Source organism: Bradyrhizobium sp. PMVTL-01 (assembly GCF_051861855.1).
Taxonomy (GTDB): domain Bacteria; phylum Pseudomonadota; class Alphaproteobacteria; order Rhizobiales; family Xanthobacteraceae; genus Bradyrhizobium.
The window spans coordinates 227,636-341,973 of the sequence record NZ_CP193983.1; the positions used below are offsets into that span (position 1 = coordinate 227,636).

Genomic DNA, 114,338 nt, shown 5'->3' on the forward strand with positions numbered 1-114,338 from the left:
CCGCTGCTATGGGCCATGTGTGAACACCAGACAATTCAGGACGAACAGCGGTTCAGACTGATCAACCTTGCTTATTATCGGATACTCACCTCTTTCCGTACTCCGTGAATACGTAGTCGCGGTTCTGCACCACCGTGTGGCAAGCGAACCCGCACTTCGCATCGTTTTCCTGCGGCGGTTTGGAGGCTTCGGTGGAGGGCTTAAATGTATCGGACGCCGCGTCATAGTCGAACGCGCCCCATCCCCATCCGGCGCTGTCGGCGAACCTCTTGCTATCCTTCACCATGAAATCAACGTCATGCTGCGTACCTGGCACAGATGGCTGGCCGGGGTACGCCTCTTGTTTTTTTGGAGTCCAATGAATCTTCGCCATTTTCGCGCCGTCCGGGAACGGCTTGCCATTACCAGGCACGCCCTCCTTATAGGCGTTGATCATTGCGGGATTCCCCACAATCACAGCAATTAGGCCTTCGTTCTCACTGATCGCGATCACAGGCCAGTCCTCGTATCCCCTGAACTCAGAGAACGCGAGCCCCTTCGGTACTTGCAAAGTGTATTTGTCCTGCGCGGAAATCGCGGCACCAGTTGCCAAGATGGCGACCGACGCCGAAATGCTGAGATTGGTCAGCGAGATCTTTTTCATTATCGGATCTCCCTCATATCGGTTTAGGGGCGCGTGACGATCAATGATCCTTTGTCGGAAATCGCTTCGCTGCATTGTAGACCGCACGGCCGTTGCTCACGAAGGTGATGATTGAGCATAGCATGTGGATTCCGCATCAGCTATGGCGCTTCTGCGACTGAGGCCCCTCTCCGCACAATTGGCGAAGGTTCGACGGAACGGTCAGTACCTGAGATCCTCGAACCTGGCCAAAACCAGCCATTGTATCACAGCAAAGACCATCGCAGCCGAAACACCGAACATGAGCGCTCCATTCGTCGCCTCCAATGGACCCAACGACCGCTATGACGGGGTCAGCAGCAGATCCCCATAACCTAACGTCGTGTAGTTAACTGCCGGGTGATAACAGGCGAATCCGAACTCTCGAAATTCTCCACACATGACGAGCAGCATGGCCCATTGCGCGATCTCGACCAGATGCGCCACGGATGCGATCGATATCACCAGCGCGACGATCGCAAGATCGATTACGGCGCCTGCACCCGCGCGCCCGAGCTTCCTCTCACGGCGAATAACCCACCTTATCAACCGCGTGACCTATCCCGGCCTTGACCTGTTGCGGGTCAAGCCATTGGGCATATCATCGCGTACACGCGACACCGAGGCAATGAAGAGACACCGGCCGCATACGAGGGAATAAGGATTTTCATATGGTTGATTAAGTGGCTACAACGGGCTGCGCCTGAATAGTAGGACGTAGGACTACCGGCGGGGGCGCTAGGGCATCGCTTTCGTGATGATTAGCCCAATCACCGTAGGAACATGCTCAAGTTCGACGCCAAAGGACGATTTATAGTCGTTTCCGGCCACCACATCGAGAAGGACGGCTCGGCCGTCTGTTGATGCTGCAGCTTCCATGTATGTGATTATCGGAGATTTCTTTCGATCATGATTTTCTGGCTCTAAAAAAGGAAGCGTCAGAGAACGAACGACGCGGCAGCGATCGTTACCCGGTCAACACTTGATGGATCGATTGAGATGGTGTGCGGCGTACCCATTGAGTCCGAAACGTTGGCGCCCAAGCGCTTAAAGTGTTATAATATCGGCGCGTTAACGGGTCTTGGTCGGTGGAGCGCCATCTTGAAGATTGAACGAGCACTCACACTCGCAGCTCGAGCACGGGTTAGGCGGCGCATTTCACCAGATCCTGGGTGCGCCATACAGCACCGGAGCGATAGCGTCATCCGAGTGGCCGCTCCCATTGCGCGATGGGCGCGGCCGCATTGCCAAAGGACGCCCTGGTGGACCAGGGCGGCCGCCGCGTGACTGTTGTAGGGAAGCCCCTAGCGACTTCCTTGCGGTCTGGAGACGACACGGCAAGCAGGCGCTGCGCCAACTCTGCGCGAAGAGCAGCCGGCGGCATATCTGCGGCTCATTTTAAGCATCGTCGCGAGCAAAAGGCGCCATCACCGTGAGAATTAGGCAATGATCCAATGGATACCCAAGCTGGCGCCTGACGACATTATTGAATGGCCGGATGGCGAGCGGGGCCACGTCACATGGGTCTCGGAAGACGGCGAGTGCTTTCGCGTCGAGGGCCTGCCGATGCACTGCGGGCGACAGACAGTTTTCGGGTATTCAGGACAGGACGAATAGCCGTTCCGGATTGAGCGCGTGGGGCGAACAGCCACCCACGTTGGTCCTAACAGCATCATTCTTGCCGAGGAAGCCGTTCACTGGGAGAAGCCGAATGCCGCGAGATACATTGCGCCATCGTATCGCGCCGGTCTTGAGCATCTCCGCCACCCGTGCGTGCGGCCATCACCTGCTCGCTGCATAGCTGCGCGCCATCAATGAATGTTGGAGCAAAGCCGCGCGGTAGCGCCAGCCCTTGCTGATCAGCGGTTCAAGTTCCGTGATCATGGCGTTCCGAAGCATTATCGGTGCGTGGGCATGGCTTGACGCTGCCAACGTCCCGGCGAGCTTCCTTCGACATATCGATCGAACCCGGTGAGAACGGTACGAATGGATGGAGCACTCCTACGGGGTCGAGATCAATCCACGAGTTGTTGCAACTATCCAGCGGTTACCCCAACGCACGATAGAGTCGATCCGCCCGAGGCCGGCCACTAGGTCTCCCCGTGCTGCCATTCGAACCCCATCCGGCCCTTCGAGCACCGCCGTTCCGCCTCGAACGTCAAGGACAGCCCAACCCTCAATAGTCGTCGGCCTTGTCTCGGGGACTGACAGGAGCGGCCCTGCAGACTCGAGCGATCCGGTCACGGATATGTCCGCATTAACAACCGAAGAAGTCGAGCTCGAAGCTTCCGCCGATTGCGCCGCGCTCGACGCTTGGGCCAGAGGCTTCGGAGTGAGACTCGCGCTGACTGTGGAGGGCTGACTTAAAGCAGGTGGCGTCCGCGAGCCTGATGCTGATGCTATTTTTAGGGCGCTTTCGACCTTACCACCTGGTTTGGCGTCCGGCATGCGGCGTGAAGCCGTTTCTAACTGAGCAATTGGGTTGAAAGCCGAGATTGTTGCAGGACCGTAGCAAGCCCCAGCCCATCCCAATCCGAAGCCTCCAGCCAATGCGGTCAAGACGAGCCAAATGGTGCGATTTGGATGGCCGCTTGGCGCCAATAGCGACTGGATCTCTTCTTGATTGGAGGGCAAGAAATCTGATTGGTCGAGCGTGATGGGCCACGCGACCTCGCCATTGCCTGGATCGGCGCCCCTCTCGATCCTTTCCAAGGTATTGGCATGATGCAGTTGCATGCTCGAGGCCCTTGTGGTCCCCAATGATCATGCCGGGAATTAAACCAACTCTTAACAGCCGATGCCCTCAGCACGAATAAGTCAGCAGTATCGCGCAAGAAACCAAAAAGCGTGATATTCGGCGGTCAGCCGGAAGCTTTACGGCGGGGCCGTCGGATGGTGTTGCAGCCATGAGCTGCTGGACTGCTCTGGCACTCGCGCGTGGGCTGCCCTCCCGGGAGGATCAGCGGCGCAAATCAACTGGCAACGGTCCGTTACCGGCGAGGGTGGGCGCGAAGGCAAGGCAGGAAAAGGCGCCATGATGCTTGCGGCGGAGGTCGCACTTAGCGGTAAGTGACGCCGATTTATGGAGCGCTGCGGGGAGCTGCGGCACCGGCTGAGTGGACGGTGTCCTGTAGCCACGCTGGGCAAGGTCTGCGGATGTTCTTGCTCTGCTTTGCCGGTGTCGTCGGCGCCGGCTTAAAGCCGGACTGCCTCAACAGCTGCGCAACAATGCGACGCTGCTCGAGGGCGGACTTACCGAGGGTCTCGAGCCGCTCCGCCTCCCCCTGCATCGCCGCAATGGTGTTCGCCGCGACCCTGTCGGCTTCGCCAGGCTCTCGGCCAAGACCGGCCAGGAGACCGGCAACGATCTGCTCGCGCTGGGCGGCTCGCATGGCCAGCAATTCCTTCCAGCGCGACCAGTCCCGACGAGGTGCTGGTTTCGTTGGATGGTCGGATGGGGTGTTCAGCATGACGTTCGGCATAGCACGAACATATCGTGCACTTCCGACCTTCAAAATAAATCTTCGTAATAGTGACCAGAAATCAATTACTTAGCACGCGTTACGTGCAACTGCGTCTCGACCCGAAGCCGCGGCGATGAGGCTGGGCCGGATCAGGGTTTGATGGAGGAAGGCGGCGCTCGAGAGTGGAATTAGGCGGGCCAGGCAAAGTTAGCCGTCCGCTGCCGCGTAACAAGCGAGGTGAGCGCAGATCGCCACCACCGCGCCACCAAATCGCCCCACGACTCAACGACGCATGTCGCAGCGGGCCGGGGCGATGCGCGTGGGTGGTGTAGTGATGCGCAATTGGTCCAACCTATATCTGACAGCGGTCCTCGGCGGGCTGACGGTCTCGGTGCTCCTACTTGGCGCGATACGCATTAGCAATGAAGGACCGGCTCGAGTCAGCGCTGCGTCAGAGCACAGCAAGGCTCGTAGCGCCTTGGACTTTGGTGTCACAGACCTGAGAGGGTCACTGCCGTGAGGAAATGATCACCAATTCGGCCTTGCTGAGCCCGTAGAGCAGCCCTCCAGGTGCCGAAGCCCGGCCGACGGGGCGCCACGCACGGGCGGCCCGCGCTCCCGGGCTGGCGAGCCTCGCGCCAGTGCCGCGCCTTATGGCGCGAGGAACAGCGCATCAGCGACAAGTTCATGTGAGCCCATCGTCCTGCATTTGCGTCATGGGGTGACGCCACGGTTGGCCGGCCGAGGTCACGCCAGGGCGCAGAGCGCGGCGGTGTCGCAAGCGAACCGAGGGGAGATGGTGGAATCGGTTCAGGCTGTGGATGCTGGGGCCCACATATGAGGTGTCGCGCGCCATGGAAAACCGCCCCCTCATATTGCCTCAGATGACAATGTTACCGAAGCGCCCCAGCTGTCGCACGAATTGGACCCCGCGGGTCCGAGCAAGCCGCTCGCGAAGCGCGCCCTCCAGAGCGCCGTAGCGAGCGAGCGGCTTGCGGTGATTCGGCGAAGCAACACGTGGGATTTAGACAGCGTGGGAAGCTTGGAACGATAGTATGGTTTCGGTGCTGCTGATGAGCTGTCGAGCGACCTTTGATCGCCAATTCTTCACCAACCGCTGCACCGTACGCCGCTGATGGCCACTGAACTGACCCGGCGCATGCGCTGCCAGCCGGGAGAGGAGATCGACGGCGGACAAGTGCGGAGCCGCGGCGAGCCATTCCTCGATCATGTGAATGTATGGGTCGAGCATCGATGGCCGACGTGGCGCAGGTTTGCGCCGCAAATAGCGGCGCCGATGAATGCCGCGCTGCTCACCCTGCTTCCAACCGTCGCCGAGCTCTCGGGCAAAGGCGGTCAAGTCGCTTTGCACCGGCGCGACGGTCATGGCTGGCTTTCCGGCCCCCTGATCAACACGCTTGCCCAGCTCATTTTGAGCGTCCCTCATGTGCCAGCAATGCCACCGGATCAAACGTGCGGTAAATCTCACGCAGCCGACGTTTGAATGCCGCGTTGAGATGCGGGTGGACCAATGCTCTTTCGTACGGTGTAGCGGGAGGAAGATAACGCTTGATCACCTTGGCACCTTCGCGGTGCTTCTCCTTCAGCTTAAACGAGGGCTGGAAGAAATTGATGTGCAGCCGTGCCGCGGCAAACAGGTGAGCTAATGAGCGAGCGGCATCAATGCCTTCAAAGCGCCCGTAGCCCACCAGACGTCGAACGATAGCTCCGTTCTTCTGTTCAACGAACGCTTGATCGTTCTTCTTGTAGGCCCTGGAACGAGTGACTTCGGACATGGTGAGAACGGCACCACGAGACGACCGTGTCGTAGGTTCTGGGCGCGCTCAAGGGCCTCGACCACAAGCGCTGCTTCACGCACGACGAGCGGAAAGCATTCGGTCCACCCCGTTGCGACATCCACGATTGTTAGCGTCTGAATGAAGGCCCCGGATACGGACATGCCGCCGTGCGCAACCAGATCCGCTTCGCAGTACCCCGGCGGAGGTGATCCCCAGTCATTGAATGTACGCACCGGGACTTGCCGCCGTACGGCACTGGAAATGCGCGTTCCAGCCGATCGTGATCACCGATTCCAGGCCATCGTGATCACCCATTCCAGAGCATCGTGATCACCGTTTCCAGCCGATCGTGATCGCTATTTCCAGCGATCATGATCGGGGACAACCAGGAGGCGCCCACCGCTGACAGTCTGCAACCGGGGTAGCTCGGTCTTTTGCCCAACCGCAGAGGATCGAGATGCCGACAGAGAGACTGTCCATGCGCCACATTCGCGAAGTTCTACGCCTGCACTACAGCGTCGGCATGTCGCAACGCGCCGTTGCCCGCAGCCTCGGTCTGGCCCAGGGCACGGTCAGTAAGTACGTCAACCGAGCCCGCCGCGCCGGTCTGACCTGGCCGTTGCCAACGGAGCTCGATGACGACGTCCAGCTCGAGAACCGCCTGTTTCCGCCGCCTTCCGATCGGCCCAGCGACGAGCGTCCGCATCCGGACTGGGCGCTCGTGCATCGCGAGCTGCGGCGCCCGAACGTCACGCTGATGCTGTTGTGGGAGGAGTATTGCGACGCAAACTCCGACAGCTTCAGCTATGCGTGGTTCTGCGAACGCTATAAGGAATGGGCCGGCCGCCTCAAGCCGACCCTGCGCCAGGTCCATGTCGCCGGCGAGAAGCTGTTCGTCGACTATTCCGGCCACACCATGGAGGTAGTTGACGGGCTCACCGGTGAGGTGCGCAGCGCGCAGATCTTCGTCGCCGTGCTCGGCGCCTCGAACTACACCTACGCCGAGGCCAGCCTCACCCAGAGCCTGCCGGACTGGATCGCCTCGCACGTGCGGGCCTTTGCCTTTTTCGGCGGTGTGGCCCGGCAGACGGTGAGCGACAATTTGAAGGCCGGCATCACCCGGGCCTGCTTTCACGAGCCGATGGTCAACCGGACCTATGCCGATCTCGCCCGCCATTACCGCACCGCCATCGTCCCGGCGCGGCCGTATCGGCCGCGCGACAAAGCCAAGGTCGAGGTCGGGGTCCAAATCGTCGGGCGATGGATTCTGGCGCGTCTGCGCAACCGCCGCTTCTTCTCGCTCGCCGCCCTCAACGAGGCGATCCACAGCCTCCTTGTCGAGCTGAACGATCGACCTCTCCGGAGCTGGGGGCGAAGTCGGCGCGATCTGTTCGAAGAGTTCGATCATCAGGCGCTCACCCCCTTGCCGGATGAACCGTACGAGTATGCCGAGTGGAAGCGCTGCCGGGTCAACCTCGATTATCACGTCGAGATCGCCAAGCATTACTACAGCGTCCCTCACAACCTCTTGCATCAGGAGGTCGAGGCTCGCATCACCCAAAAGACCGTCGAGATCTTCCTCCGTGGCAAGCGCGTGGCCTCGCATCTGCGCAGCACCTTGCCGCATCGCCCGACCACGATTGCCGAGCATATGCCGAGTTCGCATCGCCGCTATCGTGACTGGACCCATGAGCGTATTCGTTCCGAAGCCGCCAAGGTCGGCCCCGACGCCGACACCCTGATCGACGTCATCCTGCGGTCGCGGCCGCATCCGGAACAGGGCTTCCGCTCCGCGATCGGCATTCTCGGGCTGGTCAAGCGCTACGGCCAGGAACGCGTCGACGCCGCCTGCGCCCGGGCCCTGCTGCTCAACGCCCGCTCGTACAAAACGGTCGCCGCCATCCTCAAGAACGGCACCGACAGAACCGCGCCTCCCGCCGAGGAGGCGCCCATCCTCTTCCACGCCAACATCCGTGGCCGCAGCTACTACAATTGATCAGGAGAGATCAGCATGCTTATTCACCCCACCGTCGATCGCTTGCGCGCCCTCGGCCTCGCCGCCATGGCCGATACCCTCACTGAACTGCAGAACAACCCCGAGGCGGCCGAGATGCCGCACGCCGATTGGCTCGGCCTCCTCGTCGATCGCGAGGTCACCGCCCGCGACAACCGCCGCCTCACGCGCCGCTTGACCAGTGCCAAGCTCCGGCAAGCCGCCGCCATTGAGAACGTCGACTATCGCACCGCTCGCGGCCTTGACCGTTCGCTCTTCCAAACCCTCGCCACCTGCCAATGGATCCGTGAGGCCAACCACCTGGTCATCGTCGGCCCAACCGGCACCGGCAAGTCCTGGCTTGCCTGTGCGCTCGGCAACAAGGCCTGCCGCGACGGCTTCTCCGTCCTCTACAAGCGAACATCCCGCCTGTTCGCCGATCTCGCCCAGGCGCGCGGCGAAGGCCGTCTGGCGCGCCTGATCGCCGCGCTCGAGCGCGTCAATCTCCTCATCCTTGACGACTGGGGACCCGAACCGCTCACCGCCGACCAGCGCCGCGATCTGCTCGAGATTGTCGATGATCGCTACGACAAGGGATCCTTGTTGATCACAAGTCAGGTCCCCGTGTCGCAATGGCACGACGTCATTGCCGATCCCACCCTTGGCGATGCGATATTGGACCGCATCATTCACAATGCGCACCGCCTCGAGCTCAAAGGCGACAGTCTACGGCGTCAGGCTGGCGAAAAGAAAAAACCGTGAGCACCTCGCGCACGATCGCCCCGCCGGCCCACAGGCCCCTCCCGCGCGCGTCGCTCCGTCGCTCATGGGGGCACTCCGCGCCGCGCACGGGGCCCTCCCATGGACCGCCGGAACGATCTCCGAACCAACCCGCCAGCCTTGACCAGGAGACCATTTCCAGCACACATAAACCCGTCAGTCGTGTTCGCCTCCGCATCTGATCACGATCGCTGGAATCCGTGATCACCATCGCCTGGAACACCTGATCACCATCCCTGGAATGCGCAACTGGAAAAGCCCGCCGGCCGTCGGCGTCCTCTGGCTGCTGCGATCCTTACGTCGCTCAGCAGGCGATCGATCGTCGCCGCGCTCACCCTCAAAACCTTAGACCGCTCATCAGCAGAAAGCTTCAATCTGCCGTGCCGTTCAAGAGCCGGAAGCAAGAACGGGATCATCGCGACGAGCCGCTTACTGCAGAGCCGGTCAGACGAGTCCCATAGCACAATCAGTGCCATACGAATGGAAGCTCCGTAGGTCCGGCCCCGCCGCCGCGGCACGGCCGACCCCGATGCCCCGTCCGCTGACAGCGCTCGGATCGCGTGCTTGCGATGCCATCCCGCAACGGCGCACAGCTCGTCTAGGATCCGTCCCTTCTCGAGCCGCCCGCTTGCCCGATAACGCTCGGCCAGCGCTGATGTGATCTCGCGCTTTGCGCGCATGCTGATCTTCCCTGCCATAGCCGCCACCGAACTGATTCGGCAGCTCCGCCCCAGACACGACAGGGAAGTTGTCCGGTAACATTTTTAGCGAGGCAATGCGGGGCCAGTTCCGGATGGCGTTTGACACGAGGGAACGACTATTCGAAACATACACGCTGGTCGTCGACGCCATCGGGATTATCGCCTTCGCGGCGCTGGTCGCTAGACCGCGAGCCCGTCGCCGCGCCGAGAGCAGACGACCCCGCTTGGTTTAAGGCGCGATTAAACACGGCAACCCATGGTCGGGGCGCTCAAACGCACTGAGATAGATTGCATTGCACCTATCAAGGTTAACCATCGATCCAGCTTCGTTCATGTCCCGCTCAATACTACCCCGAGGCGAACTCCCTAGTGTGGGCCTCACACCATCGACACGCTCGAAGCGATCGTGGTCATAGTCGTCTCCATCGCCCCGTTTCTGGTCTCGCTTGGAGCGGTGCTCTCGGCTGGAGGGCCCCGCAAATGGCTATTCTTCTCGTACGCGTTTTCGTTCTTAGCTGGCTTGGTGGCCGGAAAGGGCTTCGGCTTTCTGGTGTGGTCCATTTGCTAGATCCTTGCATGGGTGTTTGCCGGGATTGCCTGAAGGCGCGTGGAGCTTCGCCGCCGGATGATGAAACAGCTTCCGGTCCTAAACAAAGATCCCATCAGCTAGAGACGGATGCCGGGCCCGCAGAGCAGCGCGAAGGAACGCGGACGCGCATTACCTCAGTCGCTATCCACTCCTCAGTTAAGGCGTCATAAGCCGGCGAGACGAGCGTCCGCGTCGGACGGCCCGACGAGGATGGCGGCGGTCATGCGGCCTGCTCGAGCCTTGCATCGATCTCCTGGCGCAGCGCCGCGAAATCGATTGGTTTGGTCAATAAGTCGGTCGCGCCGTTCTCCAGCGCCTTGCGCTTGGTTTCGGCATCACCATAGGCTGTGATCATGATGACGGGGACGTCGGGTCGGGCCGAGCGCACGATCGGCAGCATCTCCAGCCCGCTCATCCCGGGCATGTTGATGTCGGACAGGATCAGGATGAGGGTGGCCTCCCGAATCTCTAGAGCGCGTTGCAACGCTACGGGCGCCGAAGGAGCAAACTCCATGAGAAAACGGCCCGCCCGCAGATCGCGCCGGAAGTGCTGACGGAACAGCGCTTCGACATCGGGCTCGTCATCGACGATCAAAATATAGACACTCAATTTTTGCCTCCGCTCTGCGATGGTGCGGTCGCGGTACGCGGCAGCGTGATGATGAATTCAGTAAACGCCCCCGGCTCGGTATCGACGTCGATCCTTCCGCCGTGCTGTTTCACGATAACATCGTGACAGATCGAAAGGCCGAGCCCTGTTCCCTCGCCGGCGGGCTTGGTGGTGAAGAATGGAGTGAATATGCTCTCCTTCAACTCAGGTCGAATGCCGGTGCCGTTGTCGCGTATCCGGATTTCCACGCTCCTGCCGAGATTTCTTGTTGCTGCGCTCAGCGTCGGCTCAAAGCCATCGCCTGCGACTTCCTTGCGCTTCGTGGCTGCGTAGAATCCGTTTGCAATCAGGTTGAGGAAGACCCGGGTGATTTCCTGCGGGTACAGCTCGAGCGTCTGCGCAGTGGGATCGAGGTCTAGGTCGAGCGTGACGTTAAAGCCCGGCTTTTCCGCGCGCGCACCGTGATAGGCGAGGTTGAGACTTTCTTCGAGGAGTGCGTTGATGTCGGCGGGACGCCGCTCGCCAGACCCCTGACGCGAATGCAGCAACATGTTCTTGACGATGGAGTCGGCGCGCTTGCCATGCTGCACGATCTTCCCCAGATTATTGCGCAGTGTATCCGCCAATTCGGTGACTTCGGTCCGCGTCTTGCCGTCCGCATGCATTTGCTGCAAGGCCTCCTGCAACTCGTCGATCAGTTCGATCGACAGGCTCGAGAAATTGTTGACGAAATTAAGCGGGTTCTTGATTTCATGCGCAATGCCAGCAGTGAGCTGCCCAAGTGACGCGAGCTTCTGGGTCTGGACTAGCCGGTCCTGTGCCGTTTGCAACTCCCGCAATGCATTTTCGGCCGCATCGCGCGCCGCGCGAATGGCTTCCTCGGCGTGCTTTCGCTCGGTAATGTCGGCATAGATCAGCACGAAGCCGCCGCCCGGCACCGGATTGCGCCGCACCTCGACGACGCGACCGTCCGGACGTGTCCGCTCGTAGCGCATCTCCTGACGGGTGTCTTCGAGCGAGCGGCTCAATTGCGCTTCGAGATCGGCCGAGCCGAACTCGCCTCGGGCAGAGAGATAACGGAAGAGCTCGGCCAAACTCGGCCGCTCGGCAAGCAATACCTCCGGCAACTCGAGCATCTCCTGCAAATTGCGGTTCCATGCCGCCAATCGCGCGGCAGCGTCAAACATCGCGACGCCGTCGCCCATATTGTCGAAGGTGGTGCGCAGCTCGGCCTGACGCTCCCGCAACTCACCCAGGAGCCGCGCATTCTCGATCGCGATCACGGCTTGCGCGGCAAAGCCCTCCAGGATGACGATCGCGTTCTCGGAGAAGGGCTTAATCTCACGTCGTCCACAGACGATCATTCCGAGGAGCGTCTCGTCTCGACGCAACGGCACGAATAGCGCAGTGCGGATTCCGGCGAGTTCGGCCGCGCTCTGCATCACCGGATGGTCGATTTCCGCGCAGTCGGGTAGATGCACGAGACGCTCGCCGGCAAGCAGGCGCCGGCCGACCGGATGGTCTGATCCCCGAAGGCCCCGTCGCAACATATTGGCGAATTGCTCAGGCAGATCGTGCACTGCGACAGCGCGGAACCGTTCGCCGTCATAGACCTGCAAGCTACCGTAGGCGACGTCGCAGAGGCGATGTGCCTTCAGCAGGATCATATCGAACACCGGTGCGAGATTGCCGGGCGATGAATTGATGACTTGCAGCACTTCGGCTGTTGCGGTTTGCCGCTCGAGCGCTTCGCGCAGTTCGGTTAACAACCGAGTGTTCTCGATTGCGATCACCGCCTGGTCCGCAAAGGTCCGCACCAGTTCGATCTGCCGCGCGGTAAACGGTTCGACCCGTTGGCGCGACAGGTTCATGACACCAATCAGTTCGCCGTCGCGCAGTAGCGGGACGCCAAGGAGCGCGCGTATTTTCGCGAGCTTGAAGGTCTCGGGAAACTGATATTCCGGATCGGCGGTGATGTCGGCGATTTGCACAGCGCGACGCTCCGACATGACGCGCCCAGTCATCGTCCGTCGCCCCGAAAGCGCGGAGATTGGATGGCTATCAAGGTACTTCTGGAATCGGACAGCATCGTCCGCCGCTTCAGGCGTCGAGCTAACCGCCGCGACGTAGCGGAACACGTCGCCGTCGCGCCGCGAGATGAACGCCATCTCTGCCTCGCACAACCGTGCCGCCGTCCGGGCGACCGTCTCCAGCACCGGTTGGAGGTCGAAGGTCGAGCGGCTGATAACTTTGAGCATGTCGCTGGTCGCGGTCTGGTATTCGAGCGACTGTTCCAGATCCCTCGTGCGCTCGCGCAGCTCGCCCAAGAGCCGCGCATTCTCGATGGCGATGACGGCTTGAGCGGCAAAATTCCGCACCAGCGCAATCTGCTTATCGCTGAACGCGCACACTTCCCGCCGGAAGAAAATGAGCGCACCGATGACGTCCCTCTCCTTGAGCATTGGCACAGCCATGACAGTGCGATAGCCGCCAAGCTCGGCGGCCGCCACGGCCAGAGCGTCGCGCTGAAGGTAGGGTTGTTCGATCGTGATGTCGGCGGTTTGCGCAACCTGCTTGGTCGCTATTGCGCGGCCAAAGGTTATGTGCGGATTGGGTCGCACCGGCCCGCGCAGCATGAATTCGGCGAATGCCTGCGGCGCGTTGTGGGCCGCGCCTAATCGGAAAGAATCGCCTTCCGCCAGCATCAGAATGCCGAATTTGGCTTCGCAGATGCGCGATGCGTTCTCCAGGATGGCGGCAAACACCGGTTCGGTCTCGCCCGGAGAACTACTGATGATCTGAAGCACCTCCGACGTTGCCGTCCGCTGGTCTAGGGCTTCAGTGAGGTCGGCAGTCCGCTGGCGCAGCTCATTGAGGAGGCGCGCATTTTCAATCGCGATCACGGCTTGAGTGGCGAAGTTCTGTAGCAGCGCGATCTGCTTGTCGGAAAACGGCCGTGCTTCCTGGCGGTAGATGTCGATGGCGCCGAGCAAGGCATTGTCCTTGCGCAGTGCAACACTTGCTAGGGTACGGGCGCCGCCAAGGTCGACATAGGCGCGACGTAGGCGATTGCCGGCACGGTACAGCTCAGTCGCGGATAGATCCGGCACGTGAACAATGCTGGCGCCTCCCACGATCTCAACGAGGCTAGCGGAAGCCGGCGCAGGCACGGATTCGCGAACAAACTCGGCGAGCGCCGGCGGGATGCCGTACGCAGCGCCCACGGAAAATTGCTCGCCATCGTGAAGCCAAAGAGCGCCAAATCCGGCTTCGCACAGCCGCGTCGCCTTCTTCAGCATAGCCTCGAAGACCGGGCCAAGGTCGCCCAGCGAGTTATTTATGACCTGCAGCACCTCGGCGGTCGCGGTCTCCTGCTCACGCGCCTCTTTCAGCTCGCGGGTGAGAGTGCCTACCTGCTTTTGCAGATCGGCAATAGATGTGGCCGCGATCGATGGTGTGGGCGCTTTGCGCCCAGTCGCGCGCCGACCTTTGATCGGATGTTCGCTTCCACCGCGCCGCTGCATTTCGCTTCCTCGGGTGGGTCAGAATGGGGCCTAAGCTTATATAAATTCGGAGTTTCGCGCTATGGCCGGAAGCCGCGATCGGTCGAAATCACTTTCGGAACATCGGCTGCCTACTGCCGGTCTACCCCCGACCGACCCCACAACTCAGGTCTCCAACTGGACCTCGCATCTCGCTAGGAGCCAGTCATTCGATTTTCGATCGGAAAGAAACTCAATACCTGACCGAAACCCGAGCTTTTTTTCTTCGCTCGCGGCCATTGCACCGAGGCGGGCTCATAAAGAAAGCCGTCGGGATGTGGGGTAAGTCGGGTCTGCGGTCGCTTGCGCGCTCAGCACTGGTTGAGGCCGTCGAGCAGCTTACCCGCGCGCTTAGACAAATCGCGACTTTGCCCAGTAAGCCGGCGCTTCGCCGCGAACAGATCAAGCTTCAAGTCGCGCTCATTGATCCACTCTTCCAGGTCAAAGGCTATGCGGCGCCAGAAACGGAGCCGTCGGCAGAACGGGCACGCCTCTTGATCGAACAAGCGGAGGCACTCGGCGTATCTTCCGAAGATCCCTTGCTGTTATTTTCGGCCCTCTACGGCTTGTGGGTTGCGAACCACTCCGACTTACCGGCCACGCACTGCGCGAACTTGCGGTGCAATTTTTCGTACTCGCTAAAGAACAGGTAACGACTGGCTGGCTCATGATCGGGCATCGTATCCTGGGCGTCTCCTTGCTGGTCACGGGGGACATCGCGCAAGCGCGGTCGCATTTCGATCGTGCGATCGCGCTTTACGATCCCGTCGAACATCGCTCGCTGGCGACAAGGTTAGGCCAGGACGTCCGGGTGGCAATCTTGTCGAATCGGTCATGGGCTTTGTGGTTTCTCGGCTATCCTGAGGCCGCGCTCGCGGATATTGAGCGCGGGGTCAAAGATGCAATCGAGATTGATCAAGCCGCCGCCTCGTTGTATGCGCTCTCCCAAGCAGCATTCGCCTATGCCCTGTGCGGCAACTAGAGGCGGCAAGTACGCGAGCCGAGCAACTTGTCTCTTTGGCAGAAGCCAAAGGTGCCTTGTTTTGGAAGGCTCGCGGAATGGAGCATCAAGGCGACATATTGGCCCAAACTGGCAAAGCCTCAGAAGCGATCCGCATTATCACTTCTGCAATCACTGCACGTCGGTCAGTGGGATTGACATTTTGGTTGCCGTGGTACTTATCAGACTTAGCGAAGGCCTAGCCGAGCTCCAACAATTCGATGATGCTTCGCGCTGCATTCTCGCCGCAACTACGATTATTCCTGCCAGAACCTTACCCCGGCAAACACCCCGCCAACGGTAGCTAGTGACCAGGCCGCAACGTAGAGGGTACGGAGACAGGTGTCCATTGAGGTGCCAAGCCGCTGCACCACCACCCCGTGGTCCTGGCTGCGCCGCTCTGAGCGCCGAGCACGTGCGGCAGCCCGCCCGTTCGATTGCCGGACTACTTCGGCTCGATCGTGTCAACCCTGCGGCATGGCAAGCATCTGTAGGCATAGACCGCTGGCAGCTTTGCAGTCTCCGGCAGTGTCGCAAGATAATCCATAGGGCGTCTGCATTCGCTGCAGATGAGAATAGGTGGATTGTCTTGGTTGCGGCGGCTTGCCATCATATGCTCATTGAGAGCGCGCCAATATAGTTTCGGATGGCACCAGCGAAACCTCCGGTGAACTACCGGAGCATATCGAAATCCGGCAGAGCTCTCGTTTGCTGCGCCTTCATGCGCTCATTGAGAAATGACATCCGACCCCTTTTGTGCAGTTGAGCGGTCGGAAGCGCCCATATTTTTCCCAGAGTCGGTTGGTTGCCGCAACCTATGCTGGAGGTCGAGACCGACGCGACGCTGAAGCCTTGCCCGGCGTGCTGTGGCCCTCCGCCCCGCGGCCTCTTTGCGACCGTCCTGACGGGCTTGAACGCGTGTCACTTATCATTTGGGGGAAGCGCCCTGGCTCCGCCGCTGCGTGATGGTGGTGCGGCCTTGACGCCGGTTGACCGATTGCCTCGCCCTGCCGCCGTCCGCTTAGATGTCATAGGACTAAGAGGGGCGGCGACGATGAGGCGAAAGGCGGAATGGATCGCAAAAGCCAAGGAAGCGATAGACGACCTGCTTTCAAGCGTAGAACTACACTACGTAAACGGCTGGGAAATTGGCTTTCTTGAGAACATGAAAGTGCAGCTCGATAAAACGGGTTCGCTGACCGACAAACAAGAGGCAAAGCTCTTGCCTCTGCTACGGCAGTCGCGAAAGTGGGGATGACGCGGTGACGGTGTGGGCAAACCTCCGCGAAACGCGGACGTTTCCGCGATGACGATGCGCGGCGAGCGTCGCCGTCGTGCGCGGCGGACGAGGTAATTGACCTCACTGCTGCCAACAATGGTCTAGTGCAGCGTGCCCCGATGCGGTGGAGCGATGTTGGATTGTTCATAGAAGTATTGCAACTCGGCCTCGAGACGCTCGTTGAGCAAGAGGAGCACTTGCAAGGCCCCGTGAACGTCGCCCCGGTATTCTTCGATCAATCTGTCTATCAGGTCGTTAATCGGCATGGTTGGCTCCCACGGCGTCTGATTCCATTAATCGCGGCTAGTGGGTTCAACTTGCCTTCAATGCACAGCTTGTTCCCTTGGCTGGGGCGCAAGCCGTGAGGCGCTCACCGCGACGCGATGCGGAAATCTGCTGGTGTGTACGTGTGACATCCCAACAACATACAAGCAGAAGAACGCGCTGAATTGGATGAACACCGAGAGTCTTCCCCGCTATTCACAGGACGCGAGCCGAGAGCCAGGTTTATCGTCAGAGCGACAGGGCTGCGATGAAGCGGCTCTTGCAACTGCGCTTTGGCACCGAAACGATAAGGCTAGGTTGGCTCGGGGTGGCGCATGTTTGACGTTTATTTAAACGAAAGACGCGACCTGCTCGTCGTTAGTAAGGGACTTCCTATACCCGCACACGAGCCGGGGCGATGGCGCAAATCCAGGAAGAAGGTTCTCAAAGTCAGTGACGAGATCAAGTCGGCGGTTCAAAGGCAAGGCTACTACATTCGGAAGTTGAGCGATGCAAAGGGACCGTCACGTCTTCTGATCGCTAAGCAAGCGCGGTCGTCGAGCCGATCCATTCCAAGGCATGCCGATGATCCTGACGACTGGCGAGAAGCGGGACGTGTGGATGCGCGCGCCATGCGATGAGGCGAAGGGGTTGCAGCGACCATTGGGAGCCCTCTCGCGGGCCCCAAACTGGTAGCAATCGCTCTGCAATGGGGTCAATCGCTCTGGAGCAGCGCCGCTGCCCTGCTGACTACCATCACTATGTCGACGCCAACCAACGAGCGGAGGGACAACTGATGGTCTGGAACAACCTGGTCAGCCAATCTGCGACACTCGCGTCGCGGCCTAGAGTCCTCAGAGCAACCTTCATGTGCGCCCTTTCGGCGACGGTTCACTTCACTTCAACGATAGAGGCAGGACAGAGGATCACGACGCCGCCGGTCAATGCGCACAATCCCATGGTCTCGATCATGGCCCTGGATGGTGTTGCGCTCCTTTGCAGAAACTTCCGGCCGGCGCGCCCCTGCCGACTGTCTTCCGGCACCCTAAAAACTGCCGCGCATGGCCCCTTTAGCATCGAACACATCGCTATGATCCGGTCCAAAGCCGCAAAGCACACGTCGATCCTCGACACGATGAGAGCCATCACCGGGACATCCACGGCACGCGCGTGCTTTGCCGAGGGCCGCTGTGTCCGGTGCCATGGCCTCGGGCGTTACCCGCTCGATCCAGGCGACGTTCAGTCCGAATGATTTGCGCCGGTGACGTCCCACGGGTTGGAGGAGCGATAACGCGCTCGAACGCCTCCTTCTCATAGTCGAGCCCGAGCACGCGCAGCGTATAGGCGAGCGACTCGCGGGTGACCGCCGCAAAATCCGATAGCGCCGCGTCAGCGAGCGCAACCAGGTGTATTCGAGCTGCTTGATCCGCCAGACCTGCGTGATGATCTGGCCGCAGCCGGGAATTGCATCCTCGGTGACGTCAGCGACGGACTGCTGTCGTAGAGTGCCCCATAGGCCTCGAAGACGACTGCTTTGAGGCTCATCAACTACTCCTCCGGCGGATCAAGGTGATGTCGGTCGCGGATTGGCCTCTGGCCACGGAGAGGGGCTCGCGATTTCAGTCTCGGCCGTTTCGATCCTGAGCGGGCGCGGTACCGGTTTGAGGCCTGCCAAAATGTTCTTCGCCAGCTCCGCTGCGCTGGTCTTGACGTCAGGCTGGAGGAAATCTTCGAGTCTTTGGAGGTTGTTGCCTGAATCCTGCCACCGGAGCTCTTTCGCCACCGTGTAGTGAGCGTAAGCCTGGGTGTAGTCTCGCGTCGTTCCGGCCCCATCGTGGTAGGCGCGGGCGAGCCAATAATGGCAGTAGGCATTTCTGTAAGGCGCACATTCCTGGAATAGTTCAAACGAGCGCTTGGTATCGAACCACGGCGCGTCCCGCGCGTATCTTATGACATTAGCGAGCTCCGCGAGAGCGAAGACAGAGTGACCCTGGCGATAGGACCGCTCGAACCACTTGATCGATTCCGACAAATCCGTGCTTTCCCGATCGAAGTATCGGTCTCTGAGCCACCGCGCGAGCGTGAACTGTGCCGCTTCAAACCCGGCATCCGCCGCGCGTCGCAAATAGTCGAGCGTCTTCGTATCATCGCGGGCAAGCCCGCCCCGCCCGGTGTTGATGCAGAATGCGAGTTGCGCCATGGCGACGAGTTCGCCGGCATCTGCCGCCTTGCGCAAGAGATCGACGGCCTTCACGGTATCATACGTGCTGCCAAATTCCCCGCTGACATATCCGGCGGCGGCGAGCCGCGTCGCGTACGGCTCGCCCGCGGCAACCGCGTCGTCGATCAGCTTCCGTCCCGCCGTCTCATCCTTCGGCACGCCGCTCGCGCCCGTGAAGAGGATGCGGCCGAGGACGCTGCCGGCCTGACGATGTCCCCCGGCTGCCGCCTCGCGCAGCAACGCCTCCGCGCTGCGCGTCTGGTCGGTCGAATTCGGGATCAACAAGGCGAGTGCCGAGAGGAATTGAACGTTGGGGTCGCTCGAAGTCGCCGTTTTCAGGATGTCAATCGTCTTGACCCAATTGAAGCGATAATAAGCGCCGAGCGCCGCGCCAAGTTTCTGCTGGTCGTCCAGGGCGGATTTCCTAAAGGTCGATCTGTCGACGATGACCGTGATCTGGTTGGCGACCATGGGTCTGCTGACCTCATCGTCCCATACGAAGACAGCGCGTCGGGTGGCCGCACAGCCCGGAGTTGATGCATTGGTGCAATCGGCAGGCTTGGCCCAATTGCCCACCGAAACTGGCGCCGTCTGAGGAAGACCCACGAGAAGCCAGCTCGCGAGAACGACTGCCGTCAGCTGCGGCCAGACAAACCATGCGCGACGATACCAGGGATCGTATTGCCAGAAGGCAACATGCAAGGCGGCCGTTCGGCCGATCGCTGTCATCTGGTTTGTCCGCTCTGATTCCATCTTGGGTCGATCGTTTCGTTTGCAGCTATGCCAGGTCCTGGTTGACCAGTTCGACGGCGACGTACTTGAGCGCATCAGCGATGGGAATGAAGAAATTGAGGCTGGAGCCCGTCTTGTCAGCCGTAACGGTTATTCCGCCCACACTAACGGCCACGACATTGCCGAACCGGTCCACCAGTGCGCCTCCGCTACTGCCGCCATGGATGGCAGCATCGCTCTGTAGGAGCTTAAGATCGTTGTTCCCCGTGCCAAAAAGATCATCGTCCGTGCGATAGCCGCTGACGATGCCCTTGGTGATGGTCGTCGACCATTTCTCGTCTTTCGGCGTACCTACGGCGTAGACCTCTGCGGCGACATCGGGCAGGTTGAGCTGTAGCGGCAAGGCCTCCATGGCCGATTCGTTGACCTTCACCAAGGCGATGTCTCGCGCCTTGTGCGACTGCACCACCTCGCCGGGGAGCTGACGGCCAGTTGTCAGCTTGATGGTTACAAATTTGTTGTTGCCGACAACGTGGTGGTTGGTCAGAAGGTATCCATCCCTGGAGATGAAAAAGCCGCTGCCGTGACCGCCGTCTAACTTGATCGTGACAACGGCTGCCTGCAGGGCGGACGTCCCCTCAGACAGTGGGGTGACCGAGCGAGGCAGCGCAGAGATCCTGACCACGGTGTCGCTGATCTTTTCCGGCTCGAGCCCGCGATATCCGGAAATCTGGATGGCCGCGTCAATATCCGTCATGGTGAGCTGACGCACGTCAGCGGAAGGGTCGCGCCCCACGCGCAGGGCCTGGGCCTCGCGTGCGCGCTCGAGCAGCGTTCGCATCTCGCGCGCCTGTCCCCAGGACTTGCTGCGCATGCCGACCTTCATCCACGGGCCGAGGCTGGTTTCGAGATCATCTGGCAGTACGAAGTTTTGCCGTTTGGCCATCACCCGCAGGATGGCGACAAGCTCGTTCGCGGCATAGGGCGGAAACGCGATCGTCTTGGTGAAGCGACTGGAGAGGCCGGGATTGCTGTTGATGAAGCGTTGCATCTCGTTCGGGTAACCCGCAACAATGACGACGATCCGGTCGCGGTTGTCCTCCATGAATTTGAGCAATGTATCGACCGCCTCCTGGCCGTAATCCTGACCCGATCGGGCAAGCGAATACGCCTCGTCGATGAACAGGATGCCGTCCAGCGCCTCCCTGCATTTATCGAGCGTCTTGGCGGCGGTCTGGCCGATATAGCCTGCCACCAGACCCGAGCGGTCGGTCTCGACCAGATGACCTTTTCGCAGCACGTTGAGCGAACGATGTATATCGCCGAGTGCGCGGGCGACCTCAGTCTTTCCCACGCCGGGCGGGCCGGTAAACACCATGTGCCGGCTGATGGGCGCGGTGACGAGCCCCTGCTCGCGGCGCATGCGCTCCACCTCAAGCCCCGAGATGAGCTTGTTCACCTCCTCCTTGACCGGCTCCAGCCCAACCATCTCTTCGAGGTGGTCCAGCGCCTGATCGAGTGTGCGTTCAAGGGGAACGGTGGCCGCGACCTTCAGTCTGCGCATGGAGCGTGGCGCCAAATGATCTGGCGAAGAAGACGCCGCCAGCGTGGGTTGAACGAGGACCGGAGCAGAAGTTGATATGGTCGGCGCGGGCGGAGGCGGCAGAGGCGGAGGCGGGATGCGCGTCCGCACCAGATTCACGCCTGCGCTTTCGAAGTCGACCATCTCGATCTTGCTGATGTCGGCGGTCGGGTCGGCGGCCACGCGCAAGGACTGGGCTTCGGACGCCTTGTCGAGAAGGTTGCGCATCTCGCGCGCATTGCCCCAGCCCTCGCTCTTCCACTGGGTTTCGATCCAGGGGACCAGGCTTTGCTCGAGTTCATCAGGTAATCCCGCGTGCTGCCGCCTGGCCATCAATCGCAAGATCGCAGCCAGCTCCTTCGGTTCATAGGCCGGGAATTCGATGGTTTTGTTGAAGCGGCTCGCAAGGCCCGGATTGGTGGCGATGAAGCGCCGCATTTCATTGGGATATCCGGCGACGATCACCATGACGCGGTCGCGGTTGTCTTCCATGAACTTGAGGAGCGTCGCGATGGCCTCTTGGCCGAAATCCTTGCCTTCGCCTGCGAGCGAGTAAGCTTCGTCCACGAACAGGATGCCGTCGAGCGCCTCCTTGCACTTGTCGAGCGTCTTGATCGCCGTCTGCCCGATATAGCCCGCGACCAGGTCGGCGCGCTGTACCTCAATCACATGTCCTTTGCGCAGCACTTTGAGCGAGCGATAGATCTCCCCCAGAGCGCGCGCGATCTCGGTCTTGCCGACGCCGGGCGGCCCGGTGAACACCATGTGCCGGCTCACCCTTGCCACCGGCAAGCCCTGTTCACGGCGCTTGCGCTCGACTTCGATGCCGGCCAGCAGCTTGTTGACCTCCTCCTTGACGGAGCTGAGCCCAATCATCTGGTCGATCTCGTCGAGCACCTCGTCGGCGGTGCGGACAGATACGGCCGCAGAGTTCACGTTCAGCCGGCGCCCGACCGTATAGCCCTCCCCGACGGGGACCAGTCCGAATCCACTGGGATCGCTCCCGAGCCGCATCGCCACATAGGTCAACGCGATCCCGGCCAGCATGATCAGGAGCACGGCGCCGATCGTGAGCGCGTTTGCCCACGTCAATGCGCTGAGTGGACCGGATTTCGGATTAAGTATCCATTGCGTGGCGATCGCGGCCACAATCATCGCGATGCATATGCCGACCATCGGATGGTTGCGGAAGAAGTTTTTCATGGCCGGCAATTCCCGGTCACGGCGTCCCGTTCGCCTGTTTGCACATTACCCGTTTGAGCAGTCATGGACATGGGTTGCGAACCTGCCACCTGACATTGACGGGATAGGTGCCGTTGACGTCGTGAACGCCTCCGGGCGTGAGGTAGAACCCCACCTGGTCCGCCTCGCCGACCAATGTCAGAACCCCACGTCCCGTGGGATACGGCGCGGGATAGGGAATGGCGACGCGCTGAGGCGCGGGGCTGAGCTTGATCGGCGGCGATAGATGTTGTCCCGATCGGACGCGCACCATGCCGCCATGCCCATTCCGTTGCGTCAACGTCACCCATGCCAGCGGCACCTTGCAGTTCTTCGCGTCGTCCACCGCCGCTTTCGAGCTTCCCGGATCGAGGGTCGGAAGAGCGGCATTGATGTCGGCTGGCACAAGCACTTCCAGGGTGGATTCCTCGCCAACGGCAACGGGCTTGTCGCGGACGATGCTAGGTATCACGACGCTGGCGGCTATTCCGGCGATCGCAAGCCCGCCGACTATTCCGATCACGATCCTTCGAGACGAGCCAGGCTTCTTGCCACGCGGCGGCTCCGGGCGTGGAGGCTGGTCTTGCCCGCCGATCGCGCCGCCGGAAATCTCGGCCTGTGCCTCTGGCTCACTCATGTGTCGAGCTGTGGTCATTGTCGGATCCAGAATATTAGGGTCGAGGGCCGATGAGGCGACATCCCTGAGTTTATGAAAACGTGTCCAAACCGTTACTGAACGACGTCCCGTGCGGTGCCCCAGCCCGTTTCGTGCAAGTCGTTATTCCCGATGGCGGGGGCACGGATAACTATGGCAAAACATTTTGGCGCGGAACGTGCGTCAGGTCACTCATGCCGTTTCGCGAAAGCGTTTTCTTGAACGAGCTGGACGGCCGTTCTCACACCCGCCGATCCCTGGATACGACGCGCGATAGGTGCAAAGTTTTCCAGACACTCGGGATGCGATCCGGTTAGTTTTCTAGCCGTTTCCGGAGCTTGACGGCCGGTGCCATTGTCGCGGTTGAGCGGATCAATAGCTCGGCTCGAAGAACAGATTAACGACCCAACACATTTCAAATGACCGATTGATGCATGGAGGACGTTTTGTGCTTCAAGTATATCGACCCGGACGTCGCGGGCGAGCTTCCCGGCTTTCGGCGGGGCTATCTCTTAGGGTGCGCTGTCTTGATGTGCATCGTGGCCATTGAGCTGATCGTGCTGCTTTAGTCCGTGGCGAGGTAGCCAATGCAGAAGAGAGCGATGTGAGCGACAGCTTCGGGACTGTGGTAGTCGCCGAATTCCGCGGTGGCTTCCTTGCTAGCTTATATGCGGGCAATTCCGGCGCCGCCGGGATGATGCGGCGGCCGCTCAGTGATGTCGAAAACTTTTCTGCGGATGATGACCCAGCAGTCGTCACGATTGTTGTGCAGGGCGACCTCTTCGCGCATGACGGGACCTGGCGCCTTGGCGGGAGCGGCCGGCGTCCAGAGCTTCCCGGTCACTGGCGTAGTTGGCCTTCGGCCCGGCGGAAATCCCAGGGCCCCAGTCTCTTGTAGGGCAATTCGGTGCCGATATTGCGGGCGTCGTAGGGGTAGATCCAGGAGTCGTCCTCGCCCCCACGCTTGTCATGGGCGAATGCCGGGCTCACCCGCTCATTGAGCGTCTCGAGCAGCGCCCTCTGCTCGGCGGTGTCCCTGGCGCGCAAGTGATCGAACGCGAATTTGGAGCCGAGCTGAAAGCGGGTAGCGCGATGATGCCGCACGCGCTCGTAATGCAACAACGCCGTCGCCACGTCGCGCTTGTGCAAAGCGAAGCCGCTGGCGAGCGCGGCGGCGTCCTCGAAGGACTGCGCGGCGCCTTGGCCGAAGGTGGGAAGCATCGGGTGCGCCGCATCGCAAAGCAGACAGATGCGTCCCTGCACCCAGGTTTCAAGCGCGTCACGATCGTAGAGACCCCACCTCGTGGGACGAACGATCGCCCCTGGCAGCGCGAGCAGGTCATCCCGACTCGGGCTCCATTCGAAGGTCTCGCCGACCTTGCGAAGGATCTCCTCCCGGCCGACGGAAACCAGTCGCCCTCCTCCTTCTCGAATGCGGCAGAGTCGGGCTCGTAGCGGGCGATCCAGACGTTCAACAACTCGCCGCCGCGCACCCAATAGGTCGTCGCCCCGCTCTTGTCATTGCGAAGGCGATCCATGCTGAGGGAGTCGATGGGATTGTTGTCCAGCGGGCTGCCGTCAGCCTTGCGGAGCGCGGCGACCGCAGCCCGCGGAATCAGTCCACGAAAGCAGGTCACCTCGGTCCAGCGTTTGGGACGCGGGTTCGGCCACGCCAGCTGCAATGTGGCAGAGTTGATCCCGTCGGCACCGACGAGAAGCTCTGACGTGACGGTTCGACCATTCGCAGAGGTTGCCGTCACCTCGCCCGCGGTCTGATGCAAGCGTGTCAGCCTGGAATCCATGTGCACTCTGATCGGGCACGGCGCGCCGCTGTCGGGACCGAACTCGAACACCCGTTTGTACAGGCACATCAACAGGTCCAGCCGATGCATGTGATGAAGCCGGCGCCGTCGCCGGCGGCGGTGACATGATCGAACTTGGTCACGCTGCCATCCGCGTTGAACTGCCGGGTCGACTCCAGAACGGCCGCCCGGCCGGGCGCCTTGGGATCCCGCCATCGAGGTCGACGCCCAGCCAGCGACATAGCCGCGCGCCGTTGGGCGGGATGTTCAATCCCGCGCCGGCGGTCAGTTAAACCAGCGGGGCAGCCCGGAAGCGAACGACGGCGGATGGAGACTGACTTAAGGGACGGGACGTCCTCGCATTCATGGAGGCCCAACTGACGCCGGGTCCAATCCGGGGGACGGCGGTCAACGAGATCACGCTACCGGTTGTCGAACAAGCGCCGGTTCCTCCGCTGCGGCAGCCTGCCGACCGCGCGAAGCGGCGGCGCGAGCGCCGAGAACGCCGCAGCGAGGCGCGCGAACGACCCAGGGCGAACGCCTCCTAGTCAAAGACGCCAGCGAAGCTGGACCGCTTGATAGTCCCGGACCATCGATTGTCTCCCCAGCCCCACGCGTACCGCCGTTACCTTGTTTGCGGCCATGCCCGCTGGATCTACAGACTGCTTTTCGATTCGGCCATCAGGCGGCCGAGTTGTGCACCGGGGTCTTACAGGGCCGGTAGGGCCCGAGAGGACGCGGACGGGAGCCGAACCCGCACGGTATCGCGGCCACGACCGTTCCCTCCGACCCGCGCCACGCCCAGCACCCCACACTTGAATGGAGGCCCCCTTCCGCCGACGAGAGCCCCCGCCATCGAGGCACGCTCGGAAGCGTCGAGAAGGGCGCAAGCGTGTGGATACGAGTCGCGAGGCTAGGCGCGAAACTCCAGAGAATCGAGACGCTTGCGGAGAAATGCCAGCACCATGATCTCGTCGGATGAGAGCTTGGCATACTGGCGCTTGAACTTCTGCGCGATCTTGGCTTCGATCATCCTCACCAAGTCGCCGGACATGTAGGCGTTCAGGACTTCCGGGTGCACGTAGCACTTGCGGCAGATGGCCGGCGTATTGCCGAGCTGCTTCGAGACGCTCTCAATCGCGGCGACGATGTTGCGCTTCGCCTCGGCCTGGCTGTCATACTTCTTGGATTCGGCCAGCGCCAACGCCGCCAGAACCGTCCCAGCCCAAGTGCGGAAATCCTTCGCGCTGAAGTCCTCGCCTGTAATGTCCTTGATGTAGGCGTTGACGTCGCCCGAATCCACCGTGCGCGGCTCTCCGTCGTTGTCCAGGTACTTGAAGAGTTCATGACCTGGGATATCGGCACAGCGCTTCACGATCGAGGCTATGCGCTTATCCTCGACGCGGAGCTTCCACTGCTTGCCAGACTTGCCCGTGAAGTCGAACCGAAGGACGCCGCGGCCGACCGCAACGTGCTTACGGCGCATGGTGGTCAGTCCGTAGGATTTGTTTTTCTCGGCGTACTCGACGTTACCGACCCGGATCAGCGTCTTCTCCAGAAGACTGACGATCGTGGCCAGCACCTTCTCGCGGGGAAGTCCGTCTCGTTTCATGTCGGCGGCGACCCGCTCACGCAACGAGGGCAGGGCGGCCGCGAACTGGATGATATGCTCATACTTATTCTGGTCCCGGATCTCCCGCCACTTCGGATGGTAGCGATACTGCTTGCGACCCCGCGCATCGAGCCCGGTTGCCTGGATGTGGCCGTTCGGCGATGGGCAGATCCAGACGGATTCGTAGGCCGGCGGGATGCCGATTGATTTGATGCGTTGGATGATCGTGGCATCGGTGATGCGCTTGCCGTCTTTGTCGTAGTAGCTGAAGGTGGTTCCTGTCCCCTTGCGCGTGTAGCCGGGCGCGGAGTCGCTGACGTAGCGAAGGCCTTCTTCAGCGATTGTGGCGGCGACCTCGGCGGTACGATCTAGGATCTGTTCTTCATTGCTGGTCTGTCGGAGCATGGGCCTGTCTTCCGAAGCACCCTGGGATCGAGGCTCCGCTCACAGTAAAGGCATGAAGACGCCCTTAGGTTCCGCTGAGCTCGCCGGTCGCGATCCGTAAATTAGTGGCCGCGCAGAATATCGCCCCCTGATGAGAGCCGCTCGGTTCCTTTCGACGAGGTCGCGCAGTCGATGAGGGCATGGCTTAACTTCAGACAATCGCCACAAAGATCACCGATACGCTCCTACAATCAGTTTTCACGAAGGTGGCGATGCCCCGATATTCACTCGATGTCTTGCGTCAGCGCTATGTCGATGAGAAACGACCACTCGAGGCCAACGTGGAGCAGATCTTGCGGGCCGACACCCGTGCGGGAGCGCGTGCTATCCTGGCCTCAATTGACAAACGGCGCTTCGACAATAGGTCCGAAGGGCAGCGCCTCCGCAAGATGCTCCGCTTTGAGACTTCTCTCTGGGAAAGCGGCCATCATGCCGTAGCGGGCGTGGACGAGGCTGGAATGAGCCCGCTCGCCGGGCCGGTCTCCGCTGGCGCTGTGATCCTTAAACCCGGCACGCGGATCATCGGAATCGACGACTCGAAAAAGCTCGATGCTGCGGCTCGCGAAGAACTCGCGAAAGAGATCAAGGAAAAGGCAGAGAGTTGGTGTGTGGCGTTCGTCGAGGTCGAGGAGATCGACGCGATCAACATCTATTGGGCAAGCATTCAGGCTATGCAGCGTGCGGTCCGGGGGCTTGGGCTTGCGCCGCAGCACTTGCTGATCGATGCGAAGCGGTTGAAGGAAATGGACATCCCTCAGCAGGCTATCATTAAGGGCGACGCCAAGTCCGCCAGCATCGCCGCAGCCTCCATCCTCGCGAAAGTCGAGCGCGACATCGTAATGCGAGCGCTTGACGTGCGTCACCCCGGCTACGGATTCGCGGATCACAAGGGCTACCCAGTCCCGGCTCATTATGAGGCCCTCGCCAGGCTTGGCGCATGCGCAGCTCACCGCAGGTCGTTTGGACCCGTTCGTAACGCTCTCGGGTTGCCGCCCCTCCCGCCGTGGCCTTCGGCATCCGAGCGCGCCGCCGGCTGAACTCCAGGTTCCAGGCTTCGCCTGGCCGGCATTATTTTCGCGACCAGTTCTTTTCGCGAACAACGTCCTCCGCGTCTTTGTCGGACCGTAGCCCGAGATAGACCGGCTGACGCAGCTCGCCCTTGCTGGTCCACTCCGCGAACTTCACTTCCACGACCAATGTGGGACGCACCCAGGTCGTGACTCGCTCGTCCTTCACCTTGGCAGGAAAGGGCGACTTGAAAGTCTTGAGCCTGATGAGCTTTCCGTGGAGCTCTTCGAGAACTTGGTGGCTGAAGCCGGTGCCGACGTGGCCGATGTACCGCCATCCATCATCTTCGCGCACCGCTAGGACGAGCGCGCCGAAGAAAGGCCGGGTTCGCCTGGGCGCCGTGAACCCGGCGATAACGACCTCCTGCCGCTGCGCGGTCTTCACCTTCAGCCAGTCAGCGGTCCGGCGTCCGGACGCGTACGGGCTGTCGGCGCGCTTGGCCATGATGCCTTCGATATGCATCCGCTCGGCTTCTGCAAAGAACTTTGTGCCGCTGCCTTTACGGTGCTTGCTGAATGCAATCAGCTTGTGGCGCGGCAGGATGGCCTTCAGCCTTTCCTTGCGCTCGAGCAGAGGAAGCTTCCGGAGGTCTTCGCCGTCGGCGAACATGAGATCGAACACACAGTAAAGGAGCTTGGCTTCGTGTCTCAACGCATTCTGCAGCAATTGGAAGTGCGAAACTCCGTCCTTGCCGAGGGCGATGAGCTCGCCATCGATCACGGCGTCGCCCTTCACGCTTTCCAGGGCCTGTGCAACCTCCACATACGAATGACTGATGATCTTGCCGTTGCGGCTGTACAAGGCCACTCTGCCCCCGCGGATCTCGGAGACCATCCGGAAGCCGTCGTACTTGTCCTCAAACACCCAGTGGGCATCGTCGAACGGAGCATCGGTAAGCGTGGCCAGCATCGGCTGCAGGCGCTTAGGGAGCGTTGATTTTCGGCTCATTTCGAAGCTGACGGCGTATCGCGAATCGCATTCTCGGTTCGGCTCCCACGGAATGTGCCGATCATGCGCGTCCGAACAGAAACGAAGGCTTTCCAGATCTTTGCGAACCAGGGGATCGTGAGAAGCTTAGGCTTCACGATGACGAAAAGCCGTTCGACAACTAGAAGGCTAAATGCGTAGCAGGCCACGATCATCACCGTCCCGGTAATCCAATGGCCCTCTCCTGCTACGGCTACCGCGACGAGCTTCAGAGGCTCTACGGTAGCCGCCGGTAGAGCCAGCAAGAAGAGCGACTGGTAGGGGCTCAGTCCTTCGATCGACTTTCTTAAGCTCATGCAATGCTCCTCCGGGGAAGAACGAGGGCATCCTGCCGATTGTTCCTGGTAACGGAACATACGTCGCCTTGTCTCGTTTTCAGGGACTGAGGAGGAAAGACTAGATGCGCGCGGCCAGCGAACGCGGCGGCGAAGTCAAGGACGAAGTATCGCGCTCGGAAAACGAGGTCGCCAGCTGGCGTAGCAGACGGATCCAGAGACGAGGGACCACGACAGGCAAAGTGCATGTGGTCCGTATCTCCAAGTGGGTGGTCCCGCAGTCCGGTCCGTCAGCGGACCAAACGTCGGCTACCGCAAGGCCGTAGCGGCGCAGCCGAGAAAGGCCGGAAGGTCGCATGACCGCCACGGCCAAGGGGACACCGAAGAGACTTCATTCGGCAGCCTCGCCGGCCGAACAAAAACCGCTTCCTCTGGGGGCTGGGGCGCGCATGAAGGCCAGAATTGTCCTGGCACTATTGTTGGTCGTCCTTGGACTTTGGACCGCCGCGAGCTTCCTGCCTGCTCTTATATGGGCCGCCATTATGGCAGTCGCCCTGTGGCCTCTTTATCTGGCATTCGCCACACGCGTCTCGGGTGGTCCGTCCGGCTCGGCAGCGTTCCTCTTCACCGTCCTCGTCGCACTGATCCTGGTGACGCCGATTGCACTTGCCGTGTATGAGGTCGCACAACAAAGCAACTTGCTTGCCGATTGGCTGAAGAGAGCACGCGAGAGCGGCATCGGGGTGCCCGACTGGATCGCCCGCCTGCCGATCGCCGCCGAGAGCATGGAGCAATGGTGGCCGGCCAATCTTTCGGATCCGCAGGCAGCCGCGGAATGGCTGAAGTCGGTGAATGCGGACAACGTATCCGAGGTCTTTCGGACGTTGGGCGGTCAGCTTATACACCGGCTGTTCCTCTTGTTTTTCTCGTTGCTGGCGCTGTTCGCTTTGCTTCGCGGGGGGTCGCTCAGTTGCCAGCCGCTTCCTCGAGACATGCGATAGGCTCTTCGGCAATGCGGGAGAAGGTCTGGTCGAGAAGATGATTGATGCGACCCGTGCGACCGTGAACGGTACAGTACTGGTAGCGCTTGGCGAAGGATTGGCGATCGGCATCGGTTATTTCGTCGCTGGCGTGCCCAACACGCTGATATTCGTTATCTTTACGACGGCGTTCGCGATGATCCCATTCGGCGCCTGGGTGGCATTCACCGTTGCAACCATCGTCACGATATCGGAGGGTGGAAGCGGGATCGCTGCGGCCGCAGTGCTCTTGTGGGCTCAATCGTCATGTTTGCCGGCGACCATTTCATCTGGCCGACGCTGGTGAGCGGCTCAGCGAGGCTCCCATTCCTGCTCGCGTTCGTTGGAATTTTCGGCGGCTTGGCCGCATTCGGCCTTGCCAGTCATCATGGCCGCGCTATTGGCGATGTGGCGCGAGTGGATTTTCCGGCCTATTCCTGAGGCGTGACGAAGCCGCTATCGCGGAGACGGATCGCCCCTTTCACCTAACCTGGCCACCTAACCTGGCAACCACATAGTGTCCTCAGCGGGGAGCGGGAGCGAGATCATCGGCCGCTTATGCCGCTGTGTTTTGAGCATGTAGTCATCAATCCGGGTTCCCCATCAGCGGCGGCCCAGATTTAACAAACTGTTTCGCTCGAGTCTCGATCGGTGAGCCGATTAGCTCCACATAGTAAAAGCCATACCGACGATGCACAAAAACATTGCGATGGTTGCGATCCATCCAAGCCAATAGACAGGTCCCGAAACCACCAAATCGCCCATGACCGATTTCCGCCGCACCAGCAGCATCATGACGGTCATGATCGGTGCCGCCAGCACACCGTTTATTACCGCGCTCCAATAGAGGGCCTTGATCGGGTCTAGCGCCGTGAAGTTCAGCCCGACACCGAGCGCGACCGATAGTGCGAGCACGCTGTAGAACGCTATGGCCTCCTTCGGCTTGCGCGACAATCCGACAGGCCATTTGCGTCCCTCTCCGATTGCGTAGGCGGTCGAGCCGGCCAGGACTGGGATCGCAAGCAGGCCAGTTCCGATGATGCCGAGGGCGAAGATCAACTCGGCCAGCGCGCCGGCAACGGGCCTCAATGCTTCCGCGGCCTGGGCGGACGATTCGATGTCGGTCTTTCCGGATGCGTGCAACGTCGCGGCGGTCGTCATGATGATCGCGAGGGCTATAACGTTCGAGACCGCCATGCCGACGAGCGTATCGATCCGGATTCGCTTGACCTCCTCTTCCTCCTTCTGCGGCTCCTGCTTGAGCGGCTTCTTGTCGGGATCGATCCGCTGCTCCTCCGCTTCCTGAGAGGACTGCCAGATGAACAGATAGGGCGAGATCGTCGTGCCGAGGATCGCGACCAAGGTCGTCAGAAAAGGTCCGCTCCATTCGATCTTCGGAACGAGCAGTCCTTTCAGAGCCTCGCCCCACGGCACCTTTGCGAGAAAAAGCGCGATCACATAGGCGAACAGGACCAGCGTCAGCCACTTCAGGATGGAGACGTAGCGCTCATACTTGAAAAAGATTTGCGCGATCACGGAGACCGCACCGAAGATTACGACATACAGCGTTCCCGGGCCGCCGATCAGAAGCTTGAGCGCATCTCCCATCGCCCCAAGGTCGGCCGCGACGTTGATGGTGTTGGCGACGAACAGCAGCACGATCATAGACCAGATAACAGGAGCGGGAAAATTGCGGCAAACATTTCCCGCGATGCCGTGGCCCGTTACGCGGCCGATGCGTCCCGAGATCTCCTGGATCGCGGCCATCAACGGATAGGTCATCAGCATCGTCCAGCCGACGCCGAATCCGAGCTGCGCGCCGGCCTGGCTGTATGTACCGATTCCGGAAGGATCGTCGTCGGAAGCGCCGGTGATGAGACCCGGTCCCAGGCGCTGCAAGAAGTTGTCCTGATCTTCATTCTCGATCGGCTTCTTGCTCGCACCCGCCTTCATCGTCACGTCCGACCCTCCACTCGTTTTAATCCACGGAACCATAACGCTCCGGCCATCCTAAGGGTCCGCACGGTCGCGCGCGCCGTCGATTTCAGTTGCAGCTGGCTCAGGAAAAATAGGCAATTTCCTGATGCGATCCGGAACCTTGCCATCTTTCGCTCGTTCTCGCATGCCGCATCCTACGGCGAGGAGATTTTCATGAAGAAGCTGATGCTAACGTGCGCGGCTGCTGCGCTGATCTCGACCGGCGCGTTGGCGCAGTCCACGGTGGTCACCACCACCGGCGCGGGTCGCGCCGCCGCCGTACAGATCGAGCCGGAATACCGCACGAAGATCCGCACCTACGTCACCGAGCACAAGGTGCGCCCCGTGCAGACCCGAGAGAAGATCGTGGTCGGGCAGCCCGTGCCTCGCGAAGTCGAGCTCCAGTCTGTGCCCGCCGATTGGGTCCCTCGCTCACCCAGTACCGTTACGTGTACTCGGGTGAACGCGTGATGCTGGTCGATCCTTCGACGCGCACGGTCGTCCAGGAGATCGACTGAATCCTTCCGGGCGGGGTCGCTGAAGCAAGCGACCCGCCTCCAGTCTCCGGCCCGCCGATATCTGAATCCTTCATTGCGAGCGGCCGTTCATGCCTATCATCCGATACTTCGTCTTCGTCGGCGCGCTGCTGCTGGCGCTGCTCTTCGCTGCGGACCGGTACCTGCCGGCCCCTGTAGAGCGCGCGGGCGCCTCCGATCCGGACAGAACCATCATCCGGATCGCCTCCGCGAGAGGCCTACCGGAGAAGATCGTATTCGACACGCGTCCTCGCACCGATGTGCCGATCATCGCGCAGGCCGATCCGATCCCTGTAGTACCGCAGCACCACGCGCACGAAGCCATGGCTGCAGTGCCTGCAGCCCTTGCCATCGAGGTAAAGAAAGAGATACCTGTGCGCGCGGCCGCAGCGGCCCGCCCGCATCCGAAGCGCTCGGCAAAACTACAGAGAAGGCGTCTTGCCTTTGAGAGCCCGACCCATTTGCCGGCGGATGGTGGTGACGGAATGCTCGCGCGTGATGTCGAAAAAGGAAAGGCCGCGCCTTAAATAGCGCGGCCCCGTTGCATGCGGATCGACTTCGCTCACCAGTGCCGGTAGTGCCGATGCCAGTGGCCGACCGACCGGATAGGAGCCGTCGTAATAGGCGTAGGCTGGGCGAAAGAGACGGTGACAGCGATAACCGCAGAAGACGGGCGCATTGTAGTAGGTTGTTGGTGTAGCCGGCGCCCCAGCGATACGGGAGGCGCGGACAGAGAGCGCTGCGCCGCCGTGGAGGCTTCCGGCTTCAGCGCTGGCGGCGTCCCCTGCTCTGACCGCCAGGTGATCCGGCCGAAGCCTGTGCCTCCAGCGCCGCCGCGGGTCACGCGAGCGGGCCCGCGCAAAAGCTGCTGACGCGCCTTTCCGGGCTGACACGGATAAAGTTCGTACTTGGCTCTTCTCGGGCGACTCACGGCCGAGAAGGGCCGGCTTGCTTCAAGAAGAAGCGGAAAACTTCCTGCTACTGATCAAGGTTGATGAAGTTGGTGAGTATGCTGGGGACACAACCCGGCCTCGCAGGGGTTAGCGTGCTCCGCCAGCTCGGCGGGTGAGCCGGCGAAAGTCCCAAGCTTGTAGGCGCCTTCCCATGACTAAAGGCCTAGTTTCATTCACGGAACCGAACTTGGCCCATCCCCGTTTGGAAGTCGTTAAAGCATTTCTTGGGAAGGCACTATGACGCAACGACGTTGTAGGGTCACACAGACCCGCTCCCTCGAAGACCGAATGGCAGAACAGGCGGCAAAGCTGAAAGAACAGGCCAGCCAGTTACCCGCTGGGGCCGAGCGTGAGGCGCTACTGAAGCGAGCGAGGATTGCGCAGACCGGCGCGCATCTGAGTGATTGGCTTCGTTCACCCGGCCTACGGCGGCCCGAATGACTCTCCACTAATCAATGCTGGCTGTCCTGAAGGGGTGGGATGTGAAGCTACTGGGCGAGTATCTCGAACACGCACTCCAATTTGAACGGATGGCGGCCAAAGAGCCGGACCCTAAGCTGAAAGCGGCGATGGAGAGCCAAGCGAAGGCTTACCGGAAGATGGCCGCGAAGCGAGCCAGGATGCTCGGCTTGCCGGCGCCTAGCCCTCCCGAGCAGTAGATTGGGTCGAGGGAACAATTGTCCTTTTTGGTACTTATTCAGTCGGCTTGGCAGGGTGATTCCCATGAACTTTTTCAGTAGCGACAGATTTTCGGGACCGAAGACACGGGAAGAGCCGCGCTGCAAATGCGGCGCGCAGCCCCGATTGGATCATACGATGATGGACCCAGTGCGCGGCCTGTTCGAGTGCCGGTGTGGTGAGCGCTCTTGGACTGAGGACAAAGAGTAAGGCCTGCTAGGTTTGATGCCACTTGTCTGCGAGCGTAGTGGCCTAGGTTGATCTTGAGCCGTCGCCTATTCTGGAACGTGCACTCGCTTGTCAGCATTACCGGCGAATGCCGCGCTATTTCTTCACGTAACCCACAAGTGACCTTCTAAGCGAGGAATTGCCGGACAAGCACGCCGCTTGACATGAGGCCACAGTGACGGCTGGCAAGATACTCCAAGGCCTCGACGGGAATCTAACGCCGGAGCACGGATGGCGGATGGAAGTCACGGACGAATTTCAAAACACGCTCTACGTCTTGCACATCAAAGCCGAAAAGCCAAAGTAACACGGCCTCAGTTGTCGGCCTCTCATGGCGTCCGTCGCGCTCGATGGCCGTAATAGTAAAGCGCGGGTCACCTCGCTCGAAGTCGGGCCAGACATCGGCGTCGCGAGTACCGCAACTCTCACCCAGAGGCTCAGCGTCGGATAAGGTCTGTTTGAAACGACGCCGCTTCGACATGGCGTTGCTTCCGTGTTGGAGGAGGGCGGGAGCGCTACCGGCGTTCTCATCACAGAAAATGATCCGGGCTGTGATGGCCACGGGCAACTACTACTTTTCGCGCCCGTCCCGGAACTCTTCCGGAATGACTCAAAGGGCGTAAGCCCCTCAAACCAAGGATTCGAGGTCACTTGAACCAATTTGGCCGTTGACTGGCGAGCGTCGGCCGGTCCCGACCGACATTCGGCGCCCCGGGAAAGCGAGCGCTTCTTCTGGCGGAGATATCCCGTAAACTCGGGCAAGGTCATCGCGTTCAAGTACCCTGTCCGGGGCACCCCGCCCTGCGGCCAGCCTGACGCCCGAGTGCATCTGGTGCGCTCCGGATTGATGCTCAGATGAAGCCGAACTCGAGGGCCGCCAGGCGCCAGCGCCAGTCCAAGTCGAGACGCCACGGGTGAGCATCCAGTTCAGGCAACTGAAGCTTACTAGAATTTCAAAGTTGTGCGCAGGCCAAAGACCGCAGCGTTCTTCAGTGTTCGGCCCGGCATCGTGCCCGTCGGGTCCGTCGCTCCGCCGCCCGGCCGGATGATGTATTGGAAATTGGGCTGGAGGGTCCAGCCGTCCCTCACCTGATACTGATACACCGCCGTGAGGAGTCCTTCGAAGCTGCGCACCGGCCACGCGGGACTGACAAGTGCGCGATAGTCCAAGTCGAGCGCCTGGGCTCGCTTCGAGACGTGTGCGTAGCCGGCCGCGATCCCGAACTTGTCTTCCGACCGTTTGTCGCTGAGGCCGATGAATTCGACGCCTGCGTCGGCGTAGAGATCGATCAGATTGCGGTCGGCCGAAGCGCCAGAGACACGAGCGAATACGCCGATCCCGCGATCATCGCTTTTGGGCACGCGATAAAGTTGCTGCTCGAAGACCGCCCACCCGCCGATGTCGCCCACCAACATGAGTGGAGTGCCGCTGCTGTTCGGCGCCGAAAGCGAAACGCCGTTGCTGGCGAGTTGGAGATCGGAGAACGGCCCGAAGTGACGCCATCCACCGAACTTGATCTGGCCGGTCAGATTTGGATCGCCCTTCTTGTTGTTCCAGGCGTACTGGATCTGCCCTAGCAGCAGCGGCGGATCGTTGACTCGGAAGTTGACGCCATATCGGTTGCGTTCTTGCGGATCGCCCGGTCCCGGACCGGCTTGGTTGCCGTCGAAGACGCCTCCCAGGATGGACAGCTGACCGGTGATGTTGACCAGAAGCCTGGTGCCCATCGCAGCCAACGGCGGCGATGGACCGCCGCTGGGCAGGTCGAGCGACGTGATCACAGGCCAGCCCATCGACGCGTTCGTGAAGACGTCGGTGTATTTCGTGTTGAAGAACTCGCTGTCGGCGGCAAGCTGCCCAAACTTCAAAGAGAGCTTTTTGTCGCCCCACTGCTTTTCGAAGTAGGCCTCATAGAGGCGAGTAGATGGCAATGCTTCGATGCCGCTCACGACGAAAAAATTGTCGAGATAGTTGCGCGACAATCCCTCTCCGTGGATCTGGAACATGTTGGCGTGGAACGTGAGCTTGTCGACGCCGACGAGCTTCTGCAGGTCGACATCGATCGCAAGGTTTAATCGGCCTTCGTAGATCGCTCCCTGCTTCAATCCGCCGGAGACATTCCCCAGCGTTTCACCGATGTAGGTCGCGGCGAACTTGATCCCGTACTTTTGGAATGGGTTCGGCAGAAGCCCGAGAGTCTTCTCCTCGACGGTGCTCTCGCCGGTGTCGGGATCGGCGGGCTTGTCGTCGTCGGTCTTCTTGTCCTCCTGCGCGAATGCGTGGGAGCCTTCGAGAAGACCCGCCAGAAGGATTGCCAGCGCGAGGCCTCTAACGGACATTTTTATCGAGCCGCATACTAAGATTCTCCGTGGGGTCGGATTTGGACACGCTCCAACTGCAAACTCAAGGGGACACCTGCGGCTTGTCCTCCTTCGAGAATGCGGCCACTGAGGCTTGGATCCCCTGACGAGCAGATCTCGAACCAGCGCGGCCGGTGAGACCGCCCGCAGTCGGTTCTGCGGCAGCCTGCGGGAGAACGCACCGGCCGCGTCGGTGCGCCGCGATGCGGCGGAAGGTGCTCCAAGGCTACTAGGAACCATCCAATGAAGGGGGAGTTCGTATTCGAAGCACAATCGAAGAAAACAAGAGGGTGAGATGACGCGATCGGTGGAGGAGCTACGACGGGAGTCCGAGCGTAACCGGGCGGAATTGGCGGCCACGGTCGAACGTCTCAAGCAGGGGATATCGGACACTACGCGGGATTTGCGTCACATGGTCTCGCCTCAACACGTTAAATCGGAAATGTCGGGCTACGTGAGCGAAAAGGCCCAAGGCTGGGTCGAGGGGCTCAAACAGCAGGCGATGGACAACCCGATGCGCGCGGTCGCTGCCGGTACCGCGGTGGCTGTGCCGCTGCTGCGACTGGCGAAAGGGGTGCCTCTGCCGATTCTCATGATTGCTGCTGGCCTCGCTCTTACCTCCAAGACCATGCGCGACCGGGCTGCTGGAGCGGTATCGCCCGTGATGGATGGTGCCGGTCGGGTTATCGACCAGACTGCCTCCAGAGTTCAAGCAGCGAGAAGTGGGGCCCAGGCGAAAATCTCCGAGTCCCAAGGACACGCTGCCGGCGCGGTCAACGACGCGCTAGATTCGGCCAAGTCAGCGGCCCAAGACCTCAAGGCCCGGGCAACGGATGCTGCAGGGACGATCGGAGACAAGATCACGGACGGGATGGACTCCATCAAGGAATCGGCCTCCGCCGCTCCAGAACAGGCGCGTCAGATCATCAGTGACAACGCCGCGCTGATCGGAGGACTCGGTATCGCTATCGGGGCAATCATCGCGGCGGCCCTTCCGGAAACGAAGCTCGAAGACAGGGCGGCAGGGCCGGCGAGCGACAGCCTTAAGCGCGCTGCCGGCGAGGCCGCTCAATCGGAATTTGAAGCAGTCAAGGATGCCACGTTGTCTGCGGCCGATGCCGCGACAAGAAGCGTGAGTGACGCTGACCTTGGGCGGCATGCGAGCCGAATGACCCGTAATTTGGCCGACAACCTCAAGGAAGCGGCCGCTGAGGTTGTTGACGCAGCATTCAGCCCTTCCGCAAAATCAAGCACTTGAGAGACACAGCATGAGCGATTCAGATGTGGTCAAGCCGACCAACTTCAACAAAGGCAAGAGCAGCTCCTCAACCGGTCTGAAGGACCAGATCGGCGACGTAGGGGCCGAGATGAAGCAGCGCGCCGGGGAGGCCCTGCAGGCATCGGCGGACATGGCTCGGGACAAGTTCGGCGAAGCCGCCGATGCAGCCAAAAATGTCGCGAGCGGCACCGTGGACCAGATTCAGGAACGGGCACGGGAGCAGCAACAGAACGGTGCCGATTTCATCGAGCGCCTTGCGGGCAACTTCCGCCAGGCTGCCGGCGCATTCGAAACTGACGTGCCATTCGCAGCACGCGGCATAAAATCGGTTGCCGACTATGTCGAAGAAGCAGCCGGGAAGGTTCGCGATGGCAGCTTCCGGGACCTCGTCGATGGTGCGACTGATTTTGCGAAGCGGCAACCGGCGGCATTTCTCGGCCTATCCGTTTTGGCCGGGTTCGCCGCTGTGCGCTTCTTGAAGGCTTCGGGCGGCACATCGACCTCGCAGCGGACAAGTTCGCAGACCGGCGCGGAAACTGGCGCATCCGGGGTTCGGAGGTCTTATGCAAGCGAGGCCGTCGGTGGACAGACCTCTATGGGATCCACAATCACGGGACAGCGACCGAATCCATCTTCAGGGGGCGGCCGCGCATCATGAGCATCAAGCACGATATCGAAACGGGGAAAAGCGATCTTCACAATATCTCGGGCCTCGTCGGCGACGCTATGGCTCAGGTCGCGAAGCTTTTCCAAAATGAGGTCGATCTGGCGAAGGCCGAACTTGCCGAAAAGGTGCAAAAGCTAGGCGGAGCGTTGGGACTTCTGGTCGGCGGCGCGGTTCTCGTCATCCCCGCCATCGTGATGGCGCTGTTCGCGTTGTCATCGGCGTTAATCAGCGCAGGGTGGTCGTCAGCATTGGCTTACCTGACATCGGCGGTCGTCGCCGCCGCCATTTCTGGCAGTTTGTTTGCGGTGGGCATCAAACGGTTGGACGCACGAACCCTCACCCCGCGGGAAACAATCCGGCAGCTTGAAAAGGACAAAGATATTGTGAAGGGAATGGTGCGATGAGCAGTGCGCAAACCGGTTTTTTTGACAGTCTACTCGGTGCGGCCAAAGAGAACCCGCTTTCCGCCGCGCTAATCGGGGGCGGAGCACTCTGGCTGCTTATCGGCGACGACAAATTGAAGGGCGCTGCGCAATCCGCCGCCAACGCCGCATCTGGTGTAGTCGATAGCGGTGCCAGCAATTTGAAGGCTGCAGCCTCAGGATTGCAGCGGACCCCGGCGCCGCCGACCGCACCTGAGATGGATCATGAAGGGGGCAGTGTGGCCGGGGATTCACGCGATGCCGTGCAAACGGCAACCGACTCGATGTCTGAAGCAGTACACAGGGTCCGCGACCGGTTTGACGAGGGCGTCGCTTACGCCCGCGAACAGTTTGCTAAGATGGGCAATCCTCTGCCGACAGGGGATACTTTGACGAAAGCGCAGTCTTCGATCGGCGAACTGATGGAGCGCCAGCCGCTGGTCATCGGCGCCCTTGGTTTGGCGGTCGGCGCTGCACTCGCAGGCGCGTTCAGAACGACCCAGATCGAAGACAACTACATCGGGGGGGTCAGCGACGAAGTGAAGGAGGACCTGAGCAGACGCGGCACCGCTGTATCGAAAGCGTTGCGTGAAGCTGCTGATACGGTCGCATCCGAAGCGAGTGACATCGGATCCGAGGCGGTCGATCGCATGAAGCAGGCGGGAACTGATGCCGCTCACGCCGCCAAGGAACAGGCCAAGCAATTGTGAGGACGGGCCAGTGCGGCCACCCTCTCTCGCGCCACTGCCGTCGAAATGTGGATTGAACATGAGCCGCGCAATACCGTCGATGACGGCATACTCGCGATTGATGGCGAAGCGATCTGATTGGAACGTCGGCACATTCAAGCTGGGATGGCTGGGAATCCTGGGAAAGTCTTTAGAGAAGGGAGCCGCAAGTGGGTGACGAACGAAAATCATCAAAAGCGGGCCGCTGAGGGCTTGCGCGAAGCCGCTTCCAAGGATGAAGCGACGCGGTAGCCGTTGAACTTGATTTCGTGAAATCCATCGCGCTCCGGACCGCACCTTTTCGATCGATGATGCCAGGGTTCTACGAAGCCGGGGAACGGCGCCTTCACGCCGACCGCCGCCGCTTTAGACGCCACGGAACGAACTCCAACGCTACAACCGGTGGCCTCAAAGCCGGGACCCAGGATTCGTTTCCGGAACCCGGGAATCCTTGCGGCCTTGGATCGCCATCAGTTCGAAGGAGGAGGAGCCGATGGCGGCAGCGAAGAAGAAGACCGCGCGTGGACGCAAGCAGGACCGGGCACGCGTCGCCAAGGGACAGGACTACGAAGTCCGCTACGAAGCGAAGAAGACCGGCCGCTCCGCATCGGCCGTGAAGAAGGCCGTCAAGAAGGTCGGCAACAGCCGCATGCGGGTAGAGAAGCGTCTCGGCCGTTAGGCCGCCTCAGATCCGGCCGGAGAATGCGGTCAGCCTCTGAACGGTCGCCTCGACGTCCTGCATGTAGATCTCGGTCCGCAGAAACGTGATCTCGTCGTCCAGGCCGCTCTCCTCGACGTCTATGAACCAGGACTTGGGTCTCCCGTCGCTTCCGTCGTTCCAACGATAGCCCCTTCGCTTCAGCGAGTCCTTGAGCTCGAACGCGGTCTGCTCCGCCCAGATCCGCATCGTCGGCTTGCGGGCGGTCTCGAGCAGCAGCGCCAGTGCCGGCGAGCCCGTCGTCGGCAGTTCGAAAGCGAGCACCTCCAGCAAAGCGTGGCAGTCGTCGACCGCGCGGTGCGCCTGGTGGAAGTAGCCGGCGCCGTTCAGCAGATAGCCGAGCTGCGAGCCGGCGAAGCCGTGTTTGCACCAGTCAATCTCGCTCATGCTGCAGCCCCAGGCCATCCGCTCGAAGACCGACCAGTAGCGCTCCGCGAACTTCCTGTCGAAACTACTGTTATGTGCGATCGTGATGAGCGCCCCGTCGACGAGTGCGTTCACGGCGGCATCGTCGAATTTGCGTCCCGCAACCATTTCGTTGGTGATGCCGGTGAGCGCCGTCACTTCCACGGAGATCGGCGCACTGGGTTCGTTGAATGCGGAGAACGTGTCTCTGATGCCGACGATGCGGCCGTCGGGCGTGTAGTCGAACTTAACCATCCCGAGCTCGATGATTTCGTCGGTGCGGTAATCCAGGCCGGTCGTCTCGGTGTCGAGAAGAAGGCCCGTCCGGACATCCTGCCCGGCGGCCGGCGTGTAGGGAGACCGGGGGATCAGGCGCCGAAGGACCCTGTAATCGGCCGACTGAGCCAACGCGTCGGCCATTGCGGCCAGGTCCGCCGTGTACGGAGTTTGCCCGTCTCTGAGGGGCTGGGTCAGCGCGTCCATGGGTCCACAATACCGGCCAAAAGCTCCATGAGGTATCTGGAAAACAAGCGATTCACGACGTTTTCGGACGTGCCCGGGGGCGCTGCGGGCAGATCGCCAATTTTCCTGTTGGCGGGCCCGGAGCATGTCGGAACCGGCAGGCTCCGTTCGTCTTGAATCCAGCACCAATCCATCCGGAGTACCGCGTTCATGGCCCCCCGCTCCAACTGGAAAGGCTTCTTGCGGCTGTCACTGGTGACCTGTCCAGTGGCCCTCTATCCGGCGACGTCCGAGTCCGAGAAGATCTCGTTCAACCAGCTGAACCGCGCGACCGGCCACCGCATCAAGTACGTGAAGGTCGACGCGGACACGGGCGACGAGGTGCCGAACGAGGATATCGTCAAGGGCTACCAGCTCGAGAAGGATCAGTTCATTGAGGTCACCAAGGAGGAGCTCGAAGAGATCGCGCTCGAGTCGACGCGCACCATCGAGATCGACGAATTCGTCGACCGCAGCGACATCGATCCGCGCTACCTGATCCGTCCCTATTATCTGCGCCCGGACGGGAAAGTCGGGCACGACGCGTTCGCGGTGATCCGCGACACCATCCGCGAGATGGACAAGGTCGCGATCGGTCGCGTGGTGCTGACCAACCGCGAGCACATCATCGCGATGGAGCCACTAAGCAAGGGCTTGATGGGGACGTTGCTGCGGTACCCTTACGAAGTACGGGACCCGAAGGAGTATTTCGACGAGATCCAAGATGTCAAAGTCACCAAGGACATGCTCGATCTCGCCCGTCACATCGTGGACCAGAAGTCCGGCTCTTTCGAACCCGATAAGTTCGAGGACCAGTATGAGACGGCGCTGATCGACTTGATCAATCAAAAGCGGGCCGGCAAGCCGATCACCCCGAAGGAGCGCCCAGCATCGACCAACGTGGTCGATCTGATGGAGGCGCTGCGCCGGTCCGTCGGCAAGGAGGCCGGGCCGGCGAAGGCCGCAAAGCCCGCCAAGAAGCCGCGAAAGGCGGCGGCCGGCCAGAAGGAAATGCTGATGTCCATCGAGGGCAAGAAGGCGGCGAAGGAAGCGACGGGGAAAAAACCGGCCAAGCCGCAGCGGAAGTCCGCGTGACGGTTGGCCGTGGTGGCCGCCCCGGATTTCTACGGCCACATCGCGGCGTGATCGTTTACGATCAGCGATTATATTCAGACCGTGAACGTCGAGTACGACCCCGAGCGCGAGGCGTTTGCGGCGATGAAGTTCGCCGCGGAAGCCGATGGAGCCGAGCGGCAGAGATGGATCAACGCCGCGTTGGCGTGGATCGAACTCACTCGCCTGCGAACCCCGTTCGGCCGCCGGTCGAGAGAAGAGACGGCCTAGATGGTTTCGGAGGGGCACTCCGGACAGGAATCGCCGATCGAATCCAGAACATCGCGCACCTCGGCCACAGCCTCCTCCGAAGAGAAGCCGCTTGGTGAATCCCGACCTGCGATGTCGAAGGCCCGCTCGCGGGCGTGCGGGTCGGCGCGGTCCTGCATCCAACCGTGCTCCTCGCACTCGCGGATGGCACCTGCCTCCTGCAGCACCGAGATCGCCCAGCCCCGCAGCGTCCGGGTCGCCGATCGTCGTTTCTTCGTCATCAGCATCGAGAATTTGCTCCTGCCGGGACGAATCCTTCCGCCCTCCCGCGTGTTCCGGGCGGTTAGCACGGGTCAGGGATTCCCATACGGCAGAGCTTGAGCTTGTCCACGTGTTCCGCGGGCCTGTGGAGAATGTTACGTCGTCGGCGAAGGGTCTTCCTTCACGCCGCGGGCGACGATCCGCAGCACCCCGTCCGGAAGCGGCCGCTGCAGCCGCAGTGCCTCGTCTGGCGGCGCGGTCATCCAGGTCTCGACCTCCTCGGGCGTCGTCAGGATCACCGGCATCGCCTTCGGATGGATGGCACCGACCTCCGCGTTCGGCTCCGTCGTCAGGAACGCGTAGAGGTCGTTGGTGGTCTCGCCTTCCTTGACCTTCCGGACCGAGGTCCAGTTGGTCCAAATGCCGGCGAAGCAGACGAGCGGACGGCTCTCGTCGAGCGCGAACCAGATATCGCCGCCCTCGGCCTTGTTGAACTCGCTGAACGAGTTGAACGGCACCATACAGCGGTGCTCAGGACCCAGCCACCGCGTCCAGTGTTTGCTCTTCACGTTGCGGATGTTGGTGGTTCCCGAATCCGGCTCCATCCTGAGCAGTTCGTTGAAATCGGCCTGCTTGCCCCTGGCCTGCAGCTTCTCGGCGCGCTTCTTCGTAGCGTCCATCAGTGCCTTCGACGACGACGGCATCCCCCAGCGCGCGGTAACGAGCTCCCGGCCCTCGGCCCCGCTCCGGACGATCGGCGCCTTGTAGTCGGGAAAAACGCCGGGCATCGGCGCGAGATTGCCGACGTATCGGTTAGCGACACGGAACAGTGCGCTGATAGCGGCCTGATTGGTAGTGATCGAATATAGATTGCACATCGTCAGGCCTCCGGAGCGGCCTGGCGAGGGCGCTGCGCCAACTGTAGCAGCGCGGCAGGCCGTCGGCGATTGGCCTTGGCGCACTTGCTGCAGCGGAGTCGGCTCGCCAGGTCGTGGACGAAAGTGGTCGGAGGGTGGCGCAGCGTCGCGAGGTCTACGTTCCGGCGGGTCTTGCATCGCGAGCACTCGATCTCGAGCCACGCGTAGCCGCCGTTGATGGCCTGATCGACAGTCGTTCACGGGTCGATCGGCCCGCCGTTCGCCCACATGCGCTTGTTCCAGCTTTCGCCGGATCGTGCACGTGTTGTCCAGCAGGCGCTGCCCGACATCCCGCCAGATCGCGACCTGCCCGTACAGCCGGATGGCATCGGCCTTTTGGATCTCGACGGTCCGGCCACAGCGGCGGCAACTCACCCTCAGTAAATGCTGACGAATTTTGTCCAGGCGCAGCGCGCGTCCGGATGCACGGGGTATTGGATTGGCCCCGTCGGCGCGAGGGTCGTCTAGGAGGGCTTGCCAGTATTCCGGGGGCAGGTCTTCGCGCGGCGCCGGTCCGAGCCAGGCAGGTGCCTTTCTGCCGGCGGCGGCCATCCGTTGCATGTGCTTTCTGGTTTGCATGCGCCAGCCGCGAAAAGAACATAACATGAACAGAGAGTCAGTCCGTACGATGAGGAACTCGGAAGTCCCGCGTCGGGGATCTGCTAGGCTTGAGCCATTGTCAAGGCACGTCGGCAGCCGCTAGAAGGCGGCAGCTTGGCGATCTCGGAAGAGCATCGCGCGATCAAACCAATGTCGACGCGCATGTCAGTACGCAAAGCGCCTGAGGCAGCTTTGCACGTCTGCGAATTGCTTGGGCGTGAGCCTACGACTATCGCGGTCGATCGCGGCGATGTAGTCGAAACCTCGGTAGCTTCGCGCTAGTCTCCGGAACGTCCTTTCCTCGATCCCTGCTGCAATCGCTGTCAAGGCGAGGTCGGCAGGAGGCCATGAGGAGTACAGAATTTGTCGACGAGGTCGTGACGCGCGTGCTTGGCCCTGTCCCAGTCGACGAAGAAGCTTAGCGGTTTGTAAGGAGTGCAGCCGTCCTATGGATTATCTCGGGACACTTCAGTAGCGTTGGTGCATTGGCCCGCGTCATCGCCCAGCAGAGTAAGTTTCGATGATGTAGGCTGCACCACCGGTCGAATACTGATGACAACCGGAAATCGGCAGGTTGCGTCCTGTGGCCGCTTTAGCACGCCTCCCAATATTCCACTCGCTGCCGTTGCCTTCGACACCAGACTCTGGCTTCTTGTTGGAGGCCGGAATGCTTTCTATGGAGACGAGCGTGCACGGCGAAGCGGGATGCATAAGTTGCTGCCAACCTAGAGTGCTTAGGGCACTTTATCCCGTGGCTGAAGGCGCTGAGCTAAAGCTTTATGAATGTGCTGGCTGCACTAGCAGCATGTGGTTGATCACAAAGGTATCTGCTCCCAAGCAGGCGAAAACGCGGTTTACGACCATCGACGCTGCGTTAGAGGCCGCCGCTTTGGGAGCGCGCAGATCAAGGCTTTAAAGTCCGGTCTGGATGCGGCACGCCAACTGAGCGCACTCGGTCTCTCAGCCACCGACGCCTACGGACAGAGCCGAAGCCGGTGATACGAGTAAACTACCACAGGCGTGTCCGGTTCAAAAAATGAGTTCCTACTTGAGTGGTTGAAGGAAGGGGCCGAGGCCCCGCCCGGATCCGAGCTGAGGCGTACCTATGATGCGATGGTTGAAGCAAGGAGAGCGCGCGACGAGCGGCACCCGCCAGGAACATGGGTGGGCTGACGCCTGCCAGCTACGTCGGGCCAAATTGAGGTCTCGCGCACCCGCACAGCCGCCCGGTGTCGTAGCTGCCGCCATGTTGTCGAGGCCGCCTCGCGTATGTCGCGTTGTCGTCTCCTGTCGCGGTAAACGAGCTTTGCAATGAGCTCTGTAACGGTCGCTCAACGTCCGTTAGTACGGTCATTTTAGTTGTTGCCGTGGTCCCCCGGCTCGCGTACCTCAAGCGCGCCCTGTCTCACTTCGAGCATGAAACGGGCGGTTATCTTGCGCGCTCCAGCCGATCCAGTAGCCGGCGGCGAGTGTAATGGCTGTGCCGAACAGCTTCTTGTGCGCGCCCAGGAAGCGCTCCAGCGCCTCATAACAGCAGCGGCGGCACAGGAGGGGAGTATCAGCTCTTGCGCGCCAAGGGGTAGCCGTCGCCTCCGCAGCTAGGCCACGCTCCGCTGTGCGCTGCCCACTGGCTTCGTGATCTACCGGCTTTACCGCGAGGAAGGGCTCACCGTCCGCAAACGGCGGGCTCGCCGCAAGGCCGTGGGGACCCGTGCCCCGATCCTGGTCGAGGCGAGGCCGAACGCGCGCTGGTCGCGGGACTTCGTCCACGACCAGTTCGCCACTGGCCGACGCTTCCGCATCCTCAACATCGTCGACGATGTCACCAAGGAATGCCTGGGCGCCATTCCGGAGACGTCGATCTCGGGGCGGCGCGTGGCCCGCGAACTGACGGCAATCGTCCAGCGACGCGGCAAGCCAGGAATGATCGTGTCCGACCATGGCACCGAATTCACCTGCAACGCCATGCTCGCTTGGTGCAAGGACGCAGCCATCGATTGGCACTTCATTGCGCCGGGAAAGCCGATGCAGAACGGCTTCGTCGAGAGTTTCAATGGCCGGATGCGCGATGAGCTACTCAACGAGACCCTGTTCTTCGATCTCGATGACGCCCGCGCCAAGATCGCCAACTGGGTCGCCGACTACAATCTCCAGCGTCCCCACTCGTCGCTGAAATACCTGACCCCGCGGCCTACGCCGCCCACCTCACCGCAACGGACGATCGGCTGCGCAACCCCGACCAGCTCCGCCGATCGTCCGTTGCTCCATCCGCGCCACTTGGCGTACAAAACCCCGAGACTCTAACTGCCGCTGGATGAAAATGCAGTGGCAGGTCACCCCTCATCATCTATCGGGGGACAGCCACCATCATGACCCTTGCTCGGAGCGAGGCCCATTACGGCATCTAGGCTTGCTAGAACGCTGATCGCCGCGACAGCAACGTAGGCTCGGCTCTTAGCGAGCCCGGTCGGCCTGCAAAGTCTCGAAGAACGCCACGATCGCGTCAATCTGGTATTCGACGAGCTTTGGCTTGAGCATTGCCTGGTTCGGGCCTACGCGACGGTGGTTTGAGGTCAATAGCTGTCGGAGATCGTTGGCTGAAAAAGATGGCCGGCTGGCAATTTCGCTGAAGCTTGGCGCAGGTAAACGAAAGGCTGGTGTCTCCCTTAAAGAATCCGAGATGACGTGACAGAGACCGCAGGTACCCCGAGCGAGCGCACGACCCTGCGCGATCTGATCCGCGAAAAGCTGATCGCCGAACGGCGAATTGACCGGCACCTGGATGGTAATCGAACCGAATCCGCTGGCGCGGTGGCAGGTATTGCATCCGTTCGTGAGATCCGAGTAAGCCTTGGCGAAAGCTGCACTATCCTTCAGTTCAATCGCACGATCCAGGGCTTGCAACTGTTCATTAGCTTGGGACAATCGCAAGCTTTCGGATGGATGGGGCATTGCCTTCCGCAAGTTGGCTTCAATCTGTCGAAGCTCGTAATTCGCCAAGCTCCAGTTGCTGAGCCTTCCGGCGAACCATAATTTGATGTGTTGGAATTGGAGCGCGACCATAAGGTCGGATAGTTGCGTTGACGTATTGCCAGCAGGCAGATTCTCTGCCCCCGCATTAAATAGTGGAAGCATGGTCACGATCGCGGCGGACAGCAGCGTCCGGCACTTCATACCAGCGCTCGAAAAGATGAGGCAAGACCGGGCTCGGCGCCGATTCCTATCAACGCCTTTCCAAATGACTGACGTCATGCGCGGGCACCAAAGCGATATCTCGACGCACCGACCGAGCGCATCAAACGAATTTCCTTGTCGATCCGCTCAGGCGGGCGGCGATAAATTCGCGCTCGCAGTTCCAGCAGCGCCAGAGCTCTTGGGCTTCCTGAGATCGATGCGTTCATACCACTCGCGATGGAACAGCCCAGAACCACAGCGAGGGCATTTCAGTCATGAGGTGCTAAGACCGGCGCCATATGGGACCTTCCTCGTATCCGATGCGCTGCATGCGTTTCTTGGCGGTATAGCGAAATAATCTAGATCAACGATCTGCTAGCCCTCCCCCATAGCTGACACGTGCATCGCGAAAGACTGCTCCAATTGAGGATAAAGCGCGCAAACCACGGTCGCAACTAGCCGGATCGCTATTGCGGTACAGGCGGGACAAACAGCGTGAACGCCTTTTCTTCAGCGCTCTCGAAGCAAAAAAATGTGCCAATCGACCTGACTTCCACGTGCAATTCGGGAGGCTTCTGCGCGCAATTGATCTAACTGTCTTCCATAGACTCGAATAAGGCACAGAATTTGCCATTAGGACGCTCGTCACTAGCCGCAGCACGCTCTAACGCCGTTCGACTTCGGACTCTTGCTCCATCTGCAAGATGCGCGCTCGTAGCGCGTCGAAGGTTTCTTCGGCGGCCTCGCTAAACAGCGGATCCGCATAATTGGTTGTGGCCGAAGCGATCTCAGTCCAATCTGCAGGCTTGAGAGCCTTGAGCGCGGCGGGAAAGAAATCGCGGTCTTCGATCATGATGTGGCGCCGCTCGCTCTTTATGAAATCGCGAATGATGTTGTTAACATTCTGCCGAAGAATCTCTCGATCAGCCAGAACACTGTCGATCGCCTGCGCCACGAGGCGCAAACGCTGGGTCCCTTTTTGGTGCTCAAGCGTCAGATCGCCGACCCTTGCGGCCGCAGCTGGATCTCGAAGCTTTAGCTTGGCAAAGACCAATTCTTCTTGGGGATGATGGTACAGCTCCGGATAGAGCTCAAAGTAGTTGATGATCGCGCGAATGACCTCATAGTCGGGGTGGTCCCCGCGATCGAAAATCTCTAGCTCGCGCTCAAGCACGGCGAGCAGCGTCTCGATGTTGCGATGTTCCCGGGACAGACGCTCAATGATCATTGCGACCTCCAATGAACCATTGAATGAGAAAGCTATCTTGAAAGCGATTCCAGTTTCTTGCGCTAAATCAAGCAGGGAGGACTGGCCGCGGCATCGACGGGGAAGACATACTGCCTTCTCGAAGGTCGAGGCAGCCGGTGCACGCGGGTGCAGTCGCATTCTGGCGGACCGGCGATCCGTCGAACGGCGACTTCAGCGACACCAAGCTGATCCGGAAGTTGGGCGACGTGCCGGACGATCCAGCGCGCTCTGACGCCGGCCACCTCTGTTCACTCCTCGCTTGGACCGGGCGTATCTGTCAGTTCAAGCAGGTTGAGTACCGTCTCGATCTGGGCGAGCTGCGCCTGGATTTCTTCTCGCTCGTTCGGACCAGGACCGCTCTCTAGTCGCTCGAGGAGCGCCTGCTTCCGCGCGAGCAGCTTCGCGACCGTCGACATCCCGCCTCCTAAATCTGGCAGCTGGAAAGGAATTGGTACGCTCACGCCGAACTTGCCAGTGGCGGCTCCGCAGGACCTGATCCACCCAAGTCGGTTTTTCGCGTGGCTATCTCGCGGGCGGCCGTAGCGGGCCGTCCACCCAATTCCGGGCGGCTGGATCGCGTAGCGGGTCCTAGCAATCGGGACAGACATAGCGCTCTCTGCCTCTGGCGGCCTCGTTGCGGACGAGCTTCATCGGTCGCCCACAGTGCGGGCACGGCTTCCTGATAGGGTGAAGCAGCGACATTTGGGTTCCCCGCCCCGGTCAGCGTAGTGCCGTTTGCGAAGCAGGCACAAGCGATCTCTTGACGCGCGAGCCTCGCCAGCGATCGAAGATTGACCTTCGCTGAATTTGTGGGGTAGCGTCATGGAAGCGTTCTACAGCGGCTTCACGCAGCGGGTGCGCGACCGGGCAGAGAAGCCCGACCCGTTCACTCGGCGGCGGCTTCTCGATCTGGCCCAAAGGTATGAGCTCAGGAGCAGACCGGGATCGAGCTACGGAGGGTGATCGCCGCCACCACGCGCAACCCCGCCGACAGTGCTCTTCGCCGGTTCCGGCGAAGCCTGACACGGGACCGCGCACCGGGACCTGCGGCTCTCGAATTTGCGATCAGGCGATTCATGCGCCAATTCGCGGCTCCACCGCCTGATGTTGCGGTGGGTCAATGTGCATCGCGGCCATCCCCGTAGGCTTTCCATCGGACGGATAGCGCGTTCGGTGCTTCTACGGTTGCGGCGTCCGGACTCTTAGGCACGCCGGACTCCGCTTCCGCCCTTGGGCTGCAGACGAGACCACGAAGCCGCCTCGAGAGCGACTTCGGCGGAACGAGCCGGCTATCAGGCAGGCTACTGCAGCGCCAGAAGGAAATACTTGAAGCAAGAAATCGACCCCGGCGCTCCCAGCGGACGCCCCGGGGCTGGTTTCCTTCCGGCTCACGAGCGAGGAGAGCCACATGACCAGCAATGGCGACAACGTCACCGCCCTCGTGCGCTACGCGCTCGAGACTACCCGGGCGACGATGGTCTGTCCCTTCCACGACGGAGTCATCATCCGCGTGGGAGACGACGCGGCCGAAAGCCACGCTTTCGAGCGTGCCAAAAGGATCGCCAAGAGCGACGGCAGCTTCTGGGCGTCCGAGGTCTTGACCGAAGAGATCGGCCGCCAGCTTGGTGCCGCGATGGACGGCCGATGCCCGCACTGTGACCAGAGCAGCGTGGGACGGTCATCGTCGAGGCCGCATGGATAAGAAGGCTGGCATCCTTATGCCCTCGGGCAGAGCATCCGCGCGTCCAGCGTCATCTCAAACGGAAGCCATAGAGCGTCGCCCTTCGATGGCCGGACTTCCTGCCATGCATCTCGGGTTAACACGGCAGCATGCCGCTCCCCGCAGGACGTTATGGCCGGACCCGCGTTTGCGGTGCATACTGGTCTCCCGATCCATCCAGTCCCAAAAACATGAAAAAGTTCATCTGCGAACAGGTGTCGACGAGGGGGCATGTTTCCCATCGCCGTCGGCAAAGGTTCGCCGGACGTGCCCATCACCGGCGTGAGCTGGCGCGACGCTTCGGCCTACGCGGCCTGGAGGACGCGCAAGACCGGCGTCGTGCACCGGCTTCCTACCGACGAGGAATGGGCCTTCGCCGCCGCCGAGAAGGCACGCGACAAGGCACTGCCGCTCGTCGATCCTTCCGATCCTGCGCAAGCCTGGATCGCCCGATATGAGAACGAGTTCTCCCGTGACCGTCCCCAAAACTCCGCGCCCCAGCCGGGCGGCGCCTTCGGCACCAACAGCAAGGGTCTGGACGACTTCGCCGGCACCGTCTGGGAGTGGACGGACACCTGCTTCGTCCGCTCGTCGCTCGACAACGGCCGCGAACGCGTGATCAACACCAATTGCGGTGTCCGCGTCGTCGAGGGGGCCACCGTTCCTGACTTTATCCGCGACCGGAAATCGGGGAGGCTGTGCCGCCGGCGTCCCGCCGACCAATCTGGGCTTTCGCCTCGTTGTCGAACCGTCGCAGTCGGTCTTCGCCGGCGTCGTCAGGCACGTGTCCAAGCTGCTGCGGCAGAGTGGAAGTCCAAAGGACGAGAGGATTGCACCAGAGCAACGTCGCTTCTTCTCAAAGCCGCTAGATGGTCCGGCAGCCGAAGGAGAGATACAAGAGATTAGGGCCTGGAGGCCGGCCGCCAACGAGATCGCCCATTGGCCGCAAGGGCGATACCGCCTTTTTGGCTTCGATCCGGCAGATGGCATCCCGTCCCTGGATCTGGCGCAATCGTACGGTCAGGATAGGCTTCCCCGCTACACCAGCTACCCCACCGCCCCTCGCTTTTCTTCGCGATCGGCGAATCCGACTACCGGGCGTGGCTCGGATCCCTTTCGCCCCGGCAAGCGGCCTCGATCTGTCTGCAGGTACCGTTCTGCCGGTCGATGTGCTGGTACTGCGGCTGCCACACCTCGGTCACGAAGAAGGACGATCCCATCGCCGTCTACGCCACCGGCCTCCGAGGCACACCTGGTCGCCGAAATCATCGGGCGCCGCGTTCCGATCTCGCACATCCACTTCGGCGGCGGCACACCCACGATCATGACGTCGGAGACGCCGATCTCGACGACACGCTGCGCTACTCCTACTTCGTGCTGCCGGACGCCGAAGTCGCCGTCGAGATCGACCCGCGCACCCTGACGAAGCCCTGGCGGTGGCCTTGGGCTTCAGCGGCGTCAACCGCGCGAGCCTCGGCGTGCAGACGCTTCGATCCCGAGGTCCAGCGGCCATCAATCGCCTGCAGAGCCTCGAGCAGCCCCCCAGTGCGTCGAGCGGCTACGGTGGTCCGCCGCGGCAGAGCGTCGATTCCGGGCTGGACACGGTCGCCCGGTCATCGCGCTGCGCCGGACCGCTTCTCCGTTTTCCGGCTATGCCCACATCCCCTCCCTCAAGAAGCATCCGCGCAGAAAGCGCCCTCCCTGACAGCGTCGAGCGCCACCTGCAGTCGGACGCCATCGCCGAAGCGCTGGTCGATCCCGGCTACGTCCTCATCGGCTTCGATCATTTCGCTTTGCCCAGCGACATTGAGGGAGCAGATGCCCACGTCCGGCAGGGATCCGCCGCCGGCCAAATGACGCCACTGCTCGGGATCTCCTTGGTTCTGGCCGTTGATCGACTCGATCAGCTTGATCGGGCCGAGGTTAAAGGCGATGTAAGGCTGGTGCTGCGACATCTGCGCAAGCGGGCAGGTTGATCCAGATCAACGCCATGGCGGCCCGAATGCATCAGAAGTGCAATAAGGCAACGGCCCGGATGCCGTCCCGCTTCCCATCTCATTACCGAGAGACCGAATATGTCGGCCCCCGACGACACGACGCCGCGCGTGCACCGTAAGCGCATGGAAATTTTTGCGTTCCTGTTCCTGACTGCAATCGTGATGCCCCTCCTCGCGGTCGGGACGGTCGGCTCCTATGGGCTCGGCGTCTGGATCTACCAGATGTTCGCCGGCCCTCCGGGCCCCCCACCCTCCCCGCATTGATCCGCTCCAAGCGAAAGACAGGCATCATGGCCCAAGCCGCATCCAGCAGCGCCAAGCTCAACCGCCGCGCCCTGATCACCGGGCGCTTGCTCACCGCCGACCGCATCGCGCCCCCGCCGGGCGCCGAGATCGCCAGCATCATCGTGCAGGCGCGGCCCGAGCGCCTCGCCGAACTGGAAGCAGAGATCGCGGCGCTTCCCGGCTGCGAGATCCATGCCCGCGACGCGCGCGGAAAGCTCGTCGTCGTCGCCGAAGCGCCGGATGCCGGCAGCCTCGGCACCATGCTCAACACGATCCAGTCGCTGCAACACGTCTATTCCGCGACACTGGTGTTCCACGCCATCGAAACGACTTAAGGGCCGGAGAGCCATCATGACATCGCCGAAGCTCGACCGCCGCCAGATGCTCAAGCTCGAGGCCGCCGCGATCGCCGCGGCCGCCGCCGGTCTTCCCGCGCCGGCGCTCGCAGCCAACCTCGCCGCCGAGCGGGAGGCGAGCCAATTGAAATGGGACAAGGCCGCCTGCCGCTTCTGCGGCACCGGCTGCTCGGTGATGGTGGCGACCAAGGATAACCGCGTCGTCGCCACCCACGGCGACATCAAGGCCGAGGTCAATCGCGGCCTCAACTGTGTCAAAGGCTACTTCCTCTCCAAGATCATGTACGGCCACGACCGCCTGACGCAGCCGATGCTGCGCAAGACAGGCGGCAAGTACGACAAGAACGGCGACTTCACGCCTGTGTCCTGGACCGAAGCCTTCGACATCATGGAGCAGAAGTGGAAGGAGGCGATCAAGAAGCGCGGGCCGAACGGCGTCGCCATGTTCGGCTCCGGCCAGTGGACGATCTGGGAGGGCTATGCGGCGTCGAAGCTGTTCAAGGCCGGCTTCCGCACCAACAACATCGACCCCAACGCGCGGCACTGCATGGCCTCGGCGGTCGCCGGCATGATGCGCACCTTCGGCACCGACGAGCCGGCCGGCTGCTACGACGACATCGAGGCCGCCGATGCCTTCGTGCTATGGGGATCCAACATGGCGGAGATGCATCCCATCCTGTGGACGCGTTTAGCCGACCGCCGGCTGTCCGCGCCCCATGTCCGCGTCGCCGTGCTCTCCACCTTCGAGCACCGCTCGTTCGACCTCGCCGACATCGGCATGGTGTTCAAGCCGCAGACCGACCTCTACATCCTCAACGCTATCGCCAACCACATCATCAAGACCGGCCGCGTCAACAAGGACTTCGTCGCCGCGCATACCGTGTTCAAGCGGGGCCAGACCGACATCGGTTACGGATTGCGGCCGGACCACCCGCTGCAGAAGAAGGCGACCGGTGCGGCCAAAGCCAACGACTCAACCGACATGAGCTATGACGAATTCATCAAGTTCGTGTCCGAGTACACGCTAGAGAAAGCCGCCGAAATGTCCGGCGTGCCGCTCAACCGCCTCGAAGCGCTCGCCGAGCTCTACGCCGATCCCAAGACGAAAGTGGTCTCGTTCTGGACCATGGGCTTCAACCAGCACACCCGCGGCGTCTGGTGCAACAACCTCGTCTACAACATCCATCTCCTGACCGGGAAAATCTCCGCGCCCGGCAACAGCCCGTTCTCGCTGACCGGCCAGCCATCTGCCTGCGGCACCGCGCGCGAGGTCGGCACGTTCTCGCACCGCCTGCCCGCCGACATGGTGGTGACCAACAAGGCGCATCGCGACCACACCGAGCAGATCTGGCAATTGCCCGAAGGCACCATTCCGGACAAGCCCGGCGCCCACGCCGTGCTGCAAAGCCGGATGCTGAAGGACGGCCTGATCAACGCCTGTTGGGTGCAGGTCAACAACAACCTCCAGGCCGGTCCCAACGCCAGCGAGGAGACCTATCCGGGCTTCCGCAATCCCGACAATTTCATCGTGGTCTCGGACGCCTATCCGACCGTGACGGCGCTCGCCGCCGATCTGATCCTGCCGACTGCGATGTGGGTGGAGAAGGAAGGCGCCTACGGCAATGCCGAGCGGCGCACGCAGTTCTGGCACCAGTTGGTCACGGCACCAGGCGAAGCCAAATCCGACCTGTGGCAGCTCATGGAATTCTCCAAGCGCTTCAAGATCGAGGAGATCTGGCCCGCGGAGCTAATTGCCAAGAAACCGGAATATCGCAGCAGGACGCTGTTCGAAGTGCTCTACAAGAACGGCCAGGTCGACAAATTCCCCACGACGGAGATCGAACAAGGCTACGCCAACGAGGAAGCGAAGGCGTTCGGCTTCTACGTGCAGAAAGGCCTGTTCGAGGAGTACGCGCAGTTCGGCCGCGATCATGGCCACGACCTCGCGCCGTTCGACACCTACCATAGAGAGCGCGGCCTGCGCTGGCCCGTCGTCAACGGCCAGGAGACGAAGTGGCGCTTCCGCGAAGGCAGCGACCCCTACGTCAAACAGGGCACCAACGTGCAGTTCTACGGCCATGCCGACGGCAAGGCCCGCATCTTCGCGCTGCCTTACGAGCCGCCGGCGGAATCGCCGGACAACGAATATCCCTACTGGCTCTCGACCGGCCGCGTGCTGGAGCACTGGCATTCCGGCACAATGACGCGCCGCGTGCCCGAGCTTTTCAAGGCCTTTCCCGAAGCCGTCTGCTTCATGCATCCGGACGATGCGCAGGACATGAAGCTACGGCGCGGCGACGAGGTGAAGGTGGTCTCGCGCCGCGGCTTCATCCGCGCCCGCGTCGAGACGCGCGGCCGCGACCGGCCGCCGCGCGGACTCGTGTTCGTGCCGTGGTTCGACGAATCCAAGCTGATCAACAAGGTGACGCTCGACGCCACCGATCCGATCTCGCTGCAGACCGATTTCAAGAAATGCGCCGTGCGCATCGAGCGGGTGAACATGTCATGATGAAACGATCCGCAATCATCCTGCTCGCCTTGGCGATCGCGGCGGGCACGAGCTCGGTGAGGGCGCAGACAGTGACCTCCGGCCTGCGCGGCCCGACCCCGCTCAACGACGAGGGACCGGCGCCGCCCATGCTGCCGAACCGCAACACCTCCGAGAGGGAGGTTCGCAATTATCCGGAGCAGCCGCCCGTCATCCCGCACAACATCGACGGCTATCAGGTCGACCTCAACGGCAACAAATGCCTGTCCTGCCATGCGCGGGCCCGTACCGCCGAGTCGCAGGCCCCGATGGTCTCGATCACGCACTTCATGGATCGCGACGGCCAGTTCCTGGCCTCGGTCTCGCCACGCCGCTTCTTCTGCACCGAATGCCACGTGCCGCAGAACACCGCCAATCCGCCGGTCAGCAACGATTTCACCGACATCGACACGCTGCTATCGCGCGCGAGCCCGGGTGGCCGCAGATGACGACGACTGCCGATCATCCCAATGCGGAGCTGAATGCCAAGCGCGGTCTCATCGCGCGAAGCTGGGCGTTTCTGCTCGAGCTCTGGCAGGTGCTGACCCGGCCGAGCGCGGTGTTCGCCCTCGGCACCCTGGTGCTGGCCGGTTTCATCGCCGGCGTGATCTTCTGGGGCGGCTTCAACACCGCGCTGGAAATCACCAACACCGAGAAGTTCTGCACCGGCTGCCACGAGATGAAGGACAATGTTTACGCCGAGCTGAAGTCGACCATCCACTTCTCCAACCGCTCCGGGGTGCGCGCGACCTGCCCGGACTGCCACGTGCCGCACAACTGGACCGACAAGATCGCGCGCAAGATGCAGGCTTCCAAGGAGGTCTGGGGCAAGATCTTCGGCACGATCGACACGCGAGAGAAATTCCTGGATCACCGGCTCGAGCTTGCCGCGCACGAATGGGCGCGCTTCAAAGCCAACGATTCCCTGGAATGTCGCAACTGCCATAGCGCCGATTCCATGGACATCACCAAGCAATCGCCGCGGGCATCGGTGGCGCACCAGCGCTTCCTCTTCAACAAGGAAAAGACCTGCATCGACTGCCACAAGGGCATCGCCCATCAGCTGCCCGACATGCGCGACGTTCCCGGCTGGCAGTAGAGCTTGACGACGCCTGAGTGGACGCGTCGTCCTTCGAGACGGCTGGCGACCGTTTTGCCTACCGAAATTGGTGCCGCGCACTCCTCCGAGTGGGAGCGGATCTTCATCCGGCTTCCACTGACTCCGTGCGGCGCTCGCTATCTTCTGACCCGACAGCGCCCGGGCATTCGAGTCATTCGGGTTCTTCTGCTTGTTGGCCTCATGGTCGGCCGCGTGCGGCGGTCAGCTCGTCGTGCTCTTGGCTTCCTTCAGGAATTCGTCGATCAGCCCCTGGCCGATGCGGCCGGTGGCATGCTTGTAGACCGGCTCCATCGCCTTGCGCATCGCCTCGTCCTGCTCGGGCGTGAGCTTGATGATTTCGCTCTTGCTGCTCTTCTTGATCTCGGCCAGCGCGTCGTGGTTTTCCTCCGACTGCGCGTTGCTGAAGTCGGTCGCCTCCTCATCGCCTTCAACAGCTGGTCGCGGATGTCGGCCGGCAGATCGTCCCAGAACTTCTTGTTCACGATCACGACGTAGCCGATGTAGTTGTGATTGGTCTCGGCGATTACTTCTGAACCTCGTGCATCTTCTGGGCGTAGATGTTCGACCAGGTGTTCTCCTGACCGTCCACGACGCCGGTCTGCAGCGCCTGGTAGACTTCCGAGAATGCCATCACCTGCGGCAGCGAGCCGAGCGCCTTGAACTGGGCCTGCAGCACGCGCGAGGACTGGATGCCGAATTTGACGCCCTGGTGGTCCGCGGGCGCAATCAGCTTCTTGTTCGCGCTCATCTGCTTGAAGCCGTTGTCTTAATAGGCAAGGCCGGTGATGCCCTTGGGCTCCAGCAGCTTGAGCGGCTTCGTGCCGAGCGGCCCTGCCGTCACCTTCCGCACCGTCTTGATGTCGGGCAGGATGTAAGGCAGATCTCTCGCATGCCGTCGGATGCACCGTGAAGTCCGGTTTGGCGAGGCGTCCGGCCACTTGGCTCTTCTAGGATCATATCGACATGAATTGGAAGCGGAAATTCGCGCGGGTCCTAGCGCCGCGGATCGCCAGAAGCGCGAGAACGCCTGGCGAACGCTGCTCCTGTGCAAGGCATGGTAGCGCTGAAGCGGTTATGTGCATCAAGTCGTCACAGTTTTGTGTGGTTGCAACGGGCGACGCCGCCGCCCGCTCCGCACCACGAGACGAAACCGGGCACCGCGCAACAATTTCAACCTGACGACCGCTATGCTGCTGGGCGCTGATGGGCCAGACACTCCATCGTCACCTTCTCGACGTTGTAATCGATCCAGGCGGCCATGCGCTGTTCTTCCTTCAAGGCCGCTTCAAGGGGCTCCCTGTCCGCAGAAACGCCGGCAGCACCGCTGAGCCGATGAGCGACTTGTAAGCGGCGATCTAAAAGTTCTCGAACGCGTTGTTGGCAAACGTGTTCTTGAGACTCTCGTCGTTGGCTGCCGAGTGCGCCATGGACTGCATGTTGCCCATCACGGACTGAGCCGTGTCCTTGAGGGTCGATGTGCTCTCACCACAGGCCTCGAGGCATCGCTCGAGGCGCCTCAGTTGCTCGTTGGTTTCTTGACCTTGGCTTTCGTCCGGATATTCGTCAAGCCGCTCCGACTGACGCTCCAACAACTCCCTCGCCCGCACTTCCATCGCATGTGCATTACGTAGTCCAACCACGAATGTGTCGCGGGCTGCGTTCGCCATTTGGCTCATTGCCGCAACCGCGGCTTAGCGCGATCGTTCCTAGATCGCTCGATTGCACCATCGTTGCGCAGCTCGTATGTTCCCAAAGTGTAAGGTATGCCATGGCGATGCCGATCAGCCCGCAGCCCCCCGGCGCACTCAGTTCAGCTTCTTGCGCAGCTTCTTGATTATCTCACGTAGATCGTTGATGTACTCTTTGATGAGCGAAAGGCGATCAGCGGACTCCTGATTGTCGCTCGCGGGCACTTCACCTGCTGGCTTCTTGTCGGATGACATGATCGCTTGCCGGCAATGGGAGGGACAGCGCAGCCCGTAATCCTACGTTCCACCCACACTGGCGGAGGCAACTTGCGCTAGATCAATGATGGTTGTCGCACACCAGACTTAAATGCTGCGCCCCGAGGAGTATCCAGATGCTGGTGAAGGCTGATAGGCGCATTCCTGTGGAAGGCCATCTGGCTCGGCTCGGCGGCGAGCGGATGTCCTGTAGCTCCTTCAACTATCGCAAAGGGAGACAAATCTTCGGTGAGGGCGAAGAAGCCAAGTACGTCTACCAGATCATTTCCGGCGCGGTGCGCACCTACAAACTACTTCCTGATGGTCGCCGCCAAATCAATGCCTTCCATCTGCCCGGCGATCTCTTTGGTTTCGAGACCGGCGACCATCATCGATTTACTTCGGAGGCGCTGGTCGCTACCGAGGTTCGGGTGGCGACCCGGCAAACTCTGTTGGAATTGGCGGTAAGTGAAGGCCGGGTTAGTTCCCTTCTCGCGCTTGTCACCCTCAATCTTCGCCACGCCGAGAACCACATGCTTCTCTTGGGTAGAAAGAACTCCCATGAGAGGGTTGCTGAATTCCTGCTCGAAATCGACGAACGAGAAGCCCATCCTAACGTTATGACGTTGCCCATGAGCCGCCGTGACATCGCCGATTATTTAGGCCTCACCGTCGAGACGATTTCCCGGTCCCTTTCGATGTTCCGCGACGAACAGCTTGTGCGGTTTGAGGACAACACGCAGCGACGGCTTGTACTATTGGACAGGCGAGGACTTGCTGCACTGGAGGCGTCGGCCTGACTTTACTAGCCGGAGTGTCACCATTCTGCCGGCGTATAGAGCTGGCCCCTGTTGTCTGAACAGCAATTCCGCGCCGATAAGTGGAGCTTCTGCCAGAGTTGGGCTGCCGCGCGGAACGGCACCGGGCTGAAGTAAGCTTGATCGGGGGTGCCGCCGTCAAAGGCTCGAGTGGGGACGGCCATTGTAAAAGGCGAGGTATCGGCCGATCGGGGCGCGGGCGTAGGACACGGTGTCGTAGGCGCGCAGATAGACCTCTTCGTGCGCCACAGGCCGGATGGCGCGGCGTATTCGGCGGCCGGCGTCCGAAACCCCGAGGCTCGGCTGGAAATTCGGCTTACAAGGGTGCGCCGTGCGTGGAGTGCGCTTCATCTCGCAGCCGCTCGCGGCACTCGTGCCGTGGTTCGGATCAATCCGCAGGTCGCTCGTAATCTCGAAGAACCAAAGATTGTCGCGCGTCGGAACCTCGCCACCGCGTTGCCGAGAGAACTCCTTGTCCAACCGGACCGCCCGACGGAGCTATCGCAAGTTCTGATGAACACCGAAGCCCAGCCTGCCTCGACTCAATCGTTGGATGGCAAAGTCCTCATTGGACTCGACGTTTTTCCGGTCCGACGAGAACCACAATCAGCCCGGAAACGAATCCCGAAACCGGTGTATTTGGAGCTGATGTATTGCGGGGCTCGTTGGCCTTTTGACCATCGTTACCAGCAAACAACTTGGTTCCCTATCTCTCCCAGGAACCAACTATATGACAATCAAAACGCAAGTACCGCGTCATTTCTTACACGAGAAGATGTGGAAACTCCCTTGGCTCGAACTCAGATGGACAATTCCTCTTGGAGTGGTTGAAGAATGCTTTGCGTAGTGAAGCGCCCAACAGGGAGGGCACATTTACGAGACTCAAGAAGCTCGCGGGGCTCGCGGCACCAACTCAAGAACTCATCCAAATCATCGTGAAAGCGCGAGGTGGTCGTGTGGCGCGATCGTCGCTGCAAATCGATGCATGCCACCGTCTGCGGTCACGCCTTCGTCGGAAATGATGGGCGCCTTCGGGAAGGAAACGTGCAATGACCTATCCGGCGGCGGGGGCGCCGCCATGAAGGTCTGAAGCGGCCGGGACGCAGCTTTGGTGGACCGACATGCGCGCGCAACGTCGGTGCGACTGATTAGAGCGAGTTGTGATCAAAGCGGATTGTACCCGCAACGACGGATGTAATTGGCGCATTCCTCAGGGCTAAAGAGGTTGAGAGTGCGGGCAATGAGGTCCCAGAGGGCGTCGACGGTTCTAGCCTGGGCTTGTCGCAACAGTTCCTTGAGTTGGGCAAAGGCCATCTCGATCGGATTGAGGTCGGGGCTGTAGGGCGGAAGGAACAGCAGGCGCGCGCCGGCACCGGCGATGAGACGGGCAGCCGCTTCATTTTTATGGCTCGACAAATTGTCGAGGATCACCGTGTCGCCTTCGCGCAGCACGGGGACGAGGATTTGCTCGACATAGGCGAAGAAGCACTCAGCGTTGATCGGCCCATCGAGCACAAACGGCGCTATCAGCCCCTCGCAGGTCAGGCCGGCAAGGAACGTCGTCGTCTTCCAATGTCCGTGCGGCGCATGGCCCAAGGCACCTGTGCCGACATCGGCCCAGGCGTAACGACGCGTCATCGCCGTCATCGTCCAAGTCTCGTCGAGGAAGATGAGCCGACCGCCAAGGCTGCTTTGCGCGCACCGCCACGCTTGCCGGCGCTCAACGACGTCGAGGCGATTCTGCTCGCTGGCGCGCACGTTTTTTGTGAAGCTGACGCCCTCACCGGCAAAGAAGCGCGACAGCATCGACTTGTCGGCTTCGATGCCGTGCCTGCGAAGCAGTCGGCCGGCGATCGCATCCAGCGTCAGATCGTTCTCCTTACGCCGAAGTTCCAGGAGCCAGTCCCGATGCGGCTTCAGCACAGAGCGCCGGTCTCCGCCCGTCGGCAAAGCCGCCGTGCGCTGCGTTTCCTCGAACGCCTTCACCCACGCGCTCGCGATCCCGACCCGGAATCCGGGCCGCCTCGTTCCGCGAAAGGCCATCCTCAACGACGGCCTTGATCACCCGAACGCGAAGAGCCTCTCCATGCGCCATCCCTGCCGGCCTCCTCCCGGCCTCAAGGATGAATCACGGTTCGCTCCCTTGGGAATCCCTACGATTCAATTTGACCCCAACTCGCTCTAGTCAGTCCCCACACTGGTAGAACTCCGCCCGAGATATCCTTCCAAAGTTCCGGCGGCATCCATCGCGGCACACCATCCAAACACGATGGCGGGCCCGATCATGGTGCCTGGACCGGGGTATGTCCCCCGAAAAATCGAGGCAGCGTCGTTGCCCGCGGCATAGAGCCTGCGTAGCGGGACCCACTCGCGTGCAAGAACGCGTCCGCGCCAATCGACTCTCAGGCCGGCGCTGTTCGCGAGATCCGCCGGCCAGACTGCCACCGCATAATATGGCCCGGGGCCGATCCTGCGCAGACATGGGTTCGGCTTGTTGGATTGGTCTCCGTTAAAGCGGTTTAGCTCGCTCGCACCACGTCCGAACTCCTGGTCAATGCCGGCTTCGGCAGAGGTGTTGTAGCGGGCGATCGTCTGCAAGAGTGTGCCGGGATCGACGCCGATTCTGACTGCGAGCGCTTCGACGGTGTCGCCTTCGAACAGGTAGCCGGAGCTAAGATAGCTCGCCAAGTGCCTGGCGCCGGGGTGGATCAGGCCGAGACCATAATCCCGGATAAAGCTGCTGTCGCAAATCAGAAAGGATGGCACGCCTGCAGGCGTCCTGTTGGAATCCAGCATCGCCTCGACAAGTCGTGATAGGAATCGGCTTCATTGACGAAACGGCGGCCCGTTCTGTCGACAGCAAGCAAGCCCGGTTTGGCGCGATCGAGCATGATATGCGGAAATATGGACTGGTGACCGTCAGGCTGCGCCATCACCGAGCTTGGCATCCACAGGGCCGCGCTCCGCAGTTCCGTGTCGATGACGGCCCCAACCCGCTCGGCCGCCAGGATCCCGTCTCCCGCGTTCGACGGCGACGCAAGCGAATAGCGACGGGCCGCTTCAGGCAGCAATCTGTCGCGAAGTTCGGCACTCCAGCCAATGCCGCCCGTCGCCAGAACGATGCCGCGGCGTGCGCTTATCGCCAACTCCCCGGCCGGAGACTGCACAACCGCACCGATGATGTCGTCACCCGCCCGGATCAACTCCTTCAACCCGGTTGAGAATCGGATATCGACCGAGTTCCGCAGGTCATGAAATAGCCTTGCAGTGAGCGCGTTGCCCATGATGAGGCGGGTCCCGCGCGCAAAACGAGCCCGATCGAACGCCTGTCGCGTCAACAGACGCAAGGCGTGCAGGAAGTTGCGCCAAGACCGCAACGGATGCAGCAGCGGAGCGATGTCGTTCTTGCCAACCATCATTCCGCCAAGCACCATGAATTCGCGCCGTGGCGCTCTCACGCGACCGAAATCGGCGCCGAGCTTGCGGCCGTCGAATGGCAGGGCGCCGAGAGCACGGCCGCTGGTCGCTGCGCCCGGCAAATTCTTATAGTCCGGATGCACCGGCGGCGGCAGGAAGTGCACGCTGGTGATTTTCTCGAGATAGTCGAGAACGATCGGCCCGATCTGGAGAAACACGTCCAAGCGCTCATCAGCGGCGGACGAGCCCAAGATCGCCTCCAGATAGGTTCGCGCGGCCTCGACGTTGTCCGGAAGGCCGGCCTTCCTGCTTTGCCGGCTGCCAGGGATCCAGATCGTGCCCGCCGACGTGGCTGTAGTCCCGCCAACCTGGTCCGACTTCTCGCAAAGTACCGTCTCCAGTCCCTCACGCGTGCCGACCAGTGCCGCGGTCATTCCGGCTGCGCCGGCGCCGAAGACGAGAAGGTCACATTCGAGATCCCACCGCCGTCCCGGGGGCGTCGTCATGCCGGCGAATTCGCAATGCGGGCGTCGAGGCTGAACATGCTGTGGTAGATCTCCGGCTGGCCGCCGACCGCTTCAGGCGCCAATTCGGCGGCCTTGCGCCAGGCATCACGGACCGCGATCTCGTCGACAGCTTCGATCAGCAGCAAGCCGGCAAAGGAGCCTTCGCGATTTCGCATGCTCTTTTCAACAGTGGGTACCGACGTTCTGGCTTGGTCCGTTGCGCCGATCTGAACAGCTACGACGCCGTCGCAATTGGTGACGACGCGCGCCAACCTGTCCGGATCGCCCGGGTGCCGCTGGGTACGCAGGGCCACAATGGTGGCACCTTCGCCGCGGCCGGCCCGGACCACCGTCCGGCCGCCGCCGCGAGTGAAGTTTCCCAGCCGCGGCATGATGCGCTGCGACCAGGGCGTCGGCGAATTGAGGCGCGCGAGATAGGTCGGTCCGTCGAGAACTTCGGGCGCTTCGAGCTCGTACAATATGAAGAAGCGATTGATGTCGGCTCGCAGGGCACGGAAGACGCGGCAGGCCAGGAAGCCCTCAGTCGTCACTCTTTCGGTGGTGTGCTCGCGCGTCAGCCAGTGCCGGTAGTCGGTCAGATCCGCGGGTTCGATATCGCTCCAGATCGCCAGGAATCCTGCGCCTCGCATCCTGCTCTCCCTCGGGTTCAGGCCTTGGCCGGCGGGGCAAGGCCTCGCAAGGCGGCAGGAAAGGTGCCGGGCAAGCGCCCGAGCCGTTGAACCGCGGCCAGAATGGCGACGATGTAGCCATAAGGACCAAGCCCGCAGATCACGGCGGTCGAGGCGCTCGATGTGATCGAGTGCCGATGCAGCTCGTCCCTGGCATGGATGTTCGAGATGTGGACTTCGATCTTCGGACCATCGAAGATCTTGAGGGCATCGATCAAGGCAATCGACGTGAACGAGAACGCTGCCGGGTTCATGATGATTGCGTCCGCATTGCCCCGCGCCGACTGGATCAAGCCGACCAGCTCCCCCTCGATGTTCGATTGGTGGAACGAGAGCGAAACGGCCAGCGGTCTTGCAACCTCCTCGCAGCTCGTCTCGATTTCGCTAAGCGTCGTCGAGCCGTAGACATGCGGCTCCCGGATGCCGAGAAAATTGAGATTGGGGCCGTTCAGAACCATGATCCTCGTGGTCATTAAGCTGCTCCTTCTCCAGGGATGACTAACCACCGAACCATTTGGCCGGGCCCGTGACGAGTTGCGGGAAGAGCACCATCAGAAACAACACGACAAGCTGCGCGATCATGAAGGGCCAGACGCCCTTGATGACGTCCTCCATGCTGATCCGCGAGACGCCGCACACGACGTTCAGGACGATCCCGACGGGCGGCGTGATCAACCCGATGGCATTGTTGATGATGAAGAGGACGCCGAAATAGACCGGGTCGATGCCGGCCTGCTTGACGACGGGCATTAAGATCGGGGTCAGGATCAGGATGCTCGGCGCCATGTCGAGCGCCGTGCCGACGATGACCACCAGGATCATGATCGCGAACATCAGCAGCATCTGGCTGCCCATGAACGGGCGCACCAGATCCACCACCTGGGTCGCGATTTCGGCAACCGTGATCAGCCATGACGAGACCAGGGCGGCGGCCACCAGAAACATGACGATGCTGGTGCTGAGCGCCGCCGAGACCACGACCTCGTAGAGCTGCGACAGCTTCAGCTCGCGGTAGATGCAGGTCGCGACGAATAGCGCATAGACGGCGACGACGACGGCCGCCTCGGTCGGCGTGAAGATCCCGAACCGCAGGCCGACGACGATGATGACCGGAAGCATCAGCGCCCAGAAGCCGTCGACCACCGCCCGGCCGATCTCGGCCAGCGACTTCCGCGGCGGGCTCTCGATATTCTCGTCGCGAGCCACCCACCACCAGGCGAAACAAAGTCCGACGCCCAGAAGCAGGCCGGGGACGATACCGGCTAGGAACAGCTTGGAGATCGAGACGCCACCGGCAACCCCGAACAGGACAAAGCCGATGCTCGGCGGAATGACGGGAGCAATGATTCCTCCAGCCGCGACTAGACCGGCCGCATACATCTTCTTATGGCCGGCGGCGACCATCATCGGGACCAGCAGGGCCGCGAGCGCCGCGGCATCTGCGGCGGCCGATCCGGACAACGACGCCAGGGCGCAGGATGCCAGAATCGCCACGTAGCCTAGTCCGCCGCGCACATGACCAACAAGCGCCAGCGCGATGTCCACGATGCGCTTTGCCAGGCCGCCCTTGTTCATGATCTCGCCGGCCAGCATGAAGAACGGAACCGCCATCAGCGGAAAACTGTCGGCCCCGTTGATGATGTTCTGCGCGACGATCTGCGAATCGAAGATATCGAGATAGTGCATCAGCGCGACGCCGCACACGATCAGCGCGAACGCGATTGGCATGCCAAGCGCCATGGCGCCAAGAAGGGAGAATGTGAAGACGGCGATCGTCATGCTGCTATCGAACAGGGTGCCACGGCGCTCAAGTGTGCTCGTCGCTTTCCTTGACCGCAATGAGATCTTCGCCGCTCGCCGCGCCGGTCATCACGCGAAAGAGATCATAGGCGAGGATGATCGCTGCCGAAACGCCGAAGACGAGGCCGGACGAATAGAAGAACAGGCCGACCGAGATCCCCGACGCCGGCGCCGCATCGCCGAAGGTCAGGACGGCCTGCTTCCAGCTCCCGAGCGTCAGCAGCCAATCGGCATACAGCATCAACAGATAGCTGATGACGAAGCAGGCGAACCTACCGCGAGGCGGGAGCGCGCGTACCAGCGTATCGACGCCGAGATGGGCGTGCTGGCGCAAGGCAATGATCGCCCCGAGGAAAGTCAGCCAGACGAGCAGCCAGCGCGACAGTTCCTCGGACACCGCGATGCCGGAATTGAAGACATAGCGGAGCACGACGTTGCTGAACACCAGGACGACCATCGTTGCGAGGCAAAGGGCGATCGCCGCCTTCAGGACCTCGCAATAAACATCGAGGATCTTCGCCATCCGAAACCCACTATTTGACCGTGCTGCGGATGCGCGCGAGCTCGGCGTTGAAGAGCTTGACCTTCTCGGGATCGTATTCGGCGGAGAACTTGTCGATCACCGGCTTCACGGCCTCCTGCATCCGGGCGTATTCCGCGGGCGCAATGTCGTTGAACTGCATGCCCTTGGCCATCAACTCAGCAAGCGCCTGGTCGGCGGCGCGCCGGGTCTGATCGCGCTGATACTGCAGCGTTTCGGCGTAGGTGTCGCGCAACATCTTCTGCTCCTTGGGCGAGAGCTTGTCCCAGAACTTCTTGCTGACGATGATGATGTTCTGGGTGAAGGTGTGGTTCGTCGCCGAGACGTATTTCTGCACCTCGTAGAACTTGTTCGACAGGATGACGCTGTAGGGATTCTCCTGGCCATCGACTGTCTTGTTCTCGAGCGCGGTATAGAGCTCGCCGAACGCCATTGGCACCGGGTTGGCCTTGAACGCCTTGAAGGTCTCCAGATAGACCGGATTGGGGATCACGCGCAGCTTCAGGCCGGCGAGATCCTCGACTTTCGCCACCGGGCCCCTGCTGTTGGTGACGTTGCGGAATCCGAGGCCCCAATAGCCTAGTGGAATGAGATCCTTCTCGGGCAGGAGCTCCATCATCGCCTTGCCGAACGCGCCGTCGGCGAGTGCCGTCGCCTGGTCGAAGGTGGCGACGATGAAGGGGAAATCGAACAGGCCGAGATCCTTGACGACGCCCGCGAGCGACGTCGTCGAGGCCGAGAACACCTCCTGGGTGCCGCCGCGAACGGCCGACTGCTGCTGCATTTCGTTGCCGAGCTGGGACGCCGGAAACTCGCGGACCTTCAGCTTGCCGCCGCTCTTGGCGGCGAGCACCTCGGCGAATTTCTGCACGCCGAGGCTGACGGGGTGATCCGTATTGTTGAGATGCCCCCAGCGGATCGTTCGCTCCTGCACCTGTGCCATAGCGGGCAAGGCCGTGAGCACAGCGCTCAGCGCGACCGCCAAGCCAAGCATCGTCCTCCGCATACCGACCCTCCCGATGATGAGGCCCCGGTCTGGCGCCGCGGCTTTGAGCCTCGAAAGGAAGCATATGATATTCTGGGAGTCAAAATATGAATTGAATTTCATCATACGATTTTTGTATCATATGAACCCATAGCGAGGGCCCCCGATGCGGCTCCGCCCAGCAAGGTCGACGCGATGTCTCTGATCGACAAGGAAGAATCAGCCATCGGCCAGGACGGCTACCGCCGGATTCGGACGGACATCATTTTCGGTCGGCTGGCACCTGGCCATAAGCTCCGGCTCGAGGCGCTGCGCGAAACCTATGGCGTAAGCGTCAGCACGCTGCGCGAGATTCTGAACCGCCTAGCCGCCGAGGGCTTCGTCGGGGCGGAGGGCAAACGCGGCTTCGAGGTCGCCGCGGTCTCCGCCGACAATCTGCGAGAGCTCGCAGGCCTCCGGCTGCTGCTGGAGTCGCACGCGATGGCGATCTCCTTCGCCAATGCCGACGTCGAGTGGGAGGGGCGCATCGTCTCGGCGCATCACAAGCTCGCTTCGACGGAGCGGCTGATGGACTCCGGAATCGGCGAGCCGGAGCAGTGGAAGCGCTATGACGGCGAATTCCACCAGGCGCTGATCTCGAATTGCGGATCGCGCCTGCTCATGGAGACGCACAGCCTCGTCTTCGACAGGTATTTCCGTTACCAGATGGTGGCCTTCCACTATCGCGGCGCCGAGCCGGCCGCGCAGCACAAGGCGATGCTCGAATGCGCGCTGAAGCGCGACGCCGACACGGCGACGCTCGTGCTCTCCGCGCACGTGAACAATTGCGTCGCGCACGCGCTCGCCAACAGCGCGCTACGCTGACGGGGCACGGGATGACCAGCACCATCCGGTCTCACCAGGTGGAGGTCGCGGTCGCTGCCGCGGACGTCCTCGGCGAGACGCCGCTGTGGTGCGAGCGGTCGGCAAGGCTCTGGTGGATCGATATCGACCGGCAGCTGCATCGATCGTTCGATCCGGCGACGGGTCTTTGCACCTCATCCCACCACGACTGCCGGTTTCTCGGCAGCCAGGCCCTGACATCGGACGGCGCGCACATGCTCGCGCAGGATCTGAGCCTGGGACGCCGCGATCCGGAAAGCGGCCTGCTGAGCCGGTTTTGTGACGTCGAGCAGGGCCTCGACAACCGGCTCAATGACGGCCGCGTCGACGCGCGCGGACGCCTGTGGATCGGCACCATGGACAACGAACTACATCGCGCTAACGGCTCGCTCTATCGCGTAGACGGTGACCGCACGGTGACACCGATGTTCGGAGACGTCATCGTGACCAACGGCATTGCGTTCTCGCCGGACAATCGCATTCTGTATTTCTCCGACACAAGGCGCTATTGCACCTGGCGTTTCGATTTCGACCTCGACGATGGGGTGATCAGCAACAGGAGGCTGTTCGCCGATTACACCGCGTCCGGCGAACGCCCCGACGGCGCATGCGTCGATGTTCACGGCGGGCTTTGGACGGCATTCTTCTCAGGGAGCCGAGTGGTGCGCTATCGCCCGGACGGCCGCATCGACACCGCCATCCCGCTGCCGGTGACGAACCCCACCTGCGTTTGCTTCGGCGGAAGCGGCCTGAACACCATGTTCGTCACGAGTGCGCGGAAATTTCTGAACGCGGGCCAATTGAGTGCCGAGCCGGAGGCCGGTCATCTCTTCGCCATTCACGGCATCTCGCAAGGCTTGCCCGAGCACCGGTTCGCCGCGAATTTATGTGCGCCAAGAAGGGAAGCGTCCTGACGCCTCCTCAGACTCTCCTCTCCAAGGGCGGTTCGGGCCGCCAAGCGTCGATGATCGCATCGATGAAGACGCGAACCTTCGGCGATAGATGCTGACTTGACGGATACACCGCGCGGATCGGCGGACCGTCCGGCTCGGGCTTCCGGCACGCGTTGAGTACAGCTCATTGAGCCGTTTCAGACCCGTAACAGCACTGGTGAGCAGGACTCGATCTGTCGATCGTCCGTCAGATCATGGCTGCCCCCGGCGGCGCATTGTTAGTCAGCTCATACACCGGACCCGACGAGTTGCCGGTGTCTCCCCGACGAGTTGCCGGTGTCTCAAAGCGTACGCTTAGCTCAAGACCGGCTCACCCGTTTGTGAGAGCTTAGTTTTGATGGTGCTCTCATTCACCATTCGAACGACGCGATTTGCATCAAGCTTCAAATGGCTGCCCAACTAACGACGCTGAGCACGCCCATGATCGACCCAGGCTAGATTCAATTGGCGAGGGACAATAGCTCCTAACGCGCCCCAAGACGGCGGCCCTCCGGGCCGCCTCGCCGGATATCGCAACAATCAGGTTTCGGTGCCGCAATGCTTGAGGGACTAGCGGCAGCTGAAGCTCGAAGGCTGCGTCGCCGGACCCTGGCCATCCCACGTCGTCCGTCGGGGATAGACGCAGACCGGATAGCTCACACCGCCATCGCGCGAGGTCAACGTGATCTCGCCCGGCGCCACTCCCTTCTCGACCCAATCGGTCAATGCGGAGAAGAACTGGTCCTTGTCGCGCGTCGGCGCTTGGTTGGCGTTGCCCGGCAGCTTCGGCAGCGGCACGGCGTCGTTCTTGCCGGTCACGGTGTATGAGCGGCCCTGCGAGGAATGCGCGACCCCCGGCACCAGATACATCCGCATGAATTTTGAGACCTCGGCATCGCCGCCCATCGCAGCAAGCACGCGCTCGTGATAGTTGACGTTGCCGGCCGGCGGGATCGCATCATCCGCAAGTCCGCTCCACACGATCACCTTGCGGCCGAGATCGCGCAGCTTGGAGAGATCCGCCTTGTCGGTGATCAGATTGCTGAACAGCGTGGGCTGCAGCGCGACGTTCTTGTCGACGCCGGCAGCGAGGCCGGCATAGTCGAGCTCGAGCCAGCGGTTGCGCTTGGCGGTCGAAGTGTTGGTGATCGGAATGCCTGACGTCGCGCTGGCATCGGCGGCGTAGCTGACGTCCTGCATGCCGAGCGCAAAATTGTCAGTCGACGCGCTCGTGATCTGCATCGAGATCGACGTGCCCTTGGTAAAAGTCCACCACAGCTGCTTCACGCCGAGCGCCTTGCCGCTACGGGCTTCCGCTGTTTGAGCCGGATCGACGCTGCCGTCGCGGGTCGCGCCGTACCAGATCTTGTTGAGCGCATCCGCTTCCTTCGCGCTCACGCAGGCCGCCGTGTCGGCATTGCTGCCGGTGACGCCGTCGCCCGCTTCGCCCGCACAGAGCAGCACCGCGTCACGGGCGGGATTGTAGTCGCAGGCGAAGGGATCAAGCAGGAAGCCGAGGCCGGCCTTGTCGCAGGTCGCAACGGCACGCTTGTTGGCGGCCTCGACCTTGGCGGCGAAAGCGGCGGCCTCCGGCTTGTTGATTGCAGTGAAGCCGAGCTCCGACTTCATCACGACCTGCGGATAAAGGCTTGTGGTGCCAAATTTCGCGATGTTCAGCGCAGGCTGCGCGATCATGTAGCCGTCATAGAGCTCGGGATAATCCTGAAGTATCTTCAGACCCTGGCGGCCGCCCTGCGAGTGTCCGTCGTAGTAGACGAATTGCGGCGCTTTGCCATAGTAGAGATTGACCAACGCTCTAGTCTTGACCGCCTGCTCGACCATCCCACGCACCGCGAAGTCGCGGAGGCCCTCGACGTTGACCTTGCCGTCGGAGAGGAAGGCGAACGAGCCGTCCTGATACCAGGGCTGGCCCGCATCTGTTGTCCCCGAGGCATAACCGATATTGGCATTAACGATCGCCGGCACCTTGCTGCCGATCTTGTCAGCGTAGCGATGGCCGCCGCCGACCCAGCCGCCGCCGCCATAGTTGCGGATGCGCTCGTTCCAGTTAGCCTGCGTCGGCAGCCAGACCTCGATGCCGATACCTTCTGAATAAGAGCGCGCGGTCTTGTCTTTCTCAGCCGTAACGCCGGGTCCGACCAGCAGCTTCACGAGGCAAAGATTGGCTGCCGCCGTAATCGGCTTCGGCGCATCAGGAGCCAACAACTCCTCACCCTTCTTGACTTGGCGGACCGCGATCACGGTCGTGAACTCGTCGGGATGGAAGGCAGCCTTGATGCCGTCGTCACAAGCCATCGGCTCGGCGGACGCCGATGTGACCTGGCAAGTCGCAGCCACCAGCAGTATTGCCCAAAAATTCCTTCGCGCTACCGGCATCGGTTCTCCCCACTTGTTATTGTTTTCTGTTGGCAGCTCGGGGCCGCCGGCATCGTCATCGGCCGCGACTCATAAGCGCTTCGTGCCACTTCGGGAAAACGCGGATGCGGATGCCCGACTCGCGGGACGATAGCGCGTTGCTGACCTGGTACAAATTAATCATTTATTATACGAACTTAACATGGTGTTATTTTTTGCGGTGCCGAATTCCTACCTTGCGGCCGAAATTGAGCGCCTGCGCTGGCTGCGACCGGCCTTCAAAATGCTCGCCGAAGTCGAGAAGCTGAACGCGCCAACCGGCAGGTCGAGAACCAGTGGGTCCAGCCCAGCCGTCGCCGACACTGAGCGATGCCTTCAGGCGGGGTACGGCTATCGGGAAGTCCGTTGCCTTGGCTGCGATACCAATCATACCGTCGCGCTCGACATCGTGCGGAGACCGAAAGCGACCCCGATCCACGAACTGGGAGCGCTACATGCGCTGCAAGGTTTGCTCGCAGGTTCGCGGCTATCGGTTCAAGCGGAGCCATCTGGTAGCACTGCGGCGGACCAAGATCAGCGCGAGCGATCCGCCGTCAACGTGGGGGCCCGGCGAACGATGAAGGTCCGGATCGCGCTCACTGAGTGGCCTACGATCTCGACACGGATCGGGTATGCTGCCCCCGATGGCAAAGAACTTCGAGCCCTGGCCATCGCAGAGATGCAGGCGAACATTCAGCACGCCAGCTTTTGCTGGCGAGCGGGCAAATCCATGGTGGGTTGCTTCCGGGTCAAGGTCACACCATCCCGTGCACGGCACCGACATACAACTGTCTGTTTAACGGGCCGACGGGCTATCGTGCACACTACTACAGCTCGGAAAATGAAGGCGAAGCTCTTAATCAGTTGCTTGTCCGCGGGCTCGCGTCCTTATTGTTGCCTTTCCAACGTGGCAAGAATGCAATCAGTCAATCGATAGGCTAGGAGAACGATTACTGCGCGGGCCATGGTCGAAACTTGGTTTTGACGATGCGGCGTTTTCGAACACCCCACCGCGGCAATTGCTTGCCCGCCGATGGGTCAGCCGAAGCGGAGGATGCGACCTGATAGGTCTTCGCGTCCCAAGGCCAGTCCCACCTCACTTACAGTTCTACGGCACGTGGATATTGCGCGCCACGCGCGAATGCCAACTGGACGCGTCCAAAGCGGATCGTCCCTGTGCCATTTGGTCGAGAGGTTACGCTTGATCGCACAGGTGTTAGAAGAGGTTCACAGGGGACGAAGAGCTTTAAGCATGATGACGGAACGCGATGATTTGTGACCTCTACAACATCACCAAACCAAGTCGCCATCCTCGCGCTCTTCCGCCCGCTACGTTGGCAACTTGCCGCCGATGTTAGGCGCACGGTGTCCAAATTCCGTCCCGCGTCTTACGCCCTGCTCCTGATCTCATAGTGGCCCGGCACGCACTTGTAGCGATCGAGGCGCCAATTCGCGTGGTAGATCGGATGCTCGCCGAACCACTTCGCAAGCGGCCCCTGCGCGCCCTTAGCGCATTCCTGAAAAGTGATCTCCGGCGTCATGTTACTGTCGGTGACGATCTCCTCGACACAACTTCCCGCAGAGAGATGACAGAGCACGGCAACGACGGTCACAAACATCGTGCACCTCCTTTCCAGTTTGGCGGGCGGAATTGCGCACAAAGCGCCGTTCTCGTCGTCATTCGCTTCGAACACGAGGCAAGCAGACCTCTGCGCACTTCGTTGAGCTTGCTCGCCGCCGTTGAACGAGCCTCATAAGGCCGGCGTATCAGCACGACCGGATCACATAGTAACGACGCTTGTCGGGCTGTCATCGTACTTTGGTCCCATTGCCTCATTTTTAGTTCGCGGGCTGTCCTGAGCGCGCCAGTCGCCCTGACGGTCGGTCTTGCGCTACGTCAACATGCACAGGCTTCGTCCCGACAACACTTGCGACACGTGCCATTGAGATTTGCGGAGGCGCGGATGCCACGAACCGACTTGATGCAAACTGCCGTTTCAAGCACGGCCGATCACGCGATCTATCTCGTGGTGGATCGCGTTGGCTCTCCGGGCAACTTCTGCCGCAAGACCAAGGTCGAACGGACGGACATCGAAACCATCATCTCCAACCTCATCGCGGGTCATTTCTTCGATCCGCTTCGTGTTGTTGCCATCAGCACGTTGGGACATTGGTCGAAGGACATTTCAAGGGATGTTGCCGAGGAAATTCGGTGTCGCTGCGACATCGAAGCCGAGCCTGTACCAGAGCATATCCGTGACTTCGTGGTAAGCTACACGGGATCGGCTTAGCAGATCGGCCGTCGCCATTTATGTCTGGATGCGCGCGCCGTGGGATGAAGCCAAGGCGTTGCAGCGAACCTTTGCCGGATGATGCGCTCAGGATCGTGATGCGCGGTGCGGAGAAGGAAGATCGGGCGGCAGCAAATGACCGTGTGATGCAGAAATGTTCATATGACCAACCGTCGCCAGGGCAAAGGTCCGATCAGAAATTGACCTGAAAGTTTAAGCCGCCGTATACGCCCTTGACCTTTTTTTGGGGAGGCAACGCGCCTCTTGGCACGTTCAGTTCGAGGGCGAAGATGTGCCACGCACTCGGCTTGATCTCCTACGACGAGTTTCACGGCATCGACCAAATCCGCCGCATCAGAAATCACTTCGCGCACTCGATGTCCGCATCGTTCAGCCAGTCAGCAATCACGGATCGCTGCCGCCTTGTTGCGGCACAAAGCTCTCCAGTACGGAGACGTCGTGATCAATTCCGAGGGCGAGTTCACGTCGGCAGCGACGGGGATGCTGCTCAACATGGTGAACAGGGCGGCCTATGTTTCGGATAAGCGATTGACCACTGGAAATTGGAAGCGATAACGCTCACCGCGCCCTACTTCACGCCGGCCGCTTCAGTGATCCCGGCCGGATCGCTGATTCCGAGTTTTTCCAGCAGTTGGGCCTGCTGTTCGGCGGCGCGCTCCGCGCCACCTTCCGAACTTCCCTGCTAGTTCAGCATCGGTTTTCCCTGCCGCAATGCGCCTTAGAAGTTGCTTCTCGCGCGGAGACAGGATTGGGTCGGTCATCTCAGATTTTGCTCATTAGTCCCTAGTCCCTGAACCCTGCACCTATTCATGTACAATTTTGAACCGAACCGGCTCTACCACAGGTATAGCATTGGAAAATGGTGGGGCTCGAACAACGAGCGTGCAAAATGAACCGGGAAAACTGTGACGGTGCCGTTCAGATGCTGGTCTGGGCCATCGAGGAGATCGAAAAGACCGGAAACAAGCAGGCCGCCTGCTTTGCCCGTGAGGCTTTGAGGTGCCTCATGCCATCGGATGGCGAGCCCGCCCCACCGGAGGCTAGCCCGCCTCGCGTCGTGTCGGCCTGGTCGCAATCGCGCGCCCGGTCAGGATGTCGACGGCTGATCCCCTAGTGCTTTGCGCCTGTGTCCGAAGGAACAATTTTGCGCATTGCGGATTAGAGAAGTGACAGCATTCATGGTGGTGCTGGCGGTTGCGCGACGCGGCCGGCCGGCTTGGAAAGGCCCCGTCCCCAACGCGGGGCTTTTTCTTTGGAACGGCGCTGCGATCGCACAGGTAATGAACCGTCGCCGCTCGTTCTGTTAGGAGTGGCCGTTGTCCCGGTGATAGCAGTGCGGCGTGCTTCGCATTTCAATAGCCGCCCCAGCGAGGACCTTCTGCGCTGCCCCTGCGGATGCAGCAGCCGCGGGGAATGAGCGAGGGGATCTATTTCGGTCATAGTCTCGACCACCATCAATCAGGAGGTCGGCTAGTTCAGCGAGGCGAAGATCGCTACCATCACAACCAAAAACGCGCTGATCAGAACCACGACGTAGATACTCATACACGAAAAACGAATTCGGCGTCGCCCTGTTCCGGCCGCCGGGCGAGCCCCGAGCACTTCATTCCTTCGACCATCAGGAGTCGGGCGTATTCACCTAAGGACTTAAGAGCCCATTGTGTGCAAAAGTGGACTCTGAGTCGGACGACAATTGTAGAAGTGAGCCTGGCGGCGAAACATCCGTGCGCCATTGGAGTCATCTTCATTAAAGGAGGACGGGAGCGGCTCAGATGGAGGAACGCGCGAAGCTGGAGCACCAGATCGAGTTAGCCACAAAGGCGGCCGGCTACATTCGCGACGAAAGCACCGCCAGCCGCCTTAGACGCTTCGCCGACGAATTGAGGCAGAGGCTATTCCCGTCCACGCGAGACCGAGAGATCAAGATGCGGGCGCAAGAGCTCTGGGAGCACGCCGGCCGCCCTGTGGGTCGCGACCTGGACTTCTGGCTTGAGGCGGAGCGGGAAATCAAAGGGCGGTCCGACGAGACATCCGCTTAGGGGACCCCGCACAAGGCGGCCATCATCAAACCGTCACCGCACGACGGACCCTCGGCCTTTCTGCTACTCTCGCGTTCGGCGATGCCGCCGACACCCCAAGCCGTGGACCCGCCTCCCCTATGGCGATGGTACCAGCCCGAACTATATGTCAGTGTAAGTCCACCGCTCATTCCCCATTGAAGAAGCCCTTGCTGATCTTTCTATTCCTCGTCTTTGCGCCGATTGCAGCATCCGCAGCGCGCTATTTTTGGCTGGGCGACGGTCGGGGGAACTGGCAGACAGCCGACCGCTCGAGCGCGGGACTATTGCCTTCAGCGGCGGCGCGTCCCGAAGCGGTCATCCGGGTCTTCGCCGCACGAACTGTCTGCTGGCGCAGCATCTTCGCCGTCCACACCTGGATTGTTGTGAAGAAAAAGGACGCGACGTCCTACACCCGTTACGACTACACGGCATGGGGTGAGCCGATCAGAACCAACGGCTTTGCGCCAGATGGCCGATGGTTTGGCGCCGCGCCGGAAACGATCGTGGCTGTCGACGGCGAGCGCGCGGAAGCGCTCATCCCCAAAATCCGCTACGTGATCGAAAAATACAAGTTCCGATCCTACGGCGATTACAGCGCTTGGCCAGGTCCCAACTCGAACACTTTCGTGCGAGCGGCCCTGGATTCCGTACCAGAGCTGCGGGCAGTCTTGCCGCCAACCGCGATCGGTAAGGACTTCCCTTATGACGGTCGTTGGATCGGGATCACGCCATCGGGGACGGGTATTTTCGCCACGCTCGCGGGTTATGTTGGTCTCACCATTGGCTGGGTCGAAGGGGTTGAACTGAACTTCTTCGGCGCCGTGCTCGGCTTCGATCTGCGACGTCCGGCGCTCAAGCTTCCCGGCCTCGGCCGCTTCGGTGTTGCTGCACACCTTTGACCGCTCACCCTATTTCGAACCACAGGCAAGAGCGGTGCGTCTACAAGACACAAGCAAGTTGTCGGGTGTGTTGAGCCATCCCTGCAGGAAGCGCTCGCACTTGATCCGGCGATTATGGCTTCGTCGGCTTCTTGACCTGACCTACGTTTTCTGACGTGCTTGGCATTGTGACCCATCCGCCATGGAGTGGGTGACCAGCGTCAAATTTCAACGAAGATATCAGTAGCTTCACGCTTTGCGCGACCCACCATCGCTTATCTGCAACAGCCGATAGACACGGAACGACGAGACTTCGCACATGCAGCACTGAATATGTTTGAGCTGACCAAGTTCGGCGGATATCGTCGCCGTCCCTTGAGCAAAATGTGGGGCGAGCAATGAGTGGCTTCCAAGCCAAGTTGGAGCGTTTTGAAAACCTCGCTGCGGAGTGCGAGCTGATCGCTAATCGATCGGAAGGAAGCAATCGCGAACTGTACCAGCGGGCGGGCCAACACTATCGCGAACTCGCCAAGGACGTGCGTGCCTTAATCGCATCGTTCGATCTTGCTGCCTAGGCCTTCTTCAACGCCATTAACCAAGCTATGGCACGCGGAGCGTTAAGCCGATTTACGTCGCGCTCCGGCCGCCGGCTTCTTGGAAACGGCCTCTTTTGCCGGTTTCTTTCCGGCTATCGGCATCCACATCTCCCTCTGGCCAGCAGCAGCCTTCTGCGCTCATCCGTGACCTAGCGAGGGACCCTAAGAGTTCAAGGTGACTGGGCATAGGCGTGGGCAGGTGACGTCCCAAAAGGTTCATTTTGGACGCATTTGGCAGAGATTGAGGACTGGTTGATGTCCGCTCCTGTCCGTAAGCGCCGTACCAAGAGCGTTGCGTTTGGCCGGACTGCCGTAATTCAAACTCCCGAACCGGGGGCTCGAGCGCGTTGAGGCTCTTTAGGCGCCCCAAGGCCGTTGCGCTCGGGACCGGGCCACGCGGCAACTCTCACCATGATGCACGGGCCCCCTTGACAGCCGCCCCGACCACGACAGTTACACGAACCCAGGGAAAGCTCAATTAAAAGCAAGCACGCAAAACGGCGGCGATTGAGAGCCTGTCAGTTCGCATCCTTTCAAGCTGCCGCCGTCGCCAGCAAGTAGCCGGTCCGGTCGCTCCTGGCAGGCTCAAAGCGCGCGATTATCGTCTTGTGAGTGCAGCCAGTTCCGTCGACTGCTTCCCCACCATGTCAGCACGTCTTTTTATCGATTCTCCAATCAAGTCGACGAATTGGAACGGCGACCTGATCGTCAGAAGCTTCTGGCTTAACTCAAAGGCAAATCGCATGTTGGCTTGCGTCATTTCCACGAGCTTCAGTTGATAACTCACCATACCTGCCGTCGCTGAAGCAAAATCAAATCCTAGCATCTGACCAAGGCCGTCTTGCATCGCCGGTTTCGCAGCGATGGGAGCCTCTTGCACCGGTTTCGGAATGGGGGCCACTTGCTTGTCAACATTGGGAGCTTCTTGTTTTGGATCGCTATGAAGCTCAAGGGGGGATTCAATCGGCCCAGCGGCAACAGAGCGCAACAGATTGTCTTTCGCGCTTCTAACAACCGCTTGCTTATTCCCATGGGCTCGCGTGGCAATGGCGGGGGTGCGGGCGCGCTTTGACGCCTTGATAGGTTTACGCTTACTCATCTGAGGCTCCAAGCTCGTAGATATTTGAAAAGACAACAGTCCGTCCAACCCAGCGTTCCACTGCGCCGGCACAACGGTGACGTGCTGCAGTTCAGCTGGCGCGGCAAGGCCGACAGATCGGCCCGCGACGAGCGCGTCAATCGCTACGCCCCCAGCCTTACCGCCCTGCGACGGTGCGGCCTTCGGCGAGACCGACGCTGATCGACGATCTGCTCGCCGGGCAATATGACCGGGTGCTTCGCGTGGTTTCGTTCAACCCCGTCGAGGGCTGGCCGAGCGACGCGTCTGAGGACATTGCCCGCGAACTCGAACGCAGGATTGCTGCTGAAGGTAGGACCAAGCCGAGCTCGAGCCGGCTACAACTAAATTGCATGATGTTAGGGCAGTGCCCGCGAACCTGTAGCTGATCGCGCCAACTCCTCTCGCTGGAATCCCCCTAGGCTGACGGCCGATTTCCATCGCGGTGCAGCCTTTTTATCGCTTGTGTACATTTTTGCACCAATCCCGGAACGGAAGCGCGCCCCACGGCTTAAGTGTTCGGATGTCGACAGGTGTCGCGATTTCATGATTTCGCCCGTGAGGCAGCAGCAACGCTGCTCCGTATGGCAAAGACAACAAAGAACCAGGCGGTTGCGTCCGGCTTGATTCAGCGGGCGGCCGACCTGAAAGATCGAACCGGAGAATTCCCACCCCCGATGACGTAGAGGCGATGAGCGAACAGCCATCAAAGCCTTTGACGAGGAACTAGGGCCGCCTCAGTCGGGCGGCCTCATCCGGCAAAATGTCGGCAATCTTGCCTTCATAAACAGTGATCGATCAAGCGGCGGTGGCGCGCACTCTTTGCTCACCTGCACCACGCCGCCGCGAAACCACAGACCTCAGCTTGTTCATGGCGCGGATAGCCAAACCGAGCCCGGCCGGATTGGTCGTACGGAAGAAGGCCACCTTTTTCACGTAACTCTCGACATGCCATTTGGCGTGCGCACCGCGCCGGAAAAAGATTACGTCACCGACGCCATAGCGCTTCGCCGGCATGCCGTCGCTCTCCAGCACGATCGATCCTTCGAGAATCACGATGGTCTCATCGACATCGTAGTACCAATTGAACTTGCCTTCGGTGCAGGACCAGATCAACGTACGGGCTGCGCCATCCGCGCTGATCGACAACGTGCAGTTGCGGGCGTCTGGATTCCCCTCAATGATCCAGGATGGCTCGATCGGCGATGGTTTGAGATCCACATTGCAATGACTGGTTTCGATTAGCGCGAGCGGCATACGTCTCACCCCACTCCGGCATTACCGAGTTTTCCGGGACGACCTAGAAAACAGATCTTCGCCAAGACTGTGAAGAGGCCATTTTGTCGCGCCGTTCGCGAGGCTCAAACGAGGTACCTCGCAGTCGCGATTGAGGTTAGCACTGCCGCCGGAGTTGCAGAGACGACAATCGTTACCAAGCGAGTGCTGCCGTTGTTCAGTGCGGCGGCCAGTAGTGATGGCTGCCAAGGACAGAACGGCTGCACCCCAGGCCAGCGCATGCAACATCCAGGGCCGCATTGTCTCCTCCTATAGGATGAAAGGATGCGGGGCGGCTTGCGTGCGCTAATTGGATTGGTCGGAGCAGCCATGTGTTCGGCCTGTTTGCGCGGTACCCATGACCGCTGGCCATAATGCCCTCCGCGGATCAGGTCCCGGTCAAAAGCACGCATTCGAGATGCGATGGCCCAAGTGGGTTGTCCTGATCGCCGGATCGATCCTGCGACGTGAAGATTCTCCTTGCCAACCCGGAGTAGCTATGTGTTCGGCCTGTTTGTGAGCGGCCGAGGGAGCGATGCCACTTTTTCCACACCCATGACGCACAGCGACTCGCGCGCGTTCCGAGGCCCAAGGCATTGATAATCTGCGAGGTACTTACGATGCCGCTTTCATGGGGCATGCCTCGTCCTCCCCGACGCTACACGTCGACGCGTGCCGATGGCCGTCCGCTCTAGATCACGTTCGGCGAGATGCGCGAGATGGGTGTACGCGGCATCATCGTATTTTGCGCCGACCTACCGCGGCGGCCACAGCGTTGCCTCGAGCGCCGATCAATGGGCTGATGATGTACGCCTATCGGATATCGAGTCGCGGTTCATGTGCCGTGCCTGCGGTAGACGCGGCGCCGATGCCAGACCCGATTTTCGAGCGCGGCAAGCCGCCTTTGGCTATGGGTGATCGATAAACCTGCATGAACCTGGTCATGGGTTGTGCCGACTAATCATTACCGGGGAATTGCTGATTCCCACCCGGGGCTGGAAACCCGCCGCCCGCGCTCAATTTAAGCGGGCGGCGGTTTTGCTCTGTTCGAAGAGCGGCCCCGGCGCTCGGGGCTGGCAGAAACGCCGGAGCCGTTCACACACGCCCGCCGCCGCAGTGCGCATCAAACCAGTATATCGGGAAAGGTAAGCAGGGACGAGCAGCGCCAATGTCCTAATCTGCTTCCGCGGATTTCCTGCTACTTCCCAACGAGAACTGACACGTTTTGTTCTTGTACAACCGATAAAGCACCTTCAGGTTGTGTCGCTGAAAACCAAAGTAGATCGAAGCGAGGGACCATCTTCAAAATTTTGGCCCCAGCTCAAGGGGGGGCGCGCTTATCTTCTCAGGCCAGCCTCCCGATTGCACAATGCAGCGTTTGCCGGTGCATCTCTGACCGCTGAGGGACAATTATTCAGCGCCGCTCTTTCTCTACATTCGCGTTCACTCCAACTTCGGAGGATGCGCGTTCAGAGGGGGAATTTGCCGAGTATACACGCGAATGGACTGACTGAGTCACAGCTCTCACATGTTCGCCGCCACGAGTACGCTCACTGCAATGGATGGTCGGGCAACCACGAGCCATGACGTGCGTGCGCGGCCTTGGGCCGTAGCAGAACGTCGCCTCCGCTTTGGGGGAGGACATGGTCATGGCAGCAGCTCTAGATCAACTTCGCGTTGGTCGCATCGCCTCAAGACATGTAGCTGAAATGAAAGGGCCGCACGACCCTGGTATCAAATCGATCGCTCTTGGCTAGTCGCTAGCGCGATGTGTGCCCGCTCCAGGTTTATCTAGGCCCCCAGAAATACGTCGCCAAAGCTCCCCCCGGGTGCCAGCCAATACCTTTTGGGCTTTCCGTTTTGCCATTGCGTCGTTAGCGCATTCAAATTCCACCGCGCCGACTAAATCGCCTCGTTCATCCAGAATGTGGAGACGGTAACACGAAATTGCTTCGTCTTCCGTGCCTGGGTCCGACATCTCGGTATTCCCCCTGCAGAGCGAGCCGTGCAAGCCCCATCATTCTAATCGGAACACCCACCCTGAAGGAAAGCCCGCCATTGGCGACGGGCTTTAGGCTTGGAGGAAAGGCGCCCATGAGGACGCGGGTAAAGCCTACGATGAGTCGAGCCGGTATTGTGTGTCGCGATCGACACTGTGGACAACAAAGCGCCGCTGTCGGGTTCCAGAATTAACGCGCAGCGCGGACATCAAGCTTAACAGAGCAATTAAGTTGTCGTTGATCCAGAGGCTTCTATCGTGCTCACAACGTGAACCATCTCTGCTGTCTGAGAAGTATCTTTGGAGAGCGATGCATCTTGCAAGATTTCATAGTGGGCTTTAAGTGCAAGTCCGATAGCAAGATTATCGAAGAACGCGTAGCAGCGGATTCCGCAGCCGAGGCTGTGCGTCGTTTGAAAGCGAAATACCCGGCGCCCCTGTTCAGCTTCATATTCATCACCCCGGCGCCCCGCAAGACTCCACCGTCGAAATCTGGTCGCTGACTGACAGCAAGGTGCGCCGTCTTCCGTGCAGTATTGGCGTCTGACAGACGTCGGGTTGAAGTACGAAGCGACGCCGGACGTATGTTTCAGGTTTCGTTGATCACGTTCCTAGCGACTCAGGCCACTGTCGTCTTGAGCCTCACACGGCTTTTACGCTTGCGATTGCCCTTCTCGAGCGTGCTTTGGAATGAAATGGCTAAAACAAGGTTGGAAAGCGGAAGCAACGTCCACGCCGGCCTTGCGCTTGCGCCCGCCAAGTGGCACGCAAGGCTCTAAATGCGCCTCAACATTCCTCGTCGGAAAGCCGATCGAGAAAGGCCAGCCCGACCAACGCGAGGTCCTGGGCATCACCTCTCCCGCGCTTCCCACCTCCCTTGCAGATGAGAGGAGACAGCGGCGGAAATCCGCAGCATCGACGTCGGGACGCCGGGCGCGCTACACGCACCACGGTATCAACCGCTGATGGTAGCGGGCCGTCGTCAACCATGTCGGGCGCGGGGGAACAGTGACTTCCCCAGCTCATCCTCATCCGACGAGCTGGGGTTCTTTGCAACAGACCTAAAAACTTTCTAGAGCCGCGCTGTCGACGTCGGAAGGAAGGCCGCCAAGGCGGGCGGCCTCCGCGTCAGTTATTGCGGCACGCGGTCTGGGAGCTACTTCTCGACTTCGACGGCATACCTGCGCACGACCTTGACTGCCTTGTCACGCTGGGGAGCAAGGTCCGCCCAAACTTTCGATTTATAGAATGCCACCGCGTCATCTACGCTGTCCCATTCGGTGAGTGCTGCACTCTTGGGAGGTGCGCCCCCCTCTATCTGAACAACCCTTCCGGCCGCGGTACGCAAAGCGCGACCATGAGCGTCTGCTATCAGTTTGCGGGCCGTAGGCAGGTAAGCGGCCTGGGCCGAAGCATCGAGGATTTCATTTTCGCTGATGACGTAGGCTTTCAGCTTGGCCCCTTGAGCGTGGAGGCCCTGGACAGCGATGGCGCCGATTGCGATGCCTGCGAGCAATGTCATCGAATGTTGAATTTTCATGACTTCCTCCCAGTTGCTTGCCGATGATCCGGCAGCCAATAGTACTGCTTTTTAAAACCGAGCAGTGAGCAATCTAGGACACCGGCTTCGGAATAGTCCGGCACTCGGCGTCTAACGCAACATGAAAGAGGTTCGGTCACGGTAGCGACGGCCGTCGCCAGCCGCCCCCCGTACAGATCCCGGCGTGCGCTGCTAACGCACCGGGCTCCTACCTTGGGTTCTGGCGTCAAAGCGGTGACAAGGCAGCGGGTGTATGGTTCTGATTGGCGAAAAGAAGCGGTCGACGAGTTGGATGAACCTCTCCCAGGTGAGGCGTGCCGTTTGGCTGCGTGGCTTGAGCGTGAGCCAAAGCCGCTTCACCTAGTTGAAAAACCACAGATGCTCGGGTGGTTGCCCGAGACTGCGAAGTAGTTCAGATGCCCTTCAGCATCTGTTTCACCCAGGCTCCGGTTTTCGCGATGGGGTCGTGCATTACCCTGCGCAACTCCATCTTGATCGCCAGCAGCTTGGCTCGCATCCGTTTCTTGATCGTCTTGCGCCTGATGACGAACGAGCCCCATGTGCGGTAGTTTCCTGGCCTCTCTCGTTACGTTGGTTTTAGTAATTCCGACGAACGATAGATTCGACCCCCCGACCGTCAAGCAGAAGCTCTCGCTGCAATGATAAAAGCTCTGGCAGCGACGTGCCCCCTGGAGCGCGAAACGTGGCTGCGCATCGCATTGGCGTGGAACAACTTAACGAACCTACTCGATAGTAAGGGCGCGGCGTGACTAAGTTCGCGCCGAGCCGGCCTTTTGCCGATCCAGAGGCCGCCGCTCGCAAGCTGATCGAGCCTTGACAAGAGCATCGAGGCGGCGCCGTTCCTTTCGAAGAACGGTTGCCAGGCAACGGGCGCAGAGTTCGGCGCCGGCATCAAGTTCGCGGCCGAGCGCCGCTGACAAGCCACCGGCTGTTCTCCAGACTTCGCCAAGAAGCACAAGCGCAGTTGTCCAGTTTGGACAGTTTGCCGAATTGACTTGAGGCGAGCCGAAGCCGAATATGTGTTGGTCCGGCATCACGAGCGCCTGGCTCAAACAGAAGCCCTTTCTGATAGAGCAGCTCCCTCGGCGGAGCTGGCTCCCCGGCCTTGCGGCCGGAACTCATCTTAGACTGCGGACGTTACGGCCAGTTTTGGTAAATCGAATTTCGGACGATGCCGCGTTACTTCTTCAACATTACGCACGAGCGCTTGGTCACGGACCACCTAGGTGAAGAGTTGCCTGATCAGCATGCCGCGTGGAAAGAGGCCACGGTCATGGCCGGCCAGATTTTACAGGGGCTCAAAGGCCACCTGAGGCTCGGTCGCGAATGGCGGATGGAAGTCACCGATGAATTTGGGAATCCCCTCTTTGTCTTGCGCATCAACGCCGAACGCGCTGTTCCATCGTCGCGCCTGGACGAGGCGCGGCGGATCATTGAGGAGTACGCTGCCGATCTCCGAGAGCTGCTTCAGAAGCTACGCCGCAAGATGAACTAGGGCGCCTGCTGAAACCATTGGCTAATGGGTGCATTGTTCCGCCATCACCGGCTGAGGCTATGCCGTAGGCGTCGGTGGCTGAGAGACCAAGCGCGCTGCCGCCGCAAACACAGCTTCGACCCAAGAAACAATCCAACAGGGATTCAAATTTGTGAATCCAAAGCAAAAGGAACGCTCCAGCCCACTCGCGAGCGAGCTGGAGCTTAGTCCGGCCCCAGGTCTTGCGGGAGGGAGGGGCACGCAAGACTGATCATTGAAGTGGCGGCGGCAGAGACTCGTTCTAACAAGCGACGGTTCTTACGTCCCTCATCGTCCAAGGCGCCGTTCAACCTTCTTACGACTGTACCGCTGAAACCGAGCGGCCAGTCTTCTTCGCCTCCTAGCAAACCTCGTAATCTTGTCCGCCCGCCACTCGCACCCGGTGGTCACCAGCGCCGAGAATGCTGCGAGCGATCTATCGCCCAGCGCAATTTCACCGCAAGCGACGTTCTGCGTGTCAAAGTACGCAACTGCTAAGGCGCTGCGCTCGGCCGGAGAGCGCAAGACAATAGTGAAGACCAACGATGCTGACTTGCTAAATCACGCCAAAAAATTGGTAGTTGTTGCCAAAGCGACCTTCCTGCAGTGCTGCCACCAACAGCGGACATCCGAATGCTGGCATCACCCGCTCCAAGATCATCGGGCGCGTTCTAGTTCATAATCCGGGTGAAGCGTGGATGCAGCTACTCTACTACCGCCAACTCTCCGAATAGGGTGGATGCTATCGCCGACGAGACGCTAGCGCGCTGGTTCGTTGCAACAAACCGTTTACCGTGGCCGCTTTGGCGCAACGCATGGGCCTTTTCCTTACACTTTGGTTAGCGCAGACTGTCGTGTTGAATTGACATTTCAATTTTTGCTCCCGGATTGGGCGCGTTCTTCGATTGCGCCCTTTGCCCCAGCTGTGAGGTGACGGAATGAGAAAGCACCTTGACGGAAGTGATCCGCTCTTTGGCGGCGACCATAATCTTGGATTTGGTGATCGGTTTTTCGATTCCAGTTCGTCGAATGATAATTTCAATTTCTTCCCAGACCCGGACGTCCCGTCTCAAGTAACGCTTCACGTTCACGCCACGACGACATCGTCGACTTCTACAACCCCGCTCGTCAACAGTTCCTCGACGATCACTGATGTCGACTATCATTGGGACGGTATAACCTTCGCGCAAAGCGGCGGGTACTATCCTCCGGACAACGCTCTCGCAGCAGGAGCGCACATCGTCATTACGGCTGAGAACGACGCGATCCAGTTCACGACTTTGCAGGGCACCGCCGCGCAAACCGAATCGCTGAACACGTTCTTCAGCCCTGTGCTGAGTTCGGGATACTTCCTCACCGACCCCAGGGTGCTCTACGATGCCACCCATCACCAATTCGTGGTCGCTGTGGATGAGGTGAGCAACACTCTGAACAGCAGCTACGTCCTGCTGGCCGTCTCGAACTCTGATTTGACGACCACATCGCTCTCATCGGCCAATTGGCAGTACGAGGCGGTTTCAACCACGTACAGCTTGAATGGTCTGACGACTTGGTCGGACCAACCGCTGGTCGCCGTGGACGGACACAACATCTACATCTCGACCAACCAGTTCACGCCCTCCTCGTCGGGGACATTTCAGGGTACTGCGGTCACGATTTTGGACGACGGCTTGTACAGCGGCAGCTCATCCGCCGTTCTCAGCACGAAGAACTACGCGGCGCCATCCTACCAAACGGCGGAAATCGTCGGCGGGGGGACGTATTACGGGGAATATTTGGTCTCCAATACGCATAACAGCCTGAGCATATTCGAGTCGCTCAACGGAGCGAGCACTAGCCCGGTCACGGTCTCCCTCAACAACATCGATTTCGGCAACGGCAGTTATTCCGTCAGTCAATACGGCACGAAATACAAGCTGGATGCCGGCGACGGCAGAATCACCAGTGCTGCCTACGATTCTGTCAATCAAAAGCTGTACGTCGTGTTCGAAGGGCAGCCGCACAATACACCTGCAACTCCGTCGGTCGAGTGGGTGCAACTCGATATGACGGCCTTCAATGCCTCTGGAGGAACGACCGCTCCAACCGTCATGCACGTTGGCGATCTGAATAGCCTTCTGCCAACAACAGGGGCAACGGCCGGAGCGGCGACATTCAACGGATCGGTGGCGGTCGATACCAACGGAGACGTCCTTTTCAATTTCAATGTGAGCGGGTCAAATATGTACCCTGCCGATTATTTCACTTTTTGGAAGGGGGCCGGCGGCGCAACGTCGAGTACGACGCCAAGTTTCGCCACGCCGATCGACTATCACGACAGCGTCGCGGCTTATATCGATCCGGGGCGTAACCCTGTCGGTCGCTGGGGCGATTACTCGACTGCAACCTTCGATCCCGCGCATGCCAATGGATTCTATATTTCCAATGAGTTCGATAATGCGAGGTCTTTCATTTATTCGAGCTGGGGCACGTCGGTCGACCACGTACTGGTGTGAATCGCACTGGCGCGCCGGTGGCCGCTTAGTCAGCACTTAACGGCGACAAAAAGACGAGTCGTGTGTTGGCTGTCTGCGCAGCCCATTGGGCCATGCCCGCGAAAGACCTTCAAGGGCGCCCCGCGGCCGCACCGACTACGCAATGACAAAATTGGCTTGACGAACAGCGCAAACCAGCTTGCTTGAAAGTGCCGCAGAAGATGCCTTGGCCCATGTGGGTTGTCCTGATCGCCGGATCGACCGGCGCTGCATTAAGTGCTGTTCGTCCTTTCCAACCGTTACGTCACACCCGGATGACCGGCTGTGATCTCGTTCACGCCGTAAGAGCGGCGGGTTCCCTGTAGCGTTCGCTCCTGGCCATCATCGCCCATGCCATCCTGGCGAGCTTATTGGCGAGTGCGATCGCAGCGACCTTGGTGGGGCGTCGCGCCAACACCGGGTGAGCCAGGGCCGATGGCCCGTGCCATGGATCTTGGCATAGCGGATCACGGCGAGCGCGCCAGCTGTAAACAGGCTGCGCAAATAGCGATCGCCTCGCTTGCTGATACTGCCAAGCTTGTCCTTGCCGCCGCTCGAGTTCTGCTTCGGCACGAGCCCAACCCAGGCCGAGAAGTCCCGTCCCGATCGGAAGGCGTTGGCATCGGCAACGCTCGCGACCAGCGCTGTTGCCAGCGCCGGCCCGACGCCCGGGATGGCGTCCAGCCGTTTGCTCATCGTGCTTGATCGATGCCAGGCGATGATGCGTCGGTCGAACTCCAGGATTTGGGCCTTCAGGGCCCGCAAATGGAGAACAGCCATGGAAGAATATATTGGTCTCGACGTGTCGATGAAAGAGACGGCAGTCTCGATCCGCCGCGGAGGTGAGCGGATCTGGCGCGGCAAGTGCCCAACTGATCCGAGTATCGTCCCCGAGCTCATCCGCAAGCGGGCGCCATCCGTGAAACGCGTCGTATTCGAGACCGGACCGCTATCGGTATGGTTCTATCATTCTCTGCGCACCGAAGGTTTGCCAGCGATCTGCATCGATGCGCGCCGTGCTAAACCGGCGCTCGATATGGCGACCAATAAGACAGACGCAAACGAGATGACCAATCGCGTCTTGATCGTTTGCTTGACAGCGGATCGGCCGTCCTCGCTCCGGGAAGGCTTTTGACAGTATCAGCGTCCAGAAGCTACCAATGGTCAGCGCTAGAGTTCGCCCGCTTAGCGGATGGCGATCAGGATTTGCGGAGAATGTCGAGACTGATCCGGCCCTGCCATATGGCGGGATGCCTCGTCTAAGGCGTGAACCGATCCTGAGCCAGCGCGGGACGCGGGTTCGGCTTGTTGATCCAGATCAAGATTCCAGATCGCCTATTCAAAGACAATTCATTATTAGCTCGTTTTGTAGCGCATGAGTTTGATCACAGCGCCATTGGTCCGTTCAGCTACTCCATGAGGGGGAAGGTCATCACAATGAGCTTCAGGTCGAAGATTTTGACGTTAGCAATCGCGATTCTCCCGGCGCTTGCCGCTTCAGCGCCTGCCGCAACGGTGGACATGCGCAGCATCACGTGTGGCGATTACCTTGCGATGCCGGCTGCATCGGCGAACAAATTCTCCGCGTGGATGACCGGCTGGTTCAGCTATCAAACTAACAAGACCTATGTCGATTTCGACATCCATCGCGCCAATGTCGCAAGCGTAAGAACCTGGTGCCAAGGCCATGGGACAGCGAGTGTTATGTCAGCCTTGGAAAATCCGGTCGTCGTAAAGGGGATCGCCGATCCGTCGACAGATTTCAACAAGATCACGTGCGGCCAATGGTTAGCGTATCGCCCGGACGATCGCGAGTTCGTCACCTATTTTATGAGTGGTTATTACAACGCCAACGCAAGCAACTCGATCTTGGATTACGATCGCCTGCAGAAAAATCTGACTGCTGTCTCGACCTATTGCAGCAAGAACAAATCCCGCACTCTGCCGACAGCCATTCAGGCTAAAGCCACCTAAGCGCGAGCAATCTCCCATATCGAATGCGTGCCGCTGCTTGCTTTCGGCCATTGCCAAATGAAAAGGGCCACAACAAAATGGGGAACCATTTTCTGCGGTAGAGGTCGGCTCTGAGTCACGAGCGCCGTTTGGAATGTCGGCCGATTGCTTCCGGTCTACCCCGAGGAGCCGACAATTGAGGACGTCGCCCGAACTTCGCATTCAGGCCAGAGCACAAAGTCGCTGCGCTCCAGCCCGCTGCGCGGGGGCAAGAGCCGAGAGAGCGGTAGTCGGATCCCAATAGCCGTTGGAGAGCCCCGTCCTGAGAATCGAGGTGTCGTCAACCTCTCTCAGAATGGAGCTCTCCATGAGCGAGACCAACACCGTCAGTCCGCTGCGCCAGCGTATGATCGAAGATATGGCTGCGCGCAAGCTCAACCCAACGCAGTCACATCCAAAGCTGCAAGCGGTTTGCCGCCTGGCTTAAGCACTCGCCCGATACGGCCGCACCCGATGAGGTGCGGCATTTTCAGCTGCACCTCACCGAGAGTGGTACCAGCATCTGCAACCGCAATCGGATCATGACCGGCGTGCGGTTCCTGTTCCGAGTCACGCTGCGCCGCCACGATCTGGCGGCCGAGGTCTGGCACATCAAGGAGCCGCAGAAGCTACCGCCGGTGCTGAGCCCCGAGGAGGTCAAACGTGTCCTGACGATGGCGACGAGCCTCAAGGCGCAGACGATGCTGACGCTGGCCTATGGCTGCGGTCTGCGTGCCGGCGAAGTGGTGCGGCTGCGCGCAGGCGACATCGATAGTGCGCAGATGATCATCCGCATCGTGCAGTCGAAGGGCCGCAAGGACCGCAACGTGATGCTGCCGATGGAAGTTCTCGACCTGTTGCGGCAATGGTGGAAGGTGCGACCGACCAGGCATGATGCCGTTGTCGCGCCGGAACAGCGCTGGCTGTTTCCCGGCCGCAGTCAACATCGGCCGCTGACCACGCGTCAGTTCAGCCGGCTGTTCAAGGAGGCGGTCAAAGACGGGGGATTGCGCAAGGCGCTCTCTCTTCACACGCTCCGTCATAGCTTCGCGACCCATTTGCCAGAGCGCGGCACCGACATTCGCCTGATTCAGGCGTTGCTCGGACACGACAAGCTCGAGACGACGGCCCGCTACACCCGCGTGGCGACAGGCATAATCGCCAGGATCGAGAGCCCACTCGACGGCCTGAGCGCACCGCGTCGTAGGCGGGCGAAGCGGGCCACCACGGAGCCGCCGGCGCCATAGCGCCGCCGGCTATGGCTCGACCAGCTCTGGAGCTCGCGGACATTCTCCGCGATCACGGCCCTGCGTGGCGCGAGGCCAATCGCGGGCATGTCAGCCTCGACCAGTTGAAGGTGATGAGTGCCATCGAGCGCTGCCGCACGGCGGCGCTCGGCGGGCATGTCGCACGCTGCGAGAACGTAGCATGCGGCCACACGGAGATCGCCTACAATTCCTGCCGCAACCGGCATTGCCCGAAGTGCCAGGCTGCGGCGTCACGCCAATGGCTGGCCGACCGCGACACGGAGCTGTTGCCGGTGCCGTACTTCCACGTCGTGTACACGCTTCCGAGCCAACTGCGCGAGATCGCTTACCAGAACAAGCGCGTGATCTACGACCTGCTGATGAAGGCGGCGGCCGAGACAACGCTCGCCATCGCCGCTGACCCCAAACGTCTCGGTGCACGGATCGGTATCACGGCCGTGCTCCACACCTGGGGCTCGGCGCTCACCCATCACCCACACGTACACATGATCGTGCCGGGCGGAGGACTCTCGTTCGACGGCTCACGATGGATCACCTCGCGCGACGACTTCCTCGTCCACGTCAACGTGTTGGCGCGTCTGTTCCGCGGCAAGATGCTGGCGATGCTCATGGATGCGCACGACGCCAAACAGCTGACGTTCTTCAACACCCATGCCGGGCTCGCAGACAAGAGGACGTTCAAGCGTTTCATCGCCCCGTTGCGGCGGATCAAGTGGGTGGTCTACTGCAAGGCGCCGTTCGCAGGGCCGGAGCAGGTGTTGCGCTATCTTTCCCGTTACACCCATCGGGTCGCCATCTCGAACCGCCGCCTCGTCGCGGCCGAAGACGGCGCCATTGCGTTCCGCTGGAAAGACTACCGCATCAACGGCGCGGGCCGCTGGAAGACCATGCGGCTTCACCCGCACGAGTTCATCCGCCGCTTCCTGACGCACGTGCTGCCCAAGGGCTTCCACCGCATTCGCCACTACGGGCTCTTTGCCAACGCCAACCGCGCCGAGAACATCGCGACCGCCCGCGCACTCCTCAATGCCACCCCACCCGCCGCCGACTCGCAAGAGCAGCTGGATAGGGCGACGGATGGGCCACGCGTGCTGCCTTGCTCATGCCCTTGCTGCGGCGCCCGCATGATCGTGATCGAGGTGTTCGCGCACGGCTGTCAGCCGAGGTGGCGTCCTACGCCGGATAGGATCGACACCTCATGACCCAGGCCTCCCGTCGACCTCGCAGCTTCCCGCTCCGATGGCGCTGGCTCCACGCCGGCAGCGCCCGCTCTCGATCCAATCTGCGCGTTCCAGCCGATCGTGATCACCGATTCCAGGCCATCGTGATCACCCATTCCAGAGCATCGTGATCACCGTTTCCAGCCGATCGTGATCGCTATTTCCAGCGATCATGATCGGGGACAACCAGGAGGCGCCCACCGCTGACAGTCTGCAACCGGGGTAGCTCGGTCTTTTGCCCAACCGCAGAGGATCGAGATGCCGACAGAGAGACTGTCCATGCGCCACATTCGCGAAGTTCTACGCCTGCACTACAGCGTCGGCATGTCGCAACGCGCCGTTGCCCGCAGCCTCGGTCTGGCCCAGGGCACGGTCAGTAAGTACGTCAACCGAGCCCGCCGCGCCGGTCTGACCTGGCCGTTGCCAACGGAGCTCGATGACGACGTCCAGCTCGAGAACCGCCTGTTTCCGCCGCCTTCCGATCGGCCCAGCGACGAGCGTCCGCATCCGGACTGGGCGCTCGTGCATCGCGAGCTGCGGCGCCCGAACGTCACGCTGATGCTGTTGTGGGAGGAGTATTGCGACGCAAACTCCGACAGCTTCAGCTATGCGTGGTTCTGCGAACGCTATAAGGAATGGGCCGGCCGCCTCAAGCCGACCCTGCGCCAGGTCCATGTCGCCGGCGAGAAGCTGTTCGTCGACTATTCCGGCCACACCATGGAGGTAGTTGACGGGCTCACCGGTGAGGTGCGCAGCGCGCAGATCTTCGTCGCCGTGCTCGGCGCCTCGAACTACACCTACGCCGAGGCCAGCCTCACCCAGAGCCTGCCGGACTGGATCGCCTCGCACGTGCGGGCCTTTGCCTTTTTCGGCGGTGTGGCCCGGCAGACGGTGAGCGACAATTTGAAGGCCGGCATCACCCGGGCCTGCTTTCACGAGCCGATGGTCAACCGGACCTATGCCGATCTCGCCCGCCATTACCGCACCGCCATCGTCCCGGCGCGGCCGTATCGGCCGCGCGACAAAGCCAAGGTCGAGGTCGGGGTCCAAATCGTCGGGCGATGGATTCTGGCGCGTCTGCGCAACCGCCGCTTCTTCTCGCTCGCCGCCCTCAACGAGGCGATCCACAGCCTCCTTGTCGAGCTGAACGATCGACCTCTCCGGAGCTGGGGGCGAAGTCGGCGCGATCTGTTCGAAGAGTTCGATCATCAGGCGCTCACCCCCTTGCCGGATGAACCGTACGAGTATGCCGAGTGGAAGCGCTGCCGGGTCAACCTCGATTATCACGTCGAGATCGCCAAGCATTACTACAGCGTCCCTCACAACCTCTTGCATCAGGAGGTCGAGGCTCGCATCACCCAAAAGACCGTCGAGATCTTCCTCCGTGGCAAGCGCGTGGCCTCGCATCTGCGCAGCACCTTGCCGCATCGCCCGACCACGATTGCCGAGCATATGCCGAGTTCGCATCGCCGCTATCGTGACTGGACCCATGAGCGTATTCGTTCCGAAGCCGCCAAGGTCGGCCCCGACGCCGACACCCTGATCGACGTCATCCTGCGGTCGCGGCCGCATCCGGAACAGGGCTTCCGCTCCGCGATCGGCATTCTCGGGCTGGTCAAGCGCTACGGCCAGGAACGCGTCGACGCCGCCTGCGCCCGGGCCCTGCTGCTCAACGCCCGCTCGTACAAAACGGTCGCCGCCATCCTCAAGAACGGCACCGACAGAACCGCGCCTCCCGCCGAGGAGGCGCCCATCCTCTTCCACGCCAACATCCGTGGCCGCAGCTACTACAATTGATCAGGAGAGATCAGCATGCTTATTCACCCCACCGTCGATCGCTTGCGCGCCCTCGGCCTCGCCGCCATGGCCGATACCCTCACTGAACTGCAGAACAACCCCGAGGCGGCCGAGATGCCGCACGCCGATTGGCTCGGCCTCCTCGTCGATCGCGAGGTCACCGCCCGCGACAACCGCCGCCTCACGCGCCGCTTGACCAGTGCCAAGCTCCGGCAAGCCGCCGCCATTGAGAACGTCGACTATCGCACCGCTCGCGGCCTTGACCGTTCGCTCTTCCAAACCCTCGCCACCTGCCAATGGATCCGTGAGGCCAACCACCTGGTCATCGTCGGCCCAACCGGCACCGGCAAGTCCTGGCTTGCCTGTGCGCTCGGCAACAAGGCCTGCCGCGACGGCTTCTCCGTCCTCTACAAGCGAACATCCCGCCTGTTCGCCGATCTCGCCCAGGCGCGCGGCGAAGGCCGTCTGGCGCGCCTGATCGCCGCGCTCGAGCGCGTCAATCTCCTCATCCTTGACGACTGGGGACCCGAACCGCTCACCGCCGACCAGCGCCGCGATCTGCTCGAGATTGTCGATGATCGCTACGACAAGGGATCCTTGTTGATCACAAGTCAGGTCCCCGTGTCGCAATGGCACGACGTCATTGCCGATCCCACCCTTGGCGATGCGATATTGGACCGCATCATTCACAATGCGCACCGCCTCGAGCTCAAAGGCGACAGTCTACGGCGTCAGGCTGGCGAAAAGAAAAAACCGTGAGCACCTCGCGCACGATCGCCCCGCCGGCCCACAGGCCCCTCCCGCGCGCGTCGCTCCGTCGCTCATGGGGGCACTCCGCGCCGCGCACGGGGCCCTCCCATGGACCGCCGGAACGATCTCCGAACCAACCCGCCAGCCTTGACCAGGAGACCATTTCCAGCACACATAAACCCGTCAGTCGTGTTCGCCTCCGCATCTGATCACGATCGCTGGAATCCGTGATCACCATCGCCTGGAACACCTGATCACCATCCCTGGAATGCGCATCCAATCACGGTCATCAATACGCTGAGAGCCTGTTGATGCACTCCGAGCAGCCGCCGAGATGCCTATTGCATGCTCCCGACCTCGCCTCCGAACCTACCCGCAGATCTCATCCTGCCTGCGTCGCGTCCACCATCGAGGGCGGCGCCAGCATCAAATCCCCATAGCACCCGCTGCCCAGCCGATGCCAAACTCCCGCGACTTCGTGCCTTGGCGCTTTTTGGACGCCGGCCAGTCGAGCGTACCGAGCCACCTTGTTGCCGGCGTCCAAAAACCTGCACATTTCCGGACTCATGCGTCGCAGCAAAAGAGCACGACGTCGGTACGCGCGTATCGCTATGAGCGACGAACTTCGGCTCAATTGATATCCCCTTGGGCGGGCTAGGAACCTCCGTTTTCAGAGATCGTTGGCCGCTTGGTCGTGGCGCTCGCCGGGGCCGTGATAGAGGTGGCCGTGTGGACGATCGGCCGGATCGTGCTCGAGGGCGTACCGACCTACTCCTCGAGAGACGGCGGCTGCTGATTCCAAACCCGAGAGAGGTCTTATGAAAACGCCGTTAGCGGCGATGGCTCTGCTATGCTTGTCTGCCGGCCCTGGCGCGGTTTGCGAGCGCTCCTTTTCCGGCTTGGCTTCCTACTACTCCAACGAAAGCGGCAGCAGGACGGCCTCCGGCGAGCGTTTCGACGATCGACTGCCAACTGCGGCGCATCGCTGCTTGCCGTTCGGCACGAAGCTGCGGGTGTCGCGCGGCGACCGGTCGGTCGTAGTCACTATCAATGATCGCGGCCCTTTCGTCCGTGGGCGCGTTCTCGACCTGGCACTGGCCCCGGCGCGCGAACTCGGCCTAGTGGGACCTGGCATTGCGCAGATCCACGCAGAGGGCGTGGACTAGGGGACTAGGAGAAATCGGCGCACGACAATCGAGAATTGTCGCCCGGCGATGAAAGCTCGGGGCGGCGACCGAACGTCCGTTGAGGGTCATTTTGGACGCATTTGGCAGAGATTGAGGACTGGTTGATGTTCGCTCCTGTCCGTAAGCGCCGTACCAAGAGCGTTGCGTTTGGCCGGACTGCCGGTGATTTCAAACTCCCGAACCGGGGGCTCGAATCATGCGCTACGAACTCGCCGACTATGAATGGACCGCCATCAAGCCGATGCTGCCGAACAAGCCGCATGGCGTTCCTCGGGTGAACGACAGACGGGTCTTGAAGGGCATCTTCCGGATCCTCCGATCAGGGGCGCCAAGCACTTGCCTCTGCCCATGATGCCACTGTCCAGATGATCGACACTTCCATTGTCCGCGTGCATCAGCATCGAGCCTGCATCACAAGGAACCAGCGCCAATCGATGGGAAGGTCCCGCGGCGGCTGACGAGCAAAATCCATGCGGTGGTCGACGCTAATGGTCTGCCGGTACGGCTGGCGCTGGCTACGATGAAACGAAAAGACAAGAGCGGCTAAACCGCTCTTGTTCGACTAAAGGCAACAAACTTAGGCGACCTTGATCTGCTTTCCGGCGTCTTCAGCCATTTTCAGCGACATATCGGCTATCCTACGGCTACACTCCAGAGCGGTTTCTAGGGTCTCCCGCACCATGTCACTTTGCACCGCTGCAAAGTCCTGAGGCGTTCGGCAGGCCCACAATTCAGTGATGTGGTTCATGTTCTTCTCGACCTGATGCTGAACCATCTGGAAATACTCCCGAGACATTCCACCCAGGACTTGGGCAGCCGCGCTGCCGGTGTAAAGTATAGTTTGCGCATTGCGCGCCGACCGCTCCATTGCCTCCGTCGCCTGTTGCACCCCGTCGCCCGACACGCCCAGCGTGCGACCAAATTGCTCGGCAGACCGTCCCATGACTGAGGTGGCCGTTTCTAGGCCAGAGCGCCATGTTTTCTGTAGCGTCTCAGCGTTTTGCTTGAGCAGATCAGCACCTACTTTGGCCACGTCCTCACCGGCCCGAGCCGCAGCCTGCCCGACTCGCGCGGTATGATCAGCTGCAGCTTGCCCGATATGGCTCGTCTGATCAGCAGCCTTCTCGCCCGCGCGGCCGGTTGCATCTTCCATGCCGTGCGTAGGTTTTCCATCTTGGCGAAAGTTTGCCATGTTTCTTCTCCCTTCACTGTAGGGTAGATGACCGACCCAGCTTCCTTCCCGAGCAACGCGATGTGGGTGATGCCGTTCCGAGGTGAATGATCTTTTCTGCGATCCTCGACGGCGCTTAGGCACGACGGCAACATGCGCCCGCCGCCGTCGCCGGCAAGTAGCCGGTCCGGTCGCTCCTGGCAGGCTCAAAGCGCGCGATTATCGTCTTGTGAGTGCAGCCAGTTCCGTCGACTGCTTCCCCACCATGTCAGCACGTCTTTTTATCGATTCTCCAATGAAATCGACGAATTGGAACGGCGACCTGATCGTCAGAAGCTTCTGGCTTAACTCAAAGGCAAATCGCATGTTGGCTTGCGTCATTTCCACGAGCTTCAGCTGATAAGCCACCATATTTCGCGTCACTGAAGCAAAATCAAACCCTAGCATCTGACCGGGGCCGTCTTGCATCACCGGTTTCGCAGCGATGGCAGCCTCTTGCACCGGTTTCGGAATGGGGGCCACTTGCTTGTCAACATTGGGAGCTTCTTGTTTTGGATCGCTATGAAGCTCAAGGGGGGATTCAATCAGCCCAGCGGCAACAGAGCGCAACAGATTGTCTTTCGCGCTTCTAACAACCGCTTGCTTATTCCCATGGGCTCGCGTGGCAATGGCGGGGGTGCGGGCGCGCTTTGACGCCTTGATAGGTTTACGCTTACTCATCTGAGGCTCCAAGCTCGTAGATATTTGAAAAGACAACAGTCCGTCCAACCCAGCGTTCCACTGCGCCGGCACAACAGTGACGTGCTGCAGTTCAGCTGGCGCGGCAAGATTGGCGCGAACTTATAGTGCTAGAGCGGAAGATTTATCATGGCCGCGTACACTGCCAACAGTGCGACGCTGCTATTAAGTTCGGGGGATTTACGCAACTCCGACTGCCGCCCTTGCGGTGCTGCTGGGCGCGATAGGGGTATGGTGCCAGATCCCCTGCAACTCGCACATAAGCTCTACCCGAGGGAGCCACTGCGGGTCCCTTCAGCGCTTTCACGTCTGGATTCATACCGAGCAGAACCTCAGCTGGCCGGATGGTATCGGGTCACAGCTCTTGTTCGTTCTCGTGACTGTTGGCGTTGTCGAAATCGTTCGGGCTTGCATCCAAAGCGGCTAGTTCTCCGAGACGCAAAAAGCCGCGCCCGTGTAGGCCCAGGAGCCGTGGCGGTCATTCACCAGTCAGCGGCAGCGATCTGCCGTGGAGGTCGCTGAGCGCGTCCTTAAGCTCGCGGCTCAGGGAGAGCGTCACCCCGAGAACATCAAGCGACACTTGCGAAACGAGTTCTTGGGAGCAGATGTCTCGCGGCATTTAGAGGCCCGCCAGCGGGAACCGGCGGGCCAAGGGATATCTGGACTAGACTAGGACCCTAAGAGTGTCAGCCAGATTGCGGTTGACGAGTAGTACCAGCCTCCGAGCTCGTGGGTGGCGTGCTAAGCACGCAGTTAGCTTCGGTCATTTTTGAAACCCTTCTGGTGATCGAGGTTTAGAGCTGGGGTAAGGCGTGGCGCCGAGAGCAGCCCGACCTGCCCAACCGGCCCGAGGCCATCCGCGGGCCGGTTGAGATCGGGCTGGGCAGAGCCTTTTCCTTTGCAAGGCCACGATGGCAAAGACCCGCGTCGCCAGCGCTGATCGAGCCAAAGACTGGCCGTAAAAACCATCGATCGCTTGGTCGATCCGGACACTCCGTCCGAAGGGAACGTGGTTCGCAGGCGCAGGCTGGTGAAAGGACCCTCGGAATTCCGGGAAGACCGTCTCGATCAACCCCGACCCAAAAAGAGATAGGGGATGGACGCGTTCGCCGAGCTACTCCGGTCGCTGAGGCTTGGGCATTGGCTCATAATCGTGGGCTGCGTCTTGATTGTTCTCGGCGCATCTGGCCTGCTGATCCGACGATCCCGCCGAATCAGCTCTGAAGTCGAGGACGACGTGACGCCCGACGCCAAAGAGTAAATCTGGGGAGAAGGATGATCATGAGGACTCCGCTGATTCTCGCCGCTGCCATCCTCGCCTTTTCGGCATCCGCCTTCGCTCAAACTGCGGCGCCCAAGCGGACCGCGCCGCCCAAAGCCCGCGCGGCCAAGCCGCAAAAACAGCCGCCGGCCCCAATGGGTTGTAAGCTCGTGGGAACGGTGAAGGGGACCAAGCTATGGGCGGGCGATTGCATGGCGCCTCCAGAGCTCCGCGGTACACCTGCTGCAGAGCCCGCAGCGCCGGCAGCCCCTCCGGAAGCAACTGACAAGCAATAGGCTAGGTGAAGAATGAGCACGTCGGTGTTGGAGAGCATGAAAAGCAGGCAGGCGAGCTGGAAGCACAAACCCGTGCGCTCCAGCAACAGCCAGGCCGCGACGAGCTGCTTCGAGAGATTGAAGAGCTTCGGGCAAAGCTGGACCGAGAGACCGCCAAGGCCACTGAAGTGCGGCCTTCCTGCTAGTGCTTGCTCGCCGATGCGTCCCGCAGGCTCATCCCGTTCTGCAGGACGGTTGCCCGTTATGTTCGTGAGGTAAGTTTTTGCCTACGCGATTGTGTGAAGATGGGTGCGATTTAAGCAGCCAGCCATCCCCCGGCTGGTCGAGATCGAAGAAATGAGTGGCACTGCTCTATCAACTGCGGTTTGGTGCGCCAGTATTCCCTTGGCTTTGGCGGCCTTTATATTTCTCAATCCGCCTTGGATGGGTGCTGGATCGGCGGCATTGATCATGATTGCTGGCGCTATCGTTTCCCGGATCATCTGGAAAAGACACACTGATCCGGAGACCAAACGCCGGGAGTTGGAAGATCGCGTCCGCAATTGGTTTCCCTAAAGGCGAAGAGAAAATAGCCGGCAGGATCCGCAATTCCGAAGTGGATGATGCGTTTCGAGTTTTGCCTGCCGACTGGCCGCGCGAGAGCAAGAAAAGATGCGGACGCTGCATCTTTTCCGAGTCTGGAATAACGCCGGAGCGTTTCCGAGAGGGGCGTGAAACCTCTACTTCTTTCGATTTTGCAGTTCTCGAACCTTCGTGTCGGCCAGCACCTTGCTAATTCAGGCAGTCTCAAATAGCAGGCAAAGGTGAACGGGCAGGCAACCGCTAATCCCTCCCCGTTTTCGTTTGTACTCCCTCGTAGCAGACCGGCTTTGGAGAATGGGTGTTTGGACGGATCTTGCGGGAGAAATCGCCTACATCCAACGACAACAGCATGGCCTTCCCGGTTGCCGCGCTCCAACGGCATGCCCCGCTCTGCTCGACGCCGAACGCCAATTCACGCCGGCGGCCGGCCGATACCTTCGGCGAGATGCGCGCGACTTTCGAGAAACACGGTACGTTGGTGCAGAGCAACAACGGGCCCGGCTCAAAAATTCGATTGGAAATACTCATCACGACCTCAATACAACCGGACCGAAAACCATCTCAAACCTGCTCCGGATGTGCCGATCGGCACTTATCGTTTTCTGGATAAGGATGCTCGAGCGCGTGCGGAGACGTTTGAAAGAGAGATGAGGCACCGCGGGTTGCAGTTTGATCCGATCGACGCCGGTGTGGTCACGAATGCTCCTTCTTCGACCGCAGTCCTCGGAGCACCGATAAGGCGGCTGGCACCAGCAGTTTTTCCGCCGCGACGTCGAGCGGATTGTGCACGAGCGCGGTCACGCTCTGCTTCACGTTCCTGATCTCCTGGCCCAAGACATCGATGGTCAGCTTGATTTCGCGCGCATCCTCATGAAGGGATTCTAGCGCGGTCTTGCGGACCTCGAGCGCCACGTCAATTTCCGGTCCCGGATGGGACCTTAGAGCGATCAGGAGCACGATCGCTGCAATGGTAAAATCCACGAGCGCCAGAACAGTAGCCGCCCAGACGGTTCCAAGCGAATTTTGCAACGCGTTATAACCGGCGACATTTGCCATTCCGAGCCCGAACACCGCGATCAGAGCCGCAAAAGCCAACAAGCCAAGCCGGCGCGCGAGCACGTTGAGCCAAATTTTTCCGATCAGCATGTCCGCTTTGCGCAGGACCTGAAGATCGCGCAGAAGATGATCGATCATGGTTGGGCTCCCTCAGCGCCTGCCGAGCAGGCGGCCGATCAAGATGCCGAGGACCAGTGCGCCGGCAACGCTCTGGGTCGGGTGGGCCGAAATGCTCTTCTCGGCCTCACCAAACAGTTCGGTGACTTCGTCAGCGAGTTGGCGCAGGTAGCCCTGCAGCTCGGCTTCGTCCGGCGTCGAAGCATCCGTGGCGCTTGCCGGTGGGGGCGATGCTGCAGCCGATTGCTCGACCACTGCGATGCGATTGTTTTTGGCACTCGCAAGCTCGTCCTGCAGCGATTTCAACTCGCGCGAAACCAGGACATCGGTTGTCATACATCCCTCCTGGACTCAGTGTTGCGAACCAAGCGGTGGTTTCAGCTCTTCGAGCCAGAGCCCTTCAGGCGTCCCATGCGGCTTGGTTGGCTTGATCGAATGCCTTGCGGGATTCCGCCAACGCGGCGCTCAGGACCGACCAGGACTCGCTCCCCGCCTGCTTTAGCTTCTGAAGACGCGCTTCCGCTTCAGCCGCATCGATTTTCATCTGTTTGAGTGCGGCATCGACATCGACGCTGCGGGCCGCGGCCACTTTGGCCGCCGCCTCACGTAATTTATCCGCCGCCTAGCTCCAGGCCTTCGCCTGCGCCGCTGCAATATCCCTGAATGTGGCCTGCTGCTGCTCGATCTGCTTGCCGGCGCCTTCGAAATAGGTCTTTACCTGGGCTTCGAACCCGTCCCATTGCGTTTCAAGATCCGTCTTGGCGCGGGCCAAAGCGGATTCGGTGGCTTCCACTTGCGTTTTGAGCAGCGCTCGAAATTCGTCACGACGCTCTTTCAGATCGGCGACGATCTGATCGACCTTGACCTTGGACTCGGCCTTTGCCTGGTCAGCTCTGACCTCGAAGGAAGCCAATGCGGCGTCCATCTCGTCGATCCGCTCTTTGGCCCAATTCAGGTGTACATGCATGCTGCTCTGTTCTGGCATGACCATCTCCTTGACTAATTGATCAATTATTTCCGAGCTTGGCCCAGCTCGTGTTGACCTGCGTCAAGTTGGAGATCCGCCATGTCTCTTGTGGGTCATTTTCGCCCCTCCTGATGACCGGCTTGGACCGGAGGGCATCTCCAATTGTCTGAAAGCGGACATAGGGTAAGAGGGTTTCTCACCTGAGAATGACCGGCCTCATTAACTGAGGAGGTCGCTATGACCGATGTCTTAAGTTTCAACGAGAAACTCGCCAAGCGCATACCATGGAATAAGGGAAAGATCGTCGGCGCAAAGCCGCCGCTCCGTCCGAAGCACGTCTGGGCAATTCGAACAAAGCTCCAAGTGGATGGCCGGATGCGCGAGCTGGCGCTGTTCAACGTGGCTATCGACAGCAAGCTGCGTGGCTGCGACGTCGTGGCCGTGAAGGTCGATAACGTTGCACCACGCGGATATGCGGCCGACCGCGCGACCGTCCGACAAAAGAAGACCGGCCGACCAGTCAAATTTGAACTAACGGAATCGACGCGCCAGGCGATCGACGAATACCTGCGCGTGACCGGCAAGAAGTCAGGCGAATACCTGTTCACTGGCCGCCGAGGGGCTCGACACATGACGACCCGCCAGTATGCCCGTATCCCACTGGCTCGCTGACATAGGATTGGACCCGCACCTGTTCGGGACGCATTCCCTTCGCCGAACCAAAGCGACCTTGATCTACCGCCGAACCGGCAACCTGCGAGCCGTGCAGCTCCTTCTGGGACACACCAAGATCGAGAGTACCGTCCGATATCTCGGCATCGAGGTCGACGACGCCCTCGCGATAGCGGAACAAGTTGACGTCTGACTTCGGGGGCAGAGCAGACGGGCTCTGCTCTGACCTTACAAGGCGGCTTCGGCCAACACCGCAAGTAGTCGCGCAGACAAAAGCCGCCCGACGCGGCCGCTCGTCAACCGCTCCAAATCAGTTATCGTCCCTTGACCCGCTCGAACGTCAAGATCCCGACTCCTTCACGTCCATCAATCGGGCTCTTGTTGGTTTCCGTCTTGATGCTAAGCTTGTCGCCATCAATCACGTAAAAGCGGACCTGATCAGTTCCAAGCCGGCGACCGTCCCACTCAATGTCAATGTGGTGGACAACCTTGCCCGGTGACAGCGTGTAGGTGCCGCCGTAAGCCAACATTGCCCTATGCAACTTGATCCGCTCCTCCCCAGTCGGCTCATTTAGCGGATGCAGTTGATCTTCCGCGACAAAAAAGGCGATCATTCTTCCGTCTGCGCTGTAGCTGAGGTACCCGTTCGGTTGCTTGCCCAGTTGATCGTAGCGCTCGCCGCTACCCACGACTTCGCGAATAAACGAAGTCAGGTGCCATGTGCCTAGCAATGGATTTTCGTCAGCCGCGGCAGAGTAAGCTCCTAATACCGTCAGCAACATCGACAGCAGTTGCATTCGACATTTCATGCGAACCTCCTGCTTTGTTTGGGGTGCAACCATATTTTAGAATACCTGAAAGCAGAACTTTGCGAAATGTTCTGGCCAGCTCAGGGTCAATTCGGACTTACGCATGGCCGCAAAACTTGCTATTCGATCAGCTGGTCGGCGCGGGCCAGCAGAGCGGGAAGCATGGTAACGCCCGCCCATGGCATTAGACGTCTTGAGGTTGATCACAAGTTCGAACTTAAACGGCTTTTCGACCGGTACGTCAGCTACCTTGGTGCCGCGCAAAAGCCGGACGGCTTGTCGAGCGTAGATATCGCGAACGATATGAACCAAAGAGGGGCTATAGGAAGCTAAAGACACCTAGCTGTGCCATATCTGGCTGAGAGTAGATTGCTGGTAGAGTCCTCGCAGAAATGGGAAAGTCACGCGGAAAGAAGTTATTCTTGAGCTTCGCGAAGTGCTTTGGATTAACCCAACCGGAGGGCAAGAAGGCCATGATCGGATATCATTTCTCGCGACGGGCCACCCTTGCGGTGGCTGCCCGGTGTTCGTTCCTGTTAGCTCTTGGAGCTGCAGCACCCGCCGTCCAAGCCGCTGAGGTCAAGGTCATAAGCACGGTCGCGCTCACCCCTACACTTGACGAGCTTATACCGAAGTACGAGAGCAGCAGCGGCAACAAGGTAGCGGTCGTCTACAGCACAATCGCGGATCTAAAGAAGCGGATCGAAGCGGGCGAAACCGCGGATGTGGTGATCCTGTCGCGCCCTGTCCTCGACGGTCTGCAGGCTCAGGGCAAGGTTGCCCCGGACAGCATCGTGAACGTGGGGAGCTCTTATGTCGCCATCGGGGTACGTACTGGTACGCCCAAGCCAGATATCAGCACGCAGGAGAAACTGAAGAATGCGCTTCTCGCCGCCAAATCGATCTCCTACGCTGACCCAGCGAAGGGCGGTGCGAGTGGCGTCTATTTCGCCAAAGTCATCGATCGTCTCGGCATCGCCGATCAGATGAAATCCAAGACCGTCCTGGTGCCGGGTGCCCAAGCGGGTGAACTCGTCGCGAAAGGCGAGGTCGAAATGGGTGTCGCACAGGCCTCGGAAATTGCCGCGGTGCCGGGGGCTCAGGTGGTTGGCCCTTTGCCCGGCGATTTGAACAGTGCGATAGTCTTCGCGGTCGGCGTTGGATCCACGAGCAAGGATCTGGAAGTGGCCAAATCGCTGATCGAGCTTCTGACCGGTCCGACCGGCGCCGCCGTGCTCAAGTCCAAGGGCATGGATCCGCCCTAGACCCGTTTTCTGCTTGGCTGAGTGGCCGAAGAGAAACGCTACGGTACCCGCGCCAGTTTGAAAGTACGTCAGCTGCCGCGGAGGTCGGCTTCGGGTCAACAGCGCCGATTTGACCAACGGTGGGGGTTTCGCTTTACCCCCGACCCCGGACAACTCGCCGCAACGCGCTAACGGTAGCGATGGGGCAAGGAGCAGACCTCACCAATGGCCGGATTGCCTAGTCTTCTCCCCGGGCTGGGCGAGCTCAGACGTGATCCATTCCACGAATGTCCGCAAGGCGCGTCTCTGACGACTCGCGCGAGGAAAGGCGAGATGATGGCCAACATAGCGGATATCGGTGGAGCGACCTGCCAGCGGAGCGATCAGGCGCCCCGATGCCATTTCGCGCTCCGCCAGGCGCGTTGACTCCAAAGTTACACCAACGCCACCACAGGCCATCGCTATAGCAAGGAAGCTGCGGTCAAATCGCATTCCGTAAATTGCTGGAGCTTCCAGTCCGTTCGCGGTGAACCATTGATGCCACTGAACCTGCTTAACGTCTGAGCGGATTAGCACCTGGCTTAACAGATCCTTTGGATATCGAATCTTCTTAGCAATCTGAGGAATGCAAAGGGGGGTTACCGTCTCCTCGCCGAGCGGGATCACTTCGAGACCGTCGCCGCGAGGCGAACCGTAGACGATGTCCAGATCGAAATCGTCGTTGGTGAAGCGGGCGTACTCCGTGTTGGCAGCGAGGCGAACCTCCAGTTTCGGCTCGGCAGCTAGAAATTTTGTAAGGCGCGGAGCGAGCCATTGTGCGGCGAAGCTTGGCGCACAGTGCACCCTTAAGAGCTGCGGCCCGCGACCGGCAACCTCTTCGATACCACGTCTCAGGTTGTCGAAAGCCGCACCGGCGTGACGCATCAGATTTTCGCCCGCTGGCGTCAGACGGACGGAACGTGCACTCCTCTCAAACAAAGTGGTACTCATTGTACTCTCGAGCTTGCGGATGGCGTGGCTGACTGCGCTGGGAGTCAAATGCAGTTCGTCGGCCGCGTCGCTGAACGAGCCGGTGCGCGCAGCCGCCTCAAAGGCTCGGATGGCCGAGATCGGGATGTTCGACAGCAGCATGCTCATGAGTGAACCAGATTCACCTATCCAAGACAACAGCGCGTTTGTCGCTGCATGGCCCCGGGCTTAGGACTGGTGTCAAGAGCACCGGCTGCTTACCGCAGGGCCTGGGAAGAACACACAGGGAGGATCGAATGCTGCTTCGCGGCAAAACGGCAATAATTACAGGTGCGGCTTCGCCGCGCGGGATCGGCCTTGCCGCCGCCCAACGATTTGCCGAAGAGGGTGCTCGCGTAGCCATTCTCGATATCGACGGGCCTGCGGCACAAGCCGCCGCGCGAGACCTGGGCGACTCTCACATCGGAGTGGCTTGTAACGTCGCCGACCAGGCTGCTTGCCTGAAAGCCGTCGAAATCGTCGCCGATGCCTTCAGCCAAATCGACATCTTGATCAACAACGCCGGGATTACGCAGCCGGTGAAGTTCCTCGACATCAAGCCGGACGACTGGGACCGGATTCAAGACGTCAATCTCAAGGGCATACTGTTCCTGTCACAGGCCGTGATTCCGCACATGCAGAAGCGCAAGTCCGGATCGATCGCGTGCATGTCGTCCGTTTCTGCTCAGCGCGGTGGCGGCATTTTCGGCGGACCACACTACTCGGCGGCCAAGGCGGGCGTTCTTGGGCTTGCCAAGGCGATGGCGCGCGAGTTCGGCGCCGATGGAATCCGCGTCAACTGCGTCACGCCGGGATTGATCGGCACCGACATCACGTCCGGCAAGCTCACCGATGAAATGCGGGCAAAGATCCTGGAAGGCATTCCGCTCGGAAGGCTCGGCGAGGCGAACGACGTCGCGGGAATCTACACGTTCCTCGCTTCCGACCTTTCGGCCTATGTCACAGGCGCCGTGATCGATGTCAACGGCGGGATGCTCATTCATTAAGGGTTGCGAAGGAGAGAAGCATGTCCACGAATAGGCTTGTTAACGCGCCGTCCCTTGCGCAGCGCGCGCGCAACATTCGCCGTAACGCCCTGCGCATGGGCGAAGTTCAAGGTCAAGGTTACATCGCGCAGGCACTCGACATCTCGGACGTGCTTGCGGTCGCATACTTTCACGCGATGCGCTACCGGCCCGAGGAGCCCACTTGGGAAGATCGCGACCGCTTCCTTCTATCCAACGGCCATTACGCCATCGCTCTTTACGCCGCACTGATCGAGGCTGGCATCATCCCCGAGGCTGAACTCGAGACCTACGGCTTCGACGAAAGCCGTCTCCCGATGTCTGGCATGGCCTCCTACACCCCCGGCATGGAAATGTCCGGCGGATCGCTCGGGCTCGGACTGAGCATCGCGGTCGGTATGGGCCTGGGGTTGAAACAGAAGGGCTCCAAGAGCCGCGTCTTCACGTTGTTCTCCGACGGAGAGCTCGACGAGGGTTCTAAATGGGAAGCGATGATGTCGGCTGCGCATCACAAGCTCGACAATCTGGTCGCGGTCATCGATGTCAACAACCAGCAGGCTGACGGCCCCTCGAAGCAGATGCTGGGATTCGAGCCACTGGTCGACAAGCTCGAGGCTTTCGGTTGGTTCGTGCGCCGTGTCAATGGGAATGACCTCGATGCCGTCGTGGCTGCCTTTGACGCGGCCAGTTCGCATCCCGAACCCCAACCGCGCGTAATCGTCGCTGACACTCTTATGGGAAAAGGCGTTCCATTCCTGGAGCAGCGAGAAAAGAACCATTTCATTCGGGTCGAGGCGCACGAGTGGAAACTGGCGCTGGCAGAACTCGATGCAGGAGACAGGTCATGAAGTCGGCAATCAAAGCTACGCCCGGGAAACCGCGTCTCACCACCTCTGCGATGATTGCGTCGATCGCTGGGGAAGGCCAAAAGACGAAGCCCGCGCCGTTCGGTAACGCACTCGTCAAACTGGCTAAGACCCGTCCCGAAGTCGTGGGACTTACCGCCGACCTCGGCAAGTACACGGATCTGCACATCTTCGCGAAGCAGTTCCCTGATCGCTACTACCAGATGGGTATGGCGGAACAGCTGCTTTACGGTGCAGCCTCGGGGCTGGCGGCTGAAGGATTCATGCCCTTTGCCACGACTTATGCAGTGTTCGCTTCGCGTCGTGCCTACGATTTCATCCACCAGACGATCGCGGAAGAAGACCGCAACGTGAAGATCGTCTGCGCCTTGCCTGGTCTCACTTCCGGCTACGGCCCAAGCCACCAAGCGGCGGAAGACCTCGCCCTGTTCCGCGCCATGCCAAACATGACGGTGATCGATCCTTGCGACGCTCATGAAATCGAGCAGATCGTCCCCGCCATCGCTGCACATCATGGGCCGGTGTACATGCGGCTGCTGCGCGGTCAGGTGCCGCTCGTGCTCGACGAGTACAACTATCATTTCAAACTGGGCAAGGCTTCCCTCATTCGCGACGGTCGAGAGGTCCTGATCATCTCTTCCGGGATCATGACCATGAGGGCGCTAGAAGCCGCAAAGGAACTCGCAGTCGACGGCGCAGACGCGGCGGTGCTACACGTACCAACGATCAAGCCTCTCGATAATGAAGCGATTTTACGCGAAGCCGGGAAACCCGGCCGCCTCGTCGTCGTCGCAGAGAACCACACCATCATCGGCGGCCTCGGGGAGGCAGTCGCGGCATTGCTGATGCGCTCCGGCGTGCACCCTACCTTCCGCCAGATCGCATTGCCCGACGAGTTTCTCGCCGCTGGGGCGCTTCCCACGCTGCACGATCGTTACGGCATCTCCACGGCCGAAGTTGGCCGGCAGATCATGGAGTGGCTGCGCTAAGCGCGCAGCGTCATTCGCAAATTTCAACTGAGAAAGATCGGCTTCGCGGCATCGCCGCGGAGAACGATAGCTACTGCCTGACGGCCGGCGCCTGAGAATCGGCCGAAGCTGCAGACAAGCAACTGCCGGCGCCGATTCAACTCAACAAGGAGGAAGCAATGACCCAACGGAAACCGATTGCCATAACTCGTCGCAAGCTGCTTCTGGCCGGCGCAGCCGTCCCATTGTGCGCCGTGCTCAGCCGCCCCGCTGCGGCAGCGGAGTTTACCTATAAGCTTGCGACCGGGCAGGATCCGACGCATCCAGTGAACGTTCGAGCCAAAGAGGCGGCCGATCGCATCAAGGAAGCTACGGGCGGGCGCCTGGAGATAAATGCCTTTCCGGCCAATCAACTCGGCTCGGATACGGATCTCCTAACGCAGGTTCGCAACGGTAGCGTCGAGTTCTTCAATCTGTCGTCTCTGATCCTCGCTACCCTCGTGCCGACAGCCGGGATCGTGAATCTGGGCTTTCTCTTCCCCAACTATGACGCCGTTTGGAAAGCGATGGATGGCGATCTCGGCGCCTATATTCGCGCACAAATCGCCAAAACACCGATCATGACGGTTTCCAAGCCTTGGGATAACGGCTTCCGCCATATTACGTCGTCTGGTCGAGAGATTAAGACGCCGGATGACCTCAAGGGATTTAAACTGCGGGTACCTGCTGCACCCAATCTGACTTCGTTATTCCTTGCCCTTGGGGCGGGACCGGCGCCGATCAACTTCAACGAGGTCTATTCCGCGCTCCAGACCAAGGTCGTCGACGGTCAGGAAAACCCCCTGCCCATCATCGCCACCGCGCGTCTGTATGAGGTGCAGAAGACGTGCAGCCTGACGGGCCATGTCTGGGACAACTACTGGATTCTTGGCAACAAGCGCGCCTTCCAAAAACTTCCTCAGGACGTGCAGGCAATCGTAACGCGGGAGTTCGATCGCTCGGCTGAAGATGAACGAGCCGACATCGCCAAGCTCAGCGACTCGTTGCGCGCCAATTTGTCTGCCAAGGGAATGCAATTTCTCGAAGTGGACCGGTCGGTCTTCCGACAGGCGTTGGCGAAAACGAGCTTCTATGCCGACTGGAAAGCCAAGTTCGGTGAGGAAGCTTGGGCTCAACTCGAGAAATCCGCTGGCAAGCTGGGGTGAGAGCTATGGAACACGCACCCATAGATGGGCCTACACTCGTTCTTCCGGATCCGGCGACGGGATGGCGCAAGATCGCTGTAAGCTTAAACCAAGCGCTTAACCCTATCGTGGCCATCCCTGCCGCGATATTGGTCGTCGCGGAGGTGATCGTCCTCTTTGTTGGCATTATCTCCCGCTACGTGCTTCACGCACCGATCGTCTGGTCAGACGAACTCGCCGGTATTCTATTCCTTTGGCTTGCGATGCTCGGATCAGTCGTCGCTTTCCAGCGAGCCGAACACATGCGGATGACGGCGATCGTTGGCATGATCCGTACAGAGGCTAGACTATTTCTCGACGTCTTCGCGACGGCCGCATCGTTGGCATTCCTGCTTCTGGTGATTCACCCAGCGTATGAATTCGCGGCCGATGAGGTGTTTGTAACCACTCCCGCTTTGGGAATAGTTAACACTTGGCGCGCCGCCGCGCTGCCCGTCGGCATCGGCTTGATGCTTATCGTCGCAAGTCTGAGATTGGTGGCCACGGCCAATGTCAAACACCTCCTTGGGGCAGCCGCAGCCGTTGGAGCGCTGATCGGTATCTTGGCGCTCCTGGCACCGGTGCTGAAGCCGCTCGGCAATCTCAATTTGCTGATCTTCTTTGTATTCATTGTCGGAGCGATGGTTTTTGCGGCGGTGCCGATCGCCTTCGCGTTTGGCCTTGCGACCGTCGGCTACCTTTCACTGACGACGAGCACGCCTGAGGTGGTCGTCATCGGCCGCATGGACGAGGGAATGAGTCATCTCATACTGCTTGCGGTACCACTGTTCGTGTTTCTCGGCTTGCTGATCGAAATGACAGGCATGGCCCGCGCGATGGTAGGTTTCCTTGCCAGTCTGCTCGGCCACGTTCGGGGTGGGCTGCAGTATGTCCTGGTCGGTGCGATGTACCTGGTCTCAGGTATTTCAGGATCCAAGGCGGCCGACATGGCCGCAGTAGCGCCCGTGCTTTTCCCCGAAATGACCAAGCGCGGCGCAAAGCGCGGTGACCTCGTCGCACTCTTGGCGGCCACCGGCGCCCAGACCGAGACGATCCCGCCGTCGTTGGTGCTGATCACGATCGGATCGGTGACCGGCGTTTCGATCGCGGCTTTATTCACCGGCGGATTACTGCCAGCCATCGTGCTTGCGATCGGGCTGTGTGGAGTCGTTTGGTGGCGATACCGCGGAGAGGAGTTATCGCACGTTCAGCGTGCGACGGGCGGTGAAATTGGTCGTGCGTTCCTGATCGCGATTCCAGCTGTCGCCCTTCCCTTTGTGATCCGCGCCGCCGTTGTTGAAGGTGTCGCTACAGCCACCGAAGTCTCGACGATCGGCATCGTCTATTCCATATTGGCTGGGCTTCTCATTTACCGCCAATTCGACTGGCGCCGCCTCTATCCGATGTTAGTTGAGACCGCGGCTCTCTCCGGCGCGATCCTTTTCATCATCGGCGCCGCGACGGGAATGGCCTGGGCCTTGACCCAGTCAGGGTTCTCGGCCTCTCTGGCGAAGTTCATGACCTCCTTGCCTGGCGGTGTACCAATATTTCTAATCGTCACCATTATTGCTTTCGTAATCCTCGGAAGCGTACTCGAAGGCATTCCTGCCATCGTGCTCTTTGGACCACTGCTCTTCCCCATTGCGCGTCAAGTGGGCGTGCATGAGGTGCATTACGCGATGGTTGTCGTTCTGGCGATGGGCATCGGGCTTTTCGCGCCGCCATTTGGGGTCGGCTACTACGCAGCGTGCGCGATCAGTCGAATTCATCCCGACGAAGGTATGGGTCCGATCGTCGCGTACATAGTGGCCTTGCTCCTCGGCACACTTGTAGTTGCTGCAGTGCCATGGATTTCCATTGGATTCTTATAGATCCGCGAAGAGCGTGAGGTGCGGGATATCGCACCTCTTTCTCCTTTTCCCGCAGCTTGAAAAGGATAGGAAGGTGAGCTTAGCCGAGCTAGATCGCCTGTTTGAGCAGTTCTTCGCCCTAGTCGAGGCAACTGTTGGCCTCTCTCCAGGCACCGAGCGACGCCGCGCGTTCAGGAAGATCGGCGAGTACGGAGGTCGCATCGATGACATCGCCGTCCGCGTCTTAGAACAAGAGAACTTTACTTACGGTCGCGCGCGCCAGTCGACGTTCGCGCCATGTCTGCCTTGGGCCACGAGCGTCGGTCTCTGCGATTGATGACGGGCCGTCGATTTCTGCTATGCCCCGTTAGCGACCGAGTTGGTTCGCGATGCAGTTGGTCGCGAAGGCACAAAACGCGAAGAACTTAGGTTGAGTAAATCTGGTCCGCTCTGACTCGACGAGCGGGCTACCGGCCGCCGAGGCGCAACTTCGCCATGGGCCACGAGCAGACTTGGCAAAAGCTCTTGAGGCGGATTGGCTTCGCTAGGCTAACGCCGACACAAGCCACAGACCCACATGCAGGCCGCGCCCGTCTGCTCCGATGTTTGCGGCGAGCGCGTCGCGAACTGCTTCTGTGGCGCGTATCCGTTGCTCGCCAGAGGCATTTTCGAGCAAAGCAGGCAACGGACCAGCCTGCGTGATGAATGCCATGCTTTGCTCGGTGTCCTTGCCGTCAATCGGCACATCGGTCGCCTTGAGCACCACTTCGCGAAACCCAGCCCCAGTCAGGATGCCGCGCAGGCGCTCCTCGCTCGCGAGCGAAAACATCCCCGGTGCCGATGGATCCACCGGCGGCTGAGGCGGCACATGCGGCCGTGCAGCCTCAATCGGTACTCGAAACCACGGACTCTCCGGCATGGTCCGAAAACAGACGAACACCAGCCGCCCGCCTGCCTTCATGCCGCTGCGGATATTGGTGAAGGCCCTGATAGGGTCATCGAAGAACATCACGCCGAAGCGCGAATAGACTAGATCCGCCCAGCGCGGTTCGAAGCCGTAGCTCGTCGCGTCGGCCAGTGCAAAGTCGACGTTGCTAAGTGTCGCCTCGGCGGCACGATGTTTGGCGAAGTCAAGCATCGGGACCGAGACGTCAACGCCCAACACAGCGCCTGATGGTCCAACAGCCCTGGCAAACGCCAACAGTGTGTCGCCGGTGCCGCATCCGATATCGATCACGTGCTCGCCCGGCTTTGCGGCCGCCGCGTCCAAGCTGACGCTCGTGACTGACGTGAAGACGTCACTGATCACGGCTTGCTGCGCAACCCATGAGTGACCCATGGTGCTGTTCCAAAACTCTGCTCCACGGGTGTTTGGCGTGGGTACTGGCATTGGCAAATGTCCTTGGTTCTAAAAAGGCCGATGGAGTTATCCTCACAGGCTGCACGATATCTCAGATCGAACACAAGACCGAATGTCCGCAACGGTCAGAAGCCGCCTTCCGTACCTGGTCGAGCATGGTCAGCTCACCTCACAAAACCGGACGCCAGCTCCATTGGCCTAGCAGGGCTTTTGGATGGCTTACGCGCGCCGTCTTTTTTCCAAGTGGGCGGCCGAGGGAGCGATGCCACTTTTCCACACCCACGACGCACAGTGGCTCGCGCGCGTTCCGAGGCCCAAGGCATTGATAATTTGCGAGGTACTTACGATGCCGCTTTCATGGGGCATGCCTCGTCCTCCCCGACGCTACACGTTAACGCGCCCCCGATGGCCGACCCCGCAAGATCACGTTTGCAGAGATGCGCCAGATGGGCTTCCGCGGCATCGTCGTGTTTTGCGCCGACTACCGTTGCGGCCACAGCATTGCCTTGAGCGCCGATCGATGGGCTGATGATGTACGCTTATCGGATATCGAGTCACGGTTCATCTGCGAGTCTTGCGGCAGACGCGGTGCTGATGTCCGACCGAATTTTGACAGCGGTAAGCCGCCGATGGCTATGGGATGATCGATGAACCTGCATGAACCTTGTCATGGGTTGTGCCGACTAATCATTACCGGGGAATTGCTGATTCCCACCCGGGGCTGAAAACCCGCCGCCCGCGCTCAATTTAAGCGGGCGGTGGTTTTTGCTTTCAAAAATGCCCGAATTTGACCCTCAGTATCCTAAATAGACGTACCCGGTGTCCTAATTTCCTGGAACTATGCGTGCGAGATGGCGCGGGTAGCAGCCTCACGCCT

Annotated in this window: 95 protein-coding genes and 15 pseudogenes; 52 read left to right on the plus strand and 58 right to left on the minus strand. The window is 60.7% G+C overall.

What is annotated here, in order from left to right; translation table 11 throughout:
* Positions 1-85: 85 nt before the first annotated feature.
* The 5 genes from ACRQ5Q_RS41945 to ACRQ5Q_RS41965 all read right to left on the minus strand — a co-directional run bounded on the left by ACRQ5Q_RS41945 (position 86) and on the right by ACRQ5Q_RS41965 (position 5,921).
* Positions 86-643, minus strand: coding sequence for a cytochrome P460 family protein (locus ACRQ5Q_RS41945; RefSeq protein WP_439400159.1), 558 nt, complete (start codon positions 641-643; stop codon positions 86-88).
* 321 nt (positions 644-964) lie between these two features.
* On the minus strand, positions 965-1,108 hold the full coding sequence (locus ACRQ5Q_RS41950; protein ID WP_439400160.1) for a hypothetical protein: 144 nt from the start codon (positions 1,106-1,108) through the stop codon (positions 965-967).
* A gap of 2,633 nt (positions 1,109-3,741) precedes the next feature.
* Positions 3,742-4,143, minus strand: a complete 402-nt coding sequence (locus ACRQ5Q_RS41955) for a hypothetical protein (RefSeq protein ID WP_439400161.1) — start codon at positions 4,141-4,143, stop codon at positions 3,742-3,744.
* Positions 4,144-5,149: 1,006 nt separating this feature from the next.
* A complete protein-coding gene (locus ACRQ5Q_RS41960) occupies positions 5,150-5,512 on the minus strand; it encodes a hypothetical protein (RefSeq protein WP_439400162.1) in 363 nt (120 codons plus the stop codon).
* A gap of 40 nt (positions 5,513-5,552) precedes the next feature.
* A complete protein-coding gene (locus tag ACRQ5Q_RS41965) occupies positions 5,553-5,921 on the minus strand; it encodes a hypothetical protein (RefSeq protein WP_439400163.1) in 369 nt (122 codons plus the stop codon).
* Between the two features lie 460 nt (positions 5,922-6,381).
* Here ACRQ5Q_RS41965 and istA (ACRQ5Q_RS41970) point away from each other — a divergent pair, with 460 nt between their 5' ends.
* Positions 6,382-7,920 (plus strand): IS21 family transposase, encoded by a 1,539-nt coding sequence (gene istA / locus ACRQ5Q_RS41970; protein ID WP_439392910.1) that lies wholly within the window; start codon positions 6,382-6,384, stop codon positions 7,918-7,920.
* A gap of 15 nt (positions 7,921-7,935) precedes the next feature.
* Positions 7,936-8,679 (plus strand): IS21-like element helper ATPase IstB, encoded by a 744-nt coding sequence (gene istB, locus ACRQ5Q_RS41975; protein WP_439392912.1) that lies wholly within the window; start codon positions 7,936-7,938, stop codon positions 8,677-8,679.
* Positions 8,680-10,207: 1,528 nt separating this feature from the next.
* On the opposite strand, the gene ACRQ5Q_RS41980 is transcribed toward istB (ACRQ5Q_RS41975), so the two are convergent.
* From ACRQ5Q_RS41980 to ACRQ5Q_RS41990, 3 genes are all read right to left on the minus strand, one after another.
* Entirely contained in the window at positions 10,208-10,597 is a 390-nt protein-coding gene (locus ACRQ5Q_RS41980; RefSeq protein WP_439400164.1) for a response regulator, read from the minus strand.
* Positions 10,594-14,121, minus strand: a complete 3,528-nt coding sequence (locus ACRQ5Q_RS41985; RefSeq protein ID WP_439400165.1) for a GAF domain-containing protein — start codon at positions 14,119-14,121, stop codon at positions 10,594-10,596. The genes ACRQ5Q_RS41980 and ACRQ5Q_RS41985 overlap by 4 nt, the downstream gene beginning before the upstream one ends.
* A gap of 329 nt (positions 14,122-14,450) precedes the next feature.
* The gene (locus tag ACRQ5Q_RS41990; protein ID WP_439400166.1) at positions 14,451-14,645 is read right to left on the minus strand and encodes a hypothetical protein; all 195 of its coding nucleotides are present in this window, start codon (positions 14,643-14,645) and stop codon (positions 14,451-14,453) included.
* A gap of 113 nt (positions 14,646-14,758) precedes the next feature.
* Between ACRQ5Q_RS41990 and ACRQ5Q_RS41995 the strand changes: the two genes are divergently transcribed.
* Together ACRQ5Q_RS41995 and ACRQ5Q_RS42000 are read left to right on the plus strand one after the other, a co-directional pair.
* The gene (locus ACRQ5Q_RS41995; RefSeq protein ID WP_439400167.1) at positions 14,759-15,121 is read left to right on the plus strand and encodes a hypothetical protein; all 363 of its coding nucleotides are present in this window, start codon (positions 14,759-14,761) and stop codon (positions 15,119-15,121) included.
* 997 nt (positions 15,122-16,118) lie between these two features.
* The gene (locus ACRQ5Q_RS42000; RefSeq protein ID WP_439400168.1) at positions 16,119-16,397 is read left to right on the plus strand and encodes a hypothetical protein; all 279 of its coding nucleotides are present in this window, start codon (positions 16,119-16,121) and stop codon (positions 16,395-16,397) included.
* A 122-nt stretch (positions 16,398-16,519) separates the two neighbouring features.
* Here ACRQ5Q_RS42000 and ACRQ5Q_RS42005 read toward each other — a convergent pair whose 3' ends face one another.
* A complete protein-coding gene (locus tag ACRQ5Q_RS42005; RefSeq protein ID WP_439400169.1) occupies positions 16,520-16,684 on the minus strand; it encodes a hypothetical protein in 165 nt (54 codons plus the stop codon).
* 333 nt (positions 16,685-17,017) lie between these two features.
* On the opposite strand from ACRQ5Q_RS42005, the pseudogene ACRQ5Q_RS42010 reads away from it, so the two are divergent.
* Positions 17,018-17,200 (plus strand): annotated as a pseudogene (locus tag ACRQ5Q_RS42010) (hypothetical protein); the annotation flags it as partial.
* A 278-nt stretch (positions 17,201-17,478) separates the two neighbouring features.
* On the plus strand, positions 17,479-17,934 hold the full coding sequence (locus tag ACRQ5Q_RS42015; RefSeq protein WP_439400542.1) for a hypothetical protein: 456 nt from the start codon (positions 17,479-17,481) through the stop codon (positions 17,932-17,934).
* Here ACRQ5Q_RS42015 and ACRQ5Q_RS42020 read toward each other — a convergent pair.
* The 8 genes and pseudogenes from ACRQ5Q_RS42020 to ACRQ5Q_RS42055 all read right to left on the minus strand — a co-directional run.
* Positions 17,881-18,227, minus strand: a pseudogene (locus ACRQ5Q_RS42020) (hypothetical protein); the annotation flags it as partial. The gene ACRQ5Q_RS42015 and the pseudogene ACRQ5Q_RS42020 sit on opposite strands and share 54 nt — an antisense overlap.
* Positions 18,228-18,246: 19 nt before the next feature.
* On the minus strand, positions 18,247-19,632 hold the full coding sequence (locus ACRQ5Q_RS42025) for a tetratricopeptide repeat protein (RefSeq protein ID WP_439400170.1): 1,386 nt from the start codon (positions 19,630-19,632) through the stop codon (positions 18,247-18,249).
* Between the two features lie 49 nt (positions 19,633-19,681).
* Positions 19,682-22,420, minus strand: coding sequence for an AAA family ATPase (locus tag ACRQ5Q_RS42030; RefSeq protein ID WP_439400171.1), 2,739 nt, complete (start codon positions 22,418-22,420; stop codon positions 19,682-19,684).
* 61 nt (positions 22,421-22,481) lie between these two features.
* Positions 22,482-23,093 (minus strand): hypothetical protein, encoded by a 612-nt coding sequence (locus tag ACRQ5Q_RS42035; protein ID WP_439400172.1) that lies wholly within the window; start codon positions 23,091-23,093, stop codon positions 22,482-22,484.
* 664 nt (positions 23,094-23,757) lie between these two features.
* Positions 23,758-23,883 (minus strand): cytochrome b5-like heme/steroid binding domain-containing protein, encoded by a 126-nt coding sequence (locus ACRQ5Q_RS42040; protein WP_439400173.1) that lies wholly within the window; start codon positions 23,881-23,883, stop codon positions 23,758-23,760.
* A gap of 50 nt (positions 23,884-23,933) precedes the next feature.
* Complete coding sequence (locus ACRQ5Q_RS42045) at positions 23,934-24,356, minus strand: FAD-dependent oxidoreductase (RefSeq protein ID WP_439400174.1); 423 nt, start codon at positions 24,354-24,356, stop codon at positions 23,934-23,936.
* A gap of 607 nt (positions 24,357-24,963) precedes the next feature.
* A complete protein-coding gene (locus ACRQ5Q_RS42050) occupies positions 24,964-25,137 on the minus strand; it encodes a hypothetical protein (RefSeq protein WP_439400175.1) in 174 nt (57 codons plus the stop codon).
* A 671-nt stretch (positions 25,138-25,808) separates the two neighbouring features.
* Positions 25,809-26,912 (minus strand): DNA topoisomerase IB, encoded by a 1,104-nt coding sequence (locus ACRQ5Q_RS42055; protein WP_439400176.1) that lies wholly within the window; start codon positions 26,910-26,912, stop codon positions 25,809-25,811.
* Between the two features lie 251 nt (positions 26,913-27,163).
* Between ACRQ5Q_RS42055 and ACRQ5Q_RS42060 the strand changes: the two genes are divergently transcribed.
* Positions 27,164-27,988 (plus strand): ribonuclease HII, encoded by an 825-nt coding sequence (locus tag ACRQ5Q_RS42060; RefSeq protein ID WP_439400177.1) that lies wholly within the window; start codon positions 27,164-27,166, stop codon positions 27,986-27,988.
* Positions 27,989-28,019: 31 nt separating this feature from the next.
* Here the strand turns inward: ACRQ5Q_RS42060 and ligD are convergent, their stop codons facing one another.
* Positions 28,020-28,967, minus strand: coding sequence for a non-homologous end-joining DNA ligase (ligD, locus tag ACRQ5Q_RS42065; RefSeq protein WP_439400178.1), 948 nt, complete (start codon positions 28,965-28,967; stop codon positions 28,020-28,022).
* Positions 28,964-29,302, minus strand: a complete 339-nt coding sequence (locus ACRQ5Q_RS42070) for a hypothetical protein (RefSeq protein ID WP_439400179.1) — start codon at positions 29,300-29,302, stop codon at positions 28,964-28,966. The genes ligD and ACRQ5Q_RS42070 overlap by 4 nt, the downstream gene beginning before the upstream one ends.
* Positions 29,303-29,637: 335 nt before the next feature.
* On the opposite strand from ACRQ5Q_RS42070, the gene ACRQ5Q_RS42075 reads away from it, so the two are divergent.
* Both ACRQ5Q_RS42075 and ACRQ5Q_RS42080 read left to right on the plus strand, forming a co-directional pair.
* On the plus strand, positions 29,638-30,282 hold the full coding sequence (locus tag ACRQ5Q_RS42075) for an AI-2E family transporter (protein ID WP_439400180.1): 645 nt from the start codon (positions 29,638-29,640) through the stop codon (positions 30,280-30,282).
* Positions 30,283-30,319: 37 nt separating this feature from the next.
* Positions 30,320-30,607 carry a hypothetical protein gene (locus tag ACRQ5Q_RS42080; RefSeq protein ID WP_439400181.1) on the plus strand — a complete coding sequence of 96 codons (288 nt, stop codon included), beginning with the start codon at positions 30,320-30,322 and terminating at the stop codon, positions 30,605-30,607.
* Between the two features lie 353 nt (positions 30,608-30,960).
* On the opposite strand, the gene ACRQ5Q_RS42085 is transcribed toward ACRQ5Q_RS42080, so the two are convergent.
* Complete coding sequence (locus ACRQ5Q_RS42085; RefSeq protein WP_439400520.1) at positions 30,961-32,253, minus strand: Nramp family divalent metal transporter; 1,293 nt, start codon at positions 32,251-32,253, stop codon at positions 30,961-30,963.
* Positions 32,254-32,451: 198 nt separating this feature from the next.
* Between ACRQ5Q_RS42085 and ACRQ5Q_RS42090 the strand changes: the two genes are divergently transcribed.
* On the plus strand, positions 32,452-32,748 hold the full coding sequence (locus tag ACRQ5Q_RS42090; RefSeq protein ID WP_439400182.1) for a DUF1236 domain-containing protein: 297 nt from the start codon (positions 32,452-32,454) through the stop codon (positions 32,746-32,748).
* A gap of 136 nt (positions 32,749-32,884) precedes the next feature.
* The gene (locus ACRQ5Q_RS42095; protein ID WP_439400183.1) at positions 32,885-33,340 is read left to right on the plus strand and encodes a hypothetical protein; all 456 of its coding nucleotides are present in this window, start codon (positions 32,885-32,887) and stop codon (positions 33,338-33,340) included.
* 2,277 nt (positions 33,341-35,617) lie between these two features.
* On the opposite strand, the gene ACRQ5Q_RS42100 is transcribed toward ACRQ5Q_RS42095, so the two are convergent.
* Entirely contained in the window at positions 35,618-37,012 is a 1,395-nt protein-coding gene (locus ACRQ5Q_RS42100; protein WP_439400521.1) for a carbohydrate porin, read from the minus strand.
* A 316-nt stretch (positions 37,013-37,328) separates the two neighbouring features.
* On the opposite strand from ACRQ5Q_RS42100, the gene ACRQ5Q_RS42105 reads away from it, so the two are divergent.
* From ACRQ5Q_RS42105 to ACRQ5Q_RS42125, 5 genes are all read left to right on the plus strand, one after another.
* On the plus strand, positions 37,329-38,291 hold the full coding sequence (locus ACRQ5Q_RS42105; RefSeq protein ID WP_439400184.1) for a DUF3618 domain-containing protein: 963 nt from the start codon (positions 37,329-37,331) through the stop codon (positions 38,289-38,291).
* Between the two features lie 10 nt (positions 38,292-38,301).
* On the plus strand, positions 38,302-38,970 hold the full coding sequence (locus tag ACRQ5Q_RS42110) for a hypothetical protein (RefSeq protein ID WP_439400185.1): 669 nt from the start codon (positions 38,302-38,304) through the stop codon (positions 38,968-38,970).
* Complete coding sequence (locus tag ACRQ5Q_RS42115) at positions 38,967-39,383, plus strand: phage holin family protein (RefSeq protein ID WP_439400186.1); 417 nt, start codon at positions 38,967-38,969, stop codon at positions 39,381-39,383. Before ACRQ5Q_RS42110 ends, ACRQ5Q_RS42115 begins: the two co-directional genes overlap by 4 nt.
* The gene (locus ACRQ5Q_RS42120; protein ID WP_439400187.1) at positions 39,380-40,111 is read left to right on the plus strand and encodes a hypothetical protein; all 732 of its coding nucleotides are present in this window, start codon (positions 39,380-39,382) and stop codon (positions 40,109-40,111) included. Before ACRQ5Q_RS42115 ends, ACRQ5Q_RS42120 begins: the two co-directional genes overlap by 4 nt.
* Positions 40,112-40,622: 511 nt before the next feature.
* Entirely contained in the window at positions 40,623-40,808 is a 186-nt protein-coding gene (locus ACRQ5Q_RS42125) for a DUF3606 domain-containing protein (protein ID WP_439400188.1), read from the plus strand.
* 6 nt (positions 40,809-40,814) lie between these two features.
* On the opposite strand, the gene ACRQ5Q_RS42130 is transcribed toward ACRQ5Q_RS42125, so the two are convergent.
* Positions 40,815-41,735 (minus strand): 3'-5' exonuclease, encoded by a 921-nt coding sequence (locus tag ACRQ5Q_RS42130; protein ID WP_439400189.1) that lies wholly within the window; start codon positions 41,733-41,735, stop codon positions 40,815-40,817.
* Between the two features lie 189 nt (positions 41,736-41,924).
* Between ACRQ5Q_RS42130 and ACRQ5Q_RS42135 the strand changes: the two genes are divergently transcribed.
* On the plus strand, positions 41,925-42,848 hold the full coding sequence (locus ACRQ5Q_RS42135) for a Ku protein (protein ID WP_439400190.1): 924 nt from the start codon (positions 41,925-41,927) through the stop codon (positions 42,846-42,848).
* Between the two features lie 245 nt (positions 42,849-43,093).
* On the opposite strand, the gene ACRQ5Q_RS42140 is transcribed toward ACRQ5Q_RS42135, so the two are convergent.
* From ACRQ5Q_RS42140 to ACRQ5Q_RS42150, 3 genes and pseudogenes are all read right to left on the minus strand, one after another.
* Positions 43,094-43,363: a hypothetical protein gene (locus tag ACRQ5Q_RS42140; RefSeq protein ID WP_439400191.1), complete on the minus strand. Its 270-nt coding sequence runs from the start codon at positions 43,361-43,363 to the stop codon at positions 43,094-43,096.
* A gap of 129 nt (positions 43,364-43,492) precedes the next feature.
* Entirely contained in the window at positions 43,493-44,215 is a 723-nt protein-coding gene (locus tag ACRQ5Q_RS42145; RefSeq protein WP_439400192.1) for an SOS response-associated peptidase, read from the minus strand.
* Between the two features lie 2 nt (positions 44,216-44,217).
* A pseudogene (locus ACRQ5Q_RS42150) lies at positions 44,218-44,502 on the minus strand (hypothetical protein); the annotation flags it as partial.
* Positions 44,503-46,492: 1,990 nt separating this feature from the next.
* Here ACRQ5Q_RS42150 and ACRQ5Q_RS42155 point away from each other — a divergent pair.
* Positions 46,493-47,172, plus strand: a pseudogene (locus ACRQ5Q_RS42155) (IS3 family transposase); the annotation flags it as partial.
* Positions 47,173-47,308: 136 nt separating this feature from the next.
* Here the strand turns inward: ACRQ5Q_RS42155 and ACRQ5Q_RS42160 are convergent.
* The 3 genes from ACRQ5Q_RS42160 to ACRQ5Q_RS42170 all read right to left on the minus strand — a co-directional run bounded on the left by ACRQ5Q_RS42160 (position 47,309) and on the right by ACRQ5Q_RS42170 (position 49,693).
* Positions 47,309-48,028, minus strand: a complete 720-nt coding sequence (locus ACRQ5Q_RS42160) for a c-type cytochrome (RefSeq protein WP_439400193.1) — start codon at positions 48,026-48,028, stop codon at positions 47,309-47,311.
* A gap of 664 nt (positions 48,029-48,692) precedes the next feature.
* Entirely contained in the window at positions 48,693-49,256 is a 564-nt protein-coding gene (locus tag ACRQ5Q_RS42165) for a hemerythrin domain-containing protein (RefSeq protein WP_439400194.1), read from the minus strand.
* A gap of 269 nt (positions 49,257-49,525) precedes the next feature.
* Positions 49,526-49,693: a hypothetical protein gene (locus tag ACRQ5Q_RS42170; RefSeq protein WP_439400195.1), complete on the minus strand. Its 168-nt coding sequence runs from the start codon at positions 49,691-49,693 to the stop codon at positions 49,526-49,528.
* Positions 49,694-50,685: 992 nt separating this feature from the next.
* On the opposite strand from ACRQ5Q_RS42170, the gene ACRQ5Q_RS42175 reads away from it, so the two are divergent.
* Both ACRQ5Q_RS42175 and ACRQ5Q_RS42180 read left to right on the plus strand, forming a co-directional pair.
* Positions 50,686-50,979 (plus strand): hypothetical protein, encoded by a 294-nt coding sequence (locus ACRQ5Q_RS42175; protein ID WP_439400196.1) that lies wholly within the window; start codon positions 50,686-50,688, stop codon positions 50,977-50,979.
* 249 nt (positions 50,980-51,228) lie between these two features.
* The gene (locus ACRQ5Q_RS42180; protein WP_439400197.1) at positions 51,229-51,903 is read left to right on the plus strand and encodes an SUMF1/EgtB/PvdO family nonheme iron enzyme; all 675 of its coding nucleotides are present in this window, start codon (positions 51,229-51,231) and stop codon (positions 51,901-51,903) included.
* Positions 51,904-52,667: 764 nt separating this feature from the next.
* Here the strand turns inward: ACRQ5Q_RS42180 and ACRQ5Q_RS42185 are convergent.
* Complete coding sequence (locus ACRQ5Q_RS42185) at positions 52,668-52,952, minus strand: hypothetical protein (RefSeq protein ID WP_439400198.1); 285 nt, start codon at positions 52,950-52,952, stop codon at positions 52,668-52,670.
* Positions 52,953-53,072: 120 nt separating this feature from the next.
* Between ACRQ5Q_RS42185 and napE the strand changes: the two genes are divergently transcribed.
* From napE to ACRQ5Q_RS42210, 5 genes are read left to right on the plus strand one after another with little or no spacing between them, the layout of a single operon-like run.
* Positions 53,073-53,258, plus strand: coding sequence for a periplasmic nitrate reductase, NapE protein (gene napE, locus ACRQ5Q_RS42190; RefSeq protein WP_439400199.1), 186 nt, complete (start codon positions 53,073-53,075; stop codon positions 53,256-53,258).
* 26 nt (positions 53,259-53,284) lie between these two features.
* Positions 53,285-53,614, plus strand: a complete 330-nt coding sequence (locus ACRQ5Q_RS42195) for a chaperone NapD (RefSeq protein ID WP_439400200.1) — start codon at positions 53,285-53,287, stop codon at positions 53,612-53,614.
* A gap of 16 nt (positions 53,615-53,630) precedes the next feature.
* Positions 53,631-56,144, plus strand: coding sequence for a nitrate reductase catalytic subunit NapA (gene napA / locus ACRQ5Q_RS42200; protein WP_439400201.1), 2,514 nt, complete (start codon positions 53,631-53,633; stop codon positions 56,142-56,144).
* Complete coding sequence (locus ACRQ5Q_RS42205) at positions 56,141-56,611, plus strand: nitrate reductase cytochrome c-type subunit (protein ID WP_439400202.1); 471 nt, start codon at positions 56,141-56,143, stop codon at positions 56,609-56,611. Before napA ends, ACRQ5Q_RS42205 begins: the two co-directional genes overlap by 4 nt.
* Positions 56,608-57,261: a NapC/NirT family cytochrome c gene (locus ACRQ5Q_RS42210; protein WP_439400203.1), complete on the plus strand. Its 654-nt coding sequence runs from the start codon at positions 56,608-56,610 to the stop codon at positions 57,259-57,261. Before ACRQ5Q_RS42205 ends, ACRQ5Q_RS42210 begins: the two co-directional genes overlap by 4 nt.
* 222 nt (positions 57,262-57,483) lie before the next feature.
* Here the strand turns inward: ACRQ5Q_RS42210 and ACRQ5Q_RS42215 are convergent.
* The 3 genes and pseudogenes from ACRQ5Q_RS42215 to ACRQ5Q_RS42225 all read right to left on the minus strand — a co-directional run.
* A pseudogene (locus ACRQ5Q_RS42215) lies at positions 57,484-58,165 on the minus strand (DctP family TRAP transporter solute-binding subunit); the annotation flags it as partial.
* A gap of 472 nt (positions 58,166-58,637) precedes the next feature.
* Complete coding sequence (locus ACRQ5Q_RS42220) at positions 58,638-58,949, minus strand: DUF892 family protein (protein ID WP_439400204.1); 312 nt, start codon at positions 58,947-58,949, stop codon at positions 58,638-58,640.
* 138 nt (positions 58,950-59,087) lie between these two features.
* Positions 59,088-59,225: a hypothetical protein gene (locus tag ACRQ5Q_RS42225; RefSeq protein WP_439400205.1), complete on the minus strand. Its 138-nt coding sequence runs from the start codon at positions 59,223-59,225 to the stop codon at positions 59,088-59,090.
* A gap of 137 nt (positions 59,226-59,362) precedes the next feature.
* On the opposite strand from ACRQ5Q_RS42225, the gene ACRQ5Q_RS42230 reads away from it, so the two are divergent.
* Positions 59,363-60,025 carry a helix-turn-helix domain-containing protein gene (locus tag ACRQ5Q_RS42230; RefSeq protein ID WP_439400206.1) on the plus strand — a complete coding sequence of 221 codons (663 nt, stop codon included), beginning with the start codon at positions 59,363-59,365 and terminating at the stop codon, positions 60,023-60,025.
* Between the two features lie 101 nt (positions 60,026-60,126).
* Here ACRQ5Q_RS42230 and ACRQ5Q_RS42235 read toward each other — a convergent pair.
* The 8 genes and pseudogenes from ACRQ5Q_RS42235 to ACRQ5Q_RS42270 form a co-directional block, all read right to left on the minus strand.
* Positions 60,127-60,313 (minus strand): annotated as a pseudogene (locus ACRQ5Q_RS42235) (IS3 family transposase); the annotation flags it as partial.
* A gap of 894 nt (positions 60,314-61,207) precedes the next feature.
* Positions 61,208-62,138 (minus strand): IS630 family transposase gene (locus tag ACRQ5Q_RS42240; protein ID WP_439400207.1). Its coding sequence is split into 2 segments (ribosomal slippage): positions 61,208-62,057 and positions 62,056-62,138, totalling 933 coding nucleotides; the frame shifts between segments, so codons are not numbered across the junction.
* An 86-nt stretch (positions 62,139-62,224) separates the two neighbouring features.
* A pseudogene (locus ACRQ5Q_RS42245) lies at positions 62,225-63,966 on the minus strand (FAD-dependent oxidoreductase).
* A complete protein-coding gene (locus tag ACRQ5Q_RS42250) occupies positions 63,963-64,616 on the minus strand; it encodes a hypothetical protein (RefSeq protein WP_439400208.1) in 654 nt (217 codons plus the stop codon). Before ACRQ5Q_RS42250 ends, ACRQ5Q_RS42245 begins: the two are co-directional and overlap by 4 nt.
* A 17-nt stretch (positions 64,617-64,633) precedes the next feature.
* Positions 64,634-65,128, minus strand: a complete 495-nt coding sequence (locus ACRQ5Q_RS42255) for a type II 3-dehydroquinate dehydratase (protein ID WP_439400209.1) — start codon at positions 65,126-65,128, stop codon at positions 64,634-64,636.
* 25 nt (positions 65,129-65,153) lie between these two features.
* Positions 65,154-66,434, minus strand: a complete 1,281-nt coding sequence (locus tag ACRQ5Q_RS42260; RefSeq protein WP_439400210.1) for a TRAP transporter large permease subunit — start codon at positions 66,432-66,434, stop codon at positions 65,154-65,156.
* A gap of 28 nt (positions 66,435-66,462) precedes the next feature.
* The gene (locus ACRQ5Q_RS42265; RefSeq protein WP_439400211.1) at positions 66,463-66,978 is read right to left on the minus strand and encodes a TRAP transporter small permease; all 516 of its coding nucleotides are present in this window, start codon (positions 66,976-66,978) and stop codon (positions 66,463-66,465) included.
* Between the two features lie 10 nt (positions 66,979-66,988).
* The gene (locus ACRQ5Q_RS42270) at positions 66,989-68,002 is read right to left on the minus strand and encodes a TRAP transporter substrate-binding protein (RefSeq protein ID WP_439400212.1); all 1,014 of its coding nucleotides are present in this window, start codon (positions 68,000-68,002) and stop codon (positions 66,989-66,991) included.
* Between the two features lie 174 nt (positions 68,003-68,176).
* Here ACRQ5Q_RS42270 and ACRQ5Q_RS42275 point away from each other — a divergent pair, with 174 nt between their 5' ends.
* Both ACRQ5Q_RS42275 and ACRQ5Q_RS42280 read left to right on the plus strand, forming a co-directional pair.
* A complete protein-coding gene (locus ACRQ5Q_RS42275; protein ID WP_439400213.1) occupies positions 68,177-68,845 on the plus strand; it encodes a GntR family transcriptional regulator in 669 nt (222 codons plus the stop codon).
* An 11-nt stretch (positions 68,846-68,856) separates the two neighbouring features.
* Positions 68,857-69,777, plus strand: a complete 921-nt coding sequence (locus tag ACRQ5Q_RS42280; protein ID WP_439400214.1) for an SMP-30/gluconolactonase/LRE family protein — start codon at positions 68,857-68,859, stop codon at positions 69,775-69,777.
* 588 nt (positions 69,778-70,365) lie between these two features.
* Here ACRQ5Q_RS42280 and ACRQ5Q_RS42285 read toward each other — a convergent pair.
* Positions 70,366-72,192, minus strand: coding sequence for a tannase/feruloyl esterase family alpha/beta hydrolase (locus ACRQ5Q_RS42285; RefSeq protein WP_439400215.1), 1,827 nt, complete (start codon positions 72,190-72,192; stop codon positions 70,366-70,368).
* Positions 72,193-72,509: 317 nt separating this feature from the next.
* Between ACRQ5Q_RS42285 and ACRQ5Q_RS42290 the strand changes: the two are divergent.
* Positions 72,510-72,791, plus strand: a pseudogene (locus ACRQ5Q_RS42290) (hypothetical protein); the annotation flags it as partial.
* 807 nt (positions 72,792-73,598) lie between these two features.
* On the opposite strand, the gene ACRQ5Q_RS42295 reads toward ACRQ5Q_RS42290, so the two are convergent.
* On the minus strand, positions 73,599-73,829 hold the full coding sequence (locus ACRQ5Q_RS42295) for a hypothetical protein (RefSeq protein WP_439400216.1): 231 nt from the start codon (positions 73,827-73,829) through the stop codon (positions 73,599-73,601).
* Positions 73,830-74,174: 345 nt separating this feature from the next.
* Between ACRQ5Q_RS42295 and ACRQ5Q_RS42300 the strand changes: the two genes are divergently transcribed.
* The 5 genes and pseudogenes from ACRQ5Q_RS42300 to ACRQ5Q_RS42320 all read left to right on the plus strand — a co-directional run bounded on the left by ACRQ5Q_RS42300 (position 74,175) and on the right by ACRQ5Q_RS42320 (position 78,035).
* On the plus strand, positions 74,175-74,501 hold the full coding sequence (locus tag ACRQ5Q_RS42300) for a hypothetical protein (protein ID WP_439400217.1): 327 nt from the start codon (positions 74,175-74,177) through the stop codon (positions 74,499-74,501).
* Positions 74,502-74,523: 22 nt separating this feature from the next.
* Positions 74,524-74,710 (plus strand): annotated as a pseudogene (locus ACRQ5Q_RS42305) (hypothetical protein); the annotation flags it as partial.
* 1,584 nt (positions 74,711-76,294) lie between these two features.
* Positions 76,295-76,561, plus strand: a complete 267-nt coding sequence (locus ACRQ5Q_RS42310; RefSeq protein ID WP_439400218.1) for a DUF2934 domain-containing protein — start codon at positions 76,295-76,297, stop codon at positions 76,559-76,561.
* Between the two features lie 188 nt (positions 76,562-76,749).
* Complete coding sequence (locus ACRQ5Q_RS42315; protein ID WP_439400219.1) at positions 76,750-77,481, plus strand: DUF3750 domain-containing protein; 732 nt, start codon at positions 76,750-76,752, stop codon at positions 77,479-77,481.
* 377 nt (positions 77,482-77,858) lie between these two features.
* Complete coding sequence (locus tag ACRQ5Q_RS42320) at positions 77,859-78,035, plus strand: hypothetical protein (RefSeq protein ID WP_439400220.1); 177 nt, start codon at positions 77,859-77,861, stop codon at positions 78,033-78,035.
* 42 nt (positions 78,036-78,077) lie between these two features.
* Here ACRQ5Q_RS42320 and ACRQ5Q_RS42325 read toward each other — a convergent pair.
* From ACRQ5Q_RS42325 to ACRQ5Q_RS42340, 4 genes and pseudogenes are all read right to left on the minus strand, one after another.
* Positions 78,078-78,191, minus strand: a pseudogene (locus tag ACRQ5Q_RS42325) (Ku protein); the annotation flags it as partial.
* Between the two features lie 463 nt (positions 78,192-78,654).
* A complete protein-coding gene (locus ACRQ5Q_RS42330; protein WP_439400221.1) occupies positions 78,655-79,155 on the minus strand; it encodes a Phasin protein in 501 nt (166 codons plus the stop codon).
* Between the two features lie 816 nt (positions 79,156-79,971).
* Positions 79,972-80,430 carry a cupin domain-containing protein gene (locus tag ACRQ5Q_RS42335; RefSeq protein WP_439400222.1) on the minus strand — a complete coding sequence of 153 codons (459 nt, stop codon included), beginning with the start codon at positions 80,428-80,430 and terminating at the stop codon, positions 79,972-79,974.
* A gap of 3,173 nt (positions 80,431-83,603) precedes the next feature.
* Entirely contained in the window at positions 83,604-83,987 is a 384-nt protein-coding gene (locus ACRQ5Q_RS42340) for a DUF1330 domain-containing protein (RefSeq protein WP_439400223.1), read from the minus strand.
* 1,192 nt (positions 83,988-85,179) lie between these two features.
* On the opposite strand from ACRQ5Q_RS42340, the gene ACRQ5Q_RS42345 reads away from it, so the two are divergent.
* Complete coding sequence (locus ACRQ5Q_RS42345) at positions 85,180-85,503, plus strand: DUF6894 family protein (protein WP_439400224.1); 324 nt, start codon at positions 85,180-85,182, stop codon at positions 85,501-85,503.
* 306 nt (positions 85,504-85,809) lie between these two features.
* On the opposite strand, the pseudogene ACRQ5Q_RS42350 reads toward ACRQ5Q_RS42345, so the two are convergent.
* Positions 85,810-85,957, minus strand: a pseudogene (locus ACRQ5Q_RS42350) (DUF3606 domain-containing protein).
* Positions 85,958-86,459: 502 nt separating this feature from the next.
* Between ACRQ5Q_RS42350 and ACRQ5Q_RS42355 the strand changes: the two are divergent.
* On the plus strand, positions 86,460-88,016 hold the full coding sequence (locus ACRQ5Q_RS42355; protein ID WP_439400225.1) for a hypothetical protein: 1,557 nt from the start codon (positions 86,460-86,462) through the stop codon (positions 88,014-88,016).
* Between the two features lie 360 nt (positions 88,017-88,376).
* Here ACRQ5Q_RS42355 and ACRQ5Q_RS42360 read toward each other — a convergent pair whose 3' ends face one another.
* Positions 88,377-88,730, minus strand: coding sequence for a transposase (locus ACRQ5Q_RS42360; RefSeq protein WP_439400226.1), 354 nt, complete (start codon positions 88,728-88,730; stop codon positions 88,377-88,379).
* Between the two features lie 82 nt (positions 88,731-88,812).
* Here ACRQ5Q_RS42360 and ACRQ5Q_RS42365 point away from each other — a divergent pair.
* From ACRQ5Q_RS42365 to ACRQ5Q_RS42400, 8 genes and pseudogenes are all read left to right on the plus strand, one after another.
* Positions 88,813-89,100 (plus strand): annotated as a pseudogene (locus tag ACRQ5Q_RS42365) (IS110 family transposase); the annotation flags it as partial.
* Between the two features lie 242 nt (positions 89,101-89,342).
* Positions 89,343-90,008, plus strand: coding sequence for an HdeA/HdeB family chaperone (locus ACRQ5Q_RS42370; RefSeq protein ID WP_439400227.1), 666 nt, complete (start codon positions 89,343-89,345; stop codon positions 90,006-90,008).
* A 497-nt stretch (positions 90,009-90,505) separates the two neighbouring features.
* The gene (locus tag ACRQ5Q_RS42375; protein ID WP_439400228.1) at positions 90,506-91,273 is read left to right on the plus strand and encodes a tyrosine-type recombinase/integrase; all 768 of its coding nucleotides are present in this window, start codon (positions 90,506-90,508) and stop codon (positions 91,271-91,273) included.
* A gap of 11 nt (positions 91,274-91,284) precedes the next feature.
* Entirely contained in the window at positions 91,285-92,496 is a 1,212-nt protein-coding gene (locus tag ACRQ5Q_RS42380) for an IS91 family transposase (RefSeq protein WP_439400229.1), read from the plus strand.
* Positions 92,497-92,772: 276 nt separating this feature from the next.
* Positions 92,773-94,311 (plus strand): IS21 family transposase, encoded by a 1,539-nt coding sequence (istA, locus tag ACRQ5Q_RS42385; RefSeq protein ID WP_439392910.1) that lies wholly within the window; start codon positions 92,773-92,775, stop codon positions 94,309-94,311.
* A 15-nt stretch (positions 94,312-94,326) separates the two neighbouring features.
* On the plus strand, positions 94,327-95,070 hold the full coding sequence (gene istB, locus ACRQ5Q_RS42390; protein WP_439392912.1) for an IS21-like element helper ATPase IstB: 744 nt from the start codon (positions 94,327-94,329) through the stop codon (positions 95,068-95,070).
* 848 nt (positions 95,071-95,918) lie between these two features.
* A pseudogene (locus tag ACRQ5Q_RS42395) lies at positions 95,919-96,227 on the plus strand (septal ring lytic transglycosylase RlpA family protein); the annotation flags it as partial.
* 217 nt (positions 96,228-96,444) lie between these two features.
* Positions 96,445-96,553, plus strand: a pseudogene (locus ACRQ5Q_RS42400) (transposase); the annotation flags it as partial.
* A 272-nt stretch (positions 96,554-96,825) separates the two neighbouring features.
* On the opposite strand, the gene ACRQ5Q_RS42405 reads toward ACRQ5Q_RS42400, so the two are convergent.
* Positions 96,826-97,440 carry a phasin family protein gene (locus ACRQ5Q_RS42405; RefSeq protein ID WP_439400230.1) on the minus strand — a complete coding sequence of 205 codons (615 nt, stop codon included), beginning with the start codon at positions 97,438-97,440 and terminating at the stop codon, positions 96,826-96,828.
* Positions 97,441-97,638: 198 nt separating this feature from the next.
* On the minus strand, positions 97,639-98,139 hold the full coding sequence (locus tag ACRQ5Q_RS42410) for a Phasin protein (protein WP_439400231.1): 501 nt from the start codon (positions 98,137-98,139) through the stop codon (positions 97,639-97,641).
* 1,114 nt (positions 98,140-99,253) lie between these two features.
* On the opposite strand from ACRQ5Q_RS42410, the gene ACRQ5Q_RS42415 reads away from it, so the two are divergent.
* Positions 99,254-99,418 carry a hypothetical protein gene (locus ACRQ5Q_RS42415; protein WP_439400232.1) on the plus strand — a complete coding sequence of 55 codons (165 nt, stop codon included), beginning with the start codon at positions 99,254-99,256 and terminating at the stop codon, positions 99,416-99,418.
* Positions 99,419-100,536: 1,118 nt separating this feature from the next.
* On the opposite strand, the gene ACRQ5Q_RS42420 is transcribed toward ACRQ5Q_RS42415, so the two are convergent.
* From ACRQ5Q_RS42420 to ACRQ5Q_RS42440, 5 genes are all read right to left on the minus strand, one after another.
* Positions 100,537-100,824 (minus strand): hypothetical protein, encoded by a 288-nt coding sequence (locus ACRQ5Q_RS42420; protein ID WP_439400233.1) that lies wholly within the window; start codon positions 100,822-100,824, stop codon positions 100,537-100,539.
* Positions 100,825-100,989: 165 nt separating this feature from the next.
* Positions 100,990-101,490 carry a hypothetical protein gene (locus tag ACRQ5Q_RS42425; protein WP_439400234.1) on the minus strand — a complete coding sequence of 167 codons (501 nt, stop codon included), beginning with the start codon at positions 101,488-101,490 and terminating at the stop codon, positions 100,990-100,992.
* Between the two features lie 12 nt (positions 101,491-101,502).
* Positions 101,503-101,805, minus strand: a complete 303-nt coding sequence (locus ACRQ5Q_RS42430; RefSeq protein ID WP_439400235.1) for a hypothetical protein — start codon at positions 101,803-101,805, stop codon at positions 101,503-101,505.
* Positions 101,806-101,869: 64 nt separating this feature from the next.
* Positions 101,870-102,058 carry a hypothetical protein gene (locus tag ACRQ5Q_RS42435; protein WP_439400236.1) on the minus strand — a complete coding sequence of 63 codons (189 nt, stop codon included), beginning with the start codon at positions 102,056-102,058 and terminating at the stop codon, positions 101,870-101,872.
* A 33-nt stretch (positions 102,059-102,091) separates the two neighbouring features.
* On the minus strand, positions 102,092-102,454 hold the full coding sequence (locus ACRQ5Q_RS42440; protein WP_439400237.1) for a hypothetical protein: 363 nt from the start codon (positions 102,452-102,454) through the stop codon (positions 102,092-102,094).
* A 219-nt stretch (positions 102,455-102,673) separates the two neighbouring features.
* Here ACRQ5Q_RS42440 and ACRQ5Q_RS42445 point away from each other — a divergent pair.
* A pseudogene (locus tag ACRQ5Q_RS42445) lies at positions 102,674-103,301 on the plus strand (tyrosine-type recombinase/integrase).
* A 121-nt stretch (positions 103,302-103,422) separates the two neighbouring features.
* Here the strand turns inward: ACRQ5Q_RS42445 and ACRQ5Q_RS42450 are convergent.
* Complete coding sequence (locus ACRQ5Q_RS42450) at positions 103,423-103,905, minus strand: lipocalin-like domain-containing protein (protein WP_439400238.1); 483 nt, start codon at positions 103,903-103,905, stop codon at positions 103,423-103,425.
* A gap of 434 nt (positions 103,906-104,339) precedes the next feature.
* Here ACRQ5Q_RS42450 and ACRQ5Q_RS42455 point away from each other — a divergent pair, with 434 nt between their 5' ends.
* Entirely contained in the window at positions 104,340-105,182 is an 843-nt protein-coding gene (locus ACRQ5Q_RS42455) for a molybdate ABC transporter substrate-binding protein (RefSeq protein ID WP_439400239.1), read from the plus strand.
* 198 nt (positions 105,183-105,380) lie between these two features.
* On the opposite strand, the gene ACRQ5Q_RS42460 is transcribed toward ACRQ5Q_RS42455, so the two are convergent.
* Entirely contained in the window at positions 105,381-106,289 is a 909-nt protein-coding gene (locus ACRQ5Q_RS42460) for a LysR substrate-binding domain-containing protein (protein ID WP_439400522.1), read from the minus strand.
* Between the two features lie 137 nt (positions 106,290-106,426).
* Between ACRQ5Q_RS42460 and ACRQ5Q_RS42465 the strand changes: the two genes are divergently transcribed.
* From ACRQ5Q_RS42465 to ACRQ5Q_RS42485, 5 genes are all read left to right on the plus strand, one after another.
* Positions 106,427-107,176 (plus strand): SDR family NAD(P)-dependent oxidoreductase, encoded by a 750-nt coding sequence (locus ACRQ5Q_RS42465; RefSeq protein WP_439400240.1) that lies wholly within the window; start codon positions 106,427-106,429, stop codon positions 107,174-107,176.
* Positions 107,177-107,196: 20 nt separating this feature from the next.
* Positions 107,197-108,042 carry a transketolase gene (locus ACRQ5Q_RS42470; protein ID WP_439400241.1) on the plus strand — a complete coding sequence of 282 codons (846 nt, stop codon included), beginning with the start codon at positions 107,197-107,199 and terminating at the stop codon, positions 108,040-108,042.
* Positions 108,039-109,049, plus strand: a complete 1,011-nt coding sequence (locus ACRQ5Q_RS42475; RefSeq protein ID WP_439400242.1) for a transketolase family protein — start codon at positions 108,039-108,041, stop codon at positions 109,047-109,049. The genes ACRQ5Q_RS42470 and ACRQ5Q_RS42475 overlap by 4 nt, the downstream gene beginning before the upstream one ends.
* Positions 109,050-109,207: 158 nt before the next feature.
* Entirely contained in the window at positions 109,208-110,233 is a 1,026-nt protein-coding gene (locus ACRQ5Q_RS42480) for a TRAP transporter substrate-binding protein (protein WP_439400243.1), read from the plus strand.
* A 5-nt stretch (positions 110,234-110,238) separates the two neighbouring features.
* On the plus strand, positions 110,239-112,122 hold the full coding sequence (locus ACRQ5Q_RS42485) for a TRAP transporter large permease (protein ID WP_439400244.1): 1,884 nt from the start codon (positions 110,239-110,241) through the stop codon (positions 112,120-112,122).
* Between the two features lie 523 nt (positions 112,123-112,645).
* Here ACRQ5Q_RS42485 and ACRQ5Q_RS42490 read toward each other — a convergent pair.
* On the minus strand, positions 112,646-113,491 hold the full coding sequence (locus ACRQ5Q_RS42490) for a class I SAM-dependent methyltransferase (RefSeq protein WP_439400245.1): 846 nt from the start codon (positions 113,489-113,491) through the stop codon (positions 112,646-112,648).
* Positions 113,492-114,338 lie beyond the last annotated feature (847 nt).

Excerpts from the sequence above, each read along its gene's own strand:
- ACRQ5Q_RS42130 (WP_439400189.1), bottom strand. The coding sequence starts at position 41,735 with ATGGACGCGCTGACCCAGCCCCTCAGAGACGGGCAAACTCCGTACACG.
- ACRQ5Q_RS42360 (WP_439400226.1), bottom strand. The coding sequence starts at position 88,730 with ATGAGCAAACGGCTGGACGCCATCCCGGGCGTCGGGCCGGCGCTGGCA.
- ACRQ5Q_RS42195 (WP_439400200.1), top strand. The coding sequence starts at position 53,285 with ATGGCCCAAGCCGCATCCAGCAGCGCCAAGCTCAACCGCCGCGCCCTG.
- ACRQ5Q_RS42210 (WP_439400203.1), top strand. The coding sequence starts at position 56,608 with ATGACGACGACTGCCGATCATCCCAATGCGGAGCTGAATGCCAAGCGC.
- ACRQ5Q_RS42355 (WP_439400225.1), top strand. The coding sequence starts at position 86,460 with ATGAGAAAGCACCTTGACGGAAGTGATCCGCTCTTTGGCGGCGACCAT.
- ACRQ5Q_RS42075 (WP_439400180.1), top strand. The coding sequence starts at position 29,638 with ATGACCGCCACGGCCAAGGGGACACCGAAGAGACTTCATTCGGCAGCC.
- ACRQ5Q_RS42125 (WP_439400188.1), top strand. The coding sequence starts at position 40,623 with ATGGCGGCAGCGAAGAAGAAGACCGCGCGTGGACGCAAGCAGGACCGG.
- ACRQ5Q_RS42260 (WP_439400210.1), bottom strand. The coding sequence starts at position 66,434 with ATGACGATCGCCGTCTTCACATTCTCCCTTCTTGGCGCCATGGCGCTT.
- ACRQ5Q_RS42100 (WP_439400521.1), bottom strand. The coding sequence starts at position 37,012 with ATGTCCGTTAGAGGCCTCGCGCTGGCAATCCTTCTGGCGGGTCTTCTC.
- ACRQ5Q_RS42425 (WP_439400234.1), bottom strand. The coding sequence starts at position 101,490 with ATGATCGATCATCTTCTGCGCGATCTTCAGGTCCTGCGCAAAGCGGAC.
- ACRQ5Q_RS42070 (WP_439400179.1), bottom strand. The coding sequence starts at position 29,302 with ATGAGCTTAAGAAAGTCGATCGAAGGACTGAGCCCCTACCAGTCGCTC.
- napE (WP_439400199.1), top strand. The coding sequence starts at position 53,073 with ATGTCGGCCCCCGACGACACGACGCCGCGCGTGCACCGTAAGCGCATG.
- ACRQ5Q_RS42430 (WP_439400235.1), bottom strand. The coding sequence starts at position 101,805 with ATGACAACCGATGTCCTGGTTTCGCGCGAGTTGAAATCGCTGCAGGAC.
- ACRQ5Q_RS42345 (WP_439400224.1), top strand. The coding sequence starts at position 85,180 with ATGCCGCGTTACTTCTTCAACATTACGCACGAGCGCTTGGTCACGGAC.
- ACRQ5Q_RS42175 (WP_439400196.1), top strand. The coding sequence starts at position 50,686 with ATGACCAGCAATGGCGACAACGTCACCGCCCTCGTGCGCTACGCGCTC.
- ACRQ5Q_RS42040 (WP_439400173.1), bottom strand. The coding sequence starts at position 23,883 with ATGCGCGAAGAGGTCGCCCTGCACAACAATCGTGACGACTGCTGGGTC.
- ACRQ5Q_RS42185 (WP_439400198.1), bottom strand. The coding sequence starts at position 52,952 with ATGTCGCAGCACCAGCCTTACATCGCCTTTAACCTCGGCCCGATCAAG.
- ACRQ5Q_RS42440 (WP_439400237.1), bottom strand. The coding sequence starts at position 102,454 with ATGCCAGAACAGAGCAGCATGCATGTACACCTGAATTGGGCCAAAGAG.
- ACRQ5Q_RS42015 (WP_439400542.1), top strand. The coding sequence starts at position 17,479 with ATGGTCTGGAACAACCTGGTCAGCCAATCTGCGACACTCGCGTCGCGG.
- ACRQ5Q_RS42170 (WP_439400195.1), bottom strand. The coding sequence starts at position 49,693 with ATGTCGACGGTCGCGAAGCTGCTCGCGCGGAAGCAGGCGCTCCTCGAG.
- ACRQ5Q_RS42275 (WP_439400213.1), top strand. The coding sequence starts at position 68,177 with ATGTCTCTGATCGACAAGGAAGAATCAGCCATCGGCCAGGACGGCTAC.
- ACRQ5Q_RS42145 (WP_439400192.1), bottom strand. The coding sequence starts at position 44,215 with ATGTGCAATCTATATTCGATCACTACCAATCAGGCCGCTATCAGCGCA.
- ACRQ5Q_RS42140 (WP_439400191.1), bottom strand. The coding sequence starts at position 43,363 with ATGCTGATGACGAAGAAACGACGATCGGCGACCCGGACGCTGCGGGGC.
- istA (WP_439392910.1), top strand. The coding sequence starts at position 6,382 with ATGCCGACAGAGAGACTGTCCATGCGCCACATTCGCGAAGTTCTACGC.
- ACRQ5Q_RS42320 (WP_439400220.1), top strand. The coding sequence starts at position 77,859 with ATGAGTGGCTTCCAAGCCAAGTTGGAGCGTTTTGAAAACCTCGCTGCG.
- ACRQ5Q_RS42415 (WP_439400232.1), top strand. The coding sequence starts at position 99,254 with ATGGACGCGTTCGCCGAGCTACTCCGGTCGCTGAGGCTTGGGCATTGG.
- ACRQ5Q_RS42050 (WP_439400175.1), bottom strand. The coding sequence starts at position 25,137 with ATGTCGCTGGCTGGGCGTCGACCTCGATGGCGGGATCCCAAGGCGCCC.
- ACRQ5Q_RS42220 (WP_439400204.1), bottom strand. The coding sequence starts at position 58,949 with ATGGCGAACGCAGCCCGCGACACATTCGTGGTTGGACTACGTAATGCA.
- ACRQ5Q_RS42180 (WP_439400197.1), top strand. The coding sequence starts at position 51,229 with ATGTTTCCCATCGCCGTCGGCAAAGGTTCGCCGGACGTGCCCATCACC.
- ACRQ5Q_RS41985 (WP_439400165.1), bottom strand. The coding sequence starts at position 14,121 with ATGCAGCGGCGCGGTGGAAGCGAACATCCGATCAAAGGTCGGCGCGCG.
- istB (WP_439392912.1), top strand. The coding sequence starts at position 7,936 with ATGCTTATTCACCCCACCGTCGATCGCTTGCGCGCCCTCGGCCTCGCC.
- ACRQ5Q_RS42055 (WP_439400176.1), bottom strand. The coding sequence starts at position 26,912 with ATGCTCCGACAGACCAGCAATGAAGAACAGATCCTAGATCGTACCGCC.
- ACRQ5Q_RS42090 (WP_439400182.1), top strand. The coding sequence starts at position 32,452 with ATGAAGAAGCTGATGCTAACGTGCGCGGCTGCTGCGCTGATCTCGACC.
- ACRQ5Q_RS42380 (WP_439400229.1), top strand. The coding sequence starts at position 91,285 with ATGGCTCGACCAGCTCTGGAGCTCGCGGACATTCTCCGCGATCACGGC.
- ACRQ5Q_RS42480 (WP_439400243.1), top strand. The coding sequence starts at position 109,208 with ATGACCCAACGGAAACCGATTGCCATAACTCGTCGCAAGCTGCTTCTG.
- ACRQ5Q_RS42405 (WP_439400230.1), bottom strand. The coding sequence starts at position 97,440 with ATGGCAAACTTTCGCCAAGATGGAAAACCTACGCACGGCATGGAAGAT.
- ACRQ5Q_RS42030 (WP_439400171.1), bottom strand. The coding sequence starts at position 22,420 with ATGAAAAACTTCTTCCGCAACCATCCGATGGTCGGCATATGCATCGCG.
- ACRQ5Q_RS42310 (WP_439400218.1), top strand. The coding sequence starts at position 76,295 with ATGGAGGAACGCGCGAAGCTGGAGCACCAGATCGAGTTAGCCACAAAG.
- ACRQ5Q_RS42300 (WP_439400217.1), top strand. The coding sequence starts at position 74,175 with ATGCCACGAACCGACTTGATGCAAACTGCCGTTTCAAGCACGGCCGAT.
- ACRQ5Q_RS42025 (WP_439400170.1), bottom strand. The coding sequence starts at position 19,632 with ATGACAGCGATCGGCCGAACGGCCGCCTTGCATGTTGCCTTCTGGCAA.
- ACRQ5Q_RS42340 (WP_439400223.1), bottom strand. The coding sequence starts at position 83,987 with ATGAAAATTCAACATTCGATGACATTGCTCGCAGGCATCGCAATCGGC.
- ACRQ5Q_RS41945 (WP_439400159.1), bottom strand. The coding sequence starts at position 643 with ATGAAAAAGATCTCGCTGACCAATCTCAGCATTTCGGCGTCGGTCGCC.
- ACRQ5Q_RS42475 (WP_439400242.1), top strand. The coding sequence starts at position 108,039 with ATGAAGTCGGCAATCAAAGCTACGCCCGGGAAACCGCGTCTCACCACC.
- ACRQ5Q_RS42085 (WP_439400520.1), bottom strand. The coding sequence starts at position 32,253 with ATGAAGGCGGGTGCGAGCAAGAAGCCGATCGAGAATGAAGATCAGGAC.
- ACRQ5Q_RS42265 (WP_439400211.1), bottom strand. The coding sequence starts at position 66,978 with ATGGCGAAGATCCTCGATGTTTATTGCGAGGTCCTGAAGGCGGCGATC.
- ACRQ5Q_RS42280 (WP_439400214.1), top strand. The coding sequence starts at position 68,857 with ATGACCAGCACCATCCGGTCTCACCAGGTGGAGGTCGCGGTCGCTGCC.
- ACRQ5Q_RS42330 (WP_439400221.1), bottom strand. The coding sequence starts at position 79,155 with ATGAGTAAGCGTAAACCTATCAAGGCGTCAAAGCGCGCCCGCACCCCC.
- istA (WP_439392910.1), top strand. The coding sequence starts at position 92,773 with ATGCCGACAGAGAGACTGTCCATGCGCCACATTCGCGAAGTTCTACGC.
- ACRQ5Q_RS42270 (WP_439400212.1), bottom strand. The coding sequence starts at position 68,002 with ATGCGGAGGACGATGCTTGGCTTGGCGGTCGCGCTGAGCGCTGTGCTC.
- ACRQ5Q_RS42035 (WP_439400172.1), bottom strand. The coding sequence starts at position 23,093 with ATGACCACAGCTCGACACATGAGTGAGCCAGAGGCACAGGCCGAGATT.
- ACRQ5Q_RS42120 (WP_439400187.1), top strand. The coding sequence starts at position 39,380 with ATGAGCAGTGCGCAAACCGGTTTTTTTGACAGTCTACTCGGTGCGGCC.
- ACRQ5Q_RS42005 (WP_439400169.1), bottom strand. The coding sequence starts at position 16,684 with ATGCCGATTAACGACCTGATAGACAGATTGATCGAAGAATACCGGGGC.
- ACRQ5Q_RS42060 (WP_439400177.1), top strand. The coding sequence starts at position 27,164 with ATGCCCCGATATTCACTCGATGTCTTGCGTCAGCGCTATGTCGATGAG.
- ACRQ5Q_RS42250 (WP_439400208.1), bottom strand. The coding sequence starts at position 64,616 with ATGCGAGGCGCAGGATTCCTGGCGATCTGGAGCGATATCGAACCCGCG.
- ACRQ5Q_RS42135 (WP_439400190.1), top strand. The coding sequence starts at position 41,925 with ATGGCCCCCCGCTCCAACTGGAAAGGCTTCTTGCGGCTGTCACTGGTG.
- ACRQ5Q_RS42485 (WP_439400244.1), top strand. The coding sequence starts at position 110,239 with ATGGAACACGCACCCATAGATGGGCCTACACTCGTTCTTCCGGATCCG.
- ACRQ5Q_RS42450 (WP_439400238.1), bottom strand. The coding sequence starts at position 103,905 with ATGCAACTGCTGTCGATGTTGCTGACGGTATTAGGAGCTTACTCTGCC.
- ACRQ5Q_RS41960 (WP_439400162.1), bottom strand. The coding sequence starts at position 5,512 with ATGACCGTCGCGCCGGTGCAAAGCGACTTGACCGCCTTTGCCCGAGAG.
- ACRQ5Q_RS42410 (WP_439400231.1), bottom strand. The coding sequence starts at position 98,139 with ATGAGTAAGCGTAAACCTATCAAGGCGTCAAAGCGCGCCCGCACCCCC.
- ligD (WP_439400178.1), bottom strand. The coding sequence starts at position 28,967 with ATGAGCCGAAAATCAACGCTCCCTAAGCGCCTGCAGCCGATGCTGGCC.
- ACRQ5Q_RS42160 (WP_439400193.1), bottom strand. The coding sequence starts at position 48,028 with ATGAAGTGCCGGACGCTGCTGTCCGCCGCGATCGTGACCATGCTTCCA.
- istB (WP_439392912.1), top strand. The coding sequence starts at position 94,327 with ATGCTTATTCACCCCACCGTCGATCGCTTGCGCGCCCTCGGCCTCGCC.
- ACRQ5Q_RS42205 (WP_439400202.1), top strand. The coding sequence starts at position 56,141 with ATGATGAAACGATCCGCAATCATCCTGCTCGCCTTGGCGATCGCGGCG.
- ACRQ5Q_RS41965 (WP_439400163.1), bottom strand. The coding sequence starts at position 5,921 with ATGTCCGAAGTCACTCGTTCCAGGGCCTACAAGAAGAACGATCAAGCG.
- ACRQ5Q_RS42420 (WP_439400233.1), bottom strand. The coding sequence starts at position 100,824 with ATGAGTATTTCCAATCGAATTTTTGAGCCGGGCCCGTTGTTGCTCTGC.
- napA (WP_439400201.1), top strand. The coding sequence starts at position 53,631 with ATGACATCGCCGAAGCTCGACCGCCGCCAGATGCTCAAGCTCGAGGCC.
- ACRQ5Q_RS42165 (WP_439400194.1), bottom strand. The coding sequence starts at position 49,256 with ATGATCATTGAGCGTCTGTCCCGGGAACATCGCAACATCGAGACGCTG.
- ACRQ5Q_RS41955 (WP_439400161.1), bottom strand. The coding sequence starts at position 4,143 with ATGCCGAACGTCATGCTGAACACCCCATCCGACCATCCAACGAAACCA.
- ACRQ5Q_RS42255 (WP_439400209.1), bottom strand. The coding sequence starts at position 65,128 with ATGACCACGAGGATCATGGTTCTGAACGGCCCCAATCTCAATTTTCTC.
- ACRQ5Q_RS42225 (WP_439400205.1), bottom strand. The coding sequence starts at position 59,225 with ATGTCATCCGACAAGAAGCCAGCAGGTGAAGTGCCCGCGAGCGACAAT.
- ACRQ5Q_RS42115 (WP_439400186.1), top strand. The coding sequence starts at position 38,967 with ATGAGCATCAAGCACGATATCGAAACGGGGAAAAGCGATCTTCACAAT.
- ACRQ5Q_RS42095 (WP_439400183.1), top strand. The coding sequence starts at position 32,885 with ATGCCTATCATCCGATACTTCGTCTTCGTCGGCGCGCTGCTGCTGGCG.
- ACRQ5Q_RS42490 (WP_439400245.1), bottom strand. The coding sequence starts at position 113,491 with ATGCCAGTACCCACGCCAAACACCCGTGGAGCAGAGTTTTGGAACAGC.
- ACRQ5Q_RS42110 (WP_439400185.1), top strand. The coding sequence starts at position 38,302 with ATGAGCGATTCAGATGTGGTCAAGCCGACCAACTTCAACAAAGGCAAG.
- ACRQ5Q_RS42105 (WP_439400184.1), top strand. The coding sequence starts at position 37,329 with ATGACGCGATCGGTGGAGGAGCTACGACGGGAGTCCGAGCGTAACCGG.
- ACRQ5Q_RS42335 (WP_439400222.1), bottom strand. The coding sequence starts at position 80,430 with ATGCCGCTCGCGCTAATCGAAACCAGTCATTGCAATGTGGATCTCAAA.
- ACRQ5Q_RS42295 (WP_439400216.1), bottom strand. The coding sequence starts at position 73,829 with ATGTTTGTGACCGTCGTTGCCGTGCTCTGTCATCTCTCTGCGGGAAGT.
- ACRQ5Q_RS42230 (WP_439400206.1), top strand. The coding sequence starts at position 59,363 with ATGCTGGTGAAGGCTGATAGGCGCATTCCTGTGGAAGGCCATCTGGCT.
- ACRQ5Q_RS42465 (WP_439400240.1), top strand. The coding sequence starts at position 106,427 with ATGCTGCTTCGCGGCAAAACGGCAATAATTACAGGTGCGGCTTCGCCG.
- ACRQ5Q_RS42470 (WP_439400241.1), top strand. The coding sequence starts at position 107,197 with ATGTCCACGAATAGGCTTGTTAACGCGCCGTCCCTTGCGCAGCGCGCG.
- ACRQ5Q_RS42080 (WP_439400181.1), top strand. The coding sequence starts at position 30,320 with ATGATTGATGCGACCCGTGCGACCGTGAACGGTACAGTACTGGTAGCG.
- ACRQ5Q_RS42285 (WP_439400215.1), bottom strand. The coding sequence starts at position 72,192 with ATGCCGGTAGCGCGAAGGAATTTTTGGGCAATACTGCTGGTGGCTGCG.